At 66.2% G+C, this 112375-nt stretch carries 104 protein-coding genes and 1 riboswitch (2 of these 105 only partly in view); of the genes, 46 read left to right on the top strand and 58 right to left on the bottom strand.

All coding sequences use genetic code 11. The annotated features are described in order from the left end of the window. On the top strand, positions 1 to 242 hold the 3' end of the coding sequence (gene rsmA, locus ACREB4_RS01635; protein WP_431586445.1) for a 16S rRNA (adenine(1518)-N(6)/adenine(1519)-N(6))-dimethyltransferase RsmA. It extends 547 nt beyond the left edge of the window; the window shows 242 of its 789 coding nt (coding positions 548-789); its start codon lies beyond the left edge, outside the window; its stop codon occupies positions 240 to 242. A 36-nt stretch (positions 243 to 278) separates the two neighbouring features. Here rsmA and ACREB4_RS01640 read toward each other — a convergent pair whose 3' ends face one another. Continuing rightward, on the bottom strand, positions 279 to 791 hold the full coding sequence (locus tag ACREB4_RS01640) for a PEP-CTERM sorting domain-containing protein (protein ID WP_431586446.1): 513 nt from the start codon (positions 789 to 791) through the stop codon (positions 279 to 281). A gap of 225 nt (positions 792 to 1016) precedes the next feature. Here ACREB4_RS01640 and ACREB4_RS01645 point away from each other — a divergent pair, with 225 nt between their 5' ends. Then, the gene (locus ACREB4_RS01645) at positions 1017 to 2267 is read left to right on the top strand and encodes a multifunctional CCA addition/repair protein (RefSeq protein WP_431586447.1); all 1251 of its coding nucleotides are present in this window, start codon (positions 1017 to 1019) and stop codon (positions 2265 to 2267) included. Between the two features lie 88 nt (positions 2268 to 2355). Here the strand turns inward: ACREB4_RS01645 and ftsZ are convergent, their stop codons facing one another. The 17 genes from ftsZ to ACREB4_RS01730 form a co-directional block, all read right to left on the bottom strand. Then, positions 2356 to 3600, bottom strand: coding sequence for a cell division protein FtsZ (ftsZ, locus tag ACREB4_RS01650; protein ID WP_431586448.1), 1245 nt, complete (start codon positions 3598 to 3600; stop codon positions 2356 to 2358). A gap of 64 nt (positions 3601 to 3664) precedes the next feature. Then, positions 3665 to 4894, bottom strand: coding sequence for a cell division protein FtsA (gene ftsA, locus ACREB4_RS01655; RefSeq protein ID WP_431586449.1), 1230 nt, complete (start codon positions 4892 to 4894; stop codon positions 3665 to 3667). A 23-nt stretch (positions 4895 to 4917) separates the two neighbouring features. Beyond that, the gene (locus tag ACREB4_RS01660; protein ID WP_431586450.1) at positions 4918 to 5802 is read right to left on the bottom strand and encodes a cell division protein FtsQ/DivIB; all 885 of its coding nucleotides are present in this window, start codon (positions 5800 to 5802) and stop codon (positions 4918 to 4920) included. Between the two features lie 17 nt (positions 5803 to 5819). Then, positions 5820 to 6797 (bottom strand): D-alanine--D-alanine ligase, encoded by a 978-nt coding sequence (locus ACREB4_RS01665; protein WP_431586451.1) that lies wholly within the window; start codon positions 6795 to 6797, stop codon positions 5820 to 5822. A gap of 10 nt (positions 6798 to 6807) precedes the next feature. Next, the gene (gene murC / locus ACREB4_RS01670; protein WP_431586452.1) at positions 6808 to 8211 is read right to left on the bottom strand and encodes a UDP-N-acetylmuramate--L-alanine ligase; all 1404 of its coding nucleotides are present in this window, start codon (positions 8209 to 8211) and stop codon (positions 6808 to 6810) included. Next, complete coding sequence (gene murG / locus ACREB4_RS01675) at positions 8208 to 9314, bottom strand: undecaprenyldiphospho-muramoylpentapeptide beta-N-acetylglucosaminyltransferase (protein WP_431586453.1); 1107 nt, start codon at positions 9312 to 9314, stop codon at positions 8208 to 8210. The genes murC and murG overlap by 4 nt, the downstream gene beginning before the upstream one ends. Next, positions 9311 to 10564, bottom strand: a complete 1254-nt coding sequence (gene ftsW / locus ACREB4_RS01680; RefSeq protein ID WP_431586454.1) for a putative lipid II flippase FtsW — start codon at positions 10562 to 10564, stop codon at positions 9311 to 9313. The genes murG and ftsW overlap by 4 nt, the downstream gene beginning before the upstream one ends. Beyond that, positions 10561 to 12333, bottom strand: a complete 1773-nt coding sequence (gene murD / locus ACREB4_RS01685) for a UDP-N-acetylmuramoyl-L-alanine--D-glutamate ligase (RefSeq protein WP_431586455.1) — start codon at positions 12331 to 12333, stop codon at positions 10561 to 10563. Before murD ends, ftsW begins: the two co-directional genes overlap by 4 nt. 19 nt (positions 12334 to 12352) lie before the next feature. Next, positions 12353 to 13531: a phospho-N-acetylmuramoyl-pentapeptide-transferase gene (mraY, locus tag ACREB4_RS01690; RefSeq protein ID WP_431586652.1), complete on the bottom strand. Its 1179-nt coding sequence runs from the start codon at positions 13529 to 13531 to the stop codon at positions 12353 to 12355. Beyond that, on the bottom strand, positions 13521 to 16487 hold the full coding sequence (gene murF, locus ACREB4_RS01695; protein ID WP_431586456.1) for a bifunctional UDP-N-acetylmuramoyl-L-alanyl-D-glutamate--2,6-diaminopimelate ligase MurE/UDP-N-acetylmuramoyl-tripeptide--D-alanyl-D-alanine ligase MurF: 2967 nt from the start codon (positions 16485 to 16487) through the stop codon (positions 13521 to 13523). The genes mraY and murF overlap by 11 nt, the downstream gene beginning before the upstream one ends. Further along, positions 16487 to 18370, bottom strand: a complete 1884-nt coding sequence (locus tag ACREB4_RS01700; protein ID WP_431586457.1) for a peptidoglycan D,D-transpeptidase FtsI family protein — start codon at positions 18368 to 18370, stop codon at positions 16487 to 16489. The genes murF and ACREB4_RS01700 overlap by 1 nt, the downstream gene beginning before the upstream one ends. Continuing rightward, positions 18367 to 18663: a cell division protein FtsL gene (gene ftsL, locus ACREB4_RS01705; protein WP_431586458.1), complete on the bottom strand. Its 297-nt coding sequence runs from the start codon at positions 18661 to 18663 to the stop codon at positions 18367 to 18369. The genes ACREB4_RS01700 and ftsL overlap by 4 nt, the downstream gene beginning before the upstream one ends. After that, positions 18663 to 19703, bottom strand: coding sequence for a 16S rRNA (cytosine(1402)-N(4))-methyltransferase RsmH (gene rsmH, locus ACREB4_RS01710; protein WP_431586459.1), 1041 nt, complete (start codon positions 19701 to 19703; stop codon positions 18663 to 18665). The genes ftsL and rsmH overlap by 1 nt, the downstream gene beginning before the upstream one ends. A 5-nt stretch (positions 19704 to 19708) precedes the next feature. After that, positions 19709 to 20140 (bottom strand): division/cell wall cluster transcriptional repressor MraZ, encoded by a 432-nt coding sequence (mraZ, locus tag ACREB4_RS01715; protein ID WP_431586653.1) that lies wholly within the window; start codon positions 20138 to 20140, stop codon positions 19709 to 19711. A 300-nt stretch (positions 20141 to 20440) separates the two neighbouring features. After that, the gene (locus ACREB4_RS01720) at positions 20441 to 21079 is read right to left on the bottom strand and encodes a tyrosine-protein phosphatase (protein ID WP_431586460.1); all 639 of its coding nucleotides are present in this window, start codon (positions 21077 to 21079) and stop codon (positions 20441 to 20443) included. Between the two features lie 35 nt (positions 21080 to 21114). Further along, on the bottom strand, positions 21115 to 22455 hold the full coding sequence (locus tag ACREB4_RS01725) for a sensor histidine kinase (protein WP_431586461.1): 1341 nt from the start codon (positions 22453 to 22455) through the stop codon (positions 21115 to 21117). Continuing rightward, positions 22455 to 23114, bottom strand: coding sequence for a response regulator (locus tag ACREB4_RS01730; RefSeq protein WP_431586462.1), 660 nt, complete (start codon positions 23112 to 23114; stop codon positions 22455 to 22457). The genes ACREB4_RS01725 and ACREB4_RS01730 overlap by 1 nt, the downstream gene beginning before the upstream one ends. Before the next feature lie 168 nt (positions 23115 to 23282). Here ACREB4_RS01730 and ACREB4_RS01735 point away from each other — a divergent pair, with 168 nt between their 5' ends. The 4 genes from ACREB4_RS01735 to ACREB4_RS01750 all read left to right on the top strand — a co-directional run bounded on the left by ACREB4_RS01735 (position 23283) and on the right by ACREB4_RS01750 (position 28657). Further along, on the top strand, positions 23283 to 23987 hold the full coding sequence (locus ACREB4_RS01735; RefSeq protein WP_431586463.1) for a DUF6748 domain-containing protein: 705 nt from the start codon (positions 23283 to 23285) through the stop codon (positions 23985 to 23987). 182 nt (positions 23988 to 24169) lie between these two features. Then, a complete protein-coding gene (locus ACREB4_RS01740) occupies positions 24170 to 25960 on the top strand; it encodes an alpha/beta fold hydrolase (RefSeq protein ID WP_431586464.1) in 1791 nt (596 codons plus the stop codon). Positions 25961 to 26195: 235 nt separating this feature from the next. Continuing rightward, complete coding sequence (locus ACREB4_RS01745; RefSeq protein ID WP_431586465.1) at positions 26196 to 27443, top strand: diguanylate cyclase; 1248 nt, start codon at positions 26196 to 26198, stop codon at positions 27441 to 27443. Continuing rightward, positions 27440 to 28657 (top strand): diguanylate cyclase domain-containing protein, encoded by a 1218-nt coding sequence (locus ACREB4_RS01750; protein ID WP_431586466.1) that lies wholly within the window; start codon positions 27440 to 27442, stop codon positions 28655 to 28657. Before ACREB4_RS01745 ends, ACREB4_RS01750 begins: the two co-directional genes overlap by 4 nt. On the opposite strand, the gene ACREB4_RS01755 is transcribed toward ACREB4_RS01750, so the two are convergent. After that, complete coding sequence (locus tag ACREB4_RS01755; protein ID WP_431586467.1) at positions 28654 to 30936, bottom strand: hybrid sensor histidine kinase/response regulator; 2283 nt, start codon at positions 30934 to 30936, stop codon at positions 28654 to 28656. The two genes, ACREB4_RS01750 and ACREB4_RS01755, sit on opposite strands and share 4 nt — an antisense overlap. 103 nt (positions 30937 to 31039) lie before the next feature. Between ACREB4_RS01755 and ACREB4_RS01760 the strand changes: the two genes are divergently transcribed. The 6 genes from ACREB4_RS01760 to ACREB4_RS01785 all read left to right on the top strand — a co-directional run bounded on the left by ACREB4_RS01760 (position 31040) and on the right by ACREB4_RS01785 (position 41400). Then, the gene (locus tag ACREB4_RS01760; RefSeq protein ID WP_431586468.1) at positions 31040 to 33415 is read left to right on the top strand and encodes a penicillin-binding protein 1A; all 2376 of its coding nucleotides are present in this window, start codon (positions 31040 to 31042) and stop codon (positions 33413 to 33415) included. A gap of 45 nt (positions 33416 to 33460) precedes the next feature. Continuing rightward, on the top strand, positions 33461 to 34741 hold the full coding sequence (locus ACREB4_RS01765; RefSeq protein WP_431586469.1) for a putative DNA modification/repair radical SAM protein: 1281 nt from the start codon (positions 33461 to 33463) through the stop codon (positions 34739 to 34741). Continuing rightward, on the top strand, positions 34735 to 36225 hold the full coding sequence (locus tag ACREB4_RS01770) for a UdgX family uracil-DNA binding protein (RefSeq protein WP_431586470.1): 1491 nt from the start codon (positions 34735 to 34737) through the stop codon (positions 36223 to 36225). Before ACREB4_RS01765 ends, ACREB4_RS01770 begins: the two co-directional genes overlap by 7 nt. Before the next feature lie 130 nt (positions 36226 to 36355). Continuing rightward, complete coding sequence (locus ACREB4_RS01775; protein ID WP_431586471.1) at positions 36356 to 37807, top strand: acetamidase/formamidase family protein; 1452 nt, start codon at positions 36356 to 36358, stop codon at positions 37805 to 37807. 100 nt (positions 37808 to 37907) lie between these two features. Beyond that, positions 37908 to 40373: an acetamidase/formamidase family protein gene (locus tag ACREB4_RS01780; RefSeq protein ID WP_431586472.1), complete on the top strand. Its 2466-nt coding sequence runs from the start codon at positions 37908 to 37910 to the stop codon at positions 40371 to 40373. Between the two features lie 109 nt (positions 40374 to 40482). Next, positions 40483 to 41400, top strand: a complete 918-nt coding sequence (locus tag ACREB4_RS01785; RefSeq protein ID WP_431586473.1) for an alpha/beta hydrolase — start codon at positions 40483 to 40485, stop codon at positions 41398 to 41400. On the opposite strand, the gene ACREB4_RS01790 is transcribed toward ACREB4_RS01785, so the two are convergent. The 4 genes from ACREB4_RS01790 to ACREB4_RS01805 are packed head-to-tail and all read right to left on the bottom strand — an operon-like array spanning position 41373 to position 44499. Further along, the gene (locus tag ACREB4_RS01790) at positions 41373 to 42218 is read right to left on the bottom strand and encodes a DUF3047 domain-containing protein (RefSeq protein ID WP_431586474.1); all 846 of its coding nucleotides are present in this window, start codon (positions 42216 to 42218) and stop codon (positions 41373 to 41375) included. The genes ACREB4_RS01785 and ACREB4_RS01790 overlap by 28 nt on opposite strands. Positions 42219 to 42268: 50 nt before the next feature. After that, the gene (locus ACREB4_RS01795; protein WP_431586475.1) at positions 42269 to 42727 is read right to left on the bottom strand and encodes a MaoC family dehydratase; all 459 of its coding nucleotides are present in this window, start codon (positions 42725 to 42727) and stop codon (positions 42269 to 42271) included. 16 nt (positions 42728 to 42743) lie between these two features. Next, positions 42744 to 43877 carry a thiolase family protein gene (locus ACREB4_RS01800; protein ID WP_431586476.1) on the bottom strand — a complete coding sequence of 378 codons (1134 nt, stop codon included), beginning with the start codon at positions 43875 to 43877 and terminating at the stop codon, positions 42744 to 42746. Positions 43878 to 43929: 52 nt separating this feature from the next. Then, positions 43930 to 44499 carry a TetR/AcrR family transcriptional regulator gene (locus tag ACREB4_RS01805; protein WP_431586477.1) on the bottom strand — a complete coding sequence of 190 codons (570 nt, stop codon included), beginning with the start codon at positions 44497 to 44499 and terminating at the stop codon, positions 43930 to 43932. 133 nt (positions 44500 to 44632) lie between these two features. Here ACREB4_RS01805 and ACREB4_RS01810 point away from each other — a divergent pair, with 133 nt between their 5' ends. Then, positions 44633 to 45454, top strand: coding sequence for a zinc-dependent peptidase (locus tag ACREB4_RS01810; protein ID WP_431586478.1), 822 nt, complete (start codon positions 44633 to 44635; stop codon positions 45452 to 45454). Continuing rightward, positions 45455 to 45841 carry a hypothetical protein gene (locus tag ACREB4_RS01815; RefSeq protein ID WP_431586479.1) on the top strand — a complete coding sequence of 129 codons (387 nt, stop codon included), beginning with the start codon at positions 45455 to 45457 and terminating at the stop codon, positions 45839 to 45841. On the opposite strand, the gene ACREB4_RS01820 is transcribed toward ACREB4_RS01815, so the two are convergent. The 3 genes from ACREB4_RS01820 to ACREB4_RS01830 all read right to left on the bottom strand — a co-directional run bounded on the left by ACREB4_RS01820 (position 45829) and on the right by ACREB4_RS01830 (position 48540). Further along, positions 45829 to 46725: a pirin family protein gene (locus ACREB4_RS01820; RefSeq protein WP_431586480.1), complete on the bottom strand. Its 897-nt coding sequence runs from the start codon at positions 46723 to 46725 to the stop codon at positions 45829 to 45831. The two genes, ACREB4_RS01815 and ACREB4_RS01820, sit on opposite strands and share 13 nt — an antisense overlap. A gap of 115 nt (positions 46726 to 46840) precedes the next feature. Next, positions 46841 to 47587, bottom strand: coding sequence for an OmpA family protein (locus tag ACREB4_RS01825; RefSeq protein ID WP_431586481.1), 747 nt, complete (start codon positions 47585 to 47587; stop codon positions 46841 to 46843). A 170-nt stretch (positions 47588 to 47757) separates the two neighbouring features. Then, on the bottom strand, positions 47758 to 48540 hold the full coding sequence (locus ACREB4_RS01830) for a 3-hydroxybutyrate dehydrogenase (RefSeq protein WP_431586482.1): 783 nt from the start codon (positions 48538 to 48540) through the stop codon (positions 47758 to 47760). Between the two features lie 176 nt (positions 48541 to 48716). Between ACREB4_RS01830 and ACREB4_RS01835 the strand changes: the two genes are divergently transcribed. The 6 genes from ACREB4_RS01835 to ACREB4_RS01860 are packed head-to-tail and all read left to right on the top strand — an operon-like array spanning position 48717 to position 51840. Continuing rightward, a complete protein-coding gene (locus tag ACREB4_RS01835; RefSeq protein ID WP_431586483.1) occupies positions 48717 to 49145 on the top strand; it encodes a BON domain-containing protein in 429 nt (142 codons plus the stop codon). 22 nt (positions 49146 to 49167) lie between these two features. Beyond that, on the top strand, positions 49168 to 49332 hold the full coding sequence (locus ACREB4_RS01840; protein WP_431586484.1) for a DUF1328 domain-containing protein: 165 nt from the start codon (positions 49168 to 49170) through the stop codon (positions 49330 to 49332). Between the two features lie 55 nt (positions 49333 to 49387). Further along, the gene (locus ACREB4_RS01845) at positions 49388 to 49771 is read left to right on the top strand and encodes a hypothetical protein (protein WP_431586485.1); all 384 of its coding nucleotides are present in this window, start codon (positions 49388 to 49390) and stop codon (positions 49769 to 49771) included. A 34-nt stretch (positions 49772 to 49805) separates the two neighbouring features. Further along, on the top strand, positions 49806 to 50198 hold the full coding sequence (locus tag ACREB4_RS01850; RefSeq protein ID WP_431586486.1) for a hypothetical protein: 393 nt from the start codon (positions 49806 to 49808) through the stop codon (positions 50196 to 50198). Then, complete coding sequence (locus ACREB4_RS01855) at positions 50195 to 50698, top strand: hypothetical protein (RefSeq protein WP_431586487.1); 504 nt, start codon at positions 50195 to 50197, stop codon at positions 50696 to 50698. The genes ACREB4_RS01850 and ACREB4_RS01855 overlap by 4 nt, the downstream gene beginning before the upstream one ends. Beyond that, a complete protein-coding gene (locus ACREB4_RS01860; protein WP_431586488.1) occupies positions 50695 to 51840 on the top strand; it encodes an AI-2E family transporter in 1146 nt (381 codons plus the stop codon). Before ACREB4_RS01855 ends, ACREB4_RS01860 begins: the two co-directional genes overlap by 4 nt. Before the next feature lie 99 nt (positions 51841 to 51939). On the opposite strand, the gene ACREB4_RS01865 is transcribed toward ACREB4_RS01860, so the two are convergent. Next, complete coding sequence (locus ACREB4_RS01865; RefSeq protein ID WP_431586489.1) at positions 51940 to 52491, bottom strand: hypothetical protein; 552 nt, start codon at positions 52489 to 52491, stop codon at positions 51940 to 51942. Positions 52492 to 52759: 268 nt separating this feature from the next. Here ACREB4_RS01865 and ACREB4_RS01870 point away from each other — a divergent pair, with 268 nt between their 5' ends. Next, the gene (locus ACREB4_RS01870) at positions 52760 to 53167 is read left to right on the top strand and encodes a response regulator (protein ID WP_431586490.1); all 408 of its coding nucleotides are present in this window, start codon (positions 52760 to 52762) and stop codon (positions 53165 to 53167) included. Here ACREB4_RS01870 and ACREB4_RS01875 read toward each other — a convergent pair. Beyond that, a complete protein-coding gene (locus ACREB4_RS01875; RefSeq protein WP_230180297.1) occupies positions 53161 to 53793 on the bottom strand; it encodes a response regulator in 633 nt (210 codons plus the stop codon). The two genes, ACREB4_RS01870 and ACREB4_RS01875, sit on opposite strands and share 7 nt — an antisense overlap. 33 nt (positions 53794 to 53826) lie before the next feature. On the opposite strand from ACREB4_RS01875, the gene ACREB4_RS01880 reads away from it, so the two are divergent. The 13 genes from ACREB4_RS01880 (at position 53827) to ACREB4_RS01940 (ending at position 65054) form a co-directional block, all read left to right on the top strand. Next, positions 53827 to 55173 carry a CHASE3 domain-containing protein gene (locus tag ACREB4_RS01880; RefSeq protein ID WP_431586491.1) on the top strand — a complete coding sequence of 449 codons (1347 nt, stop codon included), beginning with the start codon at positions 53827 to 53829 and terminating at the stop codon, positions 55171 to 55173. Between the two features lie 157 nt (positions 55174 to 55330). Continuing rightward, entirely contained in the window at positions 55331 to 55507 is a 177-nt protein-coding gene (locus tag ACREB4_RS01885) for a DUF1328 domain-containing protein (RefSeq protein WP_431586492.1), read from the top strand. 56 nt (positions 55508 to 55563) lie between these two features. Next, positions 55564 to 55884 carry a BON domain-containing protein gene (locus ACREB4_RS01890; RefSeq protein WP_431586493.1) on the top strand — a complete coding sequence of 107 codons (321 nt, stop codon included), beginning with the start codon at positions 55564 to 55566 and terminating at the stop codon, positions 55882 to 55884. A gap of 100 nt (positions 55885 to 55984) precedes the next feature. Next, a complete protein-coding gene (locus tag ACREB4_RS01895) occupies positions 55985 to 56248 on the top strand; it encodes a hypothetical protein (RefSeq protein ID WP_431586494.1) in 264 nt (87 codons plus the stop codon). Between the two features lie 73 nt (positions 56249 to 56321). Then, a complete protein-coding gene (locus tag ACREB4_RS01900) occupies positions 56322 to 56600 on the top strand; it encodes a FeoA family protein (protein WP_431586495.1) in 279 nt (92 codons plus the stop codon). A 28-nt stretch (positions 56601 to 56628) separates the two neighbouring features. Next, positions 56629 to 58524 (top strand): ferrous iron transporter B, encoded by a 1896-nt coding sequence (gene feoB, locus ACREB4_RS01905; protein ID WP_431586496.1) that lies wholly within the window; start codon positions 56629 to 56631, stop codon positions 58522 to 58524. A 4-nt stretch (positions 58525 to 58528) separates the two neighbouring features. Next, a complete protein-coding gene (locus ACREB4_RS01910; RefSeq protein WP_431586497.1) occupies positions 58529 to 58771 on the top strand; it encodes a hypothetical protein in 243 nt (80 codons plus the stop codon). Between the two features lie 127 nt (positions 58772 to 58898). Beyond that, complete coding sequence (locus ACREB4_RS01915) at positions 58899 to 59105, top strand: hypothetical protein (protein ID WP_431586498.1); 207 nt, start codon at positions 58899 to 58901, stop codon at positions 59103 to 59105. 45 nt (positions 59106 to 59150) lie between these two features. Beyond that, a riboswitch (TPP riboswitch) is annotated at positions 59151 to 59276 on the top strand. A 92-nt stretch (positions 59277 to 59368) separates the two neighbouring features. After that, positions 59369 to 61270 (top strand): phosphomethylpyrimidine synthase ThiC, encoded by a 1902-nt coding sequence (gene thiC / locus ACREB4_RS01920; RefSeq protein ID WP_431586499.1) that lies wholly within the window; start codon positions 59369 to 59371, stop codon positions 61268 to 61270. 10 nt (positions 61271 to 61280) lie between these two features. Then, complete coding sequence (locus ACREB4_RS01925; RefSeq protein WP_431586500.1) at positions 61281 to 62369, top strand: FAD-dependent oxidoreductase; 1089 nt, start codon at positions 61281 to 61283, stop codon at positions 62367 to 62369. A gap of 17 nt (positions 62370 to 62386) precedes the next feature. Next, positions 62387 to 62608 (top strand): sulfur carrier protein ThiS, encoded by a 222-nt coding sequence (gene thiS / locus ACREB4_RS01930; protein ID WP_431586501.1) that lies wholly within the window; start codon positions 62387 to 62389, stop codon positions 62606 to 62608. A 2-nt stretch (positions 62609 to 62610) separates the two neighbouring features. Then, the gene (locus ACREB4_RS01935) at positions 62611 to 63411 is read left to right on the top strand and encodes a thiazole synthase (protein WP_431586502.1); all 801 of its coding nucleotides are present in this window, start codon (positions 62611 to 62613) and stop codon (positions 63409 to 63411) included. Continuing rightward, a complete protein-coding gene (locus ACREB4_RS01940) occupies positions 63408 to 65054 on the top strand; it encodes a bifunctional hydroxymethylpyrimidine kinase/phosphomethylpyrimidine kinase (protein WP_431586503.1) in 1647 nt (548 codons plus the stop codon). The genes ACREB4_RS01935 and ACREB4_RS01940 overlap by 4 nt, the downstream gene beginning before the upstream one ends. 10 nt (positions 65055 to 65064) lie before the next feature. Here the strand turns inward: ACREB4_RS01940 and pcaF are convergent, their stop codons facing one another. Both pcaF and ACREB4_RS01950 read right to left on the bottom strand, forming a co-directional pair. Beyond that, positions 65065 to 66270: a 3-oxoadipyl-CoA thiolase gene (pcaF, locus tag ACREB4_RS01945; RefSeq protein ID WP_431586504.1), complete on the bottom strand. Its 1206-nt coding sequence runs from the start codon at positions 66268 to 66270 to the stop codon at positions 65065 to 65067. Positions 66271 to 66273: 3 nt separating this feature from the next. Further along, on the bottom strand, positions 66274 to 66744 hold the full coding sequence (locus ACREB4_RS01950; protein ID WP_431586505.1) for an AtaL-like protein: 471 nt from the start codon (positions 66742 to 66744) through the stop codon (positions 66274 to 66276). 194 nt (positions 66745 to 66938) lie between these two features. Between ACREB4_RS01950 and bioB the strand changes: the two genes are divergently transcribed. Then, entirely contained in the window at positions 66939 to 68033 is a 1095-nt protein-coding gene (gene bioB / locus ACREB4_RS01955; protein WP_431586506.1) for a biotin synthase BioB, read from the top strand. A gap of 106 nt (positions 68034 to 68139) precedes the next feature. Next, positions 68140 to 71049 (top strand): PAS domain S-box protein, encoded by a 2910-nt coding sequence (locus ACREB4_RS01960; protein ID WP_431586507.1) that lies wholly within the window; start codon positions 68140 to 68142, stop codon positions 71047 to 71049. A gap of 4 nt (positions 71050 to 71053) precedes the next feature. Here ACREB4_RS01960 and ACREB4_RS01965 read toward each other — a convergent pair whose 3' ends face one another. From ACREB4_RS01965 to ACREB4_RS02005, 9 genes are all read right to left on the bottom strand, one after another. Continuing rightward, complete coding sequence (locus ACREB4_RS01965; protein ID WP_431586508.1) at positions 71054 to 71554, bottom strand: DUF4442 domain-containing protein; 501 nt, start codon at positions 71552 to 71554, stop codon at positions 71054 to 71056. 57 nt (positions 71555 to 71611) lie between these two features. Next, entirely contained in the window at positions 71612 to 72994 is a 1383-nt protein-coding gene (locus ACREB4_RS01970; protein WP_431586509.1) for a DUF1501 domain-containing protein, read from the bottom strand. A 17-nt stretch (positions 72995 to 73011) separates the two neighbouring features. Continuing rightward, positions 73012 to 74712 carry a DUF1800 domain-containing protein gene (locus tag ACREB4_RS01975; RefSeq protein WP_431586510.1) on the bottom strand — a complete coding sequence of 567 codons (1701 nt, stop codon included), beginning with the start codon at positions 74710 to 74712 and terminating at the stop codon, positions 73012 to 73014. A 108-nt stretch (positions 74713 to 74820) separates the two neighbouring features. Further along, the gene (locus tag ACREB4_RS01980) at positions 74821 to 78126 is read right to left on the bottom strand and encodes a carboxyl transferase domain-containing protein (protein ID WP_431586511.1); all 3306 of its coding nucleotides are present in this window, start codon (positions 78124 to 78126) and stop codon (positions 74821 to 74823) included. Between the two features lie 52 nt (positions 78127 to 78178). After that, positions 78179 to 78448, bottom strand: coding sequence for a DUF1488 family protein (locus tag ACREB4_RS01985; protein WP_431586512.1), 270 nt, complete (start codon positions 78446 to 78448; stop codon positions 78179 to 78181). Between the two features lie 32 nt (positions 78449 to 78480). After that, on the bottom strand, positions 78481 to 78852 hold the full coding sequence (locus ACREB4_RS01990; protein ID WP_431586513.1) for a hypothetical protein: 372 nt from the start codon (positions 78850 to 78852) through the stop codon (positions 78481 to 78483). 12 nt (positions 78853 to 78864) lie between these two features. Continuing rightward, the gene (locus ACREB4_RS01995) at positions 78865 to 79680 is read right to left on the bottom strand and encodes a hypothetical protein (RefSeq protein WP_431586514.1); all 816 of its coding nucleotides are present in this window, start codon (positions 79678 to 79680) and stop codon (positions 78865 to 78867) included. A 56-nt stretch (positions 79681 to 79736) separates the two neighbouring features. After that, positions 79737 to 80951, bottom strand: a complete 1215-nt coding sequence (locus tag ACREB4_RS02000; protein ID WP_431586515.1) for an acyl-CoA dehydrogenase family protein — start codon at positions 80949 to 80951, stop codon at positions 79737 to 79739. A gap of 46 nt (positions 80952 to 80997) precedes the next feature. Next, positions 80998 to 82308, bottom strand: coding sequence for an acyl-CoA dehydrogenase family protein (locus ACREB4_RS02005; RefSeq protein WP_431586516.1), 1311 nt, complete (start codon positions 82306 to 82308; stop codon positions 80998 to 81000). Between the two features lie 129 nt (positions 82309 to 82437). On the opposite strand from ACREB4_RS02005, the gene ACREB4_RS02010 reads away from it, so the two are divergent. The 4 genes from ACREB4_RS02010 to ACREB4_RS02025 all read left to right on the top strand — a co-directional run bounded on the left by ACREB4_RS02010 (position 82438) and on the right by ACREB4_RS02025 (position 86947). Next, on the top strand, positions 82438 to 83508 hold the full coding sequence (locus ACREB4_RS02010) for an AraC family transcriptional regulator (RefSeq protein ID WP_431586517.1): 1071 nt from the start codon (positions 82438 to 82440) through the stop codon (positions 83506 to 83508). After that, positions 83498 to 84559, top strand: coding sequence for an RNA methyltransferase (locus ACREB4_RS02015; RefSeq protein ID WP_431586518.1), 1062 nt, complete (start codon positions 83498 to 83500; stop codon positions 84557 to 84559). The genes ACREB4_RS02010 and ACREB4_RS02015 overlap by 11 nt, the downstream gene beginning before the upstream one ends. Beyond that, on the top strand, positions 84556 to 85467 hold the full coding sequence (locus ACREB4_RS02020) for a LysR family transcriptional regulator (RefSeq protein WP_431586519.1): 912 nt from the start codon (positions 84556 to 84558) through the stop codon (positions 85465 to 85467). The genes ACREB4_RS02015 and ACREB4_RS02020 overlap by 4 nt, the downstream gene beginning before the upstream one ends. Positions 85468 to 85684: 217 nt before the next feature. After that, a complete protein-coding gene (locus ACREB4_RS02025) occupies positions 85685 to 86947 on the top strand; it encodes a pectin acetylesterase-family hydrolase (protein ID WP_431586520.1) in 1263 nt (420 codons plus the stop codon). Between the two features lie 72 nt (positions 86948 to 87019). On the opposite strand, the gene ACREB4_RS02030 is transcribed toward ACREB4_RS02025, so the two are convergent. Both ACREB4_RS02030 and ACREB4_RS02035 read right to left on the bottom strand, forming a co-directional pair. Then, on the bottom strand, positions 87020 to 87499 hold the full coding sequence (locus ACREB4_RS02030; RefSeq protein ID WP_431586521.1) for an FxDxF family PEP-CTERM protein: 480 nt from the start codon (positions 87497 to 87499) through the stop codon (positions 87020 to 87022). Between the two features lie 225 nt (positions 87500 to 87724). After that, positions 87725 to 89593, bottom strand: coding sequence for a phosphoenolpyruvate carboxykinase (GTP) (locus ACREB4_RS02035; protein WP_431586522.1), 1869 nt, complete (start codon positions 89591 to 89593; stop codon positions 87725 to 87727). A 312-nt stretch (positions 89594 to 89905) separates the two neighbouring features. On the opposite strand from ACREB4_RS02035, the gene ACREB4_RS02040 reads away from it, so the two are divergent. Genes ACREB4_RS02040 through ACREB4_RS02055 form a run of 4 tightly spaced genes read left to right on the top strand, consistent with a single transcriptional unit; the run spans position 89906 to position 93203 of the window. Next, positions 89906 to 90655 (top strand): substrate-binding domain-containing protein, encoded by a 750-nt coding sequence (locus ACREB4_RS02040; RefSeq protein WP_431586523.1) that lies wholly within the window; start codon positions 89906 to 89908, stop codon positions 90653 to 90655. A 4-nt stretch (positions 90656 to 90659) separates the two neighbouring features. Then, positions 90660 to 91385 carry a molybdate ABC transporter permease subunit gene (locus tag ACREB4_RS02045; RefSeq protein ID WP_431586524.1) on the top strand — a complete coding sequence of 242 codons (726 nt, stop codon included), beginning with the start codon at positions 90660 to 90662 and terminating at the stop codon, positions 91383 to 91385. Next, on the top strand, positions 91382 to 92548 hold the full coding sequence (locus ACREB4_RS02050; RefSeq protein ID WP_431586525.1) for a molybdenum ABC transporter ATP-binding protein: 1167 nt from the start codon (positions 91382 to 91384) through the stop codon (positions 92546 to 92548). The genes ACREB4_RS02045 and ACREB4_RS02050 overlap by 4 nt, the downstream gene beginning before the upstream one ends. A 55-nt stretch (positions 92549 to 92603) precedes the next feature. After that, a complete protein-coding gene (locus ACREB4_RS02055) occupies positions 92604 to 93203 on the top strand; it encodes an MOSC domain-containing protein (protein WP_431586526.1) in 600 nt (199 codons plus the stop codon). A gap of 19 nt (positions 93204 to 93222) precedes the next feature. Here the strand turns inward: ACREB4_RS02055 and ACREB4_RS02060 are convergent, their stop codons facing one another. From ACREB4_RS02060 to gspG, 13 genes are all read right to left on the bottom strand, one after another. Continuing rightward, the gene (locus tag ACREB4_RS02060) at positions 93223 to 94161 is read right to left on the bottom strand and encodes a 5'-nucleotidase (protein ID WP_431586527.1); all 939 of its coding nucleotides are present in this window, start codon (positions 94159 to 94161) and stop codon (positions 93223 to 93225) included. A gap of 69 nt (positions 94162 to 94230) precedes the next feature. Continuing rightward, positions 94231 to 95238: an AAA family ATPase gene (locus ACREB4_RS02065; RefSeq protein WP_431586528.1), complete on the bottom strand. Its 1008-nt coding sequence runs from the start codon at positions 95236 to 95238 to the stop codon at positions 94231 to 94233. Between the two features lie 100 nt (positions 95239 to 95338). Next, complete coding sequence (gene gspF, locus ACREB4_RS02070; RefSeq protein WP_431586529.1) at positions 95339 to 96556, bottom strand: type II secretion system inner membrane protein GspF; 1218 nt, start codon at positions 96554 to 96556, stop codon at positions 95339 to 95341. A gap of 27 nt (positions 96557 to 96583) precedes the next feature. Beyond that, positions 96584 to 98008 (bottom strand): type II secretion system ATPase GspE, encoded by a 1425-nt coding sequence (gene gspE / locus ACREB4_RS02075; protein WP_431586530.1) that lies wholly within the window; start codon positions 98006 to 98008, stop codon positions 96584 to 96586. A gap of 1 nt (position 98009) precedes the next feature. Next, positions 98010 to 100262 carry a type II secretion system secretin GspD gene (gene gspD, locus ACREB4_RS02080; RefSeq protein WP_431586531.1) on the bottom strand — a complete coding sequence of 751 codons (2253 nt, stop codon included), beginning with the start codon at positions 100260 to 100262 and terminating at the stop codon, positions 98010 to 98012. A 3-nt stretch (positions 100263 to 100265) separates the two neighbouring features. Next, a complete protein-coding gene (gspN, locus tag ACREB4_RS02085; protein ID WP_431586532.1) occupies positions 100266 to 101156 on the bottom strand; it encodes a type II secretion system protein N in 891 nt (296 codons plus the stop codon). Positions 101157 to 101173: 17 nt separating this feature from the next. Continuing rightward, positions 101174 to 101698 carry a type II secretion system protein GspM gene (gene gspM / locus ACREB4_RS02090; protein WP_431586533.1) on the bottom strand — a complete coding sequence of 175 codons (525 nt, stop codon included), beginning with the start codon at positions 101696 to 101698 and terminating at the stop codon, positions 101174 to 101176. A 24-nt stretch (positions 101699 to 101722) separates the two neighbouring features. Beyond that, positions 101723 to 102988, bottom strand: coding sequence for a type II secretion system protein GspL (gene gspL, locus ACREB4_RS02095; protein ID WP_431586534.1), 1266 nt, complete (start codon positions 102986 to 102988; stop codon positions 101723 to 101725). A 106-nt stretch (positions 102989 to 103094) separates the two neighbouring features. Further along, positions 103095 to 104147 carry a type II secretion system minor pseudopilin GspK gene (gspK, locus tag ACREB4_RS02100; protein ID WP_431586535.1) on the bottom strand — a complete coding sequence of 351 codons (1053 nt, stop codon included), beginning with the start codon at positions 104145 to 104147 and terminating at the stop codon, positions 103095 to 103097. A gap of 1 nt (position 104148) precedes the next feature. After that, positions 104149 to 104781, bottom strand: coding sequence for a PulJ/GspJ family protein (locus ACREB4_RS02105; RefSeq protein WP_431586536.1), 633 nt, complete (start codon positions 104779 to 104781; stop codon positions 104149 to 104151). Further along, entirely contained in the window at positions 104778 to 105167 is a 390-nt protein-coding gene (gene gspI, locus ACREB4_RS02110; RefSeq protein ID WP_431586537.1) for a type II secretion system minor pseudopilin GspI, read from the bottom strand. Before gspI ends, ACREB4_RS02105 begins: the two co-directional genes overlap by 4 nt. Beyond that, positions 105136 to 105654 carry a pilus assembly FimT family protein gene (locus tag ACREB4_RS02115; protein ID WP_431586538.1) on the bottom strand — a complete coding sequence of 173 codons (519 nt, stop codon included), beginning with the start codon at positions 105652 to 105654 and terminating at the stop codon, positions 105136 to 105138. The genes gspI and ACREB4_RS02115 overlap by 32 nt, the downstream gene beginning before the upstream one ends. Position 105655: 1 nt before the next feature. Beyond that, positions 105656 to 106120 (bottom strand): type II secretion system major pseudopilin GspG, encoded by a 465-nt coding sequence (gene gspG, locus ACREB4_RS02120; protein ID WP_431586539.1) that lies wholly within the window; start codon positions 106118 to 106120, stop codon positions 105656 to 105658. Between the two features lie 182 nt (positions 106121 to 106302). Between gspG and ACREB4_RS02125 the strand changes: the two genes are divergently transcribed. After that, positions 106303 to 106953, top strand: coding sequence for a hypothetical protein (locus ACREB4_RS02125; RefSeq protein WP_431586540.1), 651 nt, complete (start codon positions 106303 to 106305; stop codon positions 106951 to 106953). An 18-nt stretch (positions 106954 to 106971) separates the two neighbouring features. Here the strand turns inward: ACREB4_RS02125 and ilvA are convergent, their stop codons facing one another. Together ilvA and ACREB4_RS02135 are read right to left on the bottom strand one after the other, a co-directional pair. Continuing rightward, the gene (gene ilvA, locus ACREB4_RS02130; RefSeq protein ID WP_431586541.1) at positions 106972 to 108543 is read right to left on the bottom strand and encodes a threonine ammonia-lyase, biosynthetic; all 1572 of its coding nucleotides are present in this window, start codon (positions 108541 to 108543) and stop codon (positions 106972 to 106974) included. Between the two features lie 23 nt (positions 108544 to 108566). Further along, positions 108567 to 109805, bottom strand: a complete 1239-nt coding sequence (locus tag ACREB4_RS02135; protein ID WP_431586542.1) for an oxygenase MpaB family protein — start codon at positions 109803 to 109805, stop codon at positions 108567 to 108569. Positions 109806 to 109930: 125 nt separating this feature from the next. Here ACREB4_RS02135 and ACREB4_RS02140 point away from each other — a divergent pair, with 125 nt between their 5' ends. Beyond that, positions 109931 to 111016 carry an AraC family transcriptional regulator ligand-binding domain-containing protein gene (locus tag ACREB4_RS02140; protein ID WP_431586543.1) on the top strand — a complete coding sequence of 362 codons (1086 nt, stop codon included), beginning with the start codon at positions 109931 to 109933 and terminating at the stop codon, positions 111014 to 111016. 51 nt (positions 111017 to 111067) lie between these two features. Here the strand turns inward: ACREB4_RS02140 and ACREB4_RS02145 are convergent, their stop codons facing one another. Both ACREB4_RS02145 and atpD read right to left on the bottom strand, forming a co-directional pair. Continuing rightward, positions 111068 to 111487 carry a F0F1 ATP synthase subunit epsilon gene (locus ACREB4_RS02145; RefSeq protein WP_431586544.1) on the bottom strand — a complete coding sequence of 140 codons (420 nt, stop codon included), beginning with the start codon at positions 111485 to 111487 and terminating at the stop codon, positions 111068 to 111070. Between the two features lie 73 nt (positions 111488 to 111560). Further along, a protein-coding gene (atpD, locus tag ACREB4_RS02150) for a F0F1 ATP synthase subunit beta (RefSeq protein WP_431586545.1) crosses the window boundary here: on the bottom strand, positions 111561 to 112375 show its 3' portion. Its footprint extends 598 nt past the window's final position; the window shows 815 of its 1413 coding nt (coding positions 599-1413); its start codon lies beyond the right edge, outside the window — the gene reads right to left on this strand; its stop codon occupies positions 111561 to 111563.

The following is a 112375-nucleotide window of genomic DNA, read 5'->3' on the forward strand; positions in this document are numbered from 1 at the left end:
CGCCCCGGGTGGATTCGGCGGTGGTGCGCATGGTGCCCCTGCCGCAGACCAGCCTCATCGATCAGAAGCTGCTGGGCGAGATCGTGACGGTGGCCTTTTCACAGCGCCGCAAATTACTGCGGCACACCCTGGGCGCGTGGCTGAACGCGCGCGGCGTTGACTTCGACTTCAACGTGACCCGGCGCGCCGAGGAAGTGCCCGTGGCCGAGTACCTGGAACTGGCCCGCCGCTGTCAGGCCTGAATGGCGTTCAGGCCGCTGGCAGGTGCAGAAAAATGCTCAGCCGTTGCGGTCGGTGTCACGGCGGCGGCGCATCAAGCTGATGACGGCGCCCATGCCGGCCAAGGCCAAGGCATAGCTTTCGGGCTCCGGCACAGGCGACACATACCAGTTCACCGAGTACAAGCCCGAGGTGGGTCCCGTCACCTTGAAGCTGTAGTCCGTGCCGGCGTCCAGGCTCAGGCCGGCGAAGCTGGTGCCGGGGCCGGCCAGCAGGTCAATGCCCTTGTACAGCGAGAAGCTCACGCCCGTGGCGCCAGGGATGACGAAGCCCAGGTCCAGCGATTGCGGCGTGATCGTGAACGAGGCCAGCGAGGACGATGACAGCGAGAACAGGATCGTGTCGTCGATCGAGGCCAGCCCCAGGAAGATGGCGCTGCCGGGCGAGGGCGCCACGCTCAGGTCACCGATGCTCTTGGTGAACGCGTTCGCGGACGAGCAAACCGCCAGGGCCGCGATGGCACCCACCACGGTCGATCGGATTCGGACAGGAACTTGGAAACTTGTTTTCATGGCTGACCCCTTGAAGATGACAACGAACCAAATGCAGTGCTAACCCTTAGGCATGAAGCATGCCAAGCGTCAACAGGCCACCAAGCTCGGTAAATCGGCCAGTCATGCACACCGATGGCACACGGCGCCCCGTGGTTCCCCTTCGAACGAGGGGTGAATTTGCACCATGATGCGTTGCCGCCTGTCGCCAAAGAAGTGCACGCCCCACCCCGATACACTTCGGGCATGAAGCGTTTTTTGGTGGGCGGCGCTGTCCGCGATCGACTCCTTGGCCGTCCTGGCAGCGACCGGGACTGGGTGCTCGTGGGCGCCACGCCCGATGAGCTGGTGGCCTTGGGCTACACCCCGGTGGGCCGCGATTTCCCGGTTTTCCTGCACCCTGACACCAAAGAGGAATGCGCCCTGGCCCGCACCGAGCGCAAGACCGCGCCCGGCTACCGAGGCTTCGTGGTCCACGCGGCGCCCGACGTGACGCTGGAGGAAGACCTGGCCCGGCGCGACCTGACCATCAACGCCATCGCCGAAGACGAATCAGGCCAGTTGATCGATCCCCACGGCGGGCAGCGCGACCTGGCTGCCCAGGTTTTGCGCCACGTCTCACCCGCGTTTTCGGAAGACCCGGTGCGCATCCTGCGCCTGGCCCGCTTCGCCGCGCGCTTCGACGGTTTCACCGTGGCGCCCGAAACCCTGGCCCTGATGCGCGACATGGTCGAGCAAGGCGAAGTGGACCACCTTGTGCCCGAACGCGTCTGGCAGGAACTGTCGCGTGGGCTGATGGAGAGCAAGCCTTCGCGCATGTTCGAGGTGCTGCGCGAGTGCGGCGCCTTGGCCCGCCTGCTGCCCGAGGTCGAGCGCCTGTGGGGCGTGCCGCAGCGCGCCGACTACCACCCCGAGGTCGACACCGGCGTGCACCTGATGATGGTGCTGGACATGAGCGCCCGCCTGAACGCCGACCTGGCCGTGCGCTACGCCTGCCTGTGCCACGACCTGGGCAAGGGCACGACGCCTGAACACGTCTTGCCGCGCCACATCGGGCACGAAGAACGCAGCGCCCGCCTGCTCAAGGACGTGAGCGAACGCCTGCGCGCACCGGTCGATTGCCGCGAGTTGGCCGACGTGGTGGCGCGCGAGCACGGCAACATCCACCGCAGTGGCGATCTGAAAGCGGCACCGACTCTTCGGCTGTTGGAGCGTTGTGACGCCATCCGCAAGCCGGGGCGCTTCAAGCAGGTCTTGCTGGCCTGCGAGTGCGATGCGCGCGGTCGGCTGGGCATGGACGAGCAGCCCTACCCCCAGGCCGTGCAATTGCAGGCGGCATTGGACATCGCCTTGGGCGTGGACACGGCCAAGGTCGCTAAAAAGTGCATGGAGGCGGGCAAGCAGGGACCGGCCGTGGGCAAGGCGATCCAGGATGCGCGCGTCAAGGCCATCGAGATCGCTTGGGCGAAATCCCGGGCTGAAGGCGACAAGAAATGATGCGGTGAACCATGGACTCAAGGGGCCTTGCACATTCGCAAGGCCCCTTGGAGTTCACTGGACTTCGGTACGACTGACGCTTTAGAGATCAGTCCGCCTGCTTGCGCAGAAAAGCGGGGATCTCGATCTCGTCCATGCCATTGCTGGCCAGGGCATCGACCCGGGCGCTGGCCTGGGTGCGGCCCGAACGCCAGACGCTGGGCGTGTTCAGGTTGTTGAAGTCGTTGTGGCCCGAGGTGGCGCCCATGCCCAAGCCCGTGGACGCCCCACCCACCTGGTGGTTCAGCACCGGCAGGTTGTCCGTGCCCGTGCGGGCAAAGACCTGGCCATGCGCTTGCGCGGCGCTGTGCACCACCGACATCGGCGCTTGCGCACGGCGGCCAGCGCTCAGGCCCGTGGCGATCACGGTCACGCGCAGCTGGTCGCCCAGGCTTTCGTCGTAGGCCGTGCCGTAGATGACATGCGCCTCTTCCGCGGCATAGCGGCGGATGGTGTTCATGGCATTGCGCGACTCGCTCAGCTTGAAGTTGCTCTTGCCCGCGGCAATCAGCACCAGCACGCCACGCGCGCCCGACAGGTCGATGCCTTCCAGCAGCGGGCAGGCCACGGCCGATTCAGCCGCCTTGGTGGCGCGGTCCGGGCCCGACGCGGTGGCCGTGCCCATCATCGCCTTGCCAGGCTCGCTCATCACGGTCTTGACGTCTTCGAAGTCGACGTTGACCAAGCCCGGGATGTGGATGATGTCGCTGATGCCGCCGACGGCGTTCTTCAGCACATCGTTGGCCTGCTTGAAGGCCTCTTCCTGGGTGATGTCGTCGCCCAGGACTTCCAGCAGCTTCTCGTTCAGCACCACGATCAACGAGTCGACGTTGGCTTCCAGCTCGGCCAGGCCAGCGTCGGCCTGCTTCATGCGGCGGCCACCTTCGAACTCGAAAGGCTTGGTCACCACACCGACGGTGAGGATGCCCATCTCTTTGGCCACGCGCGCGATCACGGGCGCAGCGCCCGTGCCCGTGCCACCGCCCATGCCGGCGGTGATAAAGACCATGTGCGCGCCGTCCAGGGCGGCCTTGATTTGCTCCACAGCCTCTTCGGCCGCCACGCGCCCGGCTTCGGGCTTGGACCCCGCGCCCAGGCCGCTGTTGCCCAGCTGCATCTGCATGTCCGCGCTGGAGCGGTTCAATGCCTGGGCATCCGTGTTGGCGCAGATGAACTGCACACCCTGCACACCCTGGGCGATCATGTGGTCGACCGCGTTGCCGCCGCCGCCACCCACCCCGATCACCTTGATCTGGGTTCCCAGGTCGAAGTTTTCAATCATTTCGATTGCCATGTCGTACCTCCAAATATTTCAAGCAGTTGCCAGTGAATAAGAAAAGTCGAGCCAGTGAAGCTCTTCAGAAATTACCAATGAACCAATCACGCACGCGTCCGAACAAGGTCGTGACCGACCCTGCCTTCTGCGCCGCCTTCATCCCGCGCGTTCGCGCGAGTCTTGCCTCTTCGAGCAAGCCCATGACGGTGGCCGAGCGCGGGCTGGCCACCATGTCGTGCAGTGCACCCGAGTACAAGGGGATGCCCTTGCGCACGGGTTTGAGGAAGATGTCTTCGGCCAGCTCCACCATGCCCGGCATGACCGCCGAGCCGCCGGTGAGCACGATGCCCGATGACAGCAGCTCCTCGTATCCAGACTCGCGGATCACCTGGTGGACCAGCGAGAAAATCTCTTCCACCCGCGGCTCGATCACGCCGGCCAAAGCCTGGCGCGAGAGCATGCGCGGGGCGCGGTCACCCAGGCCGGGCACCTCGACCTGTTCGTTCGGGTCGGCCAGCATCTGCTTGGCCACGCCGTGGTCGACCTTGATGTCTTCAGCGTCCTTCGTGGGCGTGCGCAAGGCCATCGCGATGTCGCTCGTGATCAGGTCGCCAGCGATGGGGATGACGGCCGTGTGGCGCACCGAGCCATCGGTGAAGATGGACACGTCGGTGGTGCCGGCGCCGATGTCGATCAGGGCCACGCCCAGCGATTTTTCGTCTTCGGTCAGCACGGCCGCACTCGATGCGCTGGGGTTGAGCACCAGTTGCTCGGCTTCCAGGCCGCAGCGGCGCACGCACTTGACGATGTTCTCGGCCGCGCTTTGCGCCCCGGTCACGATGTGGACCTTGACCTCCAGCCGGCCACCGCTCATGCCGATGGGCTCTTTGACCTCGTGGCCGTCGATGATGAACTCTTGCGGCTCGACCAGCAGCAGGCGCTGGTCGTTCGGGATGTTGATGGCCTTGGCGGTTTCGACCACGCGCTGCACGTCGATGGGCGCCACTTCCTTGTCGCGCACGATGACCATGCCGGTCGAGTTCTGGCCGCGGATGTGGCTGCCGGTGATGCCGGTCCAGACGCGGCTGATCTTGCAGTCGGCCATCAACTCGGCTTCTTTCAAAGCCTGCTGGATGGACTGCACCGTGGCGTCGATGTTGACGACCACGCCGCGCTTGAGGCCGTGGCTGGGCGCCACGCCCAGACCGGCCAGGCGCAAGTCGCCACCGGGCATGACTTCGGCCACCACCGCCATCACTTTGGCGGTGCCGATGTCGAGTCCGACAACCAGATCCTTGTATTCCTTGGGCATGGTGTGTGTGCTGTTGGGTTCGGTTAACGTTGTTGCTGCTGTTGACGTTGGCGGGCGGCCCAGGCCGCGTTCTGCGCCGCCAGCTTGGCCTTGAGCGCCGCCTTGCTCGCCGCTTCCTGCAGGGTGGACACGCCGCGCAGCTTGACGGCGTAGCCTTCGGGATAACGAAGATCGGCCTGCACCAGCGGCGCAGGATATTGGCGGTGCAGTTCAGGCACGGTGCGCACGAAACGCTCCAGGCGCTCGGCCACCTCGTCCTCGGTGCCACGGCCCAGTTCGATGTCGGCACCGGTGTCCAGCTCCAGGCTCCAGGAGCCGCGGTCGGTCAGGCGCAGGGTGTCGATCTCGGCCTGCAGGGGCCCGACCAGCGGTTGCAGTCGGTGCAGCATGGCCAGCATCACGCGCGATTGGTCGGGCGAAGGATGGGCGGGCGCGGCCAAGGTGGGCAGGGGCTCGTCCTCCACATCGCCCAGGTTGGCATCGAAGACTTCGCCGAAGGTGTTGACCAGTTGGTCGTCGCGGTCTTCATGGCGCCAGTAGGCGGCGGGGCGGTGCTCTTCAAGCGTGACGCGCAACTGGTTGGGCCACACACGGCGCACGACGGCGCGGCGCACCCAAGGCACGGCCTCGAAGGCATCGCGGGCCTTGAACAGGTCCTGGTTGAAAAAACCGCCGCTCAGGTGCGGCACGGCGTTGGCGCGCACAGTGGCCAGGTTGTTGCGTTGCAGCTCGCCTTCGATCTGCAGGCGGCTGATGTTGAAGAAAGGCAAGCGCGACAGCTTCACCAGGCCCGAGGCCAACACCACGGCCAGCGCCAAGCCCACCAGCGCGGCAGACGCGGCGTTCATCCAGCGGATGTCTTGCGGCATCTCGCTGTCTGGGGTGTTGAGGGCGGCGTTGGCCAGCATGGTCTTGGGGTGCTTGCTTACGGGTTGGTGGAAGAGTCCAGCGTGGCCGAAGCCAGCAGGGTGACGCAGAGTTGTTCGTAGCTCAGGCCCGCCGCCTTGGCCGACATCGGCACCAGCGAATGGCCGGTCATGCCGGGCGAGGTGTTGATCTCGAGCAGGAAGGGCTGGCGATCGGACTTTCGGATCATCACATCGGCGCGGGCCCAGCCACGGCACTTGAGCGTGTTGAAGGCGCGCAGCACCTGGCGCTGGATCTCGGCCTCTTCATCGGCATCCAGCTGGCTGGGGCAGAGGTACTTCACGGTGTCGGTGAAGTACTTGTTCTGGTAGTCGTAGTTGCCATCGGGCGCGACGATCTTGATCACCGGCAAGGCCCGGACCTGGCCCTGGACGAAAAGCAGCGGGCAGGTGGTTTCCTCGCCATCGATGAACTGCTCGCACAGCACTTCGGGGTCATGCTGCGCGGCGGCGGCATAGGCAGCGGCGCACTGGGCCGGGTCGGTCACCTTGGTCAGGCCGATGGACGATCCTTCGCGCGAAGGCTTGACGAACATGGGCGCGCCCAGGATGGCCAGGGCCTGTGCGCATTCTTCGCTGCTTGCCACCATGCGCCAATCGGGCGTGGGCAAGCCTTCGAAGCGCCAGATGCGCTTGGTCATGATCTTGTCCATCGCGATGCTGGAGGCCATCACGCCGGAGCCTGTGTAGGGAATGCCCAGCAGTTCGAGTGCGCCTTGCACTGTGCCGTCTTCACCACCCCGGCCATGCAGGGCGATGAAACAGCGGTCGAAGCCCTCGGCCTTCAGGTCTTGCAAAGGGCGTTCGCCAGGATCAAACGCGTGCGCATCCACCCCCTGCGATTGCAGGGCGGCCAGCACGCCGGAGCCCGACATGATCGAGACTTCGCGCTCGGCCGAGGTGCCACCGAAGAGCACGGCGACCTTGCCCAGCGACTGGACATCGATGGTGGGGGCGGTCAGGTGGGGGGTGCTCATGTCTTCTTCCTCAATCCTTCAACAGTTCGACAACCTTGGCCGGCACGCCGCCCATGGAGCCGGCGCCCATGCAGATCACCACATCACCACCGCGTGTGCTTTGTGCGATGGCGGCGGGCAGCTCGGCCATGTCGTCGATGAACTGGGGCTCGACCTTGCCGGCCACGCGCACGGCGCGGGTCAGGGCGCGGCCATCGGCGGCCACGATGGGTTGCTCTCCAGCGGCATAGACCTCGGTCAGCAGGACGGCGTCGGCCGTGCCCAGCACCTTGACAAAGTCCTCGAAGCAATCGCGCGTGCGGGTGTAGCGGTGCGGCTGGAAGGCCAGCACCAAACGCTGGCCGGGGAAGGCGCCGCGCGCGGCGCTGATCACGGCGGCCATCTCGACCGGGTGGTGGCCATAGTCGTCGATCAGGGTGAACTGGCCACCATCGGCGGCGCGCCAGTCGCCATAGCGCTGGAAGCGGCGGCCCACGCCGGTGAACTCGGACAAGGCCTTGGCGATGGGCGCGTCGGGCAGCTCGATCTCGGTGGCCACGGCGATCGCCGCCAGGGCATTGAGCACGTTGTGCACGCCGGGCAGGTTCAGGGTCACCGGCAGGTCGGGCATGACGGTGCCGTTGCGGCGCTGCACAGTGAAGCGCATCTGACCGCCGGGCAAGGCTTCGACATCCACCGCCCGCACTTGCGCGTCTTCGCCGAAGCCATAGCTGATGACGGGGCGCGAGATCAGCGGGATGATCGAACGCACGCCGGGATCATCGGCACACAAAATGGCGGCGCCGTAGAAAGGCATGCGGTGCAGGAAATCGACGAAGGCCTGCTTGAGCTTGGCGAAGTCATGGCCATACGTGTCCATGTGGTCGGCGTCGATGTTGGTGACGACGGACAAGATGGGCAGCAGGTTCAGGAAAGAGGCGTCCGATTCGTCGGCCTCGACCACGATGTAGTCGCCCTTGCCCAAAGCCGAGTTGGCACCGGCGCTGTTGAGCTTGCCGCCGATCACGAAGGTCGGGTCGACGCCCGCCTCGGCCAGGATGCAGGTGACCAACGAGGTGGTCGTGGTCTTGCCGTGCGTGCCGGCGATGGCGATGCCGCGCTTGAGGCGCATCAGTTCGGCCAGCATCACGGCGCGCGGCACCACGGGGATGCGCTTGGCGCGCGCGGCGATCACCTCGGGGTTGTCGCCCTTCACGGCGGTCGACGTGACCACGGCTTCGGCGCCGTTCACGTGCTCGGCATCGTGGCCGATGAAGACCCTGATGCCCAGCGTGGCCAGGCGGCGCGAGGTGGCGCTGTCGCTCTGGTCCGAGCCCGAGACGGTGTAGCCCAGGTTGTGCAGGATCTCGGCGATGCCGCTCATGCCGGCGCCACCGACGCCGACGAAGTGGATGTGCTTGACGGCGTGCTTCATGCGGACGCCTTTCTGGAACGACGGTTCACGAGTTGCTCGATTTCATGGGCGACAGCGGCGGCGGCGTTGGGGCGGGCCAGGGCACGGGCCTTGGTCGCCATGTCCAGCAGGCCATCGCGCGTCAGGGCCTGCAGGCGCTGCGCCAGCGAGTCCGCTGTCAAGGATGTTTGGGGCAGGTGCACGGCGGCGCCATGCTCGGCCATGTAGGCGGCGTTGTCGCGTTGGTGCGAGGTGGTCGACACCACCAGTGGCACCAGGATGCTGGCCACGCCGGCCGCGCACAGCTCGCTCACGGTGATGGCACCGGCGCGGCACACCAGCACGTCGCATTCGGCCAGGCGCTGCGCCATGTTGTTGATGAAGGGCACGACCTCGACATCGCGCACGGTATCGATGCCCAACGCGGCGTAGTCGGCCTTGACGTCGTCGAAATTGGCCATGCCAGTCTGGTGCGTGACCTTGGGGCGCTGGCCGGCGGGGATCTTGGCCAAGGCTTGCGGCAGGACCTTGTTGAGTGTGACCGCGCCCAGGCTCCCGCCGACCATCAGCACGCGCAGCGGGCCCATGCGGCCCTGGAAGCGTTCTGTCGGCGGCGCGATGGCTTCGATCTCGGCGCGCACGGGGTTGCCGGTGACGCGCGCCAGCTTGGTCGAGTTCGCGGCCGGGCCGTCGAAGCCAAAAGCCACGGCATCGGCCACAGGCAGCAAGGCACGGTTGCTCATCAACATGGCCGCGTCGGCGTTGACCAGCACCAACGGCAGGCCGCGCGCCGACGCCATCATGCCGCCGGGAAAGCACACATAGCCGCCCATGCCCAGCACGGCATCGGCTTTGCGCTTGCCCAGGATGTTGAAACATTCGGCGAAGGCCTTGAGCAGGCGCATGCCACCGGTCATGGTGTGCAGCATGCCCTTGCCGCGCAGGCCGTTGAAGGCGATGGTGTCCAGCGGGATGCCGGTGGGCGGCACCAGGCGGTTTTCCATGCCGGTGTCCGTGCCCAGCCAACTGACGGTCCAGCCGCGCTGCTGCAGTTCCTTGGCCACGGCCAGGCCGGGCATGATGTGCCCGCCGGTGCCCGCTGCCATCACCACGAGGTGGCTCATGCGCGCCCCCCTCTCATGAGCTGTCGGTTCTCGATGTCCACGCGCAGCACGATGGCCAAGGCGATGCAATTCAACATCACACCTGAACCACCGTAGCTCATCAACGGCAAGGTCAGGCCCTTGGTGGGCAGCACACCCAGGTTCACGCCCATGTTGATGAAGGCCTGGCCGCCCATCCACACACCCACGCCCTGTGCGACCAGGCCAGAAAAGACCCGGTCCAGCGCGATGGCCTGGCGGCCGATGTGGAAGGTGCGGCGCACCAGCCAGAAGAAAGCGGCGATGACGATGGCGACGCCGATGAAGCCGAGTTCTTCGCCGATCACGGCCAGCAGGAAGTCGGTGTGCGCCTCGGGCAAGTAGTGCAGTTTTTCGAGACTGGAACCCAGGCCTTCGCCGAAGATCTCGCCCCGACCGAAGGCAATCAGCGAATGGGTCAGCTGGTAGGCCTTGCCCAGGGCGTTCTTCTCGGTCCAGGGATCCAGGTAGGCGAAGATGCGCTCGCGCCGCCAAGGGCTCAGCGTCACCATCAGCACGAAGGCGCCCACCAGCACCGCCGTGATCAGGAAGAACATGCGGCCATTGACGCCCCCCAGGAACAGGATGCTCATGGCGATCACGGCGATCACCATGAAAGCGCCCATGTCGGGCTCGGCCAGCAGCAGCAGGCCCACCACGGCCACGGCCACGGCCATCGGCGCCACGGCGCGGAAGAAGCGCTCCTTCACTTCCATCTTGCGGACCATGTAGTCGGCCGCGTACAGCGTGATGGCCAGCTTGGCGAGTTCCGAAGGTTGGAAGTTCATGACCCCCAAAGGCAACCAGCGGCGCGCGCCATTCACGCCTTTGCCCACGTGCGGGATCAGCACCAGCATGAGCATCAACAGCGACACCACGAACAACCACGGCGCCACGCGCTCCCAGGTGGACAGCGGGATTTGCGTGACCACCGCGCCCACCATGATCGACAGGATCAGGAAGAACATGTGCCGGTTGAAAAAATAAGTGGGCGTGTACTTGGCGAACTTGGGGCTGTCGGGCAAGGCGATCGAGGCCGAATAGACCATGATCAAACCCAGCGCCAGCAAGGCCAGCACCACCCACACCAGCGACTGGTCGAAGCCCATCACCTTGGAAGGCTGGGCCAGGATGTTGATGCGGTCGCGCACGGGCAAGGCGCCCATGCCATCGGCCGACTTGGCACGCCAGGCGGTCCACCACGACAGGGGATTCAAGGCGGCGATGTTCATGCAACCTCCCCCCGTTCGATGGCCAATTCGCGCACGGTGTCGGTGAACACCTGGGCCCGGTGGCCGTAGTTGCGGAACATGTCCAGGCTGGCGCAAGCGGGGCTCAACAGCACCGCGTCGCCCGCTTGGGCTTGGTCGAAGGCCCAGCGCGTGGCGGCTTCCAGGCTGTCGTGGCCTTGCAGCGCCAGCGGCTCGCCGTTCGGGGCGTTCAAGCCCGACAGGACTTCGTGCAAGGCGGGGCCATCGCGGCCGATCAAGGCCACGGCGCGGGCGAAGCGGCCGACGGGCTCGACCAGCGGCGCGAAGTCCTGGCCCTTGCCATCGCCACCCAAAATGAGCACGAGCTTGCCGGGCGACAGGTCCGAGCCCAGGCCCTGCAAGGCCGCGACGGTGGCGCCCACATTGGTGCCCTTGCTGTCGTCGATGGCATCGATGCCCGCCACGGTGGCCACGTGCTCGACGCGGTGCGGCTCGCCGCGGTATTCGCGCAAGCCATGCAGCATGGGTGCCAATGGGCAGCCCACGGCCGTCGCCAAGGCCAGCGCGGCCAGCGCGTTCGACGCGTTGTGGCGACCGCGGATGCGCAGGGCATCGGCGGGCATCAGGCGCTGCAGGATGATCTCTTCTTCATCGCCCTTCTTGCGCTTGATGGTGGGGTCGGCCTCCAGGGCGCGCACCAACCAGGCCATGCCGCTTTCAGTGACCAGGCCGAAATCGCCCGGACGTTGCGGTGCGTCCAGGCCGAAGTACACCAGGTCACGGTGCACGACCTTGGCGGGGCGGCCGCGCACACCCGACTTGATCACCTCGGGCTCGGGCACCATGGCCACCACGGCCGGGTCATCGCGGTTGATGACCATGGTGGCGGTCTTGCCGTAGATGCGGGCCTTGGCGGCGGCGTAGGCTTTCATCGTGCCGTGCCAGTCCAGGTGGTCCTGCGTGACGTTGAGCACCACGGCCGCACTGGGTTCGAAGTTGCTCACGCCGTCGAGTTGGAAGCTGGACAGCTCCAGCACCCAGACTTCGGGCAGCACCTCGAAAACGGGCGCGGCGGGGGGTGGCGGGGTCAGGGCAATCAAAGGCGCGTCGGCGTCATCCGCCAAGGCGGCGGGCACGGCCTCTTCAGCCGAGGCATCGGCGTCCTCGCCCGCTGGTCCGACCAGCACATCGGACTCGACCACGTCAGTGGCGATTTCGGTGACCTCGGCCGTCACTTCGCTGGCGGGAATCTCCGCTGGAGCTTCGGGCGCAGGCGCTGGCTCCTGGTCCAGCGCGGTGCTCAAGGTGTCGAGCAAGGTCGGGCCGATGTTGCCGGCCAGGCCCACGCGCTTGCCAGCGCGCTCGATCAGCTGCGCCGTCAGCGAGGTCGTCGTGGTCTTGCCATTGGTGCCAGTGATGGCGATCACCTTGGGCGCGTAGCCACGGTCAAGCTTCAGGTCGGCCAAGGCGGACGCGAACAGCGACAGCTCGCCGCGCACAGGGATGCCCAGGTCATCGGCCTTGTCGACCAGTGCAGCCACCTCGGCCGAGGTGGGGGCCAAACCCGGGCTCTTGAGCACCAGGTTGACACCCTCCAGCAAGCCCAGGTCCAGGCCGACGTGCAAGGTCGCGCCCGGCACATCCTGCGCCAAGGTCGCGGCCTGCGGCGGTGCCTCGCGCGTGTCGGCCACGCGCACGGTGGCCCCGCAACGCACACACCAGCGCGCCATGGCCAGGCCGGAGTCGCCCAGACCCAGGATCAGCACGGTGAGGTCGCGGAGGTAGTGCATGTGTTCGTGTCGGTGCGGCTCAGCGCAGCTTCAAAGAGGACAGGCCCAGCAGGCACAAGAGCATGGTGATGATCCAGAAGCGGACCACGACCTGCGTTTCTTTCCAGCCGGATTTTTCGAAGTGGTGGTGCAGGGGCGCCATCAGCAGGATGCGGCGGCCCTCGCCGTATTTCTTCTTGGTGTACTTGAAGTAGCCGACCTGGATCATCACGGACAGGGCCTCGAGCACGAAGACGCCGCCCATCACGGCCAGCACGATCTCTTGCCGCACGATGACGGCGATGGTGCCCAGCGCGCCACCCAGGGCCAGGGCCCCCACGTCGCCCATGAAGACCTCGGCCGGGTAGGCGTTGAACCACAGGAAGGCCAAGCCCGCCCCCGCCATCGCGGCGCAGAACACCATCAACTCGCCCGCCCCCGGGATGTGCGGCAGCAGCAGGTACTTCGAGAACACGGCATTGCCGGTGACGTAGCAGAAGATGCCCATCACCGAGCCCACCATCACCACCGGCATGATGGCCAGGCCGTCCAGGCCGTCGGTCAGGTTGACCGCGTTGCTGGTGCCCACGATCACGATGTAGCTCAGCACGATGAAGCCCCACACGCCCAGCGGGTAGCTCACGGTCTTGAAGAAAGGCACGATCAAATCGGCCTTGGGCGGCAAGTCGTTCGAGAAGCCCGAACCGATCCAGCGGAAGAACAACTCCAGCACGCGCAGGTTGTTGGTCTCGGACACGCTGAAGGCCAGGTACAGCGCCGCGATCAGGCCGATGATGGACTGCCAGAAATACTTCTCGCGCGAAGGCATGCCCTCGGGATCCTTGTGGACCACCTTGCGCCAGTCGTCGGCCCAGCCAATGGCGCCGAAGCCCGTGGTCACGATCATCACGATCCACACGAAGCGGTTGGACCAGTCAAACCACAGCAGGGTCGACACGCCGATGGCCAGCAAGATCAAGGCGCCGCCCATGGTGGGCGTGCCGCGCTTGGTCAGGTGGCTTTGCATCGCGTAGTCGCGGATGGGCTGGCCGATCTTCAGTTCGGTGAGCTTGCGGATCAGGGTCGGTCCCAGGGCCAGGCCGATCAGCAGGGCCGTCATGGCCGCCATCACCGCGCGGAAGGTCAGGTACTGGAACACGCGCAGGAAGCCCCATTCGGGGTGCAGGATCTGCAACCATTCGGTCAGGCTAAGCAGCATGGGCATCCCCCAGCAGCGTGGCGACCACTTGTTCCATTTTCATGAAGCGAGACCCCTTGACCAGGACCGCGGCGGCTTCAGGCACCCCGGTTTGTGTGTTGAGCGCGGCCACGATGTCGGCGGCGCTGTTGAAATGCCGGGCCGATGGGCCAAAAGCCTGGGCCGCGTGCGCGCACAAGGCCCCCGCTGTCCAGAACTGTGCGATGCCGCGTTCGCGCGCATGGCGGCCGACTTCTTCGTGGAAAGCCGGGCCTTGGTTGCCCACCTCGCCCATGTCACCCAGCACCAGCCAGTGCGGTCCCGGCAGGCCGGCCAGCATGTCGATGGCGGCGCGCACGGAGTCGGGGTTGGCGTTGTAGCTGTCGTCGACCAGGGTGACCTCGCGGCCTCGCTGTTTGAAGCCGTGCAATTGCGAACGGCCCTTGACGGGCTCGAAGCTTTCCAGGCCCGCCACCACCGCGCTCAGTGTGGCGCCAGCCGCCATGGCCGAGGCGGCCGAGGCCAAGGCGTTGCGCACGTTGTGGGCACCCGCCATGGGCAGCTTGACGCTGGCCTGGCCCGCTGGCGTGTTCAGGGCGATCACCCAATGCGGCGAGGGCTGGGCCTGCCAGGTGGCCTGGCCCGTGACCGCGGCCTGGCCTTCTGTGGCGAAGTCGATCACGCGGCAGCCATTGGCCAGCTCACGCCAGATGGGTGCATGCTCGTCATCGGCGGGGAACACCGCCACGCCGCCACGCGACAAGGCTTGCAGCACGGCGCCGTTCTCGCGGGCCACGGCTTCGACCGTGTGCATGAACTCCTGGTGTTCGCGCTGGGCGTTGTTGACCAGGGCCACGGTGGGCGCCGCGATGGCCGACAACTGGGCGATCTCGCCTGGGTGGTTCATGCCCAGTTCGACCACGGCGCAGCGGTGCTGGCCTTCGCGCAGGCGCAGCAGGGTCAGCGGCACGCCGATCTCGTTGTTGTAATTGCCCTGCGTGGACAAGGCCGCGTCCGGCGTGCCCTGCTCTTTCACCCAGGCCCGCAGGATCGAGGCAATCATTTGCGTGACGGTGGTCTTGCCATTGCTGCCGGTGACGCCGATCAGCGGGATGTCGAAACGCGCGCGCCAGCCCGAAGCCAGCCAGCCCAAGGCTGCGCGCGTGTCGCTGACGGTCAGGCCCGGCAGACCGGAGCTGTCCAGGCCACGTTGCACCAAGGCCGCCACGGCGCCGGCCCCGCGGGCCTGCGGCAGAAAATCGTGCGCATCGAAGCGTTCACCGCGCAGGGCCACGAACAGGTCGCCTTGCTGCAAGGTGCGGGTATCGGTGTGGGCACGAAGCAAAGGCGTGGCAGGGTCGCCCGACAAGGTCGAGCCCGGCAGCAGTTGGTGGGCCAGGCCCAGGGTCATCATGGGTTTTTTGCTTTCAACAACAGAAGCAGCAGGGAATCGGCCCTGCAACGCCAGAAGGGCCTGCTCGGTGTCCGAAAACGGCGTCTTGACGCCCGCCACTTCCTGCGTGGTCTCGTGGCCCTTGCCGGCGATCAGCACCACGTCCTTCGGGCCACAGCGCGCGATCACGTCGGCGATGGCTTCGGCGCGGTCGTCCAGCACCTCGATGCCGTCGTGGCGCGCGATGCCGGCCATGATCTGCGAGAGGATGAAACAGGGCTTTTCGTCACGCGGGTTGTCGCTGGTCAGCACCACGCGGTCGGCGAACTGTTCGGCGATGGCGCCCATCAAGGGCCGCTTGATCGGGTCGCGGTTGCCGCCGCAACCGAAGATGCACCACAGCTGGCCGCCGCGCGCCTTGGCCAAAGGAATCAAGGCGCACAGCGCCTTCTTCAAGGCATCGGGCGTGTGGGCGTAGTCCACCACCACAGCGGGCTGGGCATCGGGCGCCACGCGAGGCGATGCCACGCGCTGCATGCGGCCGGGCACGGGTGTGAGGTTCGCGCAGGCGGCCACGGCCTGGCTCAAGGACACGCCCAGCGCACGCAGGGCACCGATCACGGCCAGCAGGTTCGAGGCATTGAAATCCCCCACCAAGTGCGTGTGCACCTCGACATGGTCGAGCGTGGCGTCCAGTTCGGCATCGCGCTCGACCAGGGTGAAGCCCATGCCTTCGGCGTGGTGCGTGAGGCCGGTGGCCTGCAGGCGGGCGGTGTGCACCAGGCCATAGCTCCACAGGTCCAGGCCGCGCGCGCTCACGCCATCGGCCAAGGACTCGCCAGCGGGGTCGTCCAGGTTGACCACGGCCGCGCGCAGGCCGGGCCAGTCGAACAGGCCACGCTTGGCTTCCCAATAGGCGGCCATGCTGCCGTGGTAATCCAGGTGGTCTTGGGTGAAGTTGGTGAACTGGGCCACGCTGATGCGGGTGGCGCCCAGGCGCTGCTCTTCGATGCCAATGGACGAGGCCTCGATGGCGGCTGCCTGGCAGCCTTGGTCCACGAACTGGCGGAAGGTGGCGTGCAAGGTGATCGGGTCGGGCGTGGTCAAACCGGTCGGCAAGAAATTGCCCGAGCCTGGTTGGCCGACGCCCAAGGTGCCAATGACACCGCAAGGCCGGCCCACGGCGGCCAAGGCCTGCGCGGTCCACCACGAGGTCGAGGTCTTGCCATTGGTGCCGGTCACAGCCACCACGTCGAGGTGCGCGCTGGGCTCGTCGAAGAAGCCGTGTGCGATCTCGGCGCTGGCCTTCTTGAGACCCTTGAAAGCAGCCACCCGGGCATCGCTGAAGGCAAAGGCCTCGGCACCCTCGGCCTCGACCAGGCAGGCGCGCGCGCCCTCTTGCAAAGCCTGCGCGACAAAGGCGCGGCCATCGCGCGCGGCACCGGGCCAGGCGATGAAGCCCACGCCTTCACCGGCTTGCGATGCCACCACGCGGCTGTTCACCGTGAGCGACTTGACGCCCTGCTGGCGCAACCAGGCCAAGGCGTCATCGACCGAAGTCAGGGTCAACAAAGAGGCGCCCATCAGAAGCTTTCCTCCACGCTTTGCATGGCCGTGATGTCTGGCCGCACGTTCAGGTCGGGCATCACACCCAGGCGGTTGAGCGTTTGCTCGACCACCTGGCTGAACACGGGCGCGGCCACGTCACCGCCAAAGTAAACCCCGTTGCCGGGTTCGTCCACCATCACCGCGACGACGATGCGGGGGTTGCTGATGGGCGCGATGCCCACGAACCAGGAACGGTACTTGTTGCCCGAGTAGCCCTTGCCTTCCTGCTTGTGCGCGGTGCCGGTCTTGCCACCCACGCTGTAGCCCATGGCCTGGGCCTTGGGCGCGGTGCCGCCGTTGGCCGTCACCATGGCCAGCATCTTGCGCACTTCGCGCGTCACCTCGGGCGAAAACACGCGCGCGCCTCGGATGGGCACGACATCGTTGTTGTTCGAGGCATTCAAACCCGGCTTGTAGTCGGTGCGCAAGGCCAGGTTCTTGGGTGTGGCGGTCTCGTCCGAGCCATCGCGCTTGAGCAGGCTGATCGGGATCAGCTCGCCATCGCGCGCGAACACGGTGTAGGCCTGCGCCAGTTGCAACAGGCTGGCCGAGAGGCCATAGCCGTAGCTCATCGTGACCTGCTCGATGCGCCGCCAGCTCTTGTACGGGCGCAAGCGCCCCGTCACCACGCCCGGGAAACCGATCTGCGGTTTCTGCCCCAGGCCCACCGAGGTGAACAGCTCCCACATTTCTTTGGGCTGGAACTGCAAAGCCAGCTTGGCGGTGCCGATGTTGCTGGACTTCTGGATGACCTGCTCCACCGTCAGGTCGCCATGGGGATGCGAATCGGTGATGGTGGCGCCGTCGATGGTCATGCGCCCATTGCCGGTCGAGATGATGGTGTCGGGCTTGACGCGCTTGGTTTCCAGCGCCCACGAGATGATGAAAGGCTTCATCGTCGAGCCTGGCTCGAAAGTGTCGGTCAGCGCGCGGTTGCGCAGTTGCGCGCCGGTCAGGTTGCGGCGGTCGGCCGGCGTGTAGCTGGGCACGTTGGCCAGGGCCAGCACTTCGCCCGTTTGCGCATCCAGCACCACCACGCTGCCGGCCTTGGCCTTGTGGAAGGCCACCGCATCGCGGATGCGCTGGTAGGCGTAGAACTGGATCTTGGCGTCGATGGACAGGCGGATCTCGCGGCCGTCATCCGCCGGGATCAGGTCACCGACCGATTCGACCACGCGGCCCAGGCGGTCCTTGATGACGTGGCGCACGCCATCGCGGCCCACCAGTTGTTTCTGGTAGGCCAGCTCGATGCCTTCCTGGCCTTCGTCCTCGATGTTGGTGAAACCCACGATGTGCGCGGCCGCCTCGCCCTCGGGGTACTGCCGCTTGCTTTCCTTGATCTCGTGCACGCCCTTGATGTCGAGCGCAGCCACTTGCTGGGCCACGCTTTCATCGACCTGACGACGCAGCCAGGCAAAGTTCTGGTTGCCGTCCAGGCGCTTTTTCAGTTCGCTCTGCTTCATGTCCAGCAGCTTGGCCAGGGCCTTGAACTGCGTGGGCGTGGCGTCGAAATCCTTGGGGATGACCCACAGCGAAGGCGAAGGCACGCTGGACGCGAGCAGTTCGCCATTGCGGTCCAGGATGCGGCCGCGGTTGGCCGGCAGCTCGATGCGGCGCTCGTAGCGGCTGGCACCTTGCTGCAAATAGAAGTCGTTGTGGATGATCTGGATCCAGGCGGCGCGACCGATCAGCACGGCGAAGCCCAGGCCGATGGCACCGATCAGGAACTTGACGCGCCAGGGCGGCGTGCGTGAGGCCAGCAGCGGGCTGGTCGCGTAGCGCACCGTCGGCATGGCCGTGGCGTTCTGGCGGCGCGGCAGGCGGCGCAGCTTGCGGATCAGGTCACCCACGCGGCTCATGGCATGGCCTCCGTGGGGGCGGACGCCGCACCGGCTTCGGTCACGTAGTGCGTGACGGCGGGCGTGGCACTGAACATGCGCAGCTTTTCGCGCGCGAGCTTTTCAACGCGCAGCGGCGTGGCCTGCGCGCGCTTGTCCAGCTGCAGGCGCTCGCGCTCGCTTTGCAATTCGTGTTCGCGACTCTGCGCGCGCTCCAGCTCGACGAACAGGTGGCGCGATTCGTAGCTGGAACGGATCAACCAGACGCAGCTGAACAGCAGCATCGCGACGAGGAGCAGGTTGAGGCGCGTCATCACCGACGAGCCCCCTTGTCGCGCTTGCCACGCCCCTTGCCGGCGCCGGCACCTTCAGGCTGCGCCAACTCGGCAGACCAAGGCACGTCGGTGCGCTCGGCCACGCGCAGCACCGCGGAGCGTGCGCGCGGATTGTCCAGCACCTCGCCATCGGAAGGCTTGACGCGGCCCAGCGAGTGCAGCAATTTGGCCTTGGGTGGCGCGAAGGGCGCACGGCGGTCCACCTCATCCCGGCTGTGCTTGGCGATGAAGGTTTTGACGATGCGGTCTTCCAGCGAATGGAAGCTGATGACCGCGAGGCGACCGCCAGGGGCCAGCATCTTCAAGGCTGCCTCCAGCGCGTCTTGCAATTCCCCAAGCTCGCGGTTGACGTGAATCCGTAGAGCTTGAAAGGTGCGTGTGGCGGGGTTTTGGCCGGCTTCACGCGTTTTGACCGCACCAGCCACGACGTTGGACAGCTCGGCCGTGGTTCGCACGGGCTGTCCTGCCTCGCGGCGAGCCACAAGCGCCTTTGCAATCGGGCGAGCAAACCGTTCTTCTCCATAGGTCTGTATCACCTCCGCCAGTTCATCGATGGAGGCGTGGGCCAGGTAGTCGGCCACGCTCTCGCCCTGGGTGGTGTCCATGCGCATGTCCAGCGGCGCATCGAAGCGGAAACTGAACCCGCGCTCCGGGTTGTCGATCTGCGGCGACGACACACCGATGTCCATCAGCAGACCTTGCACCGGCCCCAGGCCCAGGTCGTTGACCACATCCGCCCAATGGGAGAAGGCCGCGTGCTCGATGCGGAAGCGCGGGTCGGTGATGGCTTGCGGGCCCATGGTCGCGTGCGCGATCGCATCCGGGTCGCGGTCCAGCGCCAGCAGCTGCGCTTGCGGACCCAGGTGCGACAACAGCAGCCGCGAGTGGCCGCCCCGCCCGAAGGTGGCATCCACATACAGGCCTTGCGGATGCGGGCCCGTTTCGGACTCCCACAAGGCCTCGACCGCCTCGGTCAGCAGGACGGTGGTGTGCTGCCAAGGTGTTTGCTCCTGGTGCATCGCGGTCAGAAGGTGAAGTCTTGCAGGGCGTCGGGCATGGCCTGGGCCATGACTTCGGCCTCGTGCGCGGCGTAGCGCTGGGCATCCCACAGTTCAAAATGGCTGCCCATGCCCAGCAACATGACTTCCTTGTTCAAACCTGCGGCCGTGCGCAGCTCCGGCGAGACCAGGAAGCGCGAGGCGCCGTCGATCTCGACGTCCATGGCATTGCCCAGGAAGATGCGCTTCCAGCCGGCCGCCGACATGGGCAGCGCGGCAACCTTGTCGCGGAAGGTTTCCCACGCGGGGCGCGGAAACACCATCAAACAGCCTTCGGGATGCTTCGTGAGCGTGAGCTGTCCTTCGCACAGGGCTTGCAGGACGTCGCGATGCCGCGCAGGCACGGCCAACCGTCCCTTCGCATCCAACGCCAACGCCGAGGCACCCTGAAAGACCAGACTCACACAAAACTCCACAAAAGTGCACTAAATCCCACTTTAACCGATCACCTCCCCCGAAACAAGGGGAAAAGTGAAAAAATCTTCAATGAAATCAAAGACTTACGAAGGTTTTCCAAGAAGAATTCCAGAAAAAAAGTCCTTATGAAATAAGGACTTGCAAAAGGGTCTGGAAGTGAAAAATGAAGAATTTCCCCAGGATGGGTGGGGTTTCCACCTCGGAGGGGCAGGAGGGTAAAGGCCCTCCTGATGCTGGCGATCGAGGTTGATCAGGCCCTGCGCGGGCGATCGAACACCGCGTCAGCGGGCGGCCAGGTTCGTCACCCGTCCGCTTTGGAGGTAAGCCTCCAGGCTCCGGTCCATGGCGGCGGAGCGCGGCACCAAGGCGGTGACATGCCCATATTGTGGTGCGAGTTCCTGTGACGCCGTCGCCGCGGATTGCCCACGTGACAACCGGTACAAGGCCGACACGAGGCCGGTTCGGTCCGCGCCCGACTCGCAATGGATCAACAGGGGCTTGGGGGCCCGTTCGATCAATTTGACGACCTCGTCCATTTGTGGGACCGAGAGCTCCTGGTAGGCCGACATGCGCCAATCCAGGTGCTGGACGCCAATGGCGCGAACCGCGCGCATTTCATCGTCGTACCAAGGCCGGCCCGTGTTCTCGCCACGCAGGTTCAGCACGGTCTTGATGCCATGGCTGGCCACCAAGTGGCGCAAGGCCTCGCCGCTGGGTTGGGCCGACCGGTAGACCAGGCCGGGCTCCACCGCGTGGAAATTACCGCCATGCCGGACGAAGAGGTAGGCCCCGCCCGCGAGCATCAAGCCCGCCAGCAACAACCCACCCGCCCAGCGCAGGCCCAGGCGCGCGGTGCGGCCAAGCCAATGGAAGGTCGTGGCGCCTGCCGGAGGGCAAGCGTCGGTCAGCATGGAGTCCATGCCGGGATCGTGCACCGCGCATCATTAAGGGCGCATTAAGCGAAGGTGACACGCGCATCCAGTCCATGGCCCCCGGCCGCCGTGGCCAAAACCACCTTGGCGCCATGACGATCGGCGATCGACTTCACGATGGCCAGACCCAGCCCACTGCCACTGCCGTCGCGGGACTGGGCCTGGGCGTTTTCACAGCGGTAGAAACGGTCGAACACCCGCTCGCGGTCAGCCTCCGGGATGCCCGGGCCGGTGTCCGAGACCCGAAGCTGGGCACGCCCTTGCTCGATGGACGCCGCCACGTCGACCACCCCGCCGGCCGGGGTGTAGCGCAAGGCATTCTCGACCAGGTTGTTCAGCAGCACCGTCAATTGAGCGGCATCGCCCTGGACCACCACGCTGCCGGATGCCGACGCCCCGAGGTCCAGACCGGCGTGGTCCGCCTTGACGCTGAAGCTGGCCACCACCGACCGGGCCAGCGCCGCCAAATCCACCGCTTCGCGGCGCGCTGGTTCGCCGTCGGGCTCCGTCCGCGCCACCTGCAGCAACTGCTCGATCAAATGCTGTGATCGGTCGATCCCGGCCGACAAGGCGGCCATGCTGGCGCGTCGATCGGCTTCGTCGCTGGCGCGTTCCAGGAGCTGCAATTGCAAGCGCAAGGCCGTCATGGGCGTGCGCAACTCGTGGGCCGCATCGGCCAGGAATCGCCGCTGGGCCGTGAAGGCCAGGCCCAGGCGCTCCATCAGCCCATTGATCGAGGCCACGATCGGCACCACCTCCTTGGGCACGCCGCCGAGCTCGATCGCGTCGAGCGTTCGCGCACTGCGCGAGGCGATGTCGCGCGCCGTCAGGTCCAGCGACCGGAAGCCGTTTCGCAGCCCGAACAGCAGCAGCCCACCCACCACGGCGACCAGGCCGGTCAGCGGCAGCAAGACTTCCACGGCGGACTCGCGGGCCATTTCCTGGCGCGCCGAGGTGCGCTGCGCTGCCTGCGCCGTCCCCACGGCGCCGACACTCGAGTAGACGATCCACGACTCGCCATCCACCACGGGCCGGGCCAGGCCCTCGGTGCGGGAGAACGGCACCCGCACACGCGGGTCGGACGCGTAGATGCGCTCCCCCGCCGGTGTCCAGGTCAAGGTGACGATTTCGGAATCGTCGGGTTCGTCGGTTCGGTCCTGCAGCGCGACCTCGCCGGGCGACCGCGGTCCATGCGCGGAGTGGTGGTAGCTCGCCACGGCCCGGGCCACGTTCTGGAGGTCGTTGTCGAACACCTCGTTCATCTCTTCGAGGGTGACCAGGTAGGTGACCAACGCCACCAGCACCGCGCCCAGCGCCAAGGCCCCCAAGATCCAGGCCAGCAAGGTCCGTTCGATCGATTTCATCATGCCTCGGCGACACGGTAGCCGACCCCGCGAACGTTCTTGATGAACCCCGGGCCGAGCTTTTTCCGGAGATGGTGCAGGTGCACCTCGATGGCATTGCTGCCGATTTCATCCGCCCAGCCGTAGACGGACTCTTCCAGCTTTTCCCTCGACAGCACGGCGCCGGGACGCTGCATGAGCGCCTCCAGGATCGAAAATTCGCGGGCGGACAGCGCCACGGGCTCGCCATGGCGGGTCACGCGGCGACGCACCGGGTCCAAGTCCACGCCGCCAAAGCTGAGGATGGGCGTGGCGCTGCCCGCGTGGCGGCGCAGCAGGGCCCGCACCCGGGCCACGAGTTCATCCAGGTCGAAGGGTTTGAGGAGGTAATCGTCCGCACCGGCATCCAGGCCGGCGATGCGGTCGCGCACCGTGTCGCGGGCCGACGCGATCAGGACCGGCATCGAATCTCCTCGGCTTCGCAGGGTGGCCAGGACCGCCATCCCGTCTTGCTTGGGCAGCCCCAGGTCCAGGATGGCCAGGTCATGGCTGCGGTGCGCCAGGGCGACGTCGGCTGCCCGGCCATCGGTGACCCAGTCGACCGCGAATCCCGCCTGGCCCAGGCCTCGGCTGACTGCGTTGCCAATCATGGCGTCGTCTTCGATGAGCAGTATGCGCATGAGGTGTTCAGGGTTTTGCGCACGCGAGGAATGGGCGCCGAATGTCCGGCTGGACAGCTTAAGCCAGAGTTAAGCGGATGCAACTGGTCTTGTCAGTGGCATGGATCGTTCCTAAGATGCGCCGACCCCGCCCGCTGGGGGTTGATCACAATAACCTGAGGAATCGCCATGCTGAAACAACTCGCTTCATCCGCCGTGGCCTGCCTGGTGCTGAGCAGCACCGCTTTGGCCCAAACCTCGGACGTCATCAGTCCGGCGCCGTTTTCCAGCCACTACATCGCCACCAGGCCAGACCTGCGCAAATGCGCCTTCCCGACCTGTGGTGGTTATTTCGTCAAGGCCGTGAACCGCGCCCTGACGCGTTGCGCCGATGGCAGCTTGCAGAAGGAATGCCATGTCGCCACCCTGAACGCCAATGCGCTGCCATGGTCCGACGCCGACCTGGCCGCGTTCGAGCAATCATTCACCCCGGGTCAGGGCCTGGTGCGCGGCAAGCTGGTGGCGCTCAAAAGCAGCACCGGCCTCAAGGCCGACACCCTGGTGATCACGGAAGGGTGGGTGGCGCAGGCCGACAGCAAGGCCCTGGGCGTGTTCTACCAATTGAAGAACAACGGCATCGCCTGCATCACCACGCCGTGCCCGTCCATCAGCGAAACGACGCTGAACTACCCCATCAGCCGGAACATCCATGGCCTGGACCTGGCCGCCTCGGGGGCCAAACCGGCCCAGGTGGCAGCAGGCCTGCAGGCGCTCGGCAGCACGGGCGTGCTGGCGGCCGGTGGCCACAAAACCATCACAGGCCCCGCCGGCCAAGGCCAGCAGTTGGTCGCCAAACAGTTCTACTTGCCCTTCGTGCCCGCCAAGACACGCTGACACGGGTCGGTGTTTTCCAACCCCATGTTCACGGGATCAGGGTCGATCCCGTGACTTTTTGGCGGAAAACCCTTTGAGAAACTGCTTTGTCCACTTGTCAGAATCCAGGCCATGCGATTTATCGATTGCTGGTAATCGGTCAACGTTCATTGACCGAATTTCCTGATGTAGCTGGAGACACCATGATCCGTACCTTCCTGCGCCAGCCCGCGCTGACCCTGCCGCTGGCCGCCCTGACCCTGGCCGTGAGCGCCGCTTACGCCGCCCCCACCCAAGGCCCCTCGGGCATCGCGTTCTACAACGCCGCCACGCCCAACGGCGCCCACGGCGACCTGATTTCCTACCGCACCACCACCGTCAACCTGGGCACTGGCGCCCCCGCCGTCAAGGCCTGGAACGTGCAGTACCAGTCGACCGATTCGGTCGGCGCGGCCAATGTGGTCACCGGCACCGTGCTGGTCCCCACCGCCGCCTGGACGGGCACCGCCCCACGTCCGATCGTGTCCTACGCCGTGGGCACCCATGGCCTGGCCCAGCCTTGCGCGCCTTCGCTGCAACTGGCCGGCGGCACAGACTACGAAACCGCCAACATCAACGCCGCCCTGAAGGCCGGCTACGCCGTGCTGATCACCGATTACGCCGGCTACACCACGGGCAGCACCCCCACCTACCTGGCCGGCGCGTCGCAAGGCAATGCGGTGCTGGACATCGTCAAGGCCGCATCGCAGATCCCGTCGGTCGGCATCAGCGCCACCGCCAAGACCGCCGTCTGGGGCTACTCGCAAGGTGGCCAGAGCGCCGCCTGGGCCGCCCAACGCCACGCCGGCTATGCGCCCGGCGTGAACCTGGTCGGCGTGGCCGCCGGTGGCGTGCCCGCCAACTTCCTGAGCGTGGCCAAGTACCTGGATGGCAGCGCTGGCGCTTCTTTCCTGTTCGGTGGCGTGATCGGCCTGGCCGAGCAATACCCCACCGCGATCCCGCTGGACACGCTGGCCAACGCCACGGGCCAGGCCGCGATCGCCAAGGGCAAGTCGCAGTGCGTGTTCGAATCGCTGTTCGAGTTGATGAACCACAAGCTGTCCGAGTTCACGGTGAACAACCAGACGCTGGATCAGCTGACCGCCATCCCGGCGATCAACGCCACGCTGAAGGCCCAGGATCTGGGCGCCGACAAGGTGGCCGTGCCCCTGTACCAGTACCATGGCAAGGCCGACGAGTTCATCCCGATCGACCAGGCCGTGGCCCTGAAGAAGCAGTACTGCGCCAAGTTCAGCAATGTCTACTTCGACGTGTTCCCCAGCGAGCACATCGTGACCCAATTCCAGGCCGCGCCCACCGTGCTGACCTGGCTGGGTGACCGCTTCAACGGCAAGAGCGCCACCAGCAGCTGCATCACGCTGTCGGCCGAACCCAAGTCGACGGCCAACCCCGGCGGCGGCAACTTCGTGGTCACGCTGGACAAGTGGCCACTGATCGCCAACGTGGGCCTGAAGACCCTGGGTCAGACGGTGAACCTGCCGACCACGTCGACCTTCTCGGCCAACACCGACATCACGGCCCAACGCCTGACGGGCCAGCTGTCGATCCCCGAGTTCAAGTCCTCGGTCAAGATCATCGGCATCGGATCGGCCATCGGCCTGCGCATCACCCCCGTGGGCGATGCCACCGGCACGGCGGTGCTCGACACCAAGGGCCAACTGCACGTGCATGGCATGGCCAAGGCCGACATCACCGTGACCTCGGTCTCGGGCATCAACTTCGGCGAGTGCAAGACGGTCACGCCGGTCGAGTTCCCCATCAACTTCGACGGCCCCGTCTCGTCGCTGGGCAATGGCAGCCTGACCTTCACCGGCACCACGACCTTCCCGCAGCTCAAGGGTTGCTCGATCTCGGCGATCCTGTCGTCGGTGATGTCCGGCGCAGGCCAGACCTACTCGTTCACCGTGACGCCCCCGGCGCCCACGAAGTACTGATCCACGCCTGACCTTTCCGTGATTTCGAGGCCTCTCCGCAAGGAGGGGCCTTTTTTCATGGGCGTCCGGGTGCTCGACTAGGAAAGGCCCGCCCCTTGAACAGGGGAGGTGGGCCGGCGCAGCGTGAGATAGTTGGCAGTCCAAAACCACGCCACCATCGCGCAACGACCCCAGGCCACACGCCTTCGCCGATCATTGGCTTGCCCCATTCCCTGTCGTTCACGAGTTGCATTCCATGCTGCCCATCTCGGACCCGTCCACCCATGAGCCTCGACTGCTCGAGCAGGTCGACGAAGCCTTGCGCGCACCGCATGTGCTGCTCGGGTTCAAGCCTCAGCTGGAGCGGCGCTTCCGGACCCAGACCCACCGCGCCCGGCGTCGGTCCATGCAGGTCGCCGGCGTGCTGATGAACACCTTTCCGCTGCTGATGCTGTTGGCGGATTACTTCCTCATTCCCGACGTCTTCTCGCAGGCCCTGTGGCTGCGGCTGACCTGCGTGGGGGTGACCCTGCTGCTGTCCATCCTGGCCTTCAAGCTGATCTCGGACGAACGGGCGCCGGAATGGTGGGCGATTGCCATCGGGCTGCTGGCGGTGGGCACCAACCTTCACCTGCTCGGTCAGAGCAACAGCCCGCTGGGCCAACTGCACCTGCTGGGCTGTGCCATGGTGATCCTGTACAACAACGTGATCCTGCGCCCGCGCTTCCAGTTGGCGGCGTGGGCCACGGCCGCGATGCTCGCTGGCCCTGCCTGGGTTGGGCTCACCCTGCCCGAACCCCTGCGCGACCTGAAGCAGTTGCTGCCCGTGCTGGTGGCCATCGCCGCCACGGCCAGCTGCAGCCTGTACTTTCTTTACCAGCTGGAACGGGAAGAGCGCCACAACCACCTCATGAGCCTGCGGCACCGCCTGCTGAGCGCCCGCCTGGCCACCGTGAATGCCGAACTGGACCAGTTGGCCCGACTGGACCCGCTCACCCTGGTGGCCAACCGCCGCCATGCCGACGAGCACCTGGGCCAGCTCTGGCAACGCCGGCATCACGGCCAGGACCACCTGGCCGTGATGATGATCGACATCGATCATTTCAAGGCCTACAACGACCGTTACGGCCACCCCGCCGGCGACGCCTGCCTTCGCGCGGTGGCGCAGGCGCTGATGCTGGACCTGCGCCGCGCCGGTGACCTGCTGGCACGCTATGGCGGCGAAGAATTCATCGCGGTGTTGCATGGCGTGCCGCCGGACGAGGCCTTGAAGACCGCCGAACGCATCACCCAGGCCATCCGGGACCTGAACCTGGTGCACGAAGGCTCACCAGGCCAGCAGGTGACGATCAGCGTGGGGCTGTGCTGCGACCGCGTCGCCGAGCACGACCTCTCTTTGCAGGCCTGGGTGGCCGCGGCCGACCAGGCCTTGTATGACGCGAAACGCCAGGGGCGAAACCAGGTCCGCCAGGCCAGCATCCTGCAGGGCAAGGCCGCCGCATGAACCCGGCGTTGAAGGCCGAGTTGACGCAGGCCCTGAGGGCCAGGCGCGTCAGCCTGCGCTTTCCCCCGCAGCTTGAAAAACTGTTCAACCAGCACGTCGCGCCTCAACGCGCGAAGGCGGCGCTGTTCAGCGGCGGCTTCGGGCTGATCCTGTACGTGGCCTTCCTGGTCGTTGACTGGCTGGTGGTGCCGGACGTGTTCCAGCTGGCACTGGTGTTGAGGCTGGCGGTGATCACCCCCCTGGGCTTGCTGACGATCTACCTGGTGTCCCGGCACATGGCCAGGCTGGTGGCGCTGTTCGGCCCCTCATTCGCGGATTGGACCGCGGCCGTCAGCGGTCTGGCCGCCGGGGGCACCTTGCTGGTTTTGCTCCTGTCCAGCCACAGCCCGCGGGCTTACTTCTACCACGCGGGGCTGATGGTCGTGCTGCTGTACGCCTGCCTGGTCCAGTCAACGCGCTTCAAGGTGGCCGTCGTCACGGTCAGCGGCATCCTGCTGATGCACCTGGTGGCCGCCCTCTTCGCGCCGCCCGTGCCCGAGGCCACCAAGTGGCCCATGCTGGACATGATCCTCTTCGCGATGGGCGTGAGCCTGATGGCCAACTACCTGGCGGAAAAACGCCACCGGCGCCGCTACCTGCTGGGACTGCAGGACCAGCTCATCTTGAGCGAGCTGAAGGAAGCCCAGGAAGAACTGCAAAGCCTGTCGCGCAGCGATGCGCTGACAGGCCTGGCCAACCGCCGCCACTTCGACGAACACCTGCAGCACGCCTGGGCACGGGCCAGCCTGGATGGCCAGGCTTTGTCGATGTTGATGGTCGACGTGGACCACTTCAAGGCCTACAACGATTTCTATGGTCACCAGGCGGGCGACGCCTGCCTGAAAGCCGTGGCCCAGGCCCTGCTGGCCAGCACGCGGCGCCCGGATGACCTCGCGGCACGCCTGGGTGGCGAGGAGTTCGGCGTGCTGTTGCAGAACACCGACCCCGACAGCGCGCGCGCGACCGCCACCCGCGTGTGCGACGCCGTGGCCGCCCTGCGGTTGCCCCACGCTCGGTCCAGCACCACGGAGTGGGTGACGGTGAGCGTGGGCGTGGTGACGGTGCGCGCCGAAGCGCGCCCCGCCGGCCCGCAGGACATGCTCTCGCGCGCCGATGAAGCGCTTTACGACGCCAAGCGCGAAGGCCGCAACCGCGTCAAGGAAGGGGTGGCCTAAACCTGGCGCGGCGAGCGGCTCAACAGCCGCCGGATGGTTTGCAGAAGGTGCTTGGTGTCCACCGGTTTGACCAGGCGCTCGTCAAAGCCCGCCTCAATGGCACGCGCCAGGTCGGACTCGGCGCCATAGCCCGTCACCGCAACCAAGGGAATGCGGCGGGTGCGTTCATCGGCGCGCAAGCGCCTGGCCAACTCGTGGCCGTCCATGGACGGCAGGCCGATGTCCAGCATGGCCAGGTCAGGCACGAAGTCGTCGAGCACGGCCAGGGCGGCCAGGCCATCGTGCGCGGTGCGAACCTCGTAACCCAGGTCGCGCAGCACCATGGCGGCGGTCTCGGCCGCGTCCTGGTTGTCATCGACCACCAGCAGGCGTTCCAAGCCTTGCAAGCCTGGATCCAGGCGCTCGTCGATGTCCATCCAGGCCACGATGGAATCCATGGGCATGAGCGTGATCGAAAAGCGGCTGCCCTTGCCCGGCCCGTCGCTGTGGGCACTCACGCGCCCGCCATGCAACTGCACCATGGTCTTGACGATGGCCAGCCCCAGGCCCAGACCGCCTGACCCGCGGTGGATGGCCTGCTTGCCCTGCATGAAGAGGTCGAACACGTGCGGCAACAGTTCGGGCGCGATGCCATTGCCTTCGTCACGCACCGACAACTCGACGGTGTCGAAGCTTTGGCGCAAGCTCACCTCGATCAGGCCCTCCGGCGGTGTGAACTTGGCCGCGTTGCTGAGCAGGTTGCCCACCACCTGTACCAGGCGGATCCAGTCGCCCCAGACCATCACGGGCTGGTCCGGCAGGTCCAGCTTCACGGGCCTGGAACGCGAGTCCAGCAGGGGCTTGGTCAATTCCATCGCCTGGTCGACCACGGCCTTCATGTCCACCGGCTCGCGGCGCAGCTCGATCTTGCCCTGGGTGATGCGCGACACGTCCAGCAGGTCATCGACCAGGCGGACCATGTGCTTGACCTGGCGCTCGATGATGCGCCGCTCGAACTCGTGCGCGTGGGCATCGCGGCGCGACATCAAATGCAAAGCCGTGACGATGGGCGACAAGGGGTTGCGCAGCTCGTGGCCCAGCATGGCCAGGAACTCGTCCTTGGCCTGGTTGGCGGTCTGGGCCTGGCGCATGGCGGATTCGACCTCGGCGTGCGCGGCGCGTTCGGCGGCCAGCAGGCGCTCGCGCTCGGCCTCGCCTTGGGCACGGCGTTGGGAAGCGTCGAACAAGGCGTCGCCCACTTCCTGGATCTCGCTGATGTCGCCTTCGGGCACTTGCACGGATTGCCCCTGGCCCAAGGCCTGCGCGGCGTGGCGCAATTGCCCCATCGGTCCGTTGATGCGGCGGGCCATGGTCATCGCCGCCAGCAGACCAATGACCACCGATAAAAGGACACCACCGCCATAGGCCATCAGCGATTGGCGCGAGCCGATGGTCATCTCGGTGGCGGGCACGGCCACCGACACCGACCAGCCAAACTCCTGCTGGTGGATGAAGGCGGTGTACACGTCTTCGCTTTCCAGCGTGTTCGTGCGGCCGATGCCTTCGCGCGCCCCCTTGTCGAACAGGGCCTGCAAGGTCACCGAAGGGGCCGAACCCAGGAATTTCTCATGCGCGCGAGATCGGGCCACGCGCCGGGTTTTGGCATCCCAGACCGACACCAGCCAGTTCTCGGGCACCTGCTGGCGCTGGATGAGGGCGCGCAGGGTTTCGGGCTTGAGCACGGCCGTCAGCACGAAGCGCAATTGCCCGTCGCGCACCACGGGCACGCGCACCGGCACGCCCCAGACACCCCGGACGCCCTGAGCCAGTGAGCCCACCACGGGCCGCTGGTGTTGGACCAGCCAGCGGAAACTCTCTGGCTCGACGGTGCGCAGCGTGGATGGGGACTGGCCGTTTTCGAGCGGCCTGCCCACGGCGACCACGGTCCCGTCCGGCCTGGCCAGCATGATCTGGAACCATTCCGGGCGAGTGCGCAGGACATCCCGGGCCAAGGCCTCGAAACCCGACACGTCTTTTTCCTGGCCCACGCTCGCGGCCGTGGCCAGGGTTTCAAGGGCTGAAATGCTCAGGCGCAATTCGCCACCCACGGCGATGCTGAGTGCCCGCGCCAGGTCAATGCTGGCGCGCTCGGCTTGCAGGCGTTGCTGGGTCACCAAGGCTTGCAGGCCGATGCCCGAGGCCACGGCCAGGGGCAGGATGGCGCCCAGGGCCAGCAGGAACAGGCGGCGTCGCAAGGGAACGCGGCGGGCCAGGTCGGCCGCGGGCATGGAAGAGGACATCAGGATGTGGTCACAACGGTTGCACACATGATACTGAACCACAATGCACCACGGGCACTCCAATTGCTGACCGAGGCACTCCCCCTGTGGAATCAACCCTGACATGACTTCAACACTGCGCCAGAGCCTGATCTGGCTGATGCTCGCCACCGCCGCTCTGCTCATCGCGACCGCCGTCTACGTGGGCTATCAGATCTCGCAAGCCCCCGCCATCACTGAACTCAAGACCACCAAGGTGCCCGAACCCAGCGTGATCCTGTCGGCCGATGGCAAGACCATCGGGCGCTTCCAGGAACAACGCTCGCAACCCGTCACCCTGGCCGAGGTCTCGCCCTTCGTGACCCAGGCCCTGATCGCCACCGAAGACCACCGCTTCCGCGAACACAACGGCGTCGATTGGTTGCGCAGCCTCAAGGCCATCCTGCGCACCGCCACCGGCCGCATGGAAGGCGGCTCGACACTCACGCAGCAACTGGTGCGCAACCTCTTTCCGGAAGACATCGGCCGCTCGCGCAACCTGGGCCGCAAGGTCAAGGAAATTGCCACGGCCCTGCGCATCGAGCGCATCTACACCAAGGACCAGATCCTGGAGGCCTACCTCAACACGGTGCCCTTCCTGTACAACGCGGTGGGCATCGAGGCCGCGGCCCGCACCTATTTCGACAAATCCGCCAAGGCACTGGACGCGGCTGAAAGCGCCACCCTGGTCGGCATGCTCAAGGGCACCAATTACTACAACCCTGTGCTGCACCCCAAACGCGCCAAGGCCCGGCGCAACCTGGTGCTGGCGCAAATGCTCAAGCGCGGCGTGCTCTCGCAAGAAGCCCACGACCTGGCCCGCGCCGAGGAATTGCAGGTCACCCTGACCCACCAGTCCGTGGACCTGGACATGGCACCGCACTTCGCTGCCCACGTGCGCAAATGGCTGGACGATTGGGCCGACAAGAACGACCGCGACCTGTCGCGCGAAGGCTTGGTCATCCACACCACGCTGGACTCGCGCCTGCAGGAAGCCGCGACCAAGGCGGTGGAGCGGCAGACCGAAGCGCTGCAACGCGTGGCCGACTCGGAGTGGAGCGCCGCGAACATGCCGGTGATGTCGCGCTCGCTGGAAAGCTATGGGCCGGTGGCGCCCGACAAGGCCTTCGCACATTTCTGGCGGCAGCACCCAGCGCTGCTGCTCGACGCCACCCGCCGCACACCCGAGTACCGCCAATTGATCAAGTCAGGCAAGACCCCGGCCGCCGCCCTGGCCGCTGTTCGGGAAGACGCCGAACTGATGGCCAAACTGCGCGCCAGCAAGACCCGGCTCGAGGCCGGCTTCGTGGCCGTCGACCCGCGCAGCGGCGCCGTCAAGGCCTGGGTTGGCAGCCGCGACTTCGACGACGAACAGTTCGACCACGTGGCCCAGGCCGCACGCCAGCCCGGCTCCACCTTCAAGCCCATCGTGTACGCGGCCGCGCTCGAGTCGGGCATCCTGCCCACGCGCACCTACATGGACACGCCCATCGAAGTGCGCCTGGGCAATGGCAAGGTCTGGCGCCCCACCGACATGTCGGGCAGCACCGGCGAATCCATGACCATGTGGCAAGGCCTGGTGCTGTCCAAGAACACCATCACTACCCAGGTGATGCAGGACGCCGGCCTGCCGCGCATCACGGCGCTGGCCAAGGCCATGGGCATCACCGACAGCAAGCTGGACCCGGTGCCTTCGATGGCCCTGGGCACCAGCCCCGTCACCCTGCTGGAGATGGCCACGGTGTACGCCACCATCGCCAGTGGCGGCGAGCACAAGCAGCCGTACTTCGTGGAGCGCATCACCGACAAGCAGGGCCACGAGGTCGCCGTGTTCGGGCCCAACCCGGTGGACCGCGCCCTGACCGCGGACACCGTCAACAACCTGGTCGACATGATGCGTGGCGTGGTCACCTACGGCACTGGCACCACCTTGCGCACGCGCTTCGTGCCCGAGGGCGACCTGGCCGGCAAGACCGGCACCACGCAGAACAACACCGATGGGTGGTTCATGGTGATGCACCCGCAATTGGTGACCGGCGCGTGGGTGGGCTTCAACGACCAGCACGTGACCATGCGCGGCAGCTATTGGGGCCAGGGTGGCCACAGCGCGCTGCTGCTGGTCGGCGATTTCCTGCGCACGGCCTTCAAGCAGAAGCTGGTGGACTCGCAAGCCAGTTTCGCCAGCCCGCGCCGCCCCCCCATCACCGGCAGCGGTGAATGGAACCCCACCAGCGACGACATCGACGAAAGCGCGCCTTTGCTCGACGCGGAAGGCAACCCCATCACCACCGACCCCGCCGGAGAGCAGCCCCGCAACCCGGCCATGGACGGCGACGATGGCGACGAGCCGCCCAAAACTTCCGACGAACTCGACCAGTTGATGAACCGCCTGGGCCGGTCCAGCGACAACCGCCCGGCCATCACGCCCCCCGATCGACCGCCCGAACCCGTCAAGCCCTGAAAGCAGGCACTTGAATCGCCTGGATGTTCACTGTATATTTATACAGTGAACATCCAGCAAAAACTGGCCATCCTGGCCGATGCCGCCAAGTACGATGCCTCTTGCGCGTCCAGTGGCACCAGCACGCGCGATTCGCTGCAAGGGCGCGGCATCGGCTCGACCGAAGGCGCCGGCATCTGCCACAGCTACGCGCCCGATGGCCGCTGCATCTCGCTGCTCAAGATCCTGCTGACCAACTACTGCCAGTACGACTGCCAGTACTGCGTCAACCGCGTCACCAGCAACGTGCCCCGCGCGCGGTTCACGGTCGACGAGGTCGTGACGCTGACGCTGGATTTCTACCGCCGCAATTGCATCGAAGGACTCTTCCTCAGCTCCGGCATCATCCGCAACCCCGACTACACGATGGAGCAGGTGGTCGAGGTGGCGCGCGTGCTGCGGGAAGTGCACGACTTTCGCGGCTACATCCACCTCAAGACCATCCCCGATGCCAGCCCGGAACTGCTGACCCGCGCCGGCCGTTTCGCCGACCGCTTGAGCATCAATGTCGAATTGCCCACGGTCGAGAGCTTGCAAGCCCTGGCCCCTGAAAAAGACGGCGCCGCCATCCGCCGATCGATGGCCCGCCTGCGACTGCACATCGACGAGGCCAAGGAAGCCGCCCAGCCTTCGCCCATCATTTCGCGGCCCCGTGCCGCGCCCCTGGTGGCCGCCCCGCCTCGCTTCGCACCCGGTGGCCAAAGCACGCAGATGATCGTCGGCGCCGACGCCACCAGCGACCGCACCATCCTGGGCGCCAGCGCCAGCTTGTATGGCTCGTTCCAGCTGCGGCGTGTCTACTACTCGGCCTTCAGCCCCATCCCCGATTCGCCGCGCGCCCTGCCATCGCAAGCCCCGCCCCTGATGCGCGAACACCGCCTGTACCAGGCCGACTGGCTGATGCGCTTCTACGGTTTCGCGCACGATGAAATCGTGCCCGCGGATGGGCAAGGCATGCTGTCGCTCGAGTTCGACCCCAAGCTGGCCTGGGCCTTGGCGCACCGCGAACGCTTCCCGGTCGACTTGAACCGCGCCCCGCGCGAAATGCTGCTGCGCGTGCCCGGCCTGGGCGTCAAGACCATCGAGCGCCTGCTGCAGACCCGCCGCGTTCGCCGCCTGCGCTGCAGCGATTTGTCGGTGCTGCGGGTCTCGCTCAAAAAAGTGCTGCCGTTCGTCATCGTGGCCGACCACCACCCTGGCCGCCGCCTCGACGCCGCCGACCTCGGCCGCCAACTGCGCCCGGCCCAACCCGCGCAGGCCGATCTGTTCGGCGCCCACCCATGCTGAGCCGCACCATTGAAATGGCCAGCGCCACCGACCTGGCGGGCTTTCGCCAGGCCGCAAGGCGCCTGATCGTTGAACAAGTGCCCCCCGAAGCCGTCACCTGGACCTTGTCTTACCAAGGCCTCGGTGATTTGTTCGCCGAGGCCCCCCATGCGCCAACCACGGCCCCCGCTGAATCAACATGGGCAGCGCCACCGCAGGCACCACCACCGCTGGTACCCGCCTTCTTCTTGCCCCTGTGCCAGACCGCCATCCTGCACCGCGAGCCCCGCCGCTTCGCGCTGATGTACCGCCTGCTGTGGCGGCTGCAGCACCAACCCGCCTTGCGCCACGACACCTTGGACGAAGACCGCGGCCAGCTTGAGGACCTGGCGCGCGTCGTGCGCCGTGACATGCACAAGATGACCGCTTTCGTGCGCTTTCGCACCGTCGACGAGGGCACCTCGCCCGAACCCCTGCACATCGCCTGGTTCGAACCCGATCACCACATCGTCGAGGCCACCGCCCCCTTCTTCCAGCGCCGTTTTACCCACATGCGCTGGGCCATCCTCACGCCCGAACGCTGCGTGCAATGGGATGGCGCCCAGCTCAGCTTTCAGCCTGGCGCGCGCCGCGAAGACGCACCCGCGGCAGATGCCGGTGAGCAACTCTGGCTCACCTACTACGAGCACATCTTCAACCCCGCCCGCCTCAAGGTGAAGATGATGGAGCGCGAGATGCCCCGGCGCTATTGGCACAATTTGCCCGAAGCCGCCTTGATCGCGCCGCTGGTGGCTTCGGCCCACCAACGCAGCGGCGGGATGATCGAACGAGGTCCGCAAGACATGGTCAAACGCCTGCCCAAGTCCATGCCCCTGAAGGTGAGCACCGCCGCCAGCGCGCACGACGCGCGCGCATCGATGAACCTGGCGCAGTTGAGCAGCGCCTGCCAGCATTGCCGCGATTGCCCCATTGGCGAGCACGCCACGCAAGCCGTCTTTGGCGAAGGTCCGGCACACGCCGCCCTGATGGTGGTCGGCGAACAACCCGGCGACCAGGAAGACCTGCGCGGCCACCCCTTCGTTGGCCCGGCCGGCCAGTTGTTCAACCGCGCCGTGGCCCAACTCGGCTGGGACCGCCAGCAGTTCTACGTCACCAACGCCGTCAAGCATTTCAAGTACGAAGTGCGCGGCAAGCGCCGCATGCACAAGACCGCGTCCCAGGCCGAGGCCGACGCCTGCCTGCCCTGGCTGGAAGCAGAGATTGCGCAGGTGCGGCCCAAAGCCATCATCGCCCTGGGCGCCACCGCCGCACGCCAGTTGCTGGGCCGCCCCGTGCCCATCACCAAAACCCACGGCCAGTGGCTGAAGCGGGAATCAGATGGCCTGCCCGTGCTGATCACCACTCACCCTTCGGCATTGCTGCGCGCCCAAGACGACGCTCGCGCCGCCGCCTACACGCAATGGCTGGCCGACCTGCGCCAAGCCACGGAGCACATCCCCGCTTGAGCGGCAACACCTGAGCGAAGCCTCGCGGTGACAAGCTTTTGTGCGTCGCCCGACAAGGGCAAAACGGCCCCTGCCTCGAATAATGAAACGCAGCACCCCGCGTTCATTCCATTCGACAGGAAAGCCTCCCATGCTCAAACACATCTGCAGCCCCACGTGCACCCACGGCGTCTCACCCGAGGCTGAAAAGGACGTCAAGGAAGAGTTCAAGGTCGCGCGCCGGTCGTTCTTGCGCGACGCCATGGTGGCCAGCGGCACGGCCGTGTCGGCCAGCGCGCTCAGCGTGTCGATGGCGCCCAGCGCCTTCGCGGCCAGCGCCAAACCCGGCTCGGGCATGACCAGCCACTACTACATCCCCGCCAGCGCCAACACCGTGCTCTGGGGCTACTTCAGCAAATCGGCCAAGCCCGTGGTCACGGTCGAATCGGGTGATTTCGTCACCATCGAAACGCTCACCCACCACGCCAACGACGATGCCGAGCGCATGGTCAAGGGCGATGCCGGCGCCGAAAGCGTCTTCCACTGGGACAGCCAGAAGAAAGGCGTGAACCGCCGCGGCGCCGGCCCCATGGACGCCAAGAACGGCGCCGGTGGCGGCCAGGGCGTGCACATCTGCACCGGCCCGGTTCACGTGAAAGGCGCCGAGCCTGGCGACATCCTCGAGGTGCGCATCATCGACGTCGCACCACGCCCCAGCGCCAACCCGCTGTACAAAGGCCGCGCCTTTGGCAGCAATGCCGCCGCCAACTGGGGCTTCCATTACGGCGACACGCTCACCGAGCCCAAGAAGCGCGAAGTCGTCACCATCTATGAAGTGGACGCCACCGGCGAGCGCAACTGGGCCCGCGCCGTCTACAACTACAAGTGGACACCGCAGACCGATCCCTTCGGCGTGGTCCACCCCACCATCGACTACCCCGGCGTGCCCGTCAACCACAGCACCATCACCAAGAACAACAAGGTGCTGCAAAACATCCGCATCCCCGTGCGGCCGCACTTCGGCACCATGGGCGTGGCCCCGCCCGAGTTCGACATGGTCACGTCCATCCCGCCCAACTACACCGGCGGCAACATCGACAACTGGCGCATCGGCAAGGGCGCCACGGTCTACTACCCGGTGGCCGTGGCCGGGGCCATGTTCTCGGTGGGCGACCCGCACGCATCGCAAGGCGATTCGGAACTGTGCGGCACCGCCATCGAGTGCTCGCTCACCGGCACCTTCCAGCTCATCCTGCACAAGAAGGCCAGCCTGCCTGGCACGCCGCTGGCCGAACTGAACTACCCCCTGTTGGAGACGCAGGACGACTGGGTGCTGCATGGCTTCAGCTACGCCAACTACCTGGCCGAGCTGGGCCCCGATGCGCAGAACGCCATCTACAGCAAGTCGTCCGTCGACCTGGCCCTGCGCGACGCGTACCACAAGATGCGCCACTTCCTGATGACCACGCAGCGCCTGGACGAGGACGAGGCCATCTCGCTGATGTCGATCGCGGTGGACTTCGGCATCACGCAGGTGGTCGATGGCAACTGGGGCGTGCACGCGGTGGTGAAGAAGAGCATCTTCCCGGCGCGCGGCGTTTGAGGGGCGCTTTGAAGCCGTGAGCCGAACGCAGGCGGGCACCGTTCTTGCGCGTGTGTCCACCAATGCGCCTTGACCACGCCCGCCACGAAGGCCTTGTCCCATGCTGAACGACCTGCGGCGTTTTTCCACCAACGCCTTCCCCGAAGAGCTGCGCCAGTCCGCCTGGACCGAGGTGCTTGAAAAAGTGCTGATGGGCAATGGCACGCCAGGCCGCGCCATGCCACCACTCGATGGCCACGTGTCGTCCTGCAGCTCGGCGCTCGACTCGGTCTTCATCAAACTGTCCTCATCACCGCAGGTGCTGGTGCCGCACGCCGGCAACGCGCACCGCTATGGGCAGGCCGTGCTGGTGTTCACCTTGCTGGCCGGCAGCGGCCTGGTCATCGAAGGCGATGAGACGGTGGCCCTCTCGGCCGGCGACATCGTCGTGCTGGAGCCGACCCGAACTTGGCGCATCGAACTGAACACCGATTTCCGCGCCGTGGTCGTCAAGCTCGAATCGGCCAGCTTCGTGCTGCGCCTGGTGCGCACCAGCCGGCAAAACCTCAACAAGGTCTCGGCGCGCACCGGCGTGGGCGCCGTGTGTTTGAACCTCATCCAGTCCATCGCCGACGAACTCGACCACCTGGGCCGCCACGAACTGCCGCCCATCGAAGCCACCTTGACCGAGCTGCTGGTGGCCTGCCTGTCCCAACTGAACGAGGACGACAAGGAGGATTCGACCTCCGTGCAACTGGGCCACCTGCGGCGCGTGTGCCGCTCGATGGAAGCGCGCCTGGGCGACCCCGACCTGGTGATCGACGACATCGGCCGGCTCGAAGGCTTGAGCACCCGCTACATCCAGAAGCTGTTCAAGGTGGGCTCGACCACCTTCAGCGACTACCTGAAAGCGCGCCGCCTGGAGCGCTGCCGGCTCGACCTGGCCAACCCCGCGCTGGCGCACTTCACCATCGCCGAGTTGTGCTTCCGCTGGGGCTTCAACGACGCGGCCAATTTCAGCCGCGCCTTCACGGGCCGCTTCGGCCTGTCGCCCAAGGCCTACCGCGCCGAGCCACCGAAGCACCTCGACGCCCAACAGGTGCTGCAACGCGGTCGCCCCACCCCGGGCAGTGTGCCACCGGCCGGCGCCCGCGAACACGCCCGGCTCAGTGCCCAGGCGCAGGAGCAGCGCGAGGAAAGCGGCGACGCACGCCAACGCCAGTTCGAGAGCCTGCTGAGCGACCACGCCCGTTACGCCCTCGCCCTGGCCTTGACGCCCAAGCGTGCCGCGCCCGCCACCGCGCCGGCCACGCCTGTTGAAGCGCTGGCCCAGCACTACTACATTCCCGCCTCCGACAAGACCGTGCACTGGGGCTACTTCAGCCGCACGCTCAAGCCCGCGCTGTCGGTGCGCTCGGGCGACATCGTCACCATCGAGACGCTAACGCAGCACGCCAGCGATGACCGCGAGCGCATGATCGATGGCGACCCCGGCGCCGAGAGCGTCTTCCATTGGACCGCCGACCGCAAGAACGTGGAGCGCCGCGGCGCCGGCCCCATGGACGCCTCCATCTTCGGCCGCGGCGCAGGCGAAGGCTTTGGCGTGCACATTTGCACCGGCCCGGTCTACGTGCAGAGCGCCGAGCCCGGTGACGTGCTCGAAATCCGCATCCTCGACATCCTGCCCCGCCCCAGCTGCCACCCCAAGCACCAAGGCAAGCTCTTCGGCAGCAACGCCGCCACCTGGTGGGGCTTCCAGTACAAGGACCTGCTGACCGAGCCGAAAGAGCGCGAAGTCGTCACCGTCTACGAGGTCCACGACACCGCCGCCCAGCCCCACGCCAAGGCCGTCTACAACTACCGCTGGACGCCACAGACCGACCCCTTCGGCGTGCGCCACGACACCATCGACTACCCCGGTGTGCCGGTCGATGAGGCCACCATCGACAAGCAGTTCGGCATCCTCTCAAAGGCCGTGGTGCCCATCAGGCCGCACTTCGGCGTGCTGGCCACGGCCCCCAAGGAGCTGGGCTTCGTCGACTCCGTGCCGCCCGGCTACTTCGGCGGCAACCTCGACAACTGGCGTGCCGGCAAAGGCAGCAAGGTCTACTTGCCCGTCTCGGTCGATGGCGCGCTGTTCTCGGTCGGCGACCCGCACGCCTCGCAAGGCGACTCCGAGCTGTGCGGCACCGCCATCGAATGCTCGCTCACCGGCGTGTTCCAACTGGTGCTGCACAAGAAGGCCGACATGGCCGGCAGCTTCATGGCCGACCTCAACTATCCTTTCCTGGAAACGGACGACGAGTGGGTGCTGCAGGGCCTGAGCTTTCCCAACCACCTGGCCGAACTCGGCCCCAACGCGCAGACGCAGGTCTACCAGAAGTCGTCGCTGGAAGCCGCCATGCGCGATGCCTTCCGCAAGGCCCGGCATTACCTGATGACGGCGCACCGGCTCAGCGAGGACGAGGCCATCTCATTGATCTCCGTGGCGGTGGATTTCGGCATCACGCAGGTGGTCGATGGCAACCTGGGCATCCACGCCATCATCCGCAAGGCGATCTTTCCGGAGCACGGCCAAGGCCCGTGACCCACGCGGTGTAGGCCTGAGCCTACGCCCCACCATCCGCTCGGCCGATGGACACCCGCTCAGGTTTCCTCAACACTGCAGGTCTTCCAGGCAGTGCATCGGAAATACCATGTTCAAACATTGGATCAAGCTGGGGGCCCTGCTGGGCGTGCTGGCCGCCCTGGCGGGTTGCTCGGCCACCCAGGCCCTCAATGCCCTGGTGCCTGGCGACACCTACCGCCTCACGCCCGACGTGGCCTATGGCCCGCAAGCCCGGCAGCTGATGGACGTGTACCAGCCCAAGGGCGAACCGCCCGATGGCGGTTTCCCGGTGGTGGTGTTCTTCTACGGCGGCACCTGGCACATGGGCGAGCGCGCGCAATACCGCTTCATGGGCGAAGCCCTGGCCGCACACGGCATGGTCGCCATGGTCGCGGACTACCGGCTTTATCCGCAGGTCACCTACCCGGACTTCCTGCCCGACTGCGCGAGGGCCGTGGGTTATGCCTTGACCGAATCCGCCAGGTACAACGGCAATCCGCGTCGCGTTGTCGTCATGGGCCACAGTGCTGGCGCCTACAACGCCGCCATGATCGCGCTCGACCCGCGCTGGTTGAAGCAGCAAGGCCACCAGGTGTCCGAACTGGCAGGGTGGGTGGGCTTGGCCGGCCCCTACGACTTCATCCCCATCGAAGACCCCGAAACCCGCGAAACCTTCCACCACCCCGATGTGCCGCCCGAATCACAACCCATCCGGCATGTCGGCGCCAAAGCGCCGCGCACCTTCCTGGGCGTGGCCAAGGAAGACAAGCAGGTCAACCCTGAACGCAACAGCGCGCAACTGGCCGAGCGCCTCACGGCGGCAGGCGTGCCCGTGGAGTTCAAGCGCTACGACCACGTCGGCCACATCTCGCTGGTGGTCTCGTTCGCGCAACCCTTCCGCTGGCTGTCACCGGCCTTGCGCGAGGTCAGCGGTTTCGTGAAAAGTCTGCCTCCCGCGCCGGCTTCCGCCAAGCCAGCTCAGCTGGCGGCCAGCGGCGCGCCGTGAAAGACGATGTCGCCGTACCAGGCCTCGATGCGGTTCTGCAAGTCGTCGCTGTCGGTGAGCACGCCCACGTCGATGATGCGGCCTGGCGCTTCGCCAAAGATGGCCTTGAAGTCATCGGCCACATTGCGCTCATAGGTCAGCCACTGCCCTTGCCGGGCCACCCCGCTCTCCACCACCTGGTAGCGGATGCGGCTGGTGCGTGCATAAGGCAGCACCTGGCCCACCGGCAGCTGGCCGTCCCACACATACGTGAGGGTGGCGTAAGGCAGCACATTGCCGGTGAACAACTGCACCTGGTCGTGAAACAACTGGTCGCGCAAGGACAGCTTGGACAGGTCGCCGTCGAAAGCCACCACGAGGCGCACGGCGGTGTCCTCGGTGTCGTCGTCGCCCACCGAGGCTTCAGGGCATGGGGCATCGACCCGCCATTGCCACCGCACCCAAGGCGTGGTTTCGGGGCGGATGTCGACAGGGCAGTGCAAACCGGACCGTGCGCTGTCGGCCACCGCGTGCAGCACGTTGCGGCCATCGACCACCGCCGTGTCGTACTGCGTCGGTTCGCGGTCGCGCCGCACGATGTAAGGGATCCAGCCTTCGGGCATCTGGCCCGCGCCCACACGCGAGAAGGCGGGCACCTGGGTGCGGCCCACCGCGCCCGCTGGCGCCACCGGCCGGCTGGCACAGCCCGACAACCCTGACAGCAGGCCGCCGCCAGCCACCGCCAGGCCCAGCCCGGAAGCGGACGACAGCCACTGGCGACGTTGAAGGTTGACCGAAGGAAAACGAGAAGGAGGGGAAGACAACTTGCGAGGACTCATGGCACTGACCAAGCCACCTGAACAGCCCGCCATCCTACCGTCTCCGCGTGTCAGCTGCCCGACACCCGCCTGGGCACCACCAGCTTCGCCACCAGCACCTGCAAGATATCGCCCTGCTGGTTGCGCGTCTCGCTGCGCACGCTGACCATGCCCTGGTGAGGCTTGGACTTCGACGGCGTCAACGACAGCACTTCGCTCTCGACGTGCAGCACATCGCCCGCGCGCGTGGGCTTGGGCCAGCTGATCTCGCCTCCCGCCCCGACGATCCCCCCCTCGACAGGGAAGCCGCCCTGCACCATCAGGCGCATGGTGAGGGCCGCCGTGTGCCAGCCGCTGGCCGCCAGGCCACGAAAAAGCGTGGCCTTGGCGGCCTCATCGTCCAGGTGAAAAGGCTGCGGATCGAATTGGCCCGCGAAGGCCTTGATCTGCGCCTCGTCGAGCGCATGTTCGCCGCTCACGAAGCGCTGGCCCACGGTGAAGTCGTCCAGGAAGAGTTTTTGCGCGCTCATCGTCATCGTCTTTCAGTCAAACGCGTTCCAGGATGGTGGCGATGCCCTGACCACCGCCAATGCACTGGGTGGACAAGGCATAGCGCCCGTTCTCGCGCACCAAGAGCGCCGCGGCCTTGCCCGTGATGCGCGCCCCCGTGGCGCCCAGCGGGTGGCCAATGGCCAGGCCGCCGCCGTCCAGGTTCACCGTGGCCGGGTTCAGGCCCAGGTCGCGGATGCAGGCCAAGGCTTGCGAGCCAAAGGCCTCGTTGATCTCGACCACGTCCAGGTCGGCCACTTGCAAACCGGCGCGGGCCAAGGCTTTGCGCGTGGCCGGGATCGGGCCGATGCCCATGACGGCCGGGTCCACCCCCACCGAGGCGAAGGATTTGATGCGGGCGGTGGCCTTCAGTCCATGGCGCGCGGCGAAGGCATCGCTGGTCACCAGCACCACCGAGGCGCCATCGGTCAGCGGCGACGAGGTGCCGGCCGTGACCACGCCCGTCGGGCGGAACACGGGCTTCAAGGCGGCCAGCGCTTCCAGCGAGGTGCTGGGCCGGATGCAACCATCGGCCTCGATCAATTCACCCGCCGGGGTGCGGATCGGGATGATCTCGTCCTTCAGGCGCCCGGCTTCACGCGCGGCCGCGGCTTTCTGGTGCGACTGCATGGCCAGCAGTTCCTGGTCGGCCCGGGCCACATTCCAGCGCTCGGCCACGTTCTCGGCGGTCTCGCCCATGGTGATGTAGGCATCGGTGTGCTCGAACAGTTCCGGGCTGGGCGAGAAGTTGAAACCGCCCTGCGGCACCATGGTCATCGACTCGACGCCCACGCACAGGAAGGCCTCGCCCATGCCAGCCTCGATCTGCGCGGCGGCGATGTGGATGGCCTGCATGGACGAGCCGCAGAAGCGGTTCACCGTCATGCCCGGCACGGCGTGCGGCAGGCCGGCCAGCAGCCCGACGACGCGCCCCAGGTTGTTGCCTTGCGACGACTCCGGGTAGGCGCAGCCCAGGATCACGTCTTCCAGCAAGGCCGGGTCCAGGTCGGTGCGCTGCAGCAGGCCCTTGACCACCTGGGCCGCCAGGTCGTCGGGCCGGGTCTTGGCCAGGGCGCCTTTGTTGGCGAAATGGAAAGGTGAGCGGGCATAGCCAGCGATGACGGCTTTCATGACAATCTCCTTCTACCATCCAGTAGGTAGTTTTTGCGGTCAAAAAAAGGGCTCACTCAGGCAAGCCCAACAGCGCATAGGCGGGCGCCACCGCTTCATCGAAATCTTGGGCCTGCCCCGTGGCACGCGCCGCGAGCAAAGCCCCCTGGCCCAGGGCAAAGACATGGGCCGCCGTGCTGTCGGGCGATGCCACTTTGGGCATTTGCCGCAGCACAGCGGTCAACCAGCGCACCTGGCCGGCACGCAGGTGGCGCACCGCCTCGCGCAGGTCTTCGTTCATGCAGTCCCAACCTGGCACCACCGAACCCGCGGGGCAGACTCGCCTGCCAGCGCCCAGGGCATTGCGCAGCATCCGAAAGTAGGAGCGCAGCTGGCTTTCGGGCGTGCCGGTGCGGGTGGCCGCCCAATCCTGAAACTGGCCCGCGGCCTCGTTCAACACCGCCACACCCAGGGATTCCTTCGAGGGGAAGTGGTGGTACAGGCTGGCCTTGCGGATGCCCACGCGCTCGGCGATGTCCTGGAAACTGAAACCCAGGTAAGAGCGCGTCTGCATCAACTCGCGCGCGACCTTCAAGATGTGGTCGCGGGTGCTGATGTCAGCTTGGAGGGTGGTGGTGCTCATGCCTACCTACTGTAAGGTAGGCAACATGCGGTGTCAACCATGCCTTCACAATCACATTGGCCGGCTTGAATCCCCGGGGCACGACCCCAGGTAGCAGGAGCAGGCCAGCACGCTTCAGGAGTCCACCTTGCCCATGCTCATCGTCACCGCCCTGGCCCTGCTGCTGGTCGCGTGGCTGCTCGGCCAACCGCACCTGCAGGAATGGCGGCGGCGGCGCTGGCGAGCACAGCCCTTCCCCGAGGCTTGGCGCCAGATCCTGAAAAAACGCGTGCCTTACCTGCGCGCCCTGCCCGCCGACCTGCAACTGCAGCTCAAAAAACACATCCAGGTCTTCCTGGCCGAGAAGGCTTTCATTGGCTGCGCTGGCCTGGCCATCACCGACGAGATCCGCGTCACCATCGCCGCGCAGGCCTGCCTGCTCATCCTCAACCGACCGCACACGGATTACTACCCCGGCCTGCGCCAGATCCTGGTCTACCCAGGCGCCTTCATCGTGGACAAGGTACACACCGACGAAACCGGCGTGCTGCAAGACCACCAGCGCCAAGTCTTGACCGGTGAGTCCTGGTCGCAAGGTCAGGTGATCCTGTCCTGGCAGGACGCCCTGGAGGGCGCGGCCACCCCGGACGACGCCTACAACGTGGTCATCCACGAGTTCGCGCACCAGTTGGACCAGGAAACCGGCCTGGCCAATGGCGCCCCCAACCTGCCCGGGCCGGAACGTTACCGGCGCTGGTCGCGCGTGATGCACGAAGCCTTCGAGCAACTGCAGGACGAAGCCGCGCACGGCGACGAAGAATCCCTGTTCGATCACTACGGCGCCACCGACCCCGCCGAGTTCTTCGCCGTGGCCTCCGAGACCTTCTTCGAGCGGCCAGGCCCTTTGGCCGAGCGGTACCCCACCCTGTACCATGAACTGTGCGATTTCTACCGCGTCAACCCGCTGAGCTGGTGAATGGACTGGACCCTTGAATTCCACGGCTCGGAAGTGCAATGGACTGAAGTGACCGACGGCCAGGCCTGCTTGCGATTTTCAGCCGCGGCGGTGCGGCGGAGAGTAGACGGGGCCCTGGAAGAAGGCCATGTCAAAGGCCTTGAACTGCGCTTTTCCGGGGTCACCGCGGCGGCGGGCGATCCTGCACTGTGCCTTGGCGCGCTGTCCGACAGCCTGCTGACCATCAACGGCGTCCGGCACCGGCACATCCCCGTGCCGTTCGAGGCCCTGGGCGATGTCCGCGCCGAATTCAACTTCAAGTCGGGCACCACGCTGGCCTTGTCGGCCGGGGCGGTGCACGGCCTGCCGCCCGCAGCCCCCCATTTCCAGACGTCTTACGCCTGCTGATAAGGCCGCTTGGGCGGCAACTCGATGCGCTCCTGGTCGTCCCCGGGCACGCTCTTGAACAAGCCGGCCTCCCAATCCTGCGCGGCCTGCACGATGCGCTCCTTCTGGGTCGACACGAAGTTCCACCAGATGAAGCGGTGCCCATCCAGCGGCGCCCCACCAATGATGACCAGGCGGGCCTCGGTGTCGGACGGATTGCTCAGCAGCCCCGCCCCCTCGTCGTTCAGCACCACCATCGTGTGCGGCGCCACGGCCTCGCCATCCAGGCTCAGGGGCTGGTCGATGGCGTAGATGGCGGCTTCCTCGGCCAGCTTGGGCAAGGTCAGACTCTGCCCCGCAGCCAGTTGGATGTCCAGGTACAAGGTGGGTGACAGCGCCTGCACTGGCGAAGTCAAGCCCCAGGCGGTGCCCACCAGCACGCGGACGCGTGCGCCTTCCTGTGTCAGCTCGGGGATGAGGTCGGCCGGGGTGTGCGCGAAGGTTGGGGCCGATTCCTCCTGCGACTGTGGCAAGGCCACCCACAACTGCAATCCATGCGTGCGGCGATCGGCCCGCTTCAGGTCCTCGGGCGTGCGCTCCGAATGCACGATGCCGCGGCCTGCGCTCATCCAGTTGATGGCGCCGGGCTCGATGCGCTGCACCGTGCCCAGGTTGTCGCGGTGCATCATCGCGCCCTCGTAGAGGTAGGTCACCGTGGCCAGCCCGATGTGCGGGTGTGGCCGCACATCGGTGTTCATGCTGGGCGGCTGCACCACTGGCCCGAAATGGTCGAAGAAGATGAAGGGACCGACCGATTGACGCACCCCTGCCGGCAGCATGCGGCGCACCACGAAGCCACCGCCCAAATCGGTCTGGTGTCCGGTCAATGTCAATGTGATCCCCATGCTGCTTCCTTGTCTGCCTGTCGTCCATTGTGCCTGCCGATCAGCGCAAAAAAAAACCCGGCCAGGTCACCCTGGCCGGGTCTTGTCCTGTCCGGGCTTGTTCAGCCCGGGCCGGTCAGCGAGGGGAACCAACCGCCTCGATGATCACGCGGCGGTCAGGTGCCAGGCACTCGACCAGCTTCTTGTTCTTCGCGTTGTCGGCGCCCTTCTTGGCGTCGCAATCGGTGGTCACCGGTTGGCTCTCGCCGCGGCCTTCGATGTAGATGCGTTCAGCCGGCACACCCTGGCCCACCAGGAAATCCTTGACCGATTGGGCGCGGCGCTCGGACAGCTTCTGGTTGTAGGCTTCGGACCCGATGCGGTCGGTGTGGCCCACGGCCACCACGGCTTCCAGGTTCAAGGTCTTGAGCTTGTCGGCGAAGGCCGTCAGGGTGTCCTTGCCAGTGGACGACAGCACCGACTTGTCAAAGGCGAACAGCGCATCGGCCGGGATCGTCACCTTTTGCGAGGTGGGCACCGGAGCAGGAGGCGGTGCCATGGGTTCGGGTGGCGGCGTCACCACGGCCACGGGCTTGGGTTCGCACACCGCCTTGGGCATCAGAGGCTTGTCGCAAATGCAGCCCGCGGGAAAGTCGCTGCCGACCACCGGGGTGCTCTGGGCCAGTTCCACCGACCAGTAGCCGGTGCGCCAGCATTCGCCGGTCGAATTGCGGACGATCATGCGCTGCGAATCGAGAACGTAGGGGGTGTTCGTCGACGAAGGCGGCACGGTGATCGACGGCAGACTCTGCGCACGCACACTGTTCGACACACCAAACGCAGCACACACCACAAGTGCAGCCGCCATCAATTTGCGATTCATGATCATTCCTTTCAACACAATAAAAGCTGGGGTAGTTCGGAAGCTTCACGCTTCTCGTTGAAATCCATTGTGAAGACAGGGGCAGGCACGATCTGTCGGGCATGCCCTAGAAGCCTGTAGGACACCGCCGATATTGCTGTCGGCCGATGCCGATGGCTGGCGGTGCGGCCTCACTGCATGAACCAACCATGGCTGACCACCAGCGACTGGCCGGTCAAGGCATTGGTCGGGAAAGCCGCGAACAGCAGGGCCACCTGTGCCACGTCCTCCGTCGTGGTGAACTCGCCATCCACCGTTTCCTTGAGCATCACGTTCTTGATCACCTCGTCTTCGGTGATGCCCAGCGTCTTGGCCTGCTCGGGGATCTGCTTGTCCACCAAAGGGGTGCGCACGAAACCGGGGCAAATCACATTGGCGCGCACCTTGTGCTTGGCGCCCTCCTTGGCCACGGTCTTGGCCAGGCCGATCAGGCCGTGTTTGGCGGTCACGTAAGGGGCCTTCAACAAGGATGCTTCCTTGGAGTGCACCGATCCCATGTAGATGACGGTGCCTCCCTTGCCGCCGCTGTACATGTGCTTCAGGCAAGCCTTGGTGGTGAGGAATGCACCGTCCAGGTGAATGGCCAGCATCTTTTTCCAGTCGGCGAACTCGAATTCCTCGACAGGGTGCACGATCTGCACCCCCGCGTTGCTGACCAGAATATCCACCGATCCAAAGCGGTCCACGGTGGCCTGCACCGCCTGGTTGACCTGGTCTTCCTGGGTCACGTCCACGACCACGCCGATGGCCTGCGCGCCCGTGGCCACCAATTCCGCGGCGGTGGCATCGGCCGCTGCCTTGTTCATGTCCGCGATCACGATCCTGGCGCCTTCCTTGGCGAACAAGGTCGCGATTTCCTTGCCAATGCCACTGGCCGATCCGGTGATGAAGGCCGTCTTGTCTTTGAGCAACATGTTGATGTCCTGTGAGGGTGGAAGCGGGATGCCGACCCAGCTTAGTCGGCTTTGAATACCCAGTCTGTCGGCGTTGTCTGACACCACGCCGTGGCTTTGACTGATGCCGGCCCACCCAGGCCGCGCCTATTCTGAAATCACAGGTTGACAACCCATGAACACGGAAGGAAGACCACATGAAACACCGCACCTTGCTGATCGCACCCCTGGCCGCCAGCCTGTTGGCACTGGCCGCCTGCGACAACCACAAAACGCCGACGACTGACCATGAAACCGCTGGCCAAAAGCTGGACAGCGCCATCGCCAAGACCGAGCGGAAAACAGACCAGCTTCAAGCTGAAGCCAAGGTCAACGCCGCCGAGGCCAAGCAGGATTCGTCCGCGGCCCTGAACGACGCGGCCATCACCACCCGCGTGAATGCGCAGTTGGCGGCCGACCCCAAGCTCAGCGCCATCAAGATCAACGTGGACACCGACAACGGCCGCGTGCGCCTGAGCGGCACCGCGCCTGACAGCGAAGCCCGTGACCGGGCCACCACCATGGCCTCGGCCGTGAGCGGCGTGGTCACCGTTGACAACCAATTGAAGGTCGAGAAGAAGTCCTAACCCTCACACACAGGAGCACACCATGCTGCACTACGCCGTTGTCTTTTTCGTGATCGCGATCATCGCGGCCCTGTTCGGCTTTGGTGGCATTGCCGCCAGCGCCGCTGGCATCGCCAAATTGTTGTTCGTGGTTTTTGCCGTGCTGGCCGTCGCCAGCTTCCTCGTCAGCCTGATCAAGAAAGCCTGACGCCCGTCAGTCCTGCTCTTCGATAGCTGTTGATAACTCACCGAAAGGAATCCTCATGACTACCATCAAGTCCGTGCAACAAACCGCTTCGCAACTCGCCGACGACGCCACCCAGAACGCCGACGACGCCATCAAGTCGACCCAACGCGCTGCCAACAGCACGCTGGACAAGCTGTCTGACAAGGTGCATGAAGCTGGCGACCACGCCGCCCCGGTCATCAGCCGCCTGGCGGCCCAGGCCGAAGCCCTGACCCGCAAGACCGTCGACACCCTGCGCGATGGCTCCAAGCGTGCACGCCTGCAGGCCACCAACGCGGCCAACTCCACCGTGGGCTACATCAAGGAAGAGCCCGTCAAGTCGGTGCTGATCGCCGCAGCCGCTGGTGCCGCCCTGTTCGCGATCGCACGCCTCGTGACGCGCAACCGCGACCGCGTGTAAACCACGCTTTCAGGCCTGACCGGGAGGTGCCCACATGATTCGTCCGCTGCTGCAACTGATGGCCACCGAGCCAGAGCTGCTGGCCAACCACCTGCAATCCTATGCGGAGTTGTTGGGGGACGAAGTGGGTCACTTCCAGGGTCAGTTCAGACGCCATTGGGTCATGTTCGCGGTGCTGGCCTTGCTGCTCACCGTGACCGTGATCCTGACGGGTGTCTGCCTGATGCTGTGGCTGATCACGCCCGAGGCGCAATTGCGGCAACTGCAGCTGCCCTGGGCCTTGTGGCTGGTGCCCGCCAGCATGGCGGCCGTCTGCACCGCACTGGCCATCGTCATGAAACAAGAAGAGCGCACGCCGGGCTTCCTGGTGCTTCGCCAACAAATCGCCGCCGACATCGCCATGCTCAAGCAAGCGACCGCCTCATGAGCAAGCCCCGCGCACCGCGGCCCGCCGAGCTCCGCCTTCAGCAATCGCGTGAACGCATCCGGCAATGGCTGAGCCATGAAGACGAAGAGTCTGACGAGGACGGCTCGCCGGACCACCCCATCAGCGATCAATTTCAGGCCTGGATGAAAGACCTTCGGGACCACCCGATGCTGTCCTCCGCCTTCAATGCCGTGCAAGGCTGGTGGGAGAGCCACCCCTGGCGCCCCGCCACCCACCTGGCGGGCGGCCTGTTCCGAGAAGCGCTGCAACCCGTGGCCATGAAGCATCCGCTGGCACTGGTGCTGGTGGCTGCCGCCATTGGCGGCTCGCTGGTCTGGTTCCGCCCGGGCCGCGGCTTGGTCAAGTCGCTGCTTTTGAAGGGTGTGGTCTCGCAATCGGTGCTGGGCCTCATCAAGCAGCCCTTCGTGGGCACACTGGCCAACAACTTCATCACCTGGATCCACCAACTGTCCACACCACGCCCACGGTCCTCGACATGAGGCGGCCCCTTCCACGCAGCAGCGTGGCTGGCACGGTCCTGGCCACGCTGGCCATCATCATGGCGCTGTGGTCGGGCCAGCAGTTCATCATCCCGCTGGTCGCCGGCCTGATCCTCTCGGTGCTGGTGGCCCCGATCGTGGACGCGCTGGAACGCCTGATCCGCAGCCGAGTCGCGGGCACGGTGATCGCGCTCATCCTGGTGGTGGGCTTGATCAGCGGCGCCGCCTTGGTCTTCGGCAGCCAGATGCTGCGCGTCACCGACCGCCTGCCCGGCATGATTTCGCTGGCAGCCGAACGCATTGCCGATGCCGACCCTGCGCCCGACTCCATCGTGTCCCGCTCGCGCGAAGCGCTGGAACGGCTGGACCGCGCCGCCAGCCGCCTCACCGGCGTGACCTCACCTCGGCCCACCGTCCCATTGGCACCGCAGAAGCTCACCATGCCGCCGCCCACAGGCCCTAGCGCGGACTCGCCCCTGATCGACAGCGCGACCCTGGCCTTGAAGCAGACCGCCGTCACGGGCTCCAGCGCCTTGCTGCACTTCATGAGCGACTTCGCCATCATCCTCTTTGTGGCCTTCTTCATCCTGATCGGCGGGCAAACGCTGGTCAAGCGCTTCATCGACCAATGGGATGAACAATCCAACGCCAAGCTGCGGGTCGATCACGGCATGCACGAGTGCGCGCGCCAGGTTCGCATCTACGCGGGCGTGCTCCTGTTGACCAACGCCATCATCGGCTTGGCCGTGTGGGCCGTTTTTTCGCTGACCAGCATGCCCGACGCGGCCGGTTGGGGGGTCACGGCGGCGGTGCTGCACGTGGTGCCTTACATGGGCATGGCATTGCTGACCTGCCTGAGCGCAGCCGAAAGCTTCCTGGCCCATGGCAGCTGGGCAGCAGGCCTGGGCATGGCCGGCTTCATCGTCGTGCTGTCCACCGTCATCGGCACCATCGTGACCGCCTGGCTTCAGGGCCGCGCCGCCAAGATGAACTCGGCGGCCGTGTTCATCGGCCTGGTATTCTGGGGCGGGCTTTGGGGAGTGTGGGGCTTGTTCCTCGGCCCAGTGCTGGTGGTGCTCTTCAAAGTGGCGGCGGAACACAGTCCTTCCGGCAAGGGATTGGCCAGGTTGATGCAAGGTTGAACCGCCCAGGAGGCGCCAAGAGCGCCCAATGCAAAGGGCCTGCACCGTGGTGCAGGCCCTTTGCTTGGTGAAGAAGCCCCACCCAGGGGGCTCTTCAACTTACTTCTTGTAGTGCATCTTGGCGCTGTCCATGCAGCTGGACTTGGCATCGCCCGACAGGGCATCGCACTTCTCCTTGGCCACCTTGTATTCGGCGCTGACCTTGTCTTCCACGGCGTCCTTGGAAGCGTTGGTCACTTCCTTGTTCAGCTTGGCTTCGGCCTTGGCCTTGGTCTCGGCGGCCTTGGCTTCCTTCACGCAGACATCCTTGTCATTGCCGGTCTTGTCGTCGCACTTTTCCTTGGCCACGTCGTAAGCCGTTTCAGCCTTCACGTCGGCCAGGTGCTTGCGGTCGCCCACCTTGCCGGTGTAGTTGTATTCCAGTTCGGCCTTGGTGACCTTTTCTTTGGCCTTGGCTTCTGCTTGGCAGATGTCCTTGGCGTTGTCGGCCAGCTTGTCGCAAGCTTCCTTGTCTGCCTTGTAGGTGGCGGTGGCGGCGTCCTTGCCAGCACGGTAGTCGGCTTTGTTGATCGTGCCGGCGGCGTTGGCAAACGACACGGCGCTCAGACAGGCGGCCAGGACAGCTGCTTGGATGGTGGTGGTCTTGGACATGGTGTTTCCTTGCGAGTAGTTAGGTTTTGTGACCTGCCATCGCTGACAGGTTGACCTCCAGTGTCCAGATCCACGCCGCCAACCCAACCGGACGGTGCCGCAAGCGCGCGTAGTTTTTGTCCTACGCAAAACAAAAACCACAGCCCATGCCCGAACTGTAGGTGCCCTCCTACAAACAGCCAAGCCTTATTCCAATTGGCACGGGCCCATGGCCGCAGTGATAATTCAAGCTACCCAAACCGCCCCACAGCCGCGAACCGAGCAGTCAATGACCCCCCTCAAAGCCTTCATCGTTGAAGACAGCCCGGTGATTCGAGAGAACCTCATCGCGACGCTGGAAGAGATGGTGTCTCTGCAGGTGGTTGGCACCGCGGAAGACGAAGCGCACGCCGTGGCCTGGCTCAACGATGGCGACAACGTTTGCGATCTGGTCATCGTCGACATCTTCATCAAGCGTGGTTCGGGGCTGGGTGTGTTGCAAAAAACCCAGCAGGCGCCTTCGTTGCGCAAGCACGTCGTGCTCAGCAATTACGCCACGCCCGACATGCGCCGCCGCTGCCTGGAATTGGGCGCCGACCAGGTCTTCGACAAGTCCAACGAGATCGACAGCCTCATCGACTATTGCGTGGCGCTGGTCAACGGGGGAGCCTCAGGCGTCCCCACCGATGCTCACTGAATCAGGCCGTTCTTCAGCGCGTAATAAGTCAGGTCGCTGTTCGAGGCCAGGTTCATCTTCTCCATCACCCGCGAGCGGTAGGTGCTCACGGTCTTGACGCTCAAGGACATGCTGTCGGCCATGTGGCCGATGGTCTCACCCTTGGCCAGCCGCAGGAAAACCTGGAACTCGCGCTCTGACAGCTGTTCGTGCAAAGACTTTTCAGGATCGCCGCCCAGGCCATCGGCCAGCATCTCTGCCACGCCGGCGGTGATGTACTTGCGGCCTCGGAACACGGTGCGGATCGCCTTGACGATTTCTTCGGGATCGCACTCCTTGTTCAGGTAACCACTGGCGCCCTGGCGCAACAAGGTGAGCGCGTAATGTTCTTCGGGGAAGCCGCTCAGGATCAGCACCGGCAGGTCGGGCGCGCGGGCTCGGATGGCCGCCAAGGCATCGACACCGCTCTGGTCGGGCATGGACAAGTCCATCACCAGGACATCGACATCACCGGCACGCACCAGTTCCAAGGCTTCGCGCCCGGTGGAGGCCTCGCCGGTGACCTTCAGGTCCACCTGGTCGGAGAAAAACTGACGCAGTCCGGCGCGCACGATGGCGTGGTCGTCAATGATGGCAATTCGGATCATGGTCGACGGTCGATCAGTTGGAAGTAGGATGACATGATGATAAGTCTGTCACAGATCAAACGCAGCGCCTATGCTTTCCCTTTGGCAGCATTGGCGGCGTTGGCGATGCTGTTCATCAGCGAGACCTCGTACTGGCAGGCCACCGACTCGCTCGACGACATGAGCATGATGGCGCAGGCGCGCACGCAGATCAACACACTGATGCGCCGCCTGGTCGACGCCGAAACCAGCCAGCGCGGCTACCTGCTGACCAGCCGCAAGGAATACCTCACGCCCCTCAACGGCGCCATCGACGACAGCAATGCCGCCCTGAAGTGGCTGATGCAGTATTACGCCAAGGATGGCGCCAGCCAAAAAGGCGCCCAGGAATTGCAGCTCCTGACGCAACGCAAGCTGGGCGAAGTGGCCATCACCATCCGCCTGCACGACGAAGGCAAGGAGGAAGCCTGGCGGGCCATGGTGCTGTCCAACATCGGCCAGCAGGACATGGAATCCGTGCGCACCGTGGCCACGCAATTGCTCCAGGGTGAGACCGTCAAGGTCAACACCGCCCGCGAAGACGTGCACAACACCCTGATGCTCAACCGCATCGGCGTGGCCGCCATGACCGCGATCAGTTTCCTGGCCCTGACCATGTTCCTGGCGCAAACCAATGCCCTCAACGCGCAGCGCCTGGCGCAGAGCGAGGCCATCCAGGCCGAGCGCGACCAACTGGAGTTCGAGGTCAAGCGGCGCACCACCCACCTCACCGACCTGACGCGCTACCTGCAGACCATCCGCGAGGACGAGCGTGGCCGGCTGGCCAGGGAACTGCACGACGAGCTGGGCGCCCTGCTCACCGCGGCCAAGCTCGACGCCGCCCGCATCAAATCGCGATTGGGCGCGCTCACCCCCGAACTGGCCGAACGCCTGAGCCACCTCAATGAGAACCTCAATGAGGTGATCGCCCTCAAGCGCCGCATCGTCGAAGACCTGTGCCCCTCCTCCCTCAGCACCCTGGGCTTGGTGGCCGCCCTGGAGATCCAGTCGCGCGAATTCGCCACCCGCACGGGATTGCAGGTCGATTGCCACCTGAATCCCGTCAACCTGAGCCCGGCCGCGTCGCTGACCGTCTACCGCCTGGTGCAAGAGGCCTTCACGAACATCGCCAAGTACGCCAAGGCCAAAACGGTGACCGTGGAGTTGGGCACGCAGGACGGCCTGGCCTGCATCACCGTGCAGGACGACGGCACGGGCTTCGACCCCTCGCAACAACCCAGCTCCGCGCACGGCTTGCTGGGCATGCGTTACCGGGTCGAGGCCGAAGGGGGCGAACTGACCCTGCGGTCTGCCCCGGGCCAGGGCACGCGCATCGGCGCCACCGTGCCGCAAAGCAGCTGAGTCAGCCCCCCCTGTTTCTATGGGCTGAACGCCCCGTTCGACGACAGTTGGACGGGGCGTCGTCCTACATGGGAATGCGCGGAACGCTGATGCCTGGCGACAGGGACAAAACCTAAAGTGAGCACATCGACAGACAAACAACGACCTGGAGATCGACATGCTGAAGTGGGCCCTGATATTCGCTCTGATCGCCTTGGTGGCCGGCGTGTTCGGCTTCACAGGCATCGCGGCTGGCGCGGCCAGCATCTCCAAGTTCCTGTTCGTGCTGTTCCTCGTCCTCTTCATCGTGGTGGTCGGCCTGGCCTTGCTGGGCATCGGCGCCATCAAGAAGTGAGTCGTCCGGTTTCATTCATTCAGTTAGTCAATCAGTTCCCAAAAAGGAGAATTTCCATGATCTTCAACAAACGCACCGCCGCTGTCCTGGCCCTGGCCGCCTCTTCCTTGATCATCATTCCCGGCTGCGCCGTGACCCGTGATCAATCGACCGTGGGCGAGTACGTTGACGACGCCACGATCACCACCAAGATCAAGGCCAAGTTCGTGGACGCCAAGTCGGTGGACGCCGCGTCCATCCACGTCGAAACCTTGAACGGCACCGTGCTGCTGTCGGGCTTCGCCAAGAGCCAGAACGAGAAGGATTCTGCCGCCGCGATTGCCCGCGAAGTCAAGGGCGTGAAGTCGGTCAAGAACGAAGTCGCCGTCCGCCCCTGAGGCATGAGCTGACTTTCTGAAAGACACAGAAATGTGGCGCCACGCCGAAACAGTTGCCTCAGCTCTGTTCGGCGTGGCGTTGCCATGACAGGGAGGACCCATGAACAATCACACTGCCAACGCACAGTCCATGGATGGTTTTGACGTCTGGTTTTTTGGCGGCACCCCTGGCCCCGGAGAAACGGACCCGGCCTGCACCTTGGCAGAGCCCACCACCCGGGCCATCGATGAAGACGACGCCAGGATTCCGGCTTTTGCACACCGGTGCGGCTGCGGCCAGCACCAGCCAGCCCAAGCAGCTGCGCCATTGGCCAAACCCAGCCGGCAGCCTGCTCGGACCGCAGGACTGGCACTGCACTTCTGACCGAATCCGTGCCTGATGGGCCGGCAGAACAAAGAAGTTGCGAATCGTTCGTATTCGAACTTAGAATGGGGCAATGAACCCCACCCATCCCACAGCACCCTCGTCGTCGTCCATCACCCTCGACACGCTGCCGGTGCACGTGGTGGCCACCATCCAGGGCATCCGCACCGCCACGAAAGACGGCGCTGCACTCAAGCGCCGCCTCATGGAGCTGGGCTTCGTGCCTGGCGAACGCGTCGAGGTCTTGCGCCGCGTGCTCGTCGGCCATGGCCCCATGGCCGTGCGCGTCGGCACCAGCACCTTCGCCATGCGCCCCCTGGAATCCTCCTTGATCGAAGTCGTCCACGCCTGACCTCTTCCTCCGAACAGCAGTTTCCGCCATGTCCGATGCGGCCTTCGCGCCAATCCCCACTTCGCCGCTGATCGCCCTGGTGGGCAACCCCAACTGCGGCAAGACGGCGCTGTTCAATCGCCTGACCGGCGCCCGCCAGAAGGTGGGCAACTATGCCGGCGTGACGGTCGAGCGCAAGGAAGGCCAGTTCGTGTCGCCCGCTGGCCAGGCCTGGCGCGTGCTCGACCTGCCAGGCGCTTACAGCCTGCTGCCCGCCACGCCCGATGAAACCATCACCCGCGACGTGATCGCGGGCACGCGCGCCGGCGAGGCCAGCCCGGTCGGCCTGGTTTGCGTGGTCGATGCCACCAACCTGCGCCTGAACCTGCGCATGGTGCTGGAGCTGAAATCGCTGGACGTGCCCATGGTGGTGGTCATCAACATGATGGACCTGGCCAAGAAGCGCGGCATCCAGATCGACTTGGCCAAACTGCAGCAGGCGCTGGGCGTGCCCGTGATCGAGGCCGTGGCCGTGAAAGCCGGCGGCGAGAAAGCCCTGCTGGCCCAACTGGACAAGCTGGACTGGTCGCGCCGGCCCGGCCAGACCGCCACCCGCCCCGTCGAGCGCATCGCCGACATCCCGGTCGAAACCACCCACCAGCGCGTGAGCGAACTGCTGGCGCGCTGCGTGGTCATGCCCGCCGCCGGCCCCAGCCTCACCGCCAAGATCGACCAGTACGCCCTGCACCCGCTGCTCGGGCCGGTGATCCTGGCCGTGCTGATGTTCCTGGTGTTCCAGGCCGTGTTCAGTTGGGCCGCCGCCCCCATGGAACTGATCGACACCTCCGTGGGCGAGCTGGGCACCTGGGTCGGTTCCCACATGGGCGCGGGCATGCTGCGCGGCCTGCTGGTCGACGGCATCATCAGCGGCGCGGGCAGCGTGCTGGTGTTCTTGCCGCAGATCCTGATCCTCTTCTTCTTCATCCTGGCGCTTGAAGACTCCGGCTACCTGCCGCGCGCGGCTTTTTTGCTGGACCGCGTCATGGGCAGCGTGGGCCTGTCGGGCCGCGCCTTCATCCCGCTGCTCTCCAGCTTCGCCTGCGCCATCCCGGGCATCATGGCCACGCGCACCATCGCCAACCCGCGCGACCGCCTGGTCACTATCCTGATCGCGCCGCTGATGACCTGCTCGGCCCGCTTGCCGGTCTACGCGCTGTTGATCGCCGCCTTCATCCCCAGCCGGACCGTGGGCGGCATCTTCAACCTGCAAGGGCTGGTGCTGTTCGCCCTGTACGCGGCCGGCATCCTGGCAGGGCTGGTCGTGGCGCTGGTGCTCAAGCTGTTCATGAAGCAGTCGCACGCGCAACCGCTGCTGATGGAATTGCCCGACTACCACTGGCCTCATGCGCGCAACCTGCTGCTGGGCTTGTGGGAGCGCGCCCAGATCTTCGTGTCGCGCGTGGGCACCATCATCCTGGCGCTGATGGTCATCCTGTGGTTCCTGTCGAACTACCCTGCGCCCCCCCCTGGGGCCACGGGGCCGGCCATCGACTACAGCCTGGCCGGCCTGGCTGGCCGCGCGCTCGAAGTGATCTTCGCCCCCATCGGTTTCAACTGGCAGATCTGCATCGCCCTGGTCCCTGGCCTGGCGGCGCGCGAAGTGGCGGTCAGCGCCCTGGGCACGGTGTACGCCATGTCCCAGACCGGCGATGAACTGACCGGCGCGCTCACCACCGTGATCGGGCAGGCCTGGTCCCTGCCCACCGCCCTCTCCCTGATGACCTGGTATGTGTTCGCGCCGCAGTGCCTGTCCACCATGATCGTGGTCAAGCGCGAAACCAATGGCTGGACCATGCCCTTGATCATGACGGCCTACCTGTTCCTGCTGGCTTACGCGGCGTCCTGGGTGGTCTACCACTCGGCCTTGGCCTGGCTGGGAGCCTGAAGCGATGAACGGCAGCCCGCTCTGGCAGGACCTGGTGGCGCTGGGCATCGTGGTGCTGGCGGCCATTTACCTGGCGCGGCGCTGGTGGCCGGCCCTGGCCTCGTTGCTGGGCCTGAAATCGGCACAGAACGCTGCCAACAAGGCCGCCTGCGGCCAGCCAGGAGGCGCCTGCAAGCAGTGTGGCTCCTCCGGCGACACGCCTCAGCGTGACCACCGCATCACGATCGTGCGGCAGCGCAGCAAATAGCCACTGACGGCGCATGGCAACCCCTCGGTTCAGGGGTGAAAATCCCCCGCACTGGGGGTGCCAAACTGGGCCAAGTGGGATATACACTGGTCTGCAACCACTTAATATCAGGTTTTCTACCAATCCCATGCGCCCACTTTTCGCCATCGCACCCCTGGCCCTGGCATTCGTGCTTTTAGGCCCCACCACCACGGACGCGACCTCCGCCGCCAGTCCGTCGTTGGCCGCGAAGGTGTGGCACCTGGTGTTCGACCGTGACGGCAGTGGCGGCACCAGCCCTTCGCAGGTCAAGCCAGCCAGCAGCCTGACCGAAGCCTCGGCCCTGAACCGCTGACACGCGCAGTCCGTTCTGGACAATCCCCGGCTTGGCACTACACTAGCCACTGCTCCGGGGTGTGCCTCGCGATGAACCAAGCTTCGTCGTGCTGCGCTGAGATGGAAATCTTCCGAACCCGCTGAACTTGATCCGGCTCATACCGGCGAAAGAAGAGCTGTACCTGTGTGGACCTCCGCCTGTCAATGGCGAAGGGTCCCGGCTTGGGCCCAGGCACCCTCGGAGCATGTGTTGCCACCACTGCCATCCGAAGGACACCGCCCATGAACGCACCCGATCCCGCCGCCGCCCTGGCCAGCTTGAGCGAACTCGCGCGCCTGACGCGCGAACCTTTGCCCGCATCCCGCAAGGTCTACGTGGAGGGCAGCCAGGCCGGGGTGCGCGTGCCCATGCGCGAGGTGTCGCTGACCAATGGTGAAGCGGTCTCCCTGTACGACTGCTCCGGCCCCTACTCCGACCCCACGGTCGAGATCGACGTGACGCGCGGACTGCCGCCGGTTCGCGAAGCCATCATCCTGGCGCGCGGCGACACCGAAGCCTACGAAGGCCGCCGCATCCAGGCGGTCGACGATGGTTTGAAGCCCGACGAGCGCCACGACGAGCGCATGGCCGCCCTGCGCCAGGCGGCCGCTGCCTTGCAGCGCACCCCGCGCCGCGCCAAGTCTGGCCACAACGTGACCCAGATGCACTACGCCCGCCAAGGCATCATCACGCCCGAGATGGAGTACGTGGCCATCCGCGAGAACCAGCGTCGCCTTGAACTGGCCGATGGCGTGGGCGATTGGCGCACGGCTTACAGCCAGGACGCCGAGCGCGAAACCCGCCTGCGCGGCAACCCCCTGGGCGCCATGATCCCGCGCGAGATCACGCCCGAGTTCGTGCGTTCGGAAGTGGCGCGCGGCCGCGCCATCATCCCAGCCAACATCAACCACACCGAGCTGGAGCCGATGGCCATCGGCCGCAACTTCCTGGTCAAGATCAACGCCAACATCGGCAACTCGGCGGTCACGTCAAGCATCGAGGAAGAAGTCGAAAAGCTGGTGTGGGCGATCCGCTGGGGCGCCGACAACGTGATGGACCTGTCCACCGGCAAGCACATCCACACCACGCGCGACTGGATCGTGCGCAACAGCCCCGTGCCCATTGGCACCGTGCCCATCTACCAAGCGCTCGAAAAAGTCGGCGGCGTGGCCGAAGACCTGAGCTGGGCCATTTACCGCGACACGCTGATCGAGCAGGCCGAACAGGGGGTGGACTATTTCACCATCCACGCGGGCGTGAGGCTTCCCTTCATTCATCTGACGGCGGGGCGCCGCACGGGCATCGTGTCACGCGGGGGCTCGATCCTGGCCAAGTGGTGCATCTCGCACCACAAGGAAAACTTCCTGTACACGCACTTCGAAGAGATCTGCGAGATCATGAAGGCGTACGACGTGAGCTTCTCGCTGGGCGACGGCCTGCGTCCAGGCTCCTTGAGCGATGCCAACGACGAAGCGCAATTCGCCGAGCTGCGCACGCTGGGCGAGCTGACGCAGATCGCCTGGAAGCACGATGTGCAGACCATGATCGAAGGCCCTGGCCACGTGCCCATGCACCTGATCCAGGCCAACATGGATGAACAACTCAAGACCTGCCACGAGGCGCCCTTCTACACCCTGGGCCCGTTGACCATCGACATCGCGCCGGGCTACGACCACATCGCCTCGGCCATTGGCGCGGCGATGATCGGGTGGATGGGCACGGCCATGCTCTGCTACGTGACGCCTAAGGAACACCTGGGCCTGCCCAACCGCGACGACGTCAAGCAGGGCCTGATCGCCTACAAGATCGCGGCGCACGCGGCCGACGTGGCCAAGGGGCACCCGGGCTCGCGGGCCCGCGACGATGCCTTGTCGCAAGCGCGCTTCGACTTCCGCTGGCAGGACCAGTTCAACCTGGGCCTGGACCCGGAAACCGCGCGCGACTTCCACGACGAGACCCTGCCCAAGGACGCTTCCAAGGTGGCGCACTTCTGCTCGATGTGCGGCCCCAAGTTCTGCTCGATGAAGATCACGCAGGAAGTGCGCGAGTTCGCCGCGCAGGGCATGCAGGACAAGTCGGCGGAGTTCAAGCAAGTCGGCGGTGAGCTGTACATCCCGATCAAATCCGAAGCACCCAAGGCCTGAGCAGCGCGACATGCAAGCAGCTGTGCAAGGCTTGAACATCGGCATCGCAGGCGCGGGCTTGCTGGGCCGCCTGGTGGCGTGGACCCTGGCCCACGCTGGCCACCGGGTCAGCGTCTTCGACCCCGCTGGCGGCCCCGAACCCACCTTCGACGGACAGGGGGCCGCGGGCTTCACCGCGGCCGGCATGCTCAGCCCCACCGCCGAACGCGAAACCGCCGACGACGACCTGGCGCAACGCGGCTGGCAGTCCATCGCCCGCTGGCAGCAGATCGCCGAAACGCTGGGCCAATCGCGCCCCGGCACGCCCAGGCTGTTTGAACGCCAAGGCAGCCTGCTGGTGGCCCATGGCAGCGACCAGGGCGCCGCGCGCCGCGTGCTGGCGCGACTGGGCGAGGGCGGGGACGCCTCCACCTCCGGCACGCAACCTCAAATGCTGGACGCGGCCACCCTGACCGAACTGGAGCCTTCGCTGCACAGCACCATGGGCCGCCTGCACGCCTGGATGCTGGCGGGCGAAGCCCACATCGACACGGTGCGCACCCTGCAGCACCTGCACGACGACGCGCCTTCGGTGCAGTGGCACTGGGGCCGGCCCGTGCAGGAGGTGCGGGCCGGCCACCTCGACCAGCACCGCTTCGATTGGGTCTTCGACCTGCGCGGCGTGGGCGCCAAGGCCACGTGCGCGGTGCGTGGCGTGCGGGGCGAGATGGTCTGGCTGCACGCGCCAGGCCTGGGGCTGAAGCGCCCGGTGCGCCTCCTGCACCCGCGCCACCGCGTCTACGTGGTGCCACGGCCCGGTGATGTGGTGCTGGTGGGCGCCAGCGAGATCGAGACCGAGGACCGTTCACCGATGTCGCTGCGCAGCGCGGTCGAACTCATGGCCGCCGCGCACAGCGTGCTGCCGGCCCTGGCCGAAAGCCGCATCCTGCGCATGGACGTCAACCTGCGCCCTGCTTTGCCCGACCACCGTCCGCTGTGCCACGTTGAAGCTGGCCTCGTGCGCATCAATGGCCTGTACCGCCACGGCTGGCTGCTCGGCCCATCGTTGGTGGACGAAGCCCTGGGCCAGACCGGCTTGCTGCCCACCGCCCCTCATTGAAACCCCAAGACACCACCATGAAGACCAGCGCACCCATCACCGTGCACACCGACCGGGGGCCTCGGCAATTGCCCGCCGGCAGCACGGTCGCCCAGTTGCTGACCCAGTTGCAAACCGAAGACCCCGAGTCCCTGGCCACCGCCGTCAATGGCGAGTTCGTGTCCCGCGGTGAACGCGAGCGCCACGTGCTGCACGACGGCGACACCCTGCTGTGCTTCACCGCCATCACCGGAGGCTGAAGATGGATGCTGCCTGGTGCATCGGTGACACGCGGTTGAGCAGCCGCTTCTTGCTCGGCACCGCGGGCTATCCCTCGCCGCAGGTGCTGCGCGAGGCCATCGTCGCCTCGGGCAGCCAGGTGCTGACGCTGGGCCTCAAGCGCACGCTGGCCGTGCCAGGTGGCGGCGACAACGGCTTCGTCGACATCATCCGCAGCACCGCCCGCGAACAAGGCGCCCACTTGCTGCCCAACACCGCTGGCTGCCGCAGCGCCCGCGAGGCCATCACCCTGGCCCACATGGCGCGTGAGCTGCTCGGCACGCACTGGGTCAAGCTGGAAGTGGTGGGCGACGAACAGACCTTGCAGCCCGACCCCTTCGAGCTGGTCGATGCCGCGCGTCAACTGGTGAAAGATGGCTTCGAGGTGCTGCCCTATTGCACCGACGACCTGGTCACCTGCCAACGCCTGGTCGATGCCGGGTGCGCGGTGCTGATGCCTTGGGGTGCCCCCATCGGCTCGGGCCTGGGCCTGCTCAACCCCTGGGCCTTGCGGACCTTGCGTGCGCGCTTGCCCGACACCACCTTGATCGTCGACGCGGGCCTGGGCGCCCCATCGCACGCGACCGCGGCCATGGAGCTGGGCATGGACGCCGTGCTGCTGAACTCGGCCGTGTCGCAATCGGGCGACCCGGTGCGCATGGCCACGGCCTTTCGCCACGCGGTCGAAGCAGGCCGCGCCGGCTTCGACGCGGGCCTCATGCCCACCAGCGATGTGGCCGTGGCCACCACGCCCGTGGGCGGTCAACCTTTCGTGCTGCTGTGATCAACAAGAAGACGCCCCCCATCCTCTGGAGCATCGCCGGCCACGACAGTGGCGGTGGTGCCGGCCTGAGCGCCGACCAACGCGCGGCCGACGCCATGGGCGTGCACCTGTGCCCCGTGGTGTCTGCGATCACGGCTCAGAACTCGCAAGGCGTCGAGGCCGTGTTCGCGGTGGACGCCGCCCAACTCGACGCGCAATTGAACGCGCTGTCGCGTGACATGCCGCCCGCCGCCATCAAGACCGGCTTGCTGGGCAGCGTGGGCGCCATCCAGACCGTGGCGCGTTGGGTCGACCATCTGCGGGCCAGCACGCCCCCTGGGATGGACCCGCACCGCCACCTGGCCCTGATCGTGGACCCGGTGCTGGGCGCCTCGGCTGGTGGGGTGCGCTTCACCGACGAGCGCATCCAATTGGCCTACCGCGATGTACTGCTGCCGCGCGCCACGGTCATCACCCCCAACCGCGGCGAGGCCTTCAGGCTCCTGGGCCCAGGCAGCGAGGAGCTGAGCATCCCCGCTTTGGCCGAGGCCCTGCGTGCTCTGGGCACCCGCGGCATCGTGATCACCGGGGGTGATGACCCGACCGAAGCACACCAGCAGGCGCTGGACTGGCTGGACACGCCGCACGCGCGTGGCTGGCTCACCTCACCCCGCGTGGACACGCGTGATCACCATGGCACGGGCTGCACCTTCGCCACCGGCGTGGCCTCGGCCTGGGCCTTGGGCCATGTGGAGGCCGATGCCGTGGTGCTGGCCAAGATGCTGACCCACCATGCCCTGAGCCACAGCCGTGCGGCGGGCCAAGGCCCGGGGCCAGTGATCGCCCGCAATGGTTTCGCGGCTGGGCCTGCGCATGGCGGCGCGCCCTTGCCCTGGCTGGGCTTGGGCGAAGCCTTGCCCTGGCGGCTCACGGCGTCGGCCGTGGACGGTTCAGCACCGCTGTTCCAGCGATTCACGCCCCCCGCCGACGGCCTGTACGGCATCGTGGCCCACGCCCAGGGGATGGGTGCCGCGCTGCAGGCGGGTTGGCGTTGCCTGCAACTGCGGCACAAGTGCCAAGAAAGCTTGTCCCCGCATCTGCAGGACAGCCTCCAGGCCTGTGCCGACGTGAGCGCCCAGCTGTTCATCAACGACCACTGGCGCGAAGCCCTGGCGCTGAGCACCTCGGGGCAAAGCCAGCTCGGCATCCACCTGGGCCAGGAAGACCTGCTGGCCATGAGCGCCGAAGACCACGCGGTGCTGCGCTCGGCCCGCCACCGGCTCATGCTCGGCATCAGCTCGCACAGCTTGTGGGAACTGGCGCGTGCGGCCGGCTTGGGCGCCAGTTACATCGCTTGCGGACCGGTGCAGGCCACCACCACCAAGGACATGCCCTGGCATCCCCAAGGTCTGGACAACCTGCGTTGGTGGACCGCCCACAGCCCCGAGCCCGTGGTCGCCATCGGCGGCCTGTTGGCGCCCGCCGATGTTCAGCGCTTTGCCACCGCCGGGCCTGCCGCCCTGTGCGTGGTCAGGGGCATGGGCATCGAAGGTGATGCACACAACACGGCCACCACCCTCGCCGGACTGCGCCAAGCTGTGCTGGCAGGACGATCGAAGGCGAATCCGACACAGCCCGCCACCCTGCCGCACCCTGTGCTCTGAACCTCAAGGATCAGACGCGCTCGAGCACCACCGCGATGCCCTGACCCACGCCAATGCACATGGTGACCAGCGCATAGCGGCCGCCCGTGCGGTGCAATTGGTGCACCGCCGTCAGCGCCAGGCGCGCCCCCGATGCGCCCAAGGGATGCCCCAGCGCAATGGCACCGCCGTTCGGATTCACGCGCGGATCGCCATCGTGCAAGCCCCACTGGCGCATCACGGCCAGGCCTTGTGCTGCAAAGGCCTCGTTCAATTCGATGACGTCCATCTGGTCGATCGTCATGCCCAGGCGCGCCAACAGCTTGAGCGAAGCCGGCGCCGGGCCGATGCCCATGATGCGCGGCGGCACACCCGCCACGCCCATGCCCACCACACGCGCCAGCGGCGTCAACTGGTGTTCGCGCGCGGCCACTTCCGAGGCCACCAGCAAGGCGCAGGCGCCATCGTTGATGCCCGAGGCATTGCCCGCCGTGACCGTGCCCTCGGGCATGACCACAGGCTTGAGTTTGGCCAGCGAGGCCAGCGTGGTCTCGCGCGGGTGCTCGTCGGCGCTCACGGTCACCGCATCGCCCTTCTTTGGCGCGATGCTCACCGGGGTGATCTCGGCGTCGAAGAAGCCGGCCCGCTGCGCCGCCACGGCTTTGCGTTGCGAGGCCAGCGCGAAAGCATCCTGGTCCTCGCGGCTGATGGCGAACTCGCGTGCCACGTTCTCGGCCGTCTCGGGCATGGCATCGATGCCGTGCAGCGCCTTCATCAAAGGATTGACGAAACGCCAGCCGATGGTGGTGTCGAAGGTGGCCACGTTGCGGCTGAAGGCGGTGTCGGCCTTGGCCGTGACGAAAGGCGCGCGGCTCATGCTTTCGACGCCGCCCGCGATCACCAGGTGGGCCTCGCCCGACTTGATGGCGCGCGCCGCCGTGCCCAGGGCATCCAGGCCCGAGCCGCACAGGCGGTTGACGGTGGCGCCCGGCACATCCAGCGGCAAACCCGCCAGCAACGCGGCCATGCGGGCCACGTTGCGGTTGTCTTCACCGGCCTGGTTGGCACAGCCATAAAGCACGTCGTCGATCAGGGCCGGGTCCAGGCCGGGGTGGCGCGCCAGCAAAGCCCGCAGCGGGATCGCCGCCAGGTCGTCCGTGCGCACCGAGGACAAGGCCCCGCCATAGCGCCCGAACGGCGTGCGCAGGCCATCGCAGATGAAGGCATCGTTCCGCATCGGTCAAAGTCCCTCGTCGGACAACCACTGGCGCAGCGTGCGGACCATGTCGCGGTCGTTGTGCAGCCAGGCGTTGTGGCGGTAGTCGTTGAAATAAGCCTCTTCGGCCGACAGCTCGCTCACGCTTTCGTAGACGAAGCGCAGCACCATCTGGCCGGCTTGCGGCTCCTCGATGGTGATGGTCAGGCGGATGGGGGTGGTGTCACCGTGTGGCTGGGGCGTGAACTCCAGGCGCTTGAACGGGTCGGCCAGCACCTCGTCCTCCATGGCGTTGGCGCCGAAGCTCACCGTGCGCCGGATCACGCCAGGCTCGATTTCGCGCCACTCGCAGGTGTCGGGCCCCAGGGGAAAGCGCTGGGGCGTCTGCACGCGGGCCATGAGTCCACGCCAGATTTGCTCGCGCGTGAAAGGCGGCACCACGGTCTGGGCCGCCACGCTGGGGGAGTTGATCTCGATCAGGTGTTCAAAGCGCATGACCTTGAGCTTAGCGCAATGGCACCTTCTTCAAAAATCGACGCTGACGCGATTCTTCCTCGCGTCAGCCCTTGCCCGCGCTGGTTTTCCAGGGCAGCCGCCTGCGGTGGACCGCTTGGCGCGGCCACGCCGGGTGGCCTACACTGGCACCTGTATCGACCGTTCATGACCTGCGTTTGCCCGCAGTCCAGCCCATGTCCCAGAGCACCCTTGCCAGCCCGGCCCCGATTTCCAACCAGACGACGCCCCAGGCGGTTCAATGGCTGCCCAAGGCCGTGCTCAACGCCCATGGCTGCGGCGGCGACTGCACGGTGCCGGACGAGGCCAACGCCCGCTGGCCCCGCGCCGAGGTGCTGGCCCTGTTCAACCTGCCCTTCAACGACCTGATGTGGCGCGCCCAGCAGGTGCACCGCGCACACTGGGACCCCAACGAGGTCGAGCACGCCACGCTGCTGTCGGTCAAGACTGGCGGCTGCGAAGAAGACTGCGGCTACTGTCCCCAAGCCGCCCGCTACGACACCGGCGTCAAGGCCAGCAAGCTGATGTCGCCCGAGCAGGTGCGCGAAGCCGTGGTGGCCGCGAAGGAAGCCGGCGCCAGCCGTTTCTGCATGGGCGCCGCCTGGCGCGCCCCCAAGGACCGCGACATCGAGAAAGTGGCCGAACTGATTGGCGTCATCAAGGACGAAGGCCTGGAAGCCTGCTGCACCCTGGGCATGCTCACCGAACCACAAGCCCAGGCCCTGAAAGACGCCGGCCTCGACTACTACAACCACAACCTGGACACGGCGCCCGAACTGTACGGCGACATCATCACCACGCGCGACCAGCAGGACCGCCTGGACACGCTCTCGCACGTGCGCTCGGCCAGCATCAAGGTCTGCAGCGGCGGCATCGTCGGCATGGGCGAAACGCGCGAGGGCCGCGCCGGCCTGATCGCCCAGTTGGCCAACCTGCCCACGCACCCCGAGTCCGTGCCCATCAACGACCTCGTGCGCGTGCCCGGCACGCCCCTGGCCGACACGCCCCAACTCGACCCGCTCGAGTTCGTGCGCACCATCGCCGTGGCCCGCATCACCATGCCCACGGCACGGGTGCGCCTGTCGGCCGGCCGCCAGCAGATGAGCGAAGCCGTGCAGGCCATGTGCTTCCTGGCCGGCGCCAATTCCATCTTCTATGGCGACAAGCTGCTGACCACCGGCAACCCCGAGGTCGACCGCGACCGTGCCCTGCTGAGCAAGCTGGGCCTGCGCAGCGGCAAGGCCGTCACGGCGCGTGTTGAAGCCACCTGATGCGCCCGGGCGACACGCCGATTCGCCAGACCGACATGTTCACGCATCACGTTGAGCGCTGCACCATAATCGCCTGAGCCACCCCGGGTGGCGCAGGAGTGCCTTGATGCCGATCTCCCGTCGGAAGCGATTCAGCCTTCGGGCCACACTGCTGTACGCCGTGTTCGCGGCGCTGTGGATTTTCTTGTCCGACCGCGTTCTGGCCACTTTCAGCAACCTCGGCTCGATCACGAATTTTTCGACGCTCAAAGGGCTGCTTTTCATCCTGGCGACCGCGGTCATGCTGTGGTTCACGCTCCAGCATGTGCCCGAGGAAGCCGAGCCCGGCCCCATGGTCGATGACGGCCGACCCAAGGCCTCGCTGAAGAGCCTGCTCTGGGGCCTGGGCTTTCCCATCGCGGCGGCGGCCATCCAATGGGCCTTCTGGTCCACCATCAGCCCCATCGCCTTGCTGCTGTTCTATCCGGCGGTCTTCGCGGCCTCCTGGCTGGGCGGCTGGCTGTCGGGCGTGGTGGCCACGGCGCTGTCGGCCGTTTTCGCCTGGTCGCTGTTCATGCCGGGGCAGGCCAGCTCGGTGGTGGCCATCGGCGTGTTTTGCACCATGGGCCTGCTGATGAGCCTGGTCCTTGAATGGCTGCGCCAGGCCGAACACGAGGCCGGCAACACCCGCTTCAAGGCGCTGGTCGAGCAATCGCTGGCCGGCATCTACATCGTCCAGGGTGAGCACCTGCTCTACGCCAACCCCCAGTTCGCCCACATGCTGGGTTACGACAACCCCGAGCAGATCGTCCAACGCGTGCCCATCATGGACCTGGTGATGCCACAGGACCAGGCCGAGGTGGCCAGGCAGTTGCAACGGCGCTTCGACAAGCTCGACCAGGAGCTCCGCCAAGCTTTCACCGGCCGGCGCCGAGATGGCTCGGCCGTGCAACTGGAAGTGCATGGGCGCGTCGTGCCCACCCAGCGCGGCGATGTGGTGATCGGCCTGGTGCTGGACGTGAGCGAGCGGCACCGCACCGAGGCGGCCCTGCAGCGCAGCGAGCAACTGCTGCGCGCCGTGATCGAAGGCACGACGGATGCCATTTTCGTGAAAGACCGGGACGGCCGCTACCTGATGGTCAACCAGTCGGCCTCGAACTTCCTGGGGCGCCCCATCGACCAGATCGTCGGCCATGACGACCACGACCTGTTTCCCCCGGAGTCCGCCGCCCTGATCCAGGCGGGCGACGAACGCCTCAAACAGACGCGCGCCACCTGCACCACCGAAGACCGCTTGACCATGCGCAATGGCCAGCAGCTGACCTTCCTGGTCACCAAGGGCCCGATCTTCGACACCCAGGGCGAGATGGCCGGCATGTTCGGCATGGCGCGGGACATGACCGCCACCATGTCAGCACAGGAAGCGCTGCGGGACAAGCAAGTGCTGCTCGACCGCATGAGCATCCTGGCCAAGGTCGGCGGGTGGAGCATCGACATGGGCACCCGGCAAGGCAGCCGCACCGACGGGGCCGCGCGCATCCTCGACCTGGATCCCAAACTGCCAAGCTCCCTGACGTTCACCAGCGGCATGGAGTATTTCGCGGACCATGAACGAAGCTTGATCACGCAAGCCCTGCTGGAAGCCGTCGAGCATGGCAAGCCCTTCGCCATGGAGCTGGAGCTGACCAGCCACCTCGGGGTGCGCAAATGGATCCGCACCCAGGGCGAGCCCATCTGGCAGGACGGCAAGGTGGTCCGCATCGAAGGCGCCATCCAGGACATCAGCGAAGTGCAGCAAGCGCGCCATGCCCTGCAAACGCACCAGGAACACCTGGAGCAGACCGTGCGGCAACGCACCGCCGAACTGGACGCCGCGCGCCAGGAGGCCGAGCGCCTCAGTCAGATCAAGAGCGAATTCCTGGCCAACATGAGCCACGAAATCCGCACCCCGCTCAATGGCGTGTTGGGCCTGGCCCAGATCGGCCACCGGGACCACACGGGTTCCGCCCACCAGATCTTCGCGCAGATCCTGGACTCGGGGCGCCTGCTCCTGGGCATCATCAACGACATCCTCGATTTCTCGAAAATCGAGGCGGGCAAGCTGCACATCGAGGCCCTGCCCGTGAACCTGGCCGACGTGCTGGCCCGCGCCACCGCCCAATTCCACGACCGCGCCCTGGTCAAGGGCATCGGCCTGCACAGCCACCTCAGCCCCGACCTGCCTGCCCTGTGCGAAAGCGACCCCCTGCGGCTGGAACAGATCCTGTTGAACCTGCTGTCCAACGCCGTGAAGTTCACGATGCGGGGCGAGGTGAGCGTGTCGGCCGCGTCGCGCGATGGGCGGCTGGTGCTGACCGTGGCCGACACCGGCATCGGCATGAGCCCTCAGCAGGTGAACGAGCTGTTCCGGCCTTTCGAGCAGGCCGATGGCTCGACGACGCGGCAGTTCGGTGGCACTGGCCTGGGCCTGTCGATCACCAAAAGGCTGGTGGAAATGCTGGGGGGCGAGATCCGCGCCCGCAGCGAGTTTGGCCAAGGCACGCGGTTCGAGGTCGTGCTGCCGCTGGTGGCCGTTCCGCCAGCCGCCCCCTCAACCCCCTGCACGGATCACACCATGGACCAAGACGACTCCCTGAAAACCGAAGCCCAGGTGGGGCAACGGCTGGCAGGCCTGCGCGTGCTGGCCGCCGAGGACAACCAGGTCAACCAATGGGTGCTCAACGAGCTGCTGCAGATCGAGGGTGTGCGGGTGACCATGGTCGATGGCGGGGCCGAAGCCCTTGCCCAGCTGGCGTCCGGCGGGGCCTCGAATTTCGACCTGGTCCTGATGGACATCCAGATGCCCGCCATGGACGGTTACGAAGCCACCCGGCGCATCCAGGCCATCGCGCCGCAACTGCCCGTGATCGGCCAGACCGCGCACGCCATGGCCGAGGAACGCAGCAAATGCCTGGCCGCCGGCATGGTCGACCTGGTGGTCAAGCCGATCAACCTGGAAGACCTGGTGAGCACGCTGCGGCGGCACGCGCCGCACTGACCGATCAGCCGCGCTTCTTGGGCACCCAGGCCCAGACCATCTCGCACTGGATGGGCTCGCCGCCCGATTCGTCGGTGATGCTGACGGGCACGGTCACCTCGCCCTTGTCCTGCGTGCGGATCTGCTGGATCTGTTCGGGACGCAGCTGCGCCACCGCCTTCATGTCGCCCTGCGCGCGCTTGAGGTAATCGACCTTGAGCGTCTTGATCAGGGGCAGCTTGTCGTCGGGCACGTTCATGCCCACGCAAAAGCCCGTGGCGGTCTCGGCCAGCAGGGCCATGGCGGCCGCGTGCAGGCCCTTGATGTGGTTCTGCACCTTGCGCCGATTGCGGAGGCTGACGACCACGCGTTCATTCGAGAGCTCTTCGAAACGCAGACCGGCCGACCCCACCATGGGCACCACATTGCCCAGCATGAAACTGGTCAACCAGGGGCTCAAACCGGCAGGCAGGCCCTGAAAACGGGCAACGTTGCGGCTGAGTTGATTGGGCTTGCTGCTGCTCATGCGGACTCCAGGTGGACACGAGGCCGCATGGTAGCCGCATTGAGGCCTCACCGGCGATCAGACCGTGAGCAGCCCCGACAAGGTCCCGGCGTTGAAGTAACCCAGACCGGGATTGACCGCGTTGAGGTCGGTGGGGGACACGCCCATCCAGCGACCCAGCGCACCGGCCAATTGCTGCACGCCCATGGTCGGCAGCAGGCGGCCCTGGCCCGTGTCGGTGTCGCCTCCGAGCCCGGCATCGGGCAGTTGCCCATACAAGGCATTGCCGCGCACCGCGCCGCCCATGACCAGGTGGTGGCCACCCCAGCCATGGTCGGACCCATCGCCATTGCTGCTCAGCGTGCGGCCGAAGTCGCTGGCGGTGAAGGTGGTGACCTGGCGGGCGACGTTCAACTCGTCGAGCGCGGCCTGGAAACTCACCAGGGCCGAGGCCAACTGCCCCAGCAGCAAGGGGTGGCGGCTGAGCAGGTTGTCGTGCAGGTCGAAGCCGGGCAGCGACACGAAGAACACCTGGCGGCGCATGCCCAGGCGACCGCGCGCCGCGATCAACTGCGCCACCATGCGCAGCTGGTTGGCCAGCGCATTGGCGCCATCGAAGCCCGTGGCGAGCGCGGGCGTGGCGGCCATCGCCGCCTGAAGCTGGGCGTTGACATCGATGGCACGGGCCATGACGCGGGCGTGTTCGCTGGCCAGCACGTGCGCCTGCGAGGTCTGCGTGACCAGTTGACGGAAAGCGGCTTCGCAGCCCGCCGAACCGAACAGGCCGCCATTGAGCGCGTACAGCGATGGCACGCCCGAGGGATTGATCATGCAGGGCACGGCGTTGCGCCCTGACAGGTAGACGGCGTTGCCTGCGGTGTTGATGCAGGTCAGCGAAGCCTTGCCATTGCCCGACATGACGGCATCGGCCGCCAGGCCGCCCCAGCCCGCCAGCGTGCCCTCCGGCCCGTAGGACTGCCAGGCCGATTGCTGGTCGTTGTGCGAGAAAAGCTTGGCCGGCAAGGGCACGGAGCGGGCCGTGTATTGCGCCAGGGTGGTGGGCTGCACCAGGGTGCCGACGTTGAGCAACCAGGCCATCCGCCCTGCGTCGAACAAGGGCTTGAGCGGTGCCAGGCTGGGGGCCATGGCAAGCTGGCGACCGCCAAGGCTGGTCGACAGCACGGTGGGGGCCAGGGCGTCGCGCCCCAGGGCCACGCTCCCACGGGCTGCGGCATAGCTGGCATGGCTGGCATCGTCGTAAGGGATCAAGGTGTTGCCGTGGTCATTGCCGCCTTGCAGGAAGACGCAAACCAGGGCCTTGTAGTCGTCCGCGCCGGTTGATTGCGCGGCGGCTTCGGCCATGGTGGCCAGGTTGAGGGCAAAGGGCGCGGCGGCACCGGCCAGGGACAGGGCGGCGCCCCGTTGCAGGAAAGCGCGGCGGCTGAGGGAGTCGGAAGTCATGGTCAAGCAAGGCCGGTTCAGCGCTGCACGAGGTATTCGGGGCAGCACATGATGAGGAAGAACGCCGCCACCACGCGGTTGAGGCGTTCGTTGGGCGAGGTGCCGAGGATGGAGGCGACACCCGCCACCACGGTGTCCACCGTGGCCGGCGACAACACGCGCCCGGTCAGGTGCAGGTTGAGCTGGTCCACCAGGCGCGCGGGCTGGTCGGCCATGGCCAGCCAGGCCTCGTAGTTGGGCATGATGCCGTTGCCCCCGAAGGGCATGATGCGCAACAGGAAGTTGGCGTAGCCCATCACGCTGGACTCGTTGGTGACCTGGAACTCGGGGGCGACCAGGCCCATTTTGGCGATGGCCGTGTTGGGGGGCACATAGCCGGGCCGGAAGAAATTGAAGACCGAGGGAGAACGCAAAGGGGCCTGGCCCAGTTGGTCGCTGCTGGACAGGTCGGGGAAGCGCCACGCGCCGTCGGTCGAGCTGACGTTGACCAGGCGCAGCCACTGCAAGAGGCGCAACACGGGCTCGCGCAGCTTGCCATCGCTCACGGTGGGCTGGGCCGGCGCAGGCTGGTTGGCCGCGGGCAGCGTGATCTCCGGGCGGGCTTCTGGATCGGACAGCACCGCCCGCAGCACAGCCCCCATGTCGCCTCGCACCGGTGGTGTCGCACCATTGCCGTTGAAGGCGGTGGCCACGCGCCAGACGTAGTCCTTGCTGGGATTGCTGGTCACCAGGCGCTGGATGAGCTGGCGCCCGATGAAGAAGCCGACATTGGGGTGGTTGAAGATGGCGTCGAGGGCCAGGCGCATGGCCTCGGGACCAGGCGTCTGGCCAGGAATATTGACGCCCAGCACGCTCTTGTCGGTGTCCGCATGGCGCTCGGGGTGGAACCCCATGGGGGCGCGCAGGTAGTCGAACGGGCCCTCGGGGTCGAATGGGTTGAAGCCATCGACTTCCCAACCGGTGAACACCTTGGCCAGTTGAGACACGGTGTGGCCATCGTAGGTGTCGACCGGCGGCGAGGTGGGCGAGCCGTCGGGCTGGAGCTGGGTCAGCCCGATGGTGAAGAGCTGCAGCAACTCGCGCGCGTAGTTCTCGTCGGGGTGGCGCCCGCCGCCGTCTTCTTTGGCACTGCCACGCATGCTGAGGTACACGCCCATGGCGGGCGACAGGGTGATGTGCGTGAGCAGGTCGCGGAAGTTGCCGAAGCAATGCTGTTCGAGCAGCTCCCACCAGGCCAGGCAGGCGAACTGCTTGTAATAAGCCACCATGTTGAGCGGCGAGACCACGAAGATTTCGCTGAGTGCCAGCACCATGCGTTGGCGCAGCACGTCCTGGGCGGTGCACAGGCGCCACCACAGGGCCTGGTCCAGGCCGTAGTCACCCTTGGCGTACATGCGGTTGCCATAGCCCTGGGCGATGGCCCAATCCCAGACGGATGGCGACACGGGCATGGCCAGTTGGGCATTGAACCAGGCATCGGCGCCATCCCGGACCACCACGGCGACCTGGGCGGGCGTGGAACCCAAGGCGGCTTGGTTGAGGAAGCGGGCCGCGCGGGCGTCGGTCATGGCCTCGAAAGGCTGGGCGCCTCCGCCACAAGCACTGAGCGTGGCCGACGCCACGGCGCCCAAGGCCAAACTCAGATGGTGATGCCTCGTGGTGGACTCATCCTGTGAGCCGACCACCTCCCTTGCCAAGTCTTGTTCCGTGTCCAACATCGCTGTCTTCGATCAAATGCAGAAAAGTACTGTATCGGGAGCAATGCCCATAACTCAACCTGCGTTACCTCTCGAAATCAATGACACCACTTGCTTCCTTATAAATGCTCACCAAGCGTCCACAAATGGGCGTTTGCGCCCACCGCGGTGCACGACCCGTGGCATGGCGGCCAATCCGCGCACCAGGCAGCGGCGCGTGTCGGCCGGGTCGATCACGTCGTCGAGTTCAAGGTGGCTGGCCATGTTCAGGCCTTTGCCGCGCTGGTAGGCGGCGCCCACCAACTGGTCGAACATCTGCTGGCGTTGCGCGGTATCTTCGATGCTGGCCAGTTGTTTGCCGAAACCCAGGTGCACCGCGCCTTCGATGCCCATGGGACCGAACTCGCCCGTGGGCCAGGCGATCGTGAAGTCGGGCGCCAGCAGGCTGCCGGCCGTCATGGCCTGTGCGCCCAGACCATAGCCCTTGCGCAACACCACCGTGAAGTAAGGCACGGTGACGCTGGCCGCCGCCAGGAACATGCGCGAGAAATGGCGCACCGTGGCCGTTTGCTCGGCGTCGGGGCCGACCATGAAGCCGGGTGTGTCGCACAAGGACACGATCGGCAGGTCGAAAGCATCGCACAGCTGCATGAAGCGCGCGGCCTTGTCGGCACCGTTGGCGTCGATGGCGCCGCCCAGGTGGCGCGGGTCATTGGCGATCACGCCCACCGGCCGGCCTTCGAGGCGGGCCAGCGCCGTGACCATGCCAGGCGCGAAATCGCGGCGCAGTTCGAGCACCGAGCCCGTGTCGAACAGGGTATCGATGGCCGCGCGCATGTCGTAGACGCGCGTGCGCTTTTCAGGCACCACGTGGCGCAACATTCGCTGATCGGCGCACTGCCAGGCGGAGGTCGTGCCCTGGAAATACCCCATGTATTGCTGGGCCACCTGCACGGCTTGCAACTCGTCGACCACCACGATGTCGATGACGCCGTTGGGCGCCTGCATGCTGACGGGGCCGACCTCTTCGGGTGAGAACTTGCCCAGGCCGCCCCCTTCGATCATGGCGGGGCCGGCCATGCCGATCGTGCTGTCCTTCGTGGCGATGATGACGTCGCAGCAACCGGCCAGCGAGGCATTGCCCGCGAAGCAACGGCCGTTGACGATGGCCACCAGCGGCACCAGGCCGCTCAGGCGCGCCATGCCCAGGAAGGTCATGTTGTCGAGCAGGCTCACGCCGGGGTACTCGTCGTTGGGCCGGCCGCCGCCGCCTTCGGCCCACAGCACCAGCGGCAACTGGCGTTGCAGGGCCAGGTGCAGCATGCGGTCGGTCTTCTTGTGGTTGATGACGCCCTGTGTGCCCGCGAACACGGTGTAGTCATAGGCCAGCACCATGCAGCGCGCGGCCTGTTCGCCGAACAACGCAGCGTTGACAGTGCCCAGTCCCGCGACCAGGCCATCGGCGGGGCTGCGGGCGATGAGCTCGGGTTCTTTCAGGCGGATGCGCTGAGAGGCCAGGGCCAGCGCGCCATACTCGAGGAAGCTGCCTTCGTCGAGGAAATCATCGACATTCTCTCGGGCGGTGCGGTGGCCTTTGGCGTGGCGCTTGGCAACGGCCTCGGCGCGTCGGTCGTCGCGCGTCACGGCGTGGCGCTCGATCACCTCGGCCAGGTCGGGGCGGAGGTGGTCCGGGTCCAGCGCCTGGTCTGGCGTGGCATGGGCCTGGCCGTCGTCGCCAGCGGGGTCGAGCGCGATCAGGGCCTGGCCTTCCTCGACCACATGACCCACCTCGGCCAGCACCGATTCGACGCGGCCGCCTTGCGTGGCGACAATCTCGAACTCCATCTTCATGGCTTCGATGACCGCGATGCGCTGGCCCACCCGCACCGTGTCGCCGGGGTGGACGAGGACAGTCACCAGTGAGCCGGGCACGTTGGCCGTGACAGCGACGCAGCCTTCGCCCACGCCAGCGCGCTCGCCCGCAGTGGCTGGGTGCGGCTGGCTGTGGACCGCCGAAGTGCGTGGTCTCGGTTGGTGCCGGGCCGCGGCCAACAGCGGCACCACCTGCCCTTGCAGCCAGCGCGTGCTGAGCTGGTAACGAGGCACATCGGGGTGCGCCAGCAAAGCCTGCAGGAAGGCGATGTTGCTGTCCACGCCTTCGAGCCTGAACTCGGCCAAGGCACGGCGGCTTCGGTTCAAAGCAGCCTCGAATCCCGAGGGGTGGTGCACGATGACCTTGGCCAGCAGCGTGTCGAAACCGGGGTGGGGCTGCATGCCGGCGTGGCCATGGCCATCGACGCGCACGCCCGGGCCACTGGGCGGCTCGTAAGCGCGCAGCGTGCCGCCCGACGGCAATGCCCGGCCATCCGGGCCCATGCGCTCGACGTTGACGCGCGACTGGATGGCGGTGCCGAACGGGGGCGCGATGGCCGGCTGCGACAGCGACAGCTCGGCCAGGGTGGCCCCTTGCGACAGGCGCAACTGCAGTTGCACCAGGTCCAGCCCCGTCACCGCTTCGGTCACGGTGTGCTCGACCTGCAGGCGCGGGTTGGCCTCCATGAAGCAATGGGCCCCAGCGTGGTCCAGGTCGACCAGGAACTCGAAGGTGCACAGGCCGCGCAGCTTCACGGCCCGGGCCAGCGTGACCGCGTCGTCCAGCAGGCGCTGGCGCAAGCTGGCATCCAGGTTCGGCGCGGGCGCGACCTCGACCAGCTTCTGGTGGTTGCGCTGCACGGTGCAGTCGCGCTCCCAGGCGTGGACCGCGTCGCCGCTGCCATCGCCCAGCACCTGCACTTCGATGTGGCGCGCGCGGCGCACCAGTTGCTCGACGTAGACATCGCCTCGGCCAAAGGCGGCCAGGGCTTCGGACTGGCAACGCTCGAAGGCGGCCGCGATGTCTTGCTCGGCTTCAACCACCCGCATGCCGCGGCCACCGCCGCCCGCCAGCGCCTTGACCATCATGGCGCCGCCCGGCCCCAGTTTCGCGAAGAAGGCCTGCGCCTCGGCCAGGGACACGCCGTGGTCGATGCCGTCGGTCACCGGCACGCCGCAGCGCTGGGCCAAAGCGCGGGCTTGTGCCTTGTCGCCCAGCAGGTCCAGCACCTCGGGCGTGGGGCCGACGAAGGTCAAGCCTGCCGCAGCGCAAGCGCGGGCGAAATCGGCGTTCTCGCTCAACAGGCCATAACCGGGGTGCACGTGCGTGCAGCCTTCGGCTTGGGCCGCGGCCACCACGTTGGCGATGTTCAGGTAGGCGGGCACGCCCTTGCCCGGCAAGACCTGCGATGCGTCGACGTGGCAGGCGTGCTGCGCCTGCTGGTCGTCTTCGGACACCAGGCCCACGGTGCGCCAGCCCAGTTCGCTGGCGGCACGGGCGATGCGGATGGCGATCTCGCCACGGTTGGCGATCAGGAGAACCGGCGGGACGGGTGATGGCATGGCGAAACGCTTGAATTTGCCGGGCGCACCGGCGAATCCAGCATCCTAGCGGCTATGCCTTCGGCGGCACGACCACGCGCAGATCGAACTCGCGCAGCATCACCGGCTCGATGGAACCCTGGGCCACTCGGCGGCGCACCACCGCCTCCAGGTCGCTCGCATGCGATTTGTAGGTTTCAAGCGGGTCTTCGCCACGGGCGTCGGGGCGGTAACGGTGGTGCAGGGCCTCGCGGCTGACACTGGCGCCAATCGGTTTGTCGTCCACCATCACCCAGAAGCGGACAGCCCCGGTGGCTTCGTGAAAGAACGGGGACTGCGACATGTGGGACTCCAAGGGTGAAGTCCGAGTATGGATCAAAGCGCCAGCTTGAAACGATCCAGGAAAGCCGCGCAGAAATCGGCGGTGCCACTGATGGACAGCGTGAGGGTGTGGCGCGCCAGCCCGGCCTCTCCGGCCTGCACCCGCAGCTGGCCACTGCGCTCATCGAACTCGATGGCGTCGCTGGCCGAGTATTCGCGTTGGCTTTGCAGGTCGTGGTCCCAGACACCGCCTTCGCTGACGGGGCCATGGCCCTCCGGAAAAGCCCGGAACGCCCAGTTCAACACGTCGCGGATCTCGGCGTGCACCTGCGGCACCTGATCCGGCGAGACCGAGGCCATGGCCTCGAAAGTGCCGATGCCTTCGGTGTCTTCGCTGTGCTCGAAATCCAGGTATTGGAGGTTCATGGCGCCTGGGGCTCAGACCATCAGTTCGGCGATCTGCGCCTTGAGCATGGCGTTCTCGGCGGTGAGCTCGGCCACGGTTTTCTTCAGGCGGGCGATTTCGGCTTCAGGGGATGCGGGCTCGGCAGGGTCATCGCCCGTGGAGGCTGGGGCATTGGCCGCCTTGGATTGGGCCTTGGCCTCGCGCACCTGCCGTGCGGCCTGCCGCAGTTCCTTCCTGCCCCCCGCCACGGCCGCCACCTGCTCTTCCACCGGCAGCGAAGCCACGGCCGCCGCCGCGTTGATGGAAATATCGCCCGCCTTCACGGCCGCGACCAGTTCAGGCGTGGCTTCCTTCTGGATCTTCTCGATCTGGCTGACGGTGCTGCTGCTGATGCGGGCGGCCCTGGCGATGGCTTCGCGGGTGGGCAAGGGGTCCACATCCCAGGGCGGCGTGGAGGCTTGGCCTCCTTCCTCAACCGGCTCATCGGCGGCCGTGGTGGGGGCCGCAGCCTTGGCAGCCTGCACGCGGGCCAACATGATTTCTTTCTTGCGCAAAGCCAGCACGCCGCGCTGGAAATCGGACACGCTGCGCCGGCCCAGGTGCTGGTCGATCATCCACAGGTGCACGTCGTCCATCGATTTGAAAGTGGCGTTCTGCACGGTGTTGAAGGGGATGCCATGCTTCTGGCAGATGCCGTGGCGGTTGTGGCCGTCGACGAGCACATCGCCCCACAAAACCAACGCATCGCGGCAGCCTTCGGCCAGGATGCTGCGTTCCAGCGCATCGTGTTCGTCGGGCGTGAGCGGGTCGATGTAGACGCGCAATTCTTCTTTGACCGTGATGTTCATCGGGGCGGGTACTGCGGAATAAAGCAAGGCGGGGCGCCATTCTAGGCGCCACCGGTTTACTTGAGTTCCGCCGAACTCTTGCCCAGCAAGCGCCGCGCGATGATCAACAACTGGATCTGCTGCGTGCCTTCGAAGATGTCGAGGATCTTCGCATCGCGCGACCACTTCTCCAGCAGCGAAGTCTCGGTGTAGCCGATGCTGCCGGCCAGCTCCACGCACTTCAAGGCCACGTCCACGCAAGTGCGGCCGGCCTTGGCCTTGGCCAATGAGGCTTCCAGCGAATTGGGCCGCGCGTTGTCGGCCATCCAGGCGGCCTGCAAGGTCAGCAGGCGCGCGGCTTCGTAATCGGCCTGCATGCGCACGAAGTCGGCCACGGCCGAGGGCTGGCGGTGCAACGGGCGGCTGTAGTCCACGGTCAAGCCGCAGTCCTTCAGGATCTGGCCCATCTCTTCGATGCAGGCACGCGTCAGGCCCACGGCCATCGAGGCGACCAGGGGGCGCGTGTTGTCGAAGGTCTGCATCACGCCCGCGAAGCTCTTCTCGGGGTTCACCTCGGGGTCGCCCAGCAGGTTCTCCTTGGGCACCCGGCAGTTGGTGATCATGAAGTGCGCGGTGTCAGAAGCGCGGATGCCCAGCTTGTGCTCCAGGCGCACCAGCTCGAAGCCGGGCGTGCCTTTCTCGACCACGAAGGACTTGATGGCGGCGCGGCCCAGGCTCTTGTCCAGCGTGGCCCACACCACCACCAAGTCGGCGCGGTCGCCAGCGGTCACGTAGATTTTTTCGCCATTGAGCACATAGTGGTCGCCATCAAGCTTGGCGCTGGTCTTGATGGCGGCCGAATCGGAGCCACAGCCGGGTTCGGTGATGGCCATGGCGGCCCAGCGGCCCTTGAAGCGCTTGAGCTGTTCGTCGTTGGCCACGGACGCGATGGCGGCGTTGCCCAGGCCTTGGCGCGGCATCGACAGCAGCATGCCGACATCGCCCCAGCACAGCTCCATGATGGACAGGCAGGTGGAGATGTTGGTGCCGTTGCGGTTGCCCTGCGACGCATCGCTGGCATCGCGGCGCACACCGGTGGCGCCCGTGCCGCCCACGTCGCTGTTGCCTTCGTTCATGCCATCGATCACGGCGGCCATCATGTCGAGCTCGACCGGGCGGCTGTGCTCGGCGCGGTCGTATTTGCGCGAGATGGGGCGCAGCACTTCGGCGGCGGTCTCGTGGGCCTGGCGCACCAGGGGCTTGAACTTGCGGGGGATTTCGAGGTTGATCATGGTCGTCGTTTCCTGAAGGCGGTGGATGTCTTGGGCAAGGCGGATGTCAGATCAACAAGCCACCCTCCATCACACCGACCGCGCGCAAGTCGCGGTACCACCGCTCCACCGGGTACTCGGTGACAAAGCCATGCCCGCCCAGCAGTTGCACGCCATCGCTGCCGATCTGCATGCCTTTGTCGGCGCACAAACGGCGTGCCAAAGCGGCGGCCTCGAAGAAGTCCACGTCGGCATCGACCAGGCTGGCCGCGCGCCACGTCAACAAGCGCATCGCGTTCAGTTCGATCGACATGTTGGACACGGCGAAGGCCACCGATTGCCGGTGGCTGATGGGCTCGCCAAAGGCCTGGCGTTCGTTCACATACGGCACGATGAAATCGAGCACCCCTTGCGCACAGCCGGTGCCCAAAGCACACCAGGCCAGGCGCGACAACTGGATGCATTCGCGGTAGGCATCAAAGGCGCCCTCCGCCAGCACGGCCTGGGCAGGCACCGCCACCGCATCAAGCCGCAAGCGCGCGGTGCCAGCGGCACGCAAGCCCATCGCGCGGTCTTCCTCGACCGACAAACCTTTGGTGGACGACTCGATCACGAACAAGGCCGGGCCCTTGCCCTCGATGTGCGCGGCCACGATGAACAGCTCGGCACTGGCGGCCAGCGGCACCATCGACTTCACACCGTTGAGCACATGGCCACCACCGCTTTGCGCCACCGCGCGCGTCTTCAATTCAAACGGGTCGAACAAGGGCGTGGGCTCCTGGATGGCCAGGGCCGCGGCCGGCACGTTCTCGCCGGTGAAAGCGCCCAGGTAGGCCGCCTGCTGCTCGGCATTGCCCCACAGCACCAGCGCCGTGCTCACGGCCGACGGCGCCAGCGCCGCGAAGGCCAGGCCCATGTCCCCTTGGGCCATGGCTTCGGCGATCAGCACATTGGTCACGGCGGAACGCTCCGTGCCCATGCCGCCCAAGGCCTCGGGGATGCCCAGCGAGGTGATGCCCAGTTCGGCGCACTGCGCCAGCAGCTCGGGCGGCGCGGCGCATGCCATGTCGGCCTTGCCCGCGGCCTCGCGCAATTGCTCCATCGCGAAGGTGCGCGCGGCGTCCTGCAGCATCTGCTGTTCATCGGTGGGGGCCAGGTCGAACAGGTCGCCGGTGCCGCGCTTGGGCAAGCGCTGCGGCGAGCCCAGGTTCTTCACCGATTTGAAGGCCCGGTTGGCCGCCGTCACGGCCTTGAAACCCACCTTGGTGCCGTGGTACAGCACCTGTTCGGTGGGTTTGCGCAGGTTCAAGGCGTCCAGCTTGGTCGAGCCCGCCATGCGGCTGAGGGTGCGCAGTCCAATTCGTGTGAGCGATGTCATGTGAAGCCGTGAAGTGAGCGTGAAAAGAGGAATCCCCTGATCTTGCGCCTCCGCCGTCGCCGATACTTGCCCTTTTGCGCCAATCGACTTGACCCGGTCTGCCTCGCTCCGCTCCATTCCCAAGCCCGCATGAGTTCCCCGCCGCGCCCGATCCCGCCCGCCTCTGACGCTTCGGCCCTGAGAAGCTGGCTGCTGGCCGCCAAAAGCGCGGTCGAGCAACGCGGCGTGGACGCCGACGCGCTGCTGCGCGAAGTGGGCCTGGACCTGTCGACCCTGAGCGATCCCATGGCGCGCTACCCCGCCCACCTGGGCCTGGCCTTCTGGCAGAAAGCCCTGCAAGCCACGGGCGAAGAGTTGCTGGGCGTGGACCTCGCCCTGCAGTTCATGCCGCTGAATTTCAGCGCCCTGGGCTACGCCCTGATGGCCTCCGAGAACCTGGCCCAGATGTACCTGCGCCTGGCCCGCTACGCCCACGTGGTCACCGACGCGGCCGATGTGCGCTTCCACCAGGGCGACGGCGCCAGCCGCATCACCATCACCGGCGACCAGGCCCTGCTGGGCACCGCCGAGCCGGCGACCGTCTGGAGCATCTTCGATTACGCCATGCTCACCCTGATGCGGGGCTCGCGCATCCTGTACGGCCGCGACTTCATGCCACTCGAATTGCGCCTGCAACGCCAGCGTCCCCAAGACCACGCCAAGTTCGAAAAGGTCTTCCGCTGCACACCCATTTACGGCTGCGACGACAACGCCCTCGTGGTCGACCACGCCACCCTGCACAAGCCGCTGTCCTTCGCCAACCTCGAAGTCGTCAAGGCCAGCGAAGAGGCCATGGACCGCTACCGCTCGCACTGGCCCGACCGCGGCCTGCCGCAGCAACTCGCCGCCGTGCTGAAAGAAATGCTGCCCAGCGGCGAACCCCGCCAGGACGACGTCGCCCGGCGCCTGGCCATGACCCTGCGCACGCTGCAACGCCGCCTGGCCGAGCAAGGCACCAGCTACCGCGACGTGCTCAACCAGACGCGCCACCAACTGGCGCTCGACCACCTCACCGCCGCGCAGTACTCTGTCAGCGAGGTCTCCTTTCTCCTGGGCTTCTCGGAGGTCAGCGCCTTCACCCGCGCCTTCAAGCGCTGGACAGGCTCATCGCCCAGCACCTGGCGCCAGGCGGCGCCTACACTGCCACCCCATGCGCATTGACGACATCCGCCAGCGTTTGCGCGCCCACGGCGCCAAGCCCTGCCACGAAGACAAGATCCTGCGGCTGTGGTCGCAGTCCTTGCCCATGGACAGCGGCAAACGCCGCCCGGAAGACTTCCTGCCGCTGGGTGTGCGCAACGCCCTGCCGGCGCTGCTGGCCGACCTGAGCGCCCTGGCCCACGTGCGTTCCGAACACCCTGGCGAAGACGGCTCCTCCCGCCTGCTGATCGGCCTGCAGGATGGCCAGACGGTGGAAAGCGTGCTGCTGCCCCGCGATGGCCTGTGCGTGTCGTCTCAGGTGGGGTGCGCTGTGGGCTGCGTCTTCTGCATGACCGGCAAGGACGGTTTGCTGCGCCAGGTCGGCAGCGCCGAAATCGTCGCGCAAGTGGCCCTGGCCAGAGCCCGCCGCCGTGTCACCAAGGTGGTGTTCATGGGCATGGGCGAGCCCTCGCACAACCTGGACAACGTGCTCGAAGCCATCGATCTGCTCGGCACCTGCGGCGGCATCGGCCACAAGAACCTGGTCTTCTCGACCGTGGGCGACCCGCGCGCCTTCGAGCGCCTGCCGCTCGGCCAGGTCAAGCCGGCCCTGGCCCTGTCGCTGCATTCCACCAAGCCCGAGCTGCGCGCCCAACTGCTGCCCCGCGCCCCGCGCATCGACCCGGCCGATCTGGTCGAGATGGGCGAGCACTATGCCCGCACCACCGGCTACCCCATCCAGTACCAGTGGACCTTGATCGACGGCCTGAACGACAGCGAGGAAGAGCTCGACGGCATCGTGCGCCTGCTCAAGGGCAAGTACGCGCTGATGAACATGATCCCGTACAACACGGTCGACGAGCTCGACTTCAAGCGCCCATCGTGGGAGCGCGCCACCGAGATCGCGCGCAGCCTGCACCGCCGCGGCATCCTGACCAAGCTGCGCCAGTCGGCCGGGCAGGACGTGGACGCCGGCTGCGGACAACTGCGTGCCCGCGATGCGGCAGCCCTGCTCAACCAGCCCAAACCCATGCGCATCCTGCGTCCGCAGGCTTCGACCACACCGCGATGATCGAAGTCCGCCACCTCAAGTCCCTGGTCGCCATCGCCGACACCGGCAAGCTCGCCACCGCCGCCGAGCGCGTGCACCTCAGCCAATCCGCCCTGTCGCACCAGATCCGCGCGCTTGAAGAGCACCACGGCCTGGCCCTCTTCGAGCGCACCCGCCAGGGCCTGCGCTTCACGCCCGCGGGCGATCGGCTGCTGGCCCTGGCCCGCACCGTGTTGGCCGACATCGGCGCCGCCGAGCGCGACCTGCAGCGCCTGCAAGGCGGCGCCAAGGGCGAGCTGCGCATCGTGCTCGAATGCCACACCTGCTTCGACTGGCTGATGCCCGTCATGCACGAGTTCCGCCAGCGCTGGCCCGAGGTCGAGGTCGACCTGGTGGCCGGCTTCCACGCCGACCCGCTGGCTTTGCTGAAAGAAGGCCGCGCCGACCTGGTCATCGGCTCCAGACCCAAGGCCCAGCGCCCCTGGTCGGTCTCGCCCCTGTTCCGCTTCGAGATCCTGGCCGTGGTCGCCAACGAGCACAAGCTGCGCCACAAGCGCCACCTCAATGCGCAGGACTTCGACGGCGAAACCCTCATCACCTACCCGGTGCCCGAGCAGCGCATCGACCTGATCCGCGAAGTGCTCAAGCCCGCCGGCATCGAGCCCGCGCGCCGCACGGCCGAACTCACCGTGGCCATCGTGCAACTGGTGGCCAGCCGCCGGGGCATCGCCGCCCTGCCCAGCTGGGGCCTGCAAAGCTACCTGGAGCACGACTATGTCAAGGCCGTGCCCATCGGCCCCAAGGGCCTGTGGAGCGAGTTGCACGCCATCTGCCCCAAGACCCTGGCCACGCAACCCTACATGCAGGACATGGCCGAGATCATGCGCCAGCAGTGTGCGAAGCTGCCCGGCATCGAGTGGCTGGCCTGAAGCCGGCCAGCCCCAGCGTGCCTGGCTCTGGCACTGCCCATGCCAAACCGGGATAACCCTTTCTCGCCCGAACGCCAACCGTCAAGCGACTGACAGTTGACGCCCCCTGACTCCAGGGGGGCATTGCCCACCCAGGGGAATGCCCAGGGCCTTGCAAAAACACCGTGTTTCAAACTTCATGTCATTGACAGAACACATTCACCCCTGGAGCGATGAGATGAACATGAAATCACTGATGGTGGCCACGGCCAAAGCCGTCGGCGCCACCCTGCTGACCAGCCTGGCCGCGCACGCCGCCTATTTCAAATGGGAGATGGTCGAGTTGCCAGCCTCCACCGGCGCCACCTGCGGCAATGGCACGCCTTATCGCTTCTTCGTCAACCGCACCCCGCTGACCAGCAAGACCGTGGTCATGTTCGAAGGCGGCGGCGCCTGCTGGGACCAGGCCGCGTGCAAGGGCGGCTCGCTGCTCAACGCCGTCAACCCCGATGGCATCCCCACCAACTACATGAGTGACTGGAACCGCCAGGCGCACCTGGGCCTGGTCACGCCCTTCACCGCCCGCCTTCACCCCTTGCAGGCCGTGCAGACCCAGAGCTGGAACATCGTCTACCTGACGTACTGCACCGGCGACGTGCACACCGGCAACAAGGTCAACGTGTACAACAACACCGACCCGGCCAACCCCATGACCTATTACCACCGCGGCGCCATCAACGCGCAGGCCGTGGCGAACTGGATGGCCAAGAACCTGCCCCAACCGGACCACCTGTTGCTGACTGGCTTCTCGGCCGGCGGCGTAGGCTCCACGGCCAACTACGCCTCCTTCCGTACCACGCTCAAGCCCAAAAAGATGGCCCTGGCCGCCGACTCCGGCCCCCTGTTCGACGTGCCCCGCACCGCCACGCCCGAGCAAGCTCCCTCCGTGCTGCTGCACAACAAGATCCGCGAAGTCTGGGGCCTGGATGGCCCTGACGGACTGGTCACGCAGTTGATCACCAAGTACCCCGGCGCGGGCGATGCCAACAACATGGGATCGATCACGGCCGGCGTGGGCAAGATTTTCCCGAACGACCGCATCGGCTACACGATGTTCCAGGAAGACACCAACTTCTCGGCCTTCTCGTACCAGAAGTTCTACCCTGACATCGCCAATGCCGCCACCAACGAAGAGCGCCTGAAAATGCTCAACGTGAAGTGGCGCCAGGAAATCACCCCCTGGATCGCTTCGATGACGCCTGCCAACGTCGGCTACTACATCCCCAACAAGCGTGACATCAACGGTTCGCACTGCACCACGATCGTCACCTTCGGGGGCACCAGCATCGTCGAGAAGAAGCTGAACCACGTGGGCGAGTTCATCGACAACCTGCTGGACGGCAAGGGCCCCGTGATGCGCGCCTATGAAACCAAGCCGACCACCCAGCGCGTGCTGCTGAGCGACATGTTCGCCGATTGGCTGGCCCCGCTGATCCCCTGATCGTGCCCGGGCGGTTGGACCAAAAAAAAGCGCCCCGAGGGGCGCTTTTTCAATGGCAGGCTGACCCGAGGATCAAGCTGCTTGGCGGCGGCGAGCCACCATGCCGACCACACCCAGACCCGCGAAGATCAAGGCCAGGGACTCTGGCTCAGGAACCGCGGAAGGCGTGGCGTACACCGCACCGATGTAGGTGTACAGCGTGGGGAAAGCGCCTTCGACCTTCAGCGTGTGCGAACCAGCGGACAGGCCGCTGAAGCTGAAGCCGTAGCCCGTGGTGGTCGACGTCAGGGACGTGGCCACACCGTCGATCAGCACGGAGCTGAACGTGGCGCCATAGCCACCGATCGAACCGATCAAATCGCTGTTGCCGCCCACCGAGAAGGTGAACAGATCAGCGATGGTGCCGCCGGCCGCGGCCGCACCTTGACCAAAGAACAGCGCAGGCGTGGGCGTCAGGGCGCCCAGATCGCCGCCCGGCAGGGCGGGAGCACCGGCCAATGCCGAACCCGCGGCCACCAAAGAGGCGGCAGCAACCAACATTTTAAGTTTCATGAGTAACCTCCAATAATTATCAAAACACATCACTTGGCCCCAGAGCCTTGGGGCCATGCGACAACTCGGTTATAGCCACAGCCCCCCAGCACTCATACCCCCTGTTCTAGGGGAATGAGGTAACAACCCTAGGCTTTTTTAGTTACATGTATGGCAGAGAGGTGACAATTGCGCCCTGCAAAATAAAAAAGGCCCCGAAGGGCCTTTTTCTTGCGCTGTGAAAAATCAAGCGGCGAGGCGCTGCTCGATCTTGGCCTTGGTGGCGGGCATTTCAGCGGGCAAGTGATAGGCCAGTTGCTGGAAGAGCTCGTCGTGCAACTTCAGCTCTTGCGTCCAGGCGGCCGTGTCGATGCCGATCACCGACTGGAACTGTTCCTTGGTGAAGTTCAGGCCAGTCCAGTTGATGTCTTCGTACGTGGGGCTCAGGCCAAAGGCGTTTTCCACGCCCTTGGTCGTGCCGGCGATGCGGCCCAGGATCCATTCCAGGACGCGCATGTTTTCGCCGTAGCCAGGCCACACGAACTTGCCGTCGGCGCCCTTGCGGAACCAGTTCACGCAGTACACGGGCGGCGTCTTGTGGCCAGCCTTTTGCAGCTTGGCACCCACGTCCAGCCAGTGCTGGAAGTAGTCGCTCATGTTGTAGCCCATGAAGGGCAGCATGGCGAAAGGATCGCGGCGAACCACGCCTTGCTGGCCAAAGGCAGCGGCGGTGGTTTCGGAGCCCATGGTCGCGGCCATGTAGACGCCTTCGGTCCAGTCGCGGGCCTCGGTCACCAGGGGCACGGTGGTGGAGCGGCGGCCACCGAAGATGAAGGCATCGATCGCCACGCCGGCGGGGTTGTCCCACTCGGGGTCGAGCGCCGGGTTGTTGGTCGCGGCCACGGTGAAGCGGGCGTTGGGGTGGGCGGCCTTGGCGCCGGTTTCCTTGGCGATCTGGGGCGTCCAGTCCTTGCCTTGCCAGTCGATCAGGTGGGCCGGGGGCGTGTCGGTCATGCCTTCCCACCACACGTCGCCGTCGTCGGTCAGGGCGACGTTGGTGAAGATGGTGTCGCGCAGCACCGACTGCATGCAGTTGTGGTTGGTCAGGTCGTTGGTGCCAGGGGCCACGCCGAAGTAACCGGCTTCGGGGTTGATGGCGTACAGACGGCCATCGGCTCCGGGCTTGATCCAGGCGATGTCGTCACCGATGGTGGTGACCTTCCAGCCGTTGTAGCCCTCGGGCGGGATCAGCATCGAGAAATTGGTCTTGCCACAGGCGCTGGGGAAAGCCGCCGCGATGTGCGACTTCTTGCCTTGCGGGTCGGTCACGCCCAGCAGCAGCATGTGTTCGGCCAGCCAGCCTTGGTCGCGGCCCATGGTGGAGGCGATGCGCAAGGCAAAGCACTTCTTGCCCAGCAGCGCATTGCCGCCGTAGCCGGAGCCGTAGGACCAGATTTCGCGGGTGGAAGGGTAGTGGACGATGTATTTGACGGTGGGGTTGCAAGGCCAGGCCACGTCTTTCTGGCCGGCTTCCAGCGGAGCACCCACGGTGTGCACGCAGGGCACGAACTCGCCATCGGTGCCCAGCACGTCGATCACGCCCTTGCCCATGCGGGTCATGAGCTTCATGTTGACGGCCACGTAAGGGCTGTCGGAGAGTTCGACCCCGATGTGGGCGATCGGCGAGCCCAGGGGGCCCATGCTGAAGGGCACGACGTACATCGTGCGGCCCTTCATGCTGCCTTTGAACAGGGCTTGCTCGCCGGTTTGCAGCTTGGCGCGCATTTCAGCGGGCTCGCACCAGTTGTTGGTGGGGCCGGCGTCTTCCTTGCGGTCGGTGCAGATGAACGTGCGGTCTTCCACGCGGGCCACGTCGGACGGGTCGGTCACGGCCAGGTAGCTGTTGGGACGCAGTTCGGGGTTCAGCTTCTTGAAGCTGCCAGCGGCGACCAACTGGTTGCAGAAGCGGTTGTATTCTTCTTCAGTGCCATCGCACCAGTAGATGTCCTTGGCTTGCGTCAGGGCGGCGATTTCGGCCACCCAGGCGATCAGCTTGGCATTCTTGACGTAGGCGGGGGCATTCACAGGCACCCCCTGCGAGACGGTTTGGTTCATGACGATGGCTCCAAAAAGTAAAAAACAGGGTCTCGACAGCGCGGCTACAGCCTGGGCTGCGCTCTCGACACCCCGCCGGGTGAAATACCAAACAGCGAAACCTCGTAGTTTAGTCCACCCCTTCTTGTTTGAGTTCCCCCCCTTTCCGAGGGGTTTCCGAGGGGGTGCCAACTCTGTCACACAGCAAGCACCGCGCCAGGTCTTGGCAAGCCCTGGATTCCACTACGCGACAATGCCCCTCGGCCTTGATACAAGCAAACAGGCCGAACAGCTTGAACGCAAAGGGTGCGCGCGATGAATCGACGGGATTGGATGGGATGGACCGCTGGCCTGTTGGGCCTGCCCGGCTGGGCCGGCGCGCAAGGCCAGGAGGTCCTTCGCCTGGGGGTCGATGGCCTGATCCAGGACACGGGGCTGGGCGGACGCTGGAAAGCCGCGATGGGCCGCGACCTGGGCCTGGCGGCCCAGTGGGTGCGCGAACCCTCGGGCACCATCTTGCGGCAACTGGAGTCGGGCGAGCTCTCCATCGGCCTCTTCCTGAGTCACCCCTTGGCCGACCGGCTGGAACAGCAGGGCCTGATCCACGATCGCCAGACGCTGGCGCGCATGCAAGTGCTGCTGGTGGGCCCGGCATCCGACCCGGCCGGCCTGCGCGGCGAAAACGACGTGGTCCGGGCCTTGCATCAGATCCTGGCCGGCCAGGCGGCAGGCGCCTGCCAGTGGCTGCCAGCCCCCAAGGATTCGGCCTTGGAGGGCTTGAGCGACACCCTCACCAGCACCTTGGGTGCGCAGAAGCTGACCACCAGGCCCGCCCCGGGCAGTGCGCTGCCGCCTTACCGATTGTTGACCCAGGCTGATTGGCAAAAAATGCCCCAAGCTGAACGCAAGGTCCTCAAGGTCCTGGTCCACCAGGACCCTCGCCTGTGGCTGAACTGCCAGGTGGCGCGCTCGTTCAAGACGGCCCATCCCGCTGGCAAGCTGCTGGTGAAATGGCTGCAGGGACCGCTGGGGCGTCAAGCCGTGGCCACCCAGGGATCGGCGTGGCAAAAAGCGCAGGGGTGAGGCGATGAGCGCCTGGGAAGTCGACGCCCTCTGCTTGAGCGCGCAGGTCGCCATGCTGACACTGCTGCTGAGCACGCCGCCCGCCGTGGCGCTGGCCTGGTTGATGGCCAAGGCCCGCTGGCACGGCCATTGGCTGGTGGACGCGGTGGTGCTGCTGCCCATGGCCTTGCCGCCAGCGGTGATCGGCTTCGCGCTGCTCATGGGCCTGAGCGACGAAGGCCAGCTTGGACAGTGGCTCGGCCACCTGACGGGCTGGACCCTGAGCTTCTTCCCCAGCGGGGCGGTGCTGGCCGCCAGCCTGGTGACCCTGCCCTTGATGGTGCGCGTGCTGCGCCCCGCCTTCGAAGCGATCGACCCGATGATGGCGCCACTGGCACAGACACTGGGGGCCACGCCCTGGAGCGCTTGGTGGAGCATCACCCTGCCGCTGGCGGCACCGGCGGTGCTGTCGGCCATGGCCCTGGGCCTGGCCGCCGCCTGGGGCGAAACCGGCGCCACCTTGGTGCTAGCCTCCGCGCTGCAGCCCAATCCGCGCGTCGGGCACGCCACCTCCACCGTGCCCCTGGCCCTGATGCAGGCCTTGCGGACGCCGGACAACCTGCCCGCCGCGACGCGCCTGGCCCTGGTCTCGGTGGGAGTGGCTTTCGTGGCGGTGCTGCTGAGCGAGGCCGGACGGCGCCACTGGCAAGGCCGCTGGGCCGCGATCCGGCAATCGGGGGCGGGCGCATGAGCGCCAGTCCCAAGCCGGTCAAGGTGCTGCCCCTCCCCCTGAGCGTGGAGCTGCGCCTGCAGCAACCTGGCCTGGACATCCAGGCGCAGTTCCGCGTCCTGCCGGGGCGCGTGTGCGCCATCGTGGGGCGTGGCGGGGCTGGCAAGTCGGCGCTGCTCAAGGCGGCAGCTGGACTCCATCCGGCGCTGGGAGGCCGGGTCGCTCTGGGCAACCAGGCCATCTACGACTCGGTGGCCCGCGTCAACCTGCCGCCGCACCAGCGCCGGCTCGCCTGGCTGGACAGCCAAGCCCACCTGTTCCCGCACCTCAGCGTTCAAAGCAACCTCGAATACGGGCTGGCGCGCGCGCCCAAGCCGGTGCACGGCCCCGGCTTCGATGCCGTGACGCAATGGCTGGACCTGCGTTCGCTGTTCAAGGCCCGGCCTTCGCGCCTGACGCCCGCCCAGCGCTTCAAGGTCGCCCTGGGCCGGGCCCTGCTGTCCGCACCCCGGGCCATCCTGCTGGACGACCCCCTCGGCGGCGTGCCCGAACACGACCAGCCCCCCCTGCTCGACCTGCTGGCCCAGGTGCCTGCGCGGTCCAAGCTGCCCGTGGTGCTGATCAGCCCGCGCATGAACGAAGTCATCCGCATGGCCGACGACGTGATCGTGCTGCACGAAGGCCGCATGACCAGTGGCGGCATCGCCACCCAGATCCTGTCGGACGTGTCCCTGTCCACTTTCCTGGAAGGCGCGAACGCCGGCAGCGTGATCGAGGGCGAAGTCAAGCGCCACGACATCGAATGGCTGCTCAGCGAGGTCGACGTGGCCGGTCAGCGCGTGACCGTGCCCGCCGCTTTGCATGCCGTCGGGCGAAAAGTGCGCCTCAAGGTCCGCGCGCGCGACATCAGCCTGCACCGCGACCTGATCGAAGGCAGCAGCGCCAGCAACCAACTGCGCGGGCGCATCACGCAGATCATGCTGGCGGGCGAGAACGGCTCTTATGGCGCGGTGGGCATCGAGTTGGACCACCTGCGCGATGCGGGTGACTTCTCCATCCAGCCGGGCGTGCAGATCTGGGCCCTGCTCACCCGCAAGTCCATCCAGCAGATGGACCTGGCGCCAGGCCAGCCTTGCGTGGCCAGCTTCAAGGCCATGTCGGTGGCGGTCTCGGGCTGGCGTTGATGTTGCTATGCTCGAACGGTCCGCCGTTCACCTTGCCATTGCCCAGGAGTACTTCATGACCGTCGCCGATCGCCGTGTGCTGTCCGTCAACACCGCGCTGGTCCAGCCCATGACCATCGACGGCAAGCAGGTGATGACGGCCATCCGCAAGCAACCCGTCAGCTCGCTGCCCTCGCCCGAACGCATCGGGGTGAAGCTGCTGGGCCTGAACCAGGACGAGCAGGCCGACCCCACGGTGCACGGCGGACTCTCCAAGGCCGTCTACGCCTACCCGCACGAGCACTACCCGTTCTGGCAAACGGTGCGCTCGCAGGCCAAGGCACAAGCCTGGGACGAGCCCCTGCCCCACGGCATGCTGGGCGAGAACCTGACCCTCACCGGCCTGCTGGAAGGCGACGCCTGGATCGGCGACGTGCTGAAGTTCCCGGATTGCACGCTGGCCATCAGCGAGCCGCGCCATCCCTGCTACAAGTTCGCCGCCGTCATGGGCTTCAACCAGGCGGTGAAGATGATGGCGCAATCGGGCTACTGCGGCTTCTACCTGGCCGTGCGCGTGCCCGGCACCATCGCGGCCGGCGAAAGCTACGAGCTGATTCCCGGCGCCCGCGAGGTCAACATCGCCGAGTTGTTCAAGTCCGACATGCGCAAGAAGTAAGCAGGCCCGCCTGGGCAGCTCAGCCCAGGACTTCGACGATGGGGTTGGACACACCGCTCATGACGTGGCCAGCCGGCACGTGTGGCGCCGCGCCATCGACGTGACCAGTCTGGTCGTCGAAGAAAAAATCGGGCTCGAACTCGCGCAGGAATTCGCCTTTGGGCAGGCCGCCCAGGAACATGGCTTCGTCGACCTCGATGTCCCAATCCATCAGGGTGCGGATCGCGCGTTCGTGCGCCGGGGCGCTGCGCGCGGTGACCAGGGCGGTGCGGATGCGCATGCGCTGCTCGTCGGCGCTCGCCAGCTGATGGCCACGCTGCTGCAGGTCGTGCAGCGCTTGCAGCAAGGGCTTGAACGGCCCGGCCGGCAAGGGCTTGGCGGCGCGCTCCTGCTCGTGCAACTGGAAGGCGTCCAGGCCACCGCTCTGATAAATCTGCTCGGCCTCGTCGGAAAACAAGACCGCGTCGCCGTCGAAAGCGATGCGCACTTCGAAGGGATGCGCTTCACCGGCCCGGGCCGAATGCGGCAGCACCCGCGCGGCCGGCACGCCTTCGAGCAAGGCCGAGCGCACATCGGCCTCGTTGGCCGACAAGAACAGGTGCGCCTGCAAAGGCCGCAGATAACGGTAAGGCGATTCGCCCCGCGTGAACACGCCGCGCTGGATCGGCAGGCCATAGTGCCGCGCCGAGCGGAACACGCGCATGCCCGACACCGGGTCGTTGCGCGACAGGATGACCACCTCGACGCGCGGCTGGTCGGGGGAATTGAAGGCCAGCAGCTTGCGCACCAGCGAGAAGGCCACGCCCGGCTTGGCCGGCTCGTCCAGCCGCTTGAGCTGGTGCTTCATGTAGGCACGGTCGTCCCGGCCCTGGTCGAACAGGCGGTTCTCGTCCTCGAAGTCGAACAGCGCCCGCGACGAAATCGCCACCACCAACTGCCCTGACAGACTGACCGGCATCTTGACCGTCCCCTTCTTGTTCGATGAAGAAAGGGCCAGTATCGCCGATGGCCGGTCAGCGCCGTTTCGTCATTGCGTGAAACCCATGGGCGTGCGCCGCCCCTGCGCATCGGGCAGGTCGCGCTGTTCCAGGCTGTGGCGGCCATCCAGCTTGGCATTGCCGAAGGCCGTCATCAGGGCGCGGCGCATCTCGCGCGGGGCCAGGTGACTCAGGTTGGCCAGCACGGCCTCGCTCAGGTCGGGGTCGAAGCGCTGGCCCCAATCGTGGTCGGCGCGGATGCTGCGGTACAGCTTGGACGCGATCTTGCGCGCAGCTTCTTCGCTGGGCATCTCGATTTCGAACACGTTCATGCGGTTCAGGATGGGATCGGGGATGCCCCGCGCCTCGTTGGCCGTGGCCACCCAGATCACCTGGCTGGCATCGATGGACACCTCGGCGAACTCGTCGGTGAAATGGCCGGCGGTGTCGTGCTCCAGCAGGCTGTAAAGCGAGCCCAAGGGATCATAGGCGTGCTCGCCCCCGCTCTTGTCGATCTCATCGACCACCATCACGGGGTTGGCGTACTGGCCCTCGACCAGCGTCTCGAACACCTTGCCGGGACGCGCGCCTTTCCATTGGCTGGACGCGCCCGACAGCACCCAGCCCGCCGTCATCGAACTCATGGACACGAAGCCCATGCCCGTGCCCAGCAATTGCGACACCTCGCGGGCGAAGTGCGTCTTGCCGACACCCGGAGGGCCCAGCAGCAGCATGGGCGTGATCTCAAGCGCGTCGCGGCTGTCGGCGCACAAGGCCAATTGGCGGCGCAGATCGTCCAGGGCCTCGTGGAAATTGGGCAGCTCGTCGTAAAGGTAGTCCATGGCCGGCAGGCCCGAGGGCTTGACCTGGAAGCGGTCCGGGCCCATTTCCAGCATGCGCTCGTAGGTGGCGCGCAGGGATTCGTGTTCGCGCGGCGGCAGCTTGCCGAGCTTCTTTTCGACTTCTTCAAGCCGATAGACGTGCCGCATGTGCGCGATGGGGATGCGCGGACGCGACCCCTCGTTTTGCACCGTGACCAGTTCACAACCAGTGTTCATGCTCAACCCTCCGATACCACGAAGACGCTGAACCATCATGCAACAAACAGACCCGGCGGCGAGCCCCCGATCAAGGGGATTCCCTCCGCCTATATCGTGCTTACTTCACCCAGGTGTTCATCTGCATGATCGGCATCATCACGGACATGACGATCAGCATCACCATCAGGCCCATGAACACGATCAACAGGGGCTCGAGCACGGTGGCGATCGCCAGGGCCTTGCGTTGCACTTCGGCGCTGAGCTGCGTGGCCGCGCGTTGCAGCATCACGGGCAGCTGACCGGTCTGCTCGCCCAGGCGGGCGAACATCGACAGCAAACCCGGAAAGCGCTTCTTGGCCGCCAAAGCAGAGGCCAGCGGCGCGCCTTCGCGCACCTGCACCAGGGCTTCCATGGCATCGGCCCGCATCGCCCGATTGGACAAAGTTTCCGCCGCTGCTTGCAAAGCTTTCAAAATCGGCACGCCGGAGCCGGCCAGCATGGCCAGCGTGCCCGCGAAGCGCGCCGCGTTGTAGCCGCGGGCCAGGCGGCCAATGACCGGCAAGCCCAGGGTGAAGGCGTCGAATTTGCGGCGGAAGGCCTCGCCGCGCAAGGCGAACACCAGCGACGTCACGCCACCGATGATCATCAGCAGCAGCAACCAGCCCCATTCGCGCATGAAGCCGCTCAGGCCCAGCATCACGCGCGTGAGCAGCGGCAAGGCGCGCTTGCTGCTTGAAAACACCTGGGCCACCTGCGGCACCACGAACACCAGCAAGGCCACGACCACCACGATGGCGAACACCGACACCACGGCCGGGTACAGGGTCGCACCGATCAGCTTGGACTTGAGGGCGCCCTGCTCTTCCAGGTCATCGGCCAGTTTTTCGAGCACGGCGCCCAACTGGCCACTTTGTTCGCCCGCCGCCACCACGCCGCGGTAGACCTCGTCGAACTCTTTCGGCGAGCCCGACAAGGCGCGCGCGAACGGCGAACCGGCGTTGACCTCGGAGCGCAAGTGGGCCACCAACTCGCGCTGCGTGGGGTCTTCGGCCTCGTCGGCCAAGGCCGTGAGCGCGCGCTCCAGCGGCAGTCCCGCCGACACCAGCCCCGACAATTGCCGCGTCCAGATCGCCAGCGAGGTCGAATTGAAGGCCCGGCGCGTGAACATGCTGCGCTGCTGGCCCTGCGCCTCGGTGACCATCACCAGTTCGACCTTCAAGGGCACCAATTGCTGCGAACGCAACTGCGCCCGCGCCGATTTTGGATTGTCGGAGTCGACCAGACCGGTGACGGTCTTGCCACTGGTTTCCAGGGCTTCGAAACGGAAGGCAGGCATGGTGAGTCTTCGGCCTTATTTCGCGACTTATTCGCGCGTGACGCGCAACACTTCTTCCAGCGAGGTGATGCCCTCGGCCACCAGGCGGTCGCCGTCCTCGCGCATCACCTTCATGCCGTTCTTGGCCGCGGCCTCGAACAGCTGGGCTTCGGACGCCTGGGCGTGGATCAAAGCGCGGATGTTGTCATCGGCCACCAGCAGTTCGTACACGCCGGTCCGGCCCTTGTAGCCGGTCATGCCGCACGCGGCGCAACCCACGGGGTGCCAGCGGTGGTATTCGTCCTCGCGCTTGCAGTGCACGCACAGCTTGCGCACCAGACGCTGCGCCATCACCCCCAGCAAGCTGGAGCTGAGCAGGAAGGGCTCGATGCCCATGTCGGTCAAACGCGTGACCGCACTGGCGGCATCGTTGGTGTGCAGCGTGGCCAGCACCAAGTGACCCGTCAGCGATGCCTGCACCGCGATCTGCGCGGTTTCGAAGTCGCGGATTTCACCGATCATGATCACGTCAGGATCCTGCCGCAGGATGGCGCGCAGGGCCTTGGCGAAGGTCAGGTCGATCTTGGCATTGACCTGCGTCTGGCCGATGCCATGCAGTTCGTATTCGACCGGGTCTTCCACGGTCAGCACATTGGTGGTCGTTGAATCGACCGTGCTCAAGCCCGCGTACAGCGTGGTCGTCTTGCCCGAACCGGTGGGGCCGGTGACCAGCACGATGCCGTGCGGCTGGCGCAGCAGGCGCTTGAAGCGGTCGAGCGATTCACCGCTCATGCCCAAGGATTCGAGCGTGAACTTGTTGGCATCGCCCTTGTCGAGCAGACGCAGCACGGCGCGTTCGCCATGCGCCGAGGGCAAGGTCGACACCCGCACGTCGACCGCGCGGCCGCCGATGCGCAGCGAGATGCGGCCGTCTTGCGGCATGCGCTTCTCGGAGATGTCCAGCTCGGCCATGATCTTCAGGCGCGAGATGAGCGCGGCGTGCAGGGCCTTGTTGGGCTGGACCACTTCGCGCAGCGTGCCGTCCACGCGGAAGCGCACGGCCGATGAACGCTCGTAGGGTTCGATGTGGATGTCGGAGGCGCCGTCCTTGGCGGCCTGCGTCAACAGCGCGTTCAGCATCCGGATGATGGGCGCGTCGTTCGAGGCTTCCAGCAGGTCCTCGACCGCGGGCAGGTCCTGCATCATGCGCGACAGGTCGACGGCGTTTTCCACCTCGCCGACCACCGCCGCGGCGCTGCCCTCACCGCCCGCGTAGGCCACGGCGATGCGCTGCCCCAGCGATTCGGCCGGTTCGCGTTCCAGGGTGTCGATCACGAACATGCGCATCACTTCGGACAAGGCCGAGCGCGACACTTGCTCGCTGGCCCACAAGGTGGCGCGTTCGCCATCGCTTTCCAGCAGCAAGCTGTGGGCCTTGGCGAAGGCGTAGGGCAAGGGGTGGCGGACGGCCATGTTACTTCTCCACGGCGGGCTTGGCAGGCACCACGGGGCTCAGCTTGGGCGCGAAACCGGAGTCGGCCGGCATCACCACGGTGGGCGCGGGCGCATTGGGATCGTCCAGCGGCTGCTTCACCGAAGGCATGGTCAGCTCATTGGACAGTTTGAGCGGGTCGAGCACGGGCACCTCGTTGACGCGCATGACCGTGCTGTGCTGCGGGGTGCTTTCGATCTGCTTGTTGCGCATGTACTCGTAGCGGTCCAGGGTGAAGGCATTGGCGGCCTCCTGGGTGCGCATCACGATGGGCCGCAGGAACACCATCAGGTTGGTTTTCTTGCGCGCACGCGACTGGCTCTTGAACAGGTTGCCCAGGTAGGGAATGTCGCCCAGCAGCGGCACCTTGTTGTCGTTGTCCTGGTAGTCGTCCTTGAGCAGCCCGCCCAGGACCAGCACCTGGCCATCGTCGATCACGACGGTGGTTTCGATGGAGCTCTTGGTGGTGGTCGGCCCCGTGCCGGTGTCGGCGCCCGCCTTGACGGCGGAGTCTTCCTGGAACACCGTCATGCGCACGGTGCCGCCTTCGCCCACCTGGGGCCTGACGCGCAGGGTCAAACCCACGTCCTTGCGGTCCACGGTCTGGAAAGGATTCACGGTGCCACTGGAGGTGGTCTGCGCGTTCGAGTAGGAACCCGTCACGAAAGGCACGTTCTCGCCCACCACGATCTTGGCTTCTTCGTTGTCGAGCGCGACCATGTTGGGCGTCGACAAGACATTGGCGCCCGCGTTCGTTTCCAGGAAGGTGGCCAGGGCACCCAGGCTGTACTTCCCGTCACCGATCGCGCGGGCCAGGCCCACCGTGAACCCGGAGGGCAAGACCAGGCTCTTGGTCGCGCCGCTCACCACGGAAGACAAGGTGTTGGAGCCCAGGCTGGTGCCCATGCCCAGCACCGTGTTGCCACTGCTGCTGATGTTCGTGCCGCCCGCCCAATTCACGCCAAGCTGCGCGGCCTTCTCGACATCGACCTTCACGATCATCGATTCGATGTAGATCTGCGCGCGGCGGCCGTCCAGTTGATCGACCACGGCGCGCAACTGCTTGTACAGGGCGTCCGTCGCCGTGATGATGAGCGAGTTGGTGCTGGGGTCGGCCTGGATGAATCCCCCGGTCGACGGCTGGGCCGAACTGGCCACCGGCGTCGTGGACTGCGTCGAGGCGGTGCCGCTGCTGGAGCTGCTCTGGTTGTTCGACGAAGGCAGGCTCGGCGCACTGGTGGACGAGGAGGAGGCACCGCCACCCGACGACGCACCACCCGATGAACCGCCGCTGCTGGGGAATGAGGCCCGCAGCACTTGGGCCAGCTTCACCGCGTCGGCGTTCTTCAGGTAGATCACGTGGATGCCGCTGCCGCCCAGGCCCGCCGTGCCGGGCCGGTCGAGGCGCTGGACCAGGTTGCGGACCAGTGCCAGGCGCGCCGGGTTCGGCGCGCGCACCATCAGGGTGTTGGTGCGCGGGTCGGCCATCACCAAGGTGGCCTGACCACCCGCCACCCCCGGGATGCCGGCGGCACCGCCATCGGCCATGCGCTGCACCATGGGCGCCAGGTCGGAGGCGATGGCGTATTGCAGGGGCATGGCCTCCATGTCCGTGGACGAAGGCACATCCATCGCCGCGATCATCTGGCCGATGCGCTTGAGGTTGTCCGCGTAGTCCGTGATCACCAGGGTGTTGGTGCTCGGGTTCGCGTTGATGGTGTTGTTGGGGCTGATCAGCGGACGCAGCACCGTCACCAGGCTGTTGACGTTTTCGTACTGCAGGCGAAAGATCTGCGTCAGGATCTGGTCACCCGACCGCTTGACGCCAGAACCCACCTCGACCGTGCCGGTCTGCAGTTTGGCATCTGCCTCGGGCACGACCTTGAGCAGGCCCGCCACCTCGACCATGGCGAAACCCTGGCCGCGCAAGGCCGCCAGGAAGTTCAGGTAAGCCTCGCGGGGTGTCAGCGGTTGTTCGCTGTACAGCGTGATGGTGCCCTTGACGCGTGGATCGACCAGGATCTGCTGGTCGACGATGGCCGCCATGGCCCGCGCCACGCCTTCGATCTCGGCATTGACGAAATTGAGCGTGACCGTGGGCCCGCCCTTTTTCACCGGGGCGGCCTGCGCCGCGCCAAAAGCCGAGGGCATCAGGCAGCCTGGCCCAAAGGTGAAGGCCAGGGCCGTGGCCAGCGCGAGCGCGCGGGGACGAGACAACAGAGGATGGGTCGTCATGACTTATCCGATCGAGATTACGGAACGGTCGCCCATGCGACGACCGATGATGTTCAAGAAACTGTCGAGCGCACCGCGCTCACTTTCGTTGGCCCGCGCTTCACCCCGGAAGCGCAAGCCGTTCAAACCCACTTGCCCTTGACCCGACAGCTGCAAAGCGCCGTCCACGGTCATGAGCGACAAATTCACGCGGCCCTCCGGGTCGCCCACCAGGTCGATCCGGTAGGAACCCAGCCGGTCGAGGGTGGTGACGCTGGACGACACATCGTCGAACCCGACTTGCGCTTGCCCTTCCAGGCGCACGCGCCCGTGGACCCATTCGACGGCCATGGCGTTGGTGCTCAGACGCACCACACCGCCCAGTTGCAGGGTGTTCCAAGGGGTGCCCAGGCCGGTCAGCCAGGCCGCGGGCCAATGCCCGACCGGGCCCGAGGGCGACACCGCGATGCGCGCGCGGCCCCATCCCGGCCGAACCTCGATCACCACGGGCGTGGGCACGCAGCAATCTTGTTGGACCGTGAGGTTCAGGCCGGTCAGGCGCGGGCGCAAAGTCCAGTTCAGCCGCCCCGGCAAGGCCCGGGCATCCCGACTACCAGGACCACCGGTCAGCACCACCACGGCATCGCCGTTCCACACGGTACCTTGAGATTCGGCCAGCAACAAGCGGCCGTCGCTCAAAACCACCAGCCCCTGCGCCAGCCAGCTGGCGGGCGAGTAAAGGACCAGGCCCATCAGTGCGCCCAAGGCCCCGCCCCACCAACCCCAGCGGCGGCCAGCCTTGCGCATGTTCTCCCAACGCGCCACCTCGAGGGTGGACTCCATCCAACGCGTGGTCGCGGCCATGCCGCCAGACCACCAGGCGGCGGGAGATTTCAGGTTGGAAAGGATGGACATGCCGTGTGTTTTCCCGCTCAGCGTGCCGAAGCCTGCCCGGGCGCCAGGCCCAGGACCACGGTGCCCGAATAGTGGGCGGGCTCGGATTGCGTCAGATTGGCTTCCAGCGGCCGGACGCGGGCGGCCGCGCGCACCTCGCCCAGCCAGTCGGCCAGGGATTCGCCGGACACCTTGGTGAACTCCACCGTGGCCCGGTCGCCCTGGATGTTCATCCGCGCCGCGGTCCCGAGCCGGTCGGTGGCGGCTTTCAGGGCGGCCTCGGCCTGCACGGGCGAAACGGGCGACTGCTGGCGCAAGGCCTGGGCCTCGTCGGCCAGGGCCCGCATGCGCCCGACCTGGGTGGTGATGTCGCGCAACTGCGCCGGGGTCTGCTGCATGCTTTTCCAGGCGGGCCGGATGAACACCAGTACCAGCACCGCCAGCAGCACCAGGGCGCCCGCGACCTGGGCCATCTGGCGTTCACGCGGGGCCATCGCGGCCCAACGGGCCAGCATCTGCTGGCGCAGGACGTTGAAGGAGGTGGCTTCTGATTCAGTGCTCATGAATGGCTTCTGGTGGGCGGTCGCTCAACTGCGCGAGGCGCGGCGCACGGTCAGGCGGCCGTCGGTCACCTCGACCTGGGCACCGGTGGCCGACAGCTTGCTGCGGAATTGGTCGATGTCGGCGGGGCCCCAGGCCGGCGGCGGCGCCAGCACCAGGCTGTTGCCGTCGTACTGCAGCGCGGCGGAGGGCGTCTCGTTGGGCCAGGCGCTGGCGACCAGGGACATCAACCCTTCGAGGTCGTTGTCGCTCGGCTGGCCGGCCAGGGTGCGCAAGGCTTCGGTCTCACGCTGCATCTGCACGGCCGGATCGAGGATCACGGTGACCTGAGGGTAGGCCTGCTTCAGCACGCTGGTCATCTCGGCCTTCTTGAGCTTGAGCTGGTGCTCCTGCTTCCAGGCCCACAGGTTCAGCCCCAGGATCTGGGCCGCGACCAGGGCGGCCAGACCCACGCGCACAGGTCGCCATTGGGGACTCAGGAACTGCCGCCAGCGGTCGGACACCGCGTTGAAGCCCTTGCTGTTGGGCGTGAGGTCAAATTGCAACAGATTCCAGAGCGAACGGTTCGCTTGCAGCAAATGCTCGGACTGGGTCTGCACCGTCACGGCCTGGCCCAGCCAGCGCTCGGCGGGCGAGGCCACTTGCGGCGTGGCGAAGAAACGGGTTTGCGGCGGCAGCGCCTCGGGCACCAAGGCGCGCGACAGGCCGCCGGTCAAAGGCCAACTGGCCACGCCATCCAGGGTCGACCAGGTCAGCACGATTTCCAGGCCACGGTCGGGGGCCGCGCCACTGCCGGCTTCGTGGACTTCATGGAAGTAACCGGTGGCCGGTTCGTCGGGCCACACGGCCGGCGCCACGCGGTCCACGCGCAACTTGGCCTTCTCGAGCAACATCATCTGGCCGGTCAACCAAGTCAGGTCACAAGCGGCCACCCACGCGGGCTGGCCCGCCTTGGCCGAGGGGGCCAGGGCCAGGTGCATGTCTTCGGGATCGGTCAGCAAGGCGTCTTCGAGCATGCTGGCCAGGGCGGCACGCAGGCGTCCGGCCGGGGCCTTGGGCACGGTCAGCTTGTGCCAGCTGACATCGGTGGGCGCCATCACGGCCACCACGGTGTCCGCGCGCGGCACCATCGACAAGGCGCAACGCCCCTGCCGGGCCACGGTCTGGCCATCGACGCTGAGCACGTACGCGTAGTCCTTGGTCGCCTGGGCCACGGACGACGTCGGCTCCGCCACGGCCAGGTCGGCATTCAGGCGCGAACGCGCGGGGAGTTGAAGGATGAGGATGCTCATGCCCGGCAGTCAAAAGGGTTCGAAAGGAAACCGCACATCAAGGATAGATGCCTCGGCATTGTAGAAGCCGCGAAATAAGACACGTTTAAGGATAGATACTGGCTTGTCACTTGCCGGGATCCACGCCGGAAAAGAGTTCCTGACTCATGACCACCACCTCCATCTGCCTGCCCGTGCCCGACCGCTTGACCAGACTGCGTTGCTTCATGATCTGATTTTCAAGGCGCAAAGTGCCGGTTACCTCGAAATACAGGGAGTTCACCTCCAGCCCGCCCGGGGCAGTGCTCAAGGCGGCCTGCTGCTGCACAACGTTCAAATCCTTGAAATACTCGCGTTGCCGATACTGGACCAGCCGTTCCGCCGTGGCCAGGTCGATGCCCAGCACCGCTGCCAGCACTTCCTTGGGCGCCGTGTTGGGATTGACCGTTGACGAGCCCCCGATGGTTTGCGAAAAAGGCAGCAACGTCACATAAGGCCGGATTCTTTCGATGGTGGCAGCATCCAGCGAAGGCAGCAACCAGCGCAATTGATCGAGCTTCTGGGGCATCAGCGGCGCGCTGGCCAGGTTCGACGCCGAACCGCCCAGGGCCGTGAACGCCGCGTTGGTGTTGAGCGCCGCCAGCGTGGCTTTCTCCAGCGCATCGGCGATCTGGGTCGCCAAGGTCGGCGGCACATCCCTGATGCTGGTGAACAGGGTCTGCAGGATCACCACCTGGGCGGGGTCCACCTTGGGCGCTGGCGTGGCCGTCATGTCGATCACGTTGCGCAGGTTATAGCGCGCGTTCATGTCCGCCACCTGGCCGGACAAAAATGCATCGGGCGCATCGTCGGTGTTGTCCTTGTCCACCGACAGGAAGGCCGAAAGGCGCGTTTCCTTCAGAGACTTCGCCCAGTTCTGCCCCAGGTTCGTCGGCTCCGGCGTCCCATCGGTCCGTATCAGAGAGCCATCATCCTTCAGGATCAGGCGCGAAAAATCCAGGGCGCCTACCAGCAGCCATTCCAGTTGCTGGCGCCCACGCTCGGCCGATTCGACCTGCACCGCGCGCCATTGTTGCCACACCATGGACGAGGCGATCGTGGCCACCACGGTGACGATGACCATGGCCATCAGCAGAGCCGCGCCGCGCTGGCCTTGGCGTTGTGGGATCAAGGCCGCCATGTCAATGCGCCCCCAGGAGGGTGTTGCGCGTGGCCACGCCCGCGAAACCGCTGCCGGCGCCCAGGGTCAAGACCGAACTGACGCCCACGGGCAGTTGCTGATTGCCAACGGTTTGCGCATTGACCACGGTGCAGGGCTGGGGCGCGATCCCGATGCAAAAGTAAAGCTGCCATTGCTCGACCCCTTTGAGCATCGTCAGGGTCCCGGCCTCGTCGCCTTTCAGCTGCTCGGCCTGTTTCCACTGGTCTTCAAGGTCGCCGACGAGCCGGACACCCCGCCCCGCCCAACGCTCCCAGCGCCCGTCCCGCAGGCTCCAGGCGATCACCTGAACGCCGCCGCCCGGCGCTTCACGCAGCAGGCGAAGGCGGTTGCCGCTGAAAAGGAAGGCCCGCTGGCCCTGGGCCGAGCTGGGGTTGATGGTCGGCATGTCGATCGCGGCGGTCATGTCGGCATCCCACTGGGTCATCACCGATTGCAGGCGCAAGGTGCGTTTCAGCTTGCCCTCGGCGATCTCGCGGGCGCGGCTGATGCCGTCCATGCCCTTGAACGCCGTGGCGGCCATCACCGACAGGATCACCAAAGCGACCAGCACCTCGATGAGCGTGAAGCCCCTGGACCTGCGTTGGGTGGTCATGGCTTGGGCACCACCGTGACCACGCGCGACACCATCTGGCCCTCTTCGTCCAGCACCTTCACCTCGACGGACCTGAAATTGGGATTGGCGCTGGCCCGCACGACCTGCTTGCCTTTGAACTCCCGGCCCAATTGCTGGCAGTTGAACTGGCTTTCACCAATGTTGGGGAATTTGGCATTGACCTTCAAATCGAAAAACTGGTTCTCGACGCACCATTGGCCCATCGTCAGATCGGCCACCCGCTGAGCGTTCAAGGTCAGGCCACCCGCCGCCTTGATGCCGGCCGACAAGGTGATCGCCACGATGGCCAAGGCCACCAGGACCTCGATCAGGGTCATGCCAAGCTGACGGGGATCAAGCAGGCGCACGCGGTTCTCCGTCGTCATCGTCCTCAGGCGCACCCGTGATCACGTGGAACGGGCTGAGTCCATCCGTGCCAATGATGATCTGACGGTCTTCCAGACGCAAGATGATGCTTTGCGCGCCGATCACGGGCTCGGGGCCCAGCACGATGGTTTTTCGGGAGCCGATGCCGCCAATGCCGTTGACGACCTCGGCCTTGATCTCGGGCGCATCCCATTTGAGGGGCGGCATGAAGGCTTCGGGCAAGCCAATGAATTGGTATTGGTCGCCCCGGCTGTTGGGTTCTGGCAACCACTGGATGGTCATGGCCCCGGCCCGCGCCTGGACCCGCGCCGATTCCAGGATGGCCGTGAGGCGGGCGGCTTCACGCTCCAGGCGTGTCGAAGAGGGATCGGGCACCGCGAAAGCCACGACGGCCGTGGTGATCGCGATCAAGGCGACCACGACCATGAGTTCGAGCAGGGTGAAGCCGCGTGCAGGACGCGGCCCATGAGCGCAGGAAAGTGGCAACTTACTGCCAGGATCCGATGTCGGCATCCTTGCCTTCACCACCGCTTTGGCCATCCGCGCCAAAGCTGAAAACATCGACCGTGCCCTTCACGCCTGGATTGACGTATTGGTAGTTCGCGCCCCAGGGGTCGTTGGGCAGCTTTTCAAGGTAGGGCTTCCAGTTGGGGGGAATCGGCGAAGCGGTGGGCTTGGCCACGAGGGCCTGCAGGCCTTGCTCCGCCGTCGGGTAGCGCTGGTTGTCCAGCCTGTAAAGCTTGAGGGCCTGCATCAGGTTGCTGACGTCGGTTTTGGCCGCCGTGACGCGGGCATCGTCGGCGCGCTCCAGAACATTGGGCACGATCAGGGCGGCCAGCAGACCGATGATCACCAGCACGACCATCAGTTCGATCAGGGTGAAGCCCCGAGAGAGGGCCCGGGCCGCGCCTTGGAGGCGGTGCTGGGTGGGTCGAGCGAACATCTTCATCATGCGCAGATCCGTGTGGTGACTTGACTGAAAGAGAGAGTCCGGAACGCCAGAGAGGTTCCCCGGCACGAACGAGGTCGCAAGCATGCCCGAGCTTGGGGGACAAGCTATGCGGGATCAACCCGAGGTGTTGCGGCCTGTTTTCACGCTTCGGAGCGATCAACAGGGATGATAATGGCCAGATCATGGCATCTCGCATCCTCGCCCTCCTGATTTGGGCCGCCGTCGCGGCCAGCCTGGCCTATTGGGGCCTGCGCTGGCTTGCCCAGGCCACGCCCGTCCCCCCCAATGCCACGGCGGTGTCCCTGGACAGCGCCGCGCGGGGCGATCTGCGCAAGCTGTTGACCGGCCCGCCCACGGCCGACCCCGCGCAACCCGACCCGAGCGCCGCCTCGGTGTTGGCCGGACGCATCAAGCTCGTCGGCGTGGTGGCCCCCCGCCACGAAGGCGACCAGGGTGGTCTGGCGCTGTTGTCCGTCGATGGCAAACCGCCCCGCGCCGTGCGCGCCGGCGCCACCGTGGATGGCGAGATGGTGCTCCTGGCCGTCAGCCAGCGCGGCGCCGAAATCGGCCCTGCCGCGGGCCCCGCCGCCGTCAAGCTCGACCTGCCACTGCTGCCCGGTGCTGCCACGGGCTCGCTGCCCCCGCCATCGGGTTTCAGCACCGGCGAACCGGCCGCCCCACCTCAACAAATGCCCGGCGCGGTGCCCGACATCAATTCGGGCATGGCCGGCTCTCCGGAAGGCATGCCCCAGCAGCAACCGCCCCCCAGCCAGTTCAACAACGCGAACCGCCCTCAGCGGCCGGTTCGTCCGGGCGGCAACCGCCCACTCTGACCAACGACGCGTCCGCGCTCAGCGCAGGAACAAGCGGTAGACCGGGTTGCGCGTTTCATCCACGTACCCATACCCCAGGGCATCCAGCAAAGGCTTGATGGCCTTGGTGTCCTGCTTGGGCACTTGCAGACCCACCAGGATCCGGCCAAAGTCGGCGCCCTGGTTGCGGTAGTGGAACAGGCTGATGTTCCACCCCGGTGGCAAACTGGTCAGAAACTTCATCAGGGCGCCAGGCCGCTCGGGGAACTCGAAGCGGAACAGCCGCTCGCCCTCGGCCAGGCCTGAACGGCCACCCACCATGTGGCGGATGTGCGTCTTGGCCAACTCGTCCTGGGTCAGGTCGACCGCGGCGAAACCGTGCGCCTCGAACTCCTGCGCCAGGCGGCCTGATTCGCCCTTGCCCTTGATGCTCACGCCCAGGAAGACGTGCGCCTGCTGCTCGTCCGAGATCCGGTAGTTGAACTCGGTGACGCTGCGCGGGCCGATCAATTCGCAGAAGCGCTTGAAGGAGCCCCGCTCCTCCGGGATGGTCACGGCCAAGAGGGCCTCGCGCTGCTCGCCCACCTCGGCGCGCTCGGCCACGAAACGCAGCCGGTCGAAATTCATGTTCGCGCCGCAGTTGATGGCGACGTAGGTGCGGCCTTCGCCGCCGTGGCGGGCCGCGTACTGCTTCAAGCCCGCCACGCCCATCGCGCCCGAGGGCTCGACGATGGAGCGCGTGTCCTGGTAGATGTCCTTGATGGCGGCGCAGACCTCGTCGGTGGTCACGACCACGAACTCGTCGACCAGCTCGCGGGCCAGGCGCAGGGTTTCTTCGCCGACCAGCTTGACCGCCGTGCCATCGGCGAACAGGCCGACGTCGGCCAGGGTGATGCGCTTGCCGGCCTTGACTGATTTGGCCATGGCATCGGAATCGTTGGTCTGCACACCGATGACCTTGATCTCCGGGCGCACCGCCTTGATGTAGGCGGCCACGCCGCTGATGAGGCCGCCGCCGCCGATGGCCACGAACACGGCGTCGATGGGACCGGCATGCTGGCGCAGGATCTCCATGGCCACGGTGCCCTGGCCAGCGATCACGTCCGGATCGTCGAAGGGGTGGACGAAGGTCAGGCCTTTCTTCTGCTCCAGCGCCTTGGCGTGCAAGGCCGCGTCGGAATAGCTGTCGCCGTGCAGCACGATCTGCACGTTCTCGCCGCCAAAACTGGCCACCGCGTCGATCTTGACCTGCGGCGTGGTCACCGGCATCACGATGATGGCCTGGCAGCCCAGGCGCCGCGCGCCCATGGCCACGCCCTGCGCGTGGTTGCCTGCCGAAGCGCAGATCACGCCCTTGGCCAGGGCCTTGGGCGGCAGCTTGGCCATCTTGTTGTAGGCGCCGCGCAGCTTGAAGCTGAACACGGGCTGCTTGTCTTCTCGCTTGAAGAAGACGTGGTGGCCCAGTCGCCTGGACAGGCTGCGCGCTTCGTCCAGGGGGCTTTCAATCGCCACGTCGTAGACCCGGCTGGTCAGGATCTTCTGAAGGTAGTCCTGCACGCTCAGGGCGGTGGTCTTGACGTTGGGCTTGGCGGCGGCGCGCGCGGTGGACATCGTGGGGTCTCCGTGGGATAGCCCTACAGTCTAGGGCAATGCCCGCGCGGCTCGCCACCCCCCATCTCCTGGCGCCAATAAGCAGATTGGGTTTGTCGAAGGCGAATGGCCCGCTTTTCCAGCGCCCCGGGCATCAGCCGTGGCAGGCCCGACCTGATCAGCAGGGGCAAAAAGGTCAGCACCGGGTACCAGGGCCAGGCCAAAGGCAAGCCCAGGTGGCCCATGCCCTCCCGGCCCACGAACCAGCGGACCAGGCTGAGGTGGCGCGCCTTGTCGAAACGCCCTCGCCATGCCTTGCCCCACCGGTAGTGGCGGTGCAGCGGCTCGTCCATCAAGGCTTGCCCCAAAGCGGCGCTGCTGTCGTCGGGGGGCGCCTGGCTGAGGAGGTTGCCGTAAAGGGAGACGCGGCCTTGCATCTCGTCGTCGCACAGCCAGGCGTTGTCGACGCCCATCAACCAGCCGATGTAGCGCCACAGGTGCATGACGGCGCGGGCGTCTGCCGACGTCACCACGAAACCCGTGGTGCGCAGGGCCAGCAACTGCACCACGCTGAAAGCCAGGTAGGTGGCCTGCAAGTCGAGCTGGTTGATGGGCAGGCCGAAGCTGGCCGCATCCCAGCTGGGGCGCTGGCGAACGTTTTGCCGCACCAGCGCGTGCATCACGCGCACGTGCATCGTGGCTTTCCACCCTGGACCATGGGGCACCATGCCGCCATCGGCCGTGCAATCGAGCCACCAGGAGGTGGTCTCGGACACGCGCCGCTGCGCGCCCCGGCTCAAGGCCCCGGTTTGCACCAAGGTCTGGTTGATCGCCGAGGCTTGGTAGCCCGCCATCAAACCCGCATCGCGCAAGACCCGCATGCCGTGCAAACCGGTGCTTTGCAGGAAACGCGCGCCATGCGCCATCAAGGCCGGATTCACCCACTCCGGAACCGTCTGGGCATGCTCGATGAGGCGGCGCAGGGCTGGCGGCGTGTCGTCGCCCGCGGACACCCCCTCCGCCATGGCCCGCTGCAGGCGGCCGCGCGCTTCGCTCATGCCTTCCGCATGCAGCCAACGGGCCACCTCGTCTGCCAGGGGGTCGCCTTCCCACAGGGCCGCGCCCATCCTGGCCCAGGTGGCCTCGTTGGGCTCGCAGTGGCCTGGAATCATCCATTTCAGGCGCGCGGCCATGCGGCGGCTGACGGCCAGGTCGGCGCCATGGCGGCTGGGGGGCGTGGCTGGCATGGACGCCACGGCGGACAAGGAGGGTTGAGACAACATCGACAGCGCTTTCGGACACGACACGGTTTGTCGATGGTGGCGCGCCGGCGCCGGCACGTCATTGACCGCAGACACCCGCGGAGTGGCCGCACAAGCCACCGCCAGGCCGCTAACATCGGTGACCCATGAGCAACGCAGCTTCTCCACCACCACCTTCAGACGCCTTGGCCAGCGCCGGCTTCAGCGCCTCTTTCGCCCGCGTGGTCGCCGACTACGTGCAGGCACAGGACCAGGATGCCCAGCCCATCCTCGACATCCTGGCCCTGCCGGCCTCACCCGCCCATGACGAGGATCGGCGTGTTTCGGCCCGGCGCTTGAGCCAGGCCTTGGCCAAGGCGGCCCACCTCCTTGGGGACGAGCACATCGGCCTGCACGTGGCCGGCCTGGTGCGCCCGACCCATTTGGGTTCGCTGGGCTACGCCCTCATGAGCTGCACCGTGGGGGGCGATGGCCTGGCCTTGTTCGCGCAGTTGCAAAGCCTGCTCTGCACCGAAATCCGCGGGCACTTCAACGTGGTGGGCCCGCACCTGGAGGCCCGCCACGAAGCCCTGAGCCCCTTGCCTGACGACTACCATTTCTGGTCTTTCTTCACCGCATCGCGCCTGGGTTTCGCACGTTGGGTGTCAGGCCGCGACCTGGTGCCCGCGCTGGTCGAGCTGCCTTGCGAGCCGCCCGCGAACACGCGCCCTTTCCAGGTTTTCACGGGTGGGCCGGTGAACTTCCGGGCCGCGCAATGCCGGGAGTTGATGCCGGCCGACTGGCTGGGCTGGACCAACCCGAATGCCGACCCGCCCATCCACGACCTCATGAGTGCCATGGCCCGGCGCCAATGGCAGGCCCGGGCCCAGGACGCGGACGCCTTGAAAGCCCAGCTCCAGCAAGCCATCCTGCTGGCATTGGACCGGGGCGAGAGCCCCACGCTGGAGGTCGTGTGCGCGGAGTTGACCAGCCGTGGTTTCGGTGGCGGTCCGGTCCGTCATGTGCAACGCCAGTTGGCGGCCCAAGGCCTGAACTTCAAAGGCTTGCTTGAATCAGCCCGCAAAGAGCGCGCCTTGATGCAATTGCGGCTGACCGGCTTGCCCCTGGCCCAGATCGCGGCCGAAGCCGGCTACGCCGAGACCAGTTCTTTCCACCGGGCCGTGCGCCGCTGGACCGGGATGACGCCCCTGGCCGTGCGCGAAGCCGGCATGGGCCGGGCGCCATCGCCATGAAAAAAGCCCGCACGGTGGCGGGCTTTTCGAAGGAGAAGGAATCTTCTCAAATCACTTCTTGCGCAAGCGTTGAAGGGCCGCCAACTGGGCAACCATGATCTGCAGTTCGCTCTGGGCCTTGGCCAGGTCCAGGTCGCCTTTGGCGTTCTGAACGGCTTCTTGGGCCAGGCGCTTGGCTTCGTTGGCCTTGGACTCGTCCAGGTCCTTGCCGCGGATGGCCGTGTCGGCCAGCACGGTCACGGTGCCAGGCTGCACTTCCAAGATGCCGCCAGCCACGAAGACGAACTCTTCTTCGTTGTTGTCGGCGCGCTGGATGCGCACGGCGCCAGCCTTGATGCGGGTGATCAGGGGCGTGTGACGGGGCAGGATGCCAAGCTCGCCGGACTCACCGGGCAGCGACACCAACGTGGCTTCGCCGGAGAAGATCGACTCTTCTGCCGAAACAACGTCAACGTGAATGGTGGTGGACATAACGGGCTTTCTCGAAGGGGTGAATCGGATCGGGGATCGTCAACAAGCGGGAACGGGGTTGCCCCCTCCCTGCTTATTGCATGCCCTTGGCCTTTTCAACGGCTTCGTCGATGGTACCGACCATGTAGAACGCTTGTTCCGGCAGGCTGTCGTATTCGCCAGCCACGATGCCCTTGAACCCACGGATGGTTTCAGACAGGGGCACGTACTTGCCGGGCGAACCCGTGAACACTTCAGCGACGTGGAAAGGCTGCGACAGGAAGCGCTGGATCTTGCGAGCGCGCGACACGATCAGCTTGTCTTCAGGTGCCAGCTCGTCCATGCCCAGAATGGCAATGATGTCGCGCAGTTCCTTGTAGCGTTGCAGCGTGCCTTGCACGGCGCGGGCCGTGTTGTAGTGCTCTTCGCCCACCACGTTCGGGTCCAGCTGACGCGAGGTCGAGTCCAGCGGGTCCACGGCGGGGTAGATGCCCAGCGAAGCGATGTCACGCGACAGCACCACGGTGGAATCCAAGTGGGCGAAGGTCGTGGCAGGCGACGGGTCGGTCAAGTCATCCGCAGGGACGTACACGGCCTGGATGGAAGTGATCGAACCGACCTTGGTCGAGGTGATGCGCTCTTGCAGGCGGCCCATTTCTTCGGCCAGCGTCGGTTGGTAGCCCACGGCGGAAGGCATGCGGCCCAGCAGTGCGGACACTTCGGTGCCGGCCAGGGTGTAGCGGTAGATGTTGTCCACGAAGAACAGCACGTCCTTGCCTTCGTCACGGAAGGACTCGGCGATCGTCAGGCCGGTCAGCGCCACGCGCAGGCGGTTGCCTGGGGGTTCGTTCATCTGGCCGTAGACCATGGCGACCTTGGACTCGCCCAGGTTCTCCAGGTTCACGACGC

The sequence above is a fragment of the Aquabacterium sp. genome, from assembly GCF_050725395.1.
Lineage (GTDB): Bacteria > Pseudomonadota > Gammaproteobacteria > Burkholderiales > Burkholderiaceae_C > Aquabacterium.

Excerpts from the sequence above, each read along its gene's own strand:
- ACREB4_RS01640 (WP_431586446.1), bottom strand. The coding sequence starts at position 791 with ATGAAAACAAGTTTCCAAGTTCCTGTCCGAATCCGATCGACCGTGGTG.
- ACREB4_RS01645 (WP_431586447.1), top strand. The coding sequence starts at position 1,017 with ATGAAGCGTTTTTTGGTGGGCGGCGCTGTCCGCGATCGACTCCTTGGC.
- ftsZ (WP_431586448.1), bottom strand. The coding sequence starts at position 3,600 with ATGGCAATCGAAATGATTGAAAACTTCGACCTGGGAACCCAGATCAAG.
- ftsA (WP_431586449.1), bottom strand. The coding sequence starts at position 4,894 with ATGCCCAAGGAATACAAGGATCTGGTTGTCGGACTCGACATCGGCACC.
- ACREB4_RS01660 (WP_431586450.1), bottom strand. The coding sequence starts at position 5,802 with ATGCTGGCCAACGCCGCCCTCAACACCCCAGACAGCGAGATGCCGCAA.
- ACREB4_RS01665 (WP_431586451.1), bottom strand. The coding sequence starts at position 6,797 with ATGAGCACCCCCCACCTGACCGCCCCCACCATCGATGTCCAGTCGCTG.
- murC (WP_431586452.1), bottom strand. The coding sequence starts at position 8,211 with ATGAAGCACGCCGTCAAGCACATCCACTTCGTCGGCGTCGGTGGCGCC.
- murG (WP_431586453.1), bottom strand. The coding sequence starts at position 9,314 with ATGAGCCACCTCGTGGTGATGGCAGCGGGCACCGGCGGGCACATCATG.
- ftsW (WP_431586454.1), bottom strand. The coding sequence starts at position 10,564 with ATGAACATCGCCGCCTTGAATCCCCTGTCGTGGTGGACCGCCTGGCGT.
- murD (WP_431586455.1), bottom strand. The coding sequence starts at position 12,333 with ATGCACTACCTCCGCGACCTCACCGTGCTGATCCTGGGTCTGGGCGAC.
- mraY (WP_431586652.1), bottom strand. The coding sequence starts at position 13,531 with ATGCTGCTTAGCCTGACCGAATGGTTGCAGATCCTGCACCCCGAATGG.
- murF (WP_431586456.1), bottom strand. The coding sequence starts at position 16,487 with ATGGGCGCCTCTTTGTTGACCCTGACTTCGGTCGATGACGCCTTGGCC.
- ACREB4_RS01700 (WP_431586457.1), bottom strand. The coding sequence starts at position 18,370 with ATGAGCCGCGTGGGTGACCTGATCCGCAAGCTGCGCCGCCTGCCGCGC.
- ftsL (WP_431586458.1), bottom strand. The coding sequence starts at position 18,663 with ATGACGCGCCTCAACCTGCTCCTCGTCGCGATGCTGCTGTTCAGCTGC.
- rsmH (WP_431586459.1), bottom strand. The coding sequence starts at position 19,703 with ATGCACCAGGAGCAAACACCTTGGCAGCACACCACCGTCCTGCTGACC.
- ACREB4_RS01720 (WP_431586460.1), bottom strand. The coding sequence starts at position 21,079 with ATGGACTCCATGCTGACCGACGCTTGCCCTCCGGCAGGCGCCACGACC.
- ACREB4_RS01725 (WP_431586461.1), bottom strand. The coding sequence starts at position 22,455 with ATGAAATCGATCGAACGGACCTTGCTGGCCTGGATCTTGGGGGCCTTG.
- ACREB4_RS01730 (WP_431586462.1), bottom strand. The coding sequence starts at position 23,114 with ATGCGCATACTGCTCATCGAAGACGACGCCATGATTGGCAACGCAGTC.
- ACREB4_RS01735 (WP_431586463.1), top strand. The coding sequence starts at position 23,283 with ATGCTGAAACAACTCGCTTCATCCGCCGTGGCCTGCCTGGTGCTGAGC.
- ACREB4_RS01740 (WP_431586464.1), top strand. The coding sequence starts at position 24,170 with ATGATCCGTACCTTCCTGCGCCAGCCCGCGCTGACCCTGCCGCTGGCC.
- ACREB4_RS01745 (WP_431586465.1), top strand. The coding sequence starts at position 26,196 with ATGCTGCCCATCTCGGACCCGTCCACCCATGAGCCTCGACTGCTCGAG.
- ACREB4_RS01750 (WP_431586466.1), top strand. The coding sequence starts at position 27,440 with ATGAACCCGGCGTTGAAGGCCGAGTTGACGCAGGCCCTGAGGGCCAGG.
- ACREB4_RS01755 (WP_431586467.1), bottom strand. The coding sequence starts at position 30,936 with ATGTCCTCTTCCATGCCCGCGGCCGACCTGGCCCGCCGCGTTCCCTTG.
- ACREB4_RS01760 (WP_431586468.1), top strand. The coding sequence starts at position 31,040 with ATGACTTCAACACTGCGCCAGAGCCTGATCTGGCTGATGCTCGCCACC.
- ACREB4_RS01770 (WP_431586470.1), top strand. The coding sequence starts at position 34,735 with ATGCTGAGCCGCACCATTGAAATGGCCAGCGCCACCGACCTGGCGGGC.
- ACREB4_RS01775 (WP_431586471.1), top strand. The coding sequence starts at position 36,356 with ATGCTCAAACACATCTGCAGCCCCACGTGCACCCACGGCGTCTCACCC.
- ACREB4_RS01780 (WP_431586472.1), top strand. The coding sequence starts at position 37,908 with ATGCTGAACGACCTGCGGCGTTTTTCCACCAACGCCTTCCCCGAAGAG.
- ACREB4_RS01785 (WP_431586473.1), top strand. The coding sequence starts at position 40,483 with ATGTTCAAACATTGGATCAAGCTGGGGGCCCTGCTGGGCGTGCTGGCC.
- ACREB4_RS01790 (WP_431586474.1), bottom strand. The coding sequence starts at position 42,218 with ATGAGTCCTCGCAAGTTGTCTTCCCCTCCTTCTCGTTTTCCTTCGGTC.
- ACREB4_RS01795 (WP_431586475.1), bottom strand. The coding sequence starts at position 42,727 with ATGAGCGCGCAAAAACTCTTCCTGGACGACTTCACCGTGGGCCAGCGC.
- ACREB4_RS01800 (WP_431586476.1), bottom strand. The coding sequence starts at position 43,877 with ATGAAAGCCGTCATCGCTGGCTATGCCCGCTCACCTTTCCATTTCGCC.
- ACREB4_RS01805 (WP_431586477.1), bottom strand. The coding sequence starts at position 44,499 with ATGAGCACCACCACCCTCCAAGCTGACATCAGCACCCGCGACCACATC.
- ACREB4_RS01810 (WP_431586478.1), top strand. The coding sequence starts at position 44,633 with ATGCTCATCGTCACCGCCCTGGCCCTGCTGCTGGTCGCGTGGCTGCTC.
- ACREB4_RS01815 (WP_431586479.1), top strand. The coding sequence starts at position 45,455 with ATGGACTGGACCCTTGAATTCCACGGCTCGGAAGTGCAATGGACTGAA.
- ACREB4_RS01820 (WP_431586480.1), bottom strand. The coding sequence starts at position 46,725 with ATGGGGATCACATTGACATTGACCGGACACCAGACCGATTTGGGCGGT.
- ACREB4_RS01825 (WP_431586481.1), bottom strand. The coding sequence starts at position 47,587 with ATGAATCGCAAATTGATGGCGGCTGCACTTGTGGTGTGTGCTGCGTTT.
- ACREB4_RS01830 (WP_431586482.1), bottom strand. The coding sequence starts at position 48,540 with ATGTTGCTCAAAGACAAGACGGCCTTCATCACCGGATCGGCCAGTGGC.
- ACREB4_RS01835 (WP_431586483.1), top strand. The coding sequence starts at position 48,717 with ATGAAACACCGCACCTTGCTGATCGCACCCCTGGCCGCCAGCCTGTTG.
- ACREB4_RS01840 (WP_431586484.1), top strand. The coding sequence starts at position 49,168 with ATGCTGCACTACGCCGTTGTCTTTTTCGTGATCGCGATCATCGCGGCC.
- ACREB4_RS01845 (WP_431586485.1), top strand. The coding sequence starts at position 49,388 with ATGACTACCATCAAGTCCGTGCAACAAACCGCTTCGCAACTCGCCGAC.
- ACREB4_RS01850 (WP_431586486.1), top strand. The coding sequence starts at position 49,806 with ATGATTCGTCCGCTGCTGCAACTGATGGCCACCGAGCCAGAGCTGCTG.
- ACREB4_RS01855 (WP_431586487.1), top strand. The coding sequence starts at position 50,195 with ATGAGCAAGCCCCGCGCACCGCGGCCCGCCGAGCTCCGCCTTCAGCAA.
- ACREB4_RS01860 (WP_431586488.1), top strand. The coding sequence starts at position 50,695 with ATGAGGCGGCCCCTTCCACGCAGCAGCGTGGCTGGCACGGTCCTGGCC.
- ACREB4_RS01865 (WP_431586489.1), bottom strand. The coding sequence starts at position 52,491 with ATGTCCAAGACCACCACCATCCAAGCAGCTGTCCTGGCCGCCTGTCTG.
- ACREB4_RS01870 (WP_431586490.1), top strand. The coding sequence starts at position 52,760 with ATGACCCCCCTCAAAGCCTTCATCGTTGAAGACAGCCCGGTGATTCGA.
- ACREB4_RS01875 (WP_230180297.1), bottom strand. The coding sequence starts at position 53,793 with ATGATCCGAATTGCCATCATTGACGACCACGCCATCGTGCGCGCCGGA.
- ACREB4_RS01880 (WP_431586491.1), top strand. The coding sequence starts at position 53,827 with ATGATGATAAGTCTGTCACAGATCAAACGCAGCGCCTATGCTTTCCCT.
- ACREB4_RS01885 (WP_431586492.1), top strand. The coding sequence starts at position 55,331 with ATGCTGAAGTGGGCCCTGATATTCGCTCTGATCGCCTTGGTGGCCGGC.
- ACREB4_RS01890 (WP_431586493.1), top strand. The coding sequence starts at position 55,564 with ATGATCTTCAACAAACGCACCGCCGCTGTCCTGGCCCTGGCCGCCTCT.
- ACREB4_RS01895 (WP_431586494.1), top strand. The coding sequence starts at position 55,985 with ATGAACAATCACACTGCCAACGCACAGTCCATGGATGGTTTTGACGTC.
- ACREB4_RS01900 (WP_431586495.1), top strand. The coding sequence starts at position 56,322 with ATGAACCCCACCCATCCCACAGCACCCTCGTCGTCGTCCATCACCCTC.
- feoB (WP_431586496.1), top strand. The coding sequence starts at position 56,629 with ATGTCCGATGCGGCCTTCGCGCCAATCCCCACTTCGCCGCTGATCGCC.
- ACREB4_RS01910 (WP_431586497.1), top strand. The coding sequence starts at position 58,529 with ATGAACGGCAGCCCGCTCTGGCAGGACCTGGTGGCGCTGGGCATCGTG.
- ACREB4_RS01915 (WP_431586498.1), top strand. The coding sequence starts at position 58,899 with ATGCGCCCACTTTTCGCCATCGCACCCCTGGCCCTGGCATTCGTGCTT.
- thiC (WP_431586499.1), top strand. The coding sequence starts at position 59,369 with ATGAACGCACCCGATCCCGCCGCCGCCCTGGCCAGCTTGAGCGAACTC.
- ACREB4_RS01925 (WP_431586500.1), top strand. The coding sequence starts at position 61,281 with ATGCAAGCAGCTGTGCAAGGCTTGAACATCGGCATCGCAGGCGCGGGC.
- thiS (WP_431586501.1), top strand. The coding sequence starts at position 62,387 with ATGAAGACCAGCGCACCCATCACCGTGCACACCGACCGGGGGCCTCGG.
- ACREB4_RS01935 (WP_431586502.1), top strand. The coding sequence starts at position 62,611 with ATGGATGCTGCCTGGTGCATCGGTGACACGCGGTTGAGCAGCCGCTTC.
- pcaF (WP_431586504.1), bottom strand. The coding sequence starts at position 66,270 with ATGCGGAACGATGCCTTCATCTGCGATGGCCTGCGCACGCCGTTCGGG.
- ACREB4_RS01950 (WP_431586505.1), bottom strand. The coding sequence starts at position 66,744 with ATGCGCTTTGAACACCTGATCGAGATCAACTCCCCCAGCGTGGCGGCC.
- bioB (WP_431586506.1), top strand. The coding sequence starts at position 66,939 with ATGTCCCAGAGCACCCTTGCCAGCCCGGCCCCGATTTCCAACCAGACG.
- ACREB4_RS01960 (WP_431586507.1), top strand. The coding sequence starts at position 68,140 with ATGCCGATCTCCCGTCGGAAGCGATTCAGCCTTCGGGCCACACTGCTG.
- ACREB4_RS01965 (WP_431586508.1), bottom strand. The coding sequence starts at position 71,554 with ATGAGCAGCAGCAAGCCCAATCAACTCAGCCGCAACGTTGCCCGTTTT.
- ACREB4_RS01970 (WP_431586509.1), bottom strand. The coding sequence starts at position 72,994 with ATGACTTCCGACTCCCTCAGCCGCCGCGCTTTCCTGCAACGGGGCGCC.
- ACREB4_RS01975 (WP_431586510.1), bottom strand. The coding sequence starts at position 74,712 with ATGTTGGACACGGAACAAGACTTGGCAAGGGAGGTGGTCGGCTCACAG.
- ACREB4_RS01980 (WP_431586511.1), bottom strand. The coding sequence starts at position 78,126 with ATGCCATCACCCGTCCCGCCGGTTCTCCTGATCGCCAACCGTGGCGAG.
- ACREB4_RS01985 (WP_431586512.1), bottom strand. The coding sequence starts at position 78,448 with ATGTCGCAGTCCCCGTTCTTTCACGAAGCCACCGGGGCTGTCCGCTTC.
- ACREB4_RS01990 (WP_431586513.1), bottom strand. The coding sequence starts at position 78,852 with ATGAACCTCCAATACCTGGATTTCGAGCACAGCGAAGACACCGAAGGC.
- ACREB4_RS01995 (WP_431586514.1), bottom strand. The coding sequence starts at position 79,680 with ATGAACATCACGGTCAAAGAAGAATTGCGCGTCTACATCGACCCGCTC.
- ACREB4_RS02000 (WP_431586515.1), bottom strand. The coding sequence starts at position 80,951 with ATGATCAACCTCGAAATCCCCCGCAAGTTCAAGCCCCTGGTGCGCCAG.
- ACREB4_RS02005 (WP_431586516.1), bottom strand. The coding sequence starts at position 82,308 with ATGACATCGCTCACACGAATTGGACTGCGCACCCTCAGCCGCATGGCG.
- ACREB4_RS02010 (WP_431586517.1), top strand. The coding sequence starts at position 82,438 with ATGAGTTCCCCGCCGCGCCCGATCCCGCCCGCCTCTGACGCTTCGGCC.
- ACREB4_RS02015 (WP_431586518.1), top strand. The coding sequence starts at position 83,498 with ATGCGCATTGACGACATCCGCCAGCGTTTGCGCGCCCACGGCGCCAAG.
- ACREB4_RS02020 (WP_431586519.1), top strand. The coding sequence starts at position 84,556 with ATGATCGAAGTCCGCCACCTCAAGTCCCTGGTCGCCATCGCCGACACC.
- ACREB4_RS02025 (WP_431586520.1), top strand. The coding sequence starts at position 85,685 with ATGAACATGAAATCACTGATGGTGGCCACGGCCAAAGCCGTCGGCGCC.
- ACREB4_RS02030 (WP_431586521.1), bottom strand. The coding sequence starts at position 87,499 with ATGAAACTTAAAATGTTGGTTGCTGCCGCCTCTTTGGTGGCCGCGGGT.
- ACREB4_RS02035 (WP_431586522.1), bottom strand. The coding sequence starts at position 89,593 with ATGAACCAAACCGTCTCGCAGGGGGTGCCTGTGAATGCCCCCGCCTAC.
- ACREB4_RS02040 (WP_431586523.1), top strand. The coding sequence starts at position 89,906 with ATGGGATGGACCGCTGGCCTGTTGGGCCTGCCCGGCTGGGCCGGCGCG.
- ACREB4_RS02045 (WP_431586524.1), top strand. The coding sequence starts at position 90,660 with ATGAGCGCCTGGGAAGTCGACGCCCTCTGCTTGAGCGCGCAGGTCGCC.
- ACREB4_RS02050 (WP_431586525.1), top strand. The coding sequence starts at position 91,382 with ATGAGCGCCAGTCCCAAGCCGGTCAAGGTGCTGCCCCTCCCCCTGAGC.
- ACREB4_RS02055 (WP_431586526.1), top strand. The coding sequence starts at position 92,604 with ATGACCGTCGCCGATCGCCGTGTGCTGTCCGTCAACACCGCGCTGGTC.
- ACREB4_RS02060 (WP_431586527.1), bottom strand. The coding sequence starts at position 94,161 with ATGCCGGTCAGTCTGTCAGGGCAGTTGGTGGTGGCGATTTCGTCGCGG.
- ACREB4_RS02065 (WP_431586528.1), bottom strand. The coding sequence starts at position 95,238 with ATGAACACTGGTTGTGAACTGGTCACGGTGCAAAACGAGGGGTCGCGT.
- gspF (WP_431586529.1), bottom strand. The coding sequence starts at position 96,556 with ATGCCTGCCTTCCGTTTCGAAGCCCTGGAAACCAGTGGCAAGACCGTC.
- gspE (WP_431586530.1), bottom strand. The coding sequence starts at position 98,008 with ATGGCCGTCCGCCACCCCTTGCCCTACGCCTTCGCCAAGGCCCACAGC.
- gspD (WP_431586531.1), bottom strand. The coding sequence starts at position 100,262 with ATGACGACCCATCCTCTGTTGTCTCGTCCCCGCGCGCTCGCGCTGGCC.
- gspN (WP_431586532.1), bottom strand. The coding sequence starts at position 101,156 with ATGTCCATCCTTTCCAACCTGAAATCTCCCGCCGCCTGGTGGTCTGGC.
- gspM (WP_431586533.1), bottom strand. The coding sequence starts at position 101,698 with ATGAGCACTGAATCAGAAGCCACCTCCTTCAACGTCCTGCGCCAGCAG.
- gspL (WP_431586534.1), bottom strand. The coding sequence starts at position 102,988 with ATGAGCATCCTCATCCTTCAACTCCCCGCGCGTTCGCGCCTGAATGCC.
- gspK (WP_431586535.1), bottom strand. The coding sequence starts at position 104,147 with ATGGCGGCCTTGATCCCACAACGCCAAGGCCAGCGCGGCGCGGCTCTG.
- ACREB4_RS02105 (WP_431586536.1), bottom strand. The coding sequence starts at position 104,781 with ATGACCACCCAACGCAGGTCCAGGGGCTTCACGCTCATCGAGGTGCTG.
- gspI (WP_431586537.1), bottom strand. The coding sequence starts at position 105,167 with ATGACGACGGAGAACCGCGTGCGCCTGCTTGATCCCCGTCAGCTTGGC.
- gspG (WP_431586539.1), bottom strand. The coding sequence starts at position 106,120 with ATGATGAAGATGTTCGCTCGACCCACCCAGCACCGCCTCCAAGGCGCG.
- ACREB4_RS02125 (WP_431586540.1), top strand. The coding sequence starts at position 106,303 with ATGGCATCTCGCATCCTCGCCCTCCTGATTTGGGCCGCCGTCGCGGCC.
- ilvA (WP_431586541.1), bottom strand. The coding sequence starts at position 108,543 with ATGTCCACCGCGCGCGCCGCCGCCAAGCCCAACGTCAAGACCACCGCC.
- ACREB4_RS02135 (WP_431586542.1), bottom strand. The coding sequence starts at position 109,805 with ATGTTGTCTCAACCCTCCTTGTCCGCCGTGGCGTCCATGCCAGCCACG.
- ACREB4_RS02140 (WP_431586543.1), top strand. The coding sequence starts at position 109,931 with ATGAGCAACGCAGCTTCTCCACCACCACCTTCAGACGCCTTGGCCAGC.
- ACREB4_RS02145 (WP_431586544.1), bottom strand. The coding sequence starts at position 111,487 with ATGTCCACCACCATTCACGTTGACGTTGTTTCGGCAGAAGAGTCGATC.